Source organism: Pseudomonas sp. MWU12-3103b (assembly GCF_023100615.1).
Taxonomy (GTDB): Bacteria; Pseudomonadota; Gammaproteobacteria; order Pseudomonadales; family Pseudomonadaceae; genus Aquipseudomonas; species Aquipseudomonas putida_A.
In genome coordinates this window covers 113860-219180 of the sequence record NZ_JALMEY010000012.1, presented here as the reverse complement: position 1 = coordinate 219180, position 105321 = coordinate 113860, and the positions used below count along the sequence as shown (strand labels likewise).

Sequence of the window (105321 nt, the reverse complement as noted above, 5' to 3'; positions counted from 1 at the left end):
ATTTTTACTTAGGCAGCGAACAATTTTGCACAGTTATTTTCGAATCAGAACACTAGAATAACCCCCATCTTCTTCGGAGCCAGAGCCTTTATGTCAAATCCGGTTGACGCCCAAGGGCTGTCAGATTTACCGCTGGAAGACTTGGTGGCCTGTCATGAGTGCGACCTGCTGATGTGCAAGCCCAAGCTTGCCCATGGCGAGAAAGCACTCTGCCCGCGCTGCGGTTACGAGTTGTACGCCCATCGCCATAATGTGGTGCAGCGCAGCCTTGCCTTGGTGATCGCAGCATTATTGCTGTACATCCCGGCAAACTTTTTACCCATCATGCAACTCAATATCCTCGGACAATCTTCGCAGGATACGGTCTGGAGCGGCGTGCTCGGCTTGTTCAATACGGACATGCAGGGCGTTTCGATCGTTGTATTCCTGTGCAGTATGGCTATTCCGTTGCTGAAGTTGCTGTGCCAGTTATTCGTTTTGCTGACGATTCGATTCAACGTCGGACGCAGTTACGGCTTATTGCTCTACCGCATTTATCACCACCTCAAAGACTGGGGAATGCTCGAGGTTTACCTCATGGGCGTCCTCGTGGCGATCGTCAAACTGGCGGACATGGCGGCCATCACCGTCGGCCTCGGTCTGGCGTGTTTCATCGGTTTGTTGTTGGTTCAGGTCTGGCTGGAAGTGGTGATGTCACCGCATCAGATCTGGCAGGCGTTATCAGGAGAGGATGCCCATGCGGGCGATTGATGCGGGCATTCTGATCTGTACCGAATGCCATGAATTGAACAAACAGGATGCGGACACCGACGAGCAGACCTGCACCCGCTGCGGTGCGCTGGTTCACGCTCGTCGCCCGAACAGTCTGGCCCGAACCTGGGCCCTGCTGATCACGGCTGCGATCATCTATATCCCGGCCAATGTGTTGCCGATCATGACGGTCAGTTCGCTGGGGCAGGGCGACCCGAGCACCATCATGTCCGGCGTGATCCAGTTGGTGCAGCACGGCATGATCCCGATTGCCGCCGTGGTGTTCATCGCCAGTATTCTGGTGCCGACCTTCAAACTGGTGGGCATCGCGCTGCTGCTGTTTTCGGTGCAGCGACGTCAGCCGTTGTCCGCGCGGCAGCGGATCTGGATGTACCGCTTCATCGAGTTCATCGGTCGTTGGTCGATGCTCGACATCTTTGTGATCGCCATTCTGGTGGCGGTCGTCAACTTCGGCCGGCTTGCCAGTGTCGAAGCCAACCTTGGCGCCATCGCCTTCGCCAGTGTGGTGATTCTGACGATGCTTGCCGCAGTAACTTTCGATCCCCGACTGATTTGGGATAACACGGAGTCGGACGACGACCATGACTGATTTGCCTGTAGCGAAAACCCGACCGGCCTCCAACTGGTCTGCCATTTGGGTACTGCCTCTGATTGCCCTGATCATCGGTGGCTGGCTCGGCTGGCGTGCCTATAACGAAACCGGCATCGAGATTCAGGTGCGTTTCGAAAGCGGTGAAGGCATCCAGGCCAACAAGACCGAAGTGGTCTACAAGGGCATGCCGGTGGGTAAGGTGAAGACGCTCAAACTTGATGACGAGGGCAACTCCAAAGGGGTGATTGCCACCGTCGAGATGAACAAGGACGTCGAGCAATACCTCAAGACCAGCACGCGCTTCTGGCTGGTGAAACCGAGCGTGACCCTGGCCGGCATCACCGGTCTGGAAACCCTGGTTTCAGGTAACTACGTGGCCATCAGTCCCGGTGAAGGCGAGCCGACCCGCAAGTTCAAGGCGCTGGCCGAAGAGCCGCCGCTATCGGACTCCAAGCCCGGCCTGCACCTGACGATCAAGGCCGATCGCCTCGGTTCGCTGAACCGCGGCAGTCCGGTGTTCTACAAGCAGATCAAAGTCGGTCAGATCAAAAGCTACGTGCTGTCTGAAGACCAGAGCACCGTTGAGCTCAAAGTGTTCATCGAGCCGACCTACGCCAAACTGGTGCGCAAACACACACGTTTCTGGAATGCCAGCGGCATCAGCATCGACGCCAACCTGTCCGGGGTGAAGGTACGCAGCGAATCTCTGGCGAGCATCGTCGCCGGCGGTATTGCCTTCGCCACTCCGGAGAATCGCAAGGACAGTCCGCCCACCGATCCAAGCCTGCCGTTCCGTCTCTATGAGGACTTCGACGCCGCCGCTGCCGGTATTCGGGTCAAGGTCAAACTCAGTGACTTCGAAGGCTTGCAGGCCGGCCGTACGCCGGTGATGTACAAAGGCATTCAGGTCGGCAACATGAAAGCGTTGAAAATCGATCCGGATCTGAACAGCGCCACGGCCGAGCTGACGCTGGATCCTCTGGCGGAAGACTATCTGGTCGAAGGCACGCAGTTCTGGGTGGTCAAACCGTCGATTTCCCTGGCCGGTATCACCGGGCTCGAAGCGTTGGTGAAAGGTAACTACATTGCCGTGCGTCCGGGCGACAAAGGTGCCGCGCCGAAACGCGAATTCGAGGCGCGGCCAAAAGCGCCGCCGCTGGATCTGCGTTCGCCGGGTCTGCATATGGTGCTGTTCACCGATGTTCTCGGTTCGATCGAAGTCGGCAGTCCGATTCTGTACAAACAGGTCAAGGTCGGTTCGGTACAGAGCTATCAGTTCTCCAAGACCAAAAAGCAAATCGTCATTGGCGTGCATATCGAGAAGGAATACGAAAGCCTGGTCAACGCGTCGACACGCTTCTGGAATGTCAGCGGCATCACCCTCACCGGTGGTCTTACGGGTGGTATTCAAGTGAAGAGCGAGTCGTTGCAGACGTTGATGGCCGGCGGTATCGCTTTCGAAACACCGCAAGCCAAGGCGCCGCTGCAAAAGCGTATTCCACGCTTCCGTCTGTTCGCCAACCATGATGAAGCCAACCAGAAAGGCACGCTGGTGACGATCAAGGTCGATCGCGCCGACGGTTTGCGCCCGGGCACACCGATTCGTTTCAAAGGCCTGGATGTCGGCAAGATTGAAGACGTCGATCTGACCGACGATCTGCAAGCCGTGATGATTACCGCGCGGATCACCGAAGTGCCGGAGCGCATTGCGCGGGTCGGCAGTCAGTTCTGGGTGGTCAAGCCGGAGTTGGGGTTGATCAAGACCCAGAACCTGGAAACCCTGGTCACCGGGCAGTATGTGGAAGTGCAGCCGGCGGCGAAAAATCTCGGCCCGCAGAAGAACTTCGTTGCGCTGGCCAGTCCGCCGGAAGTGAGCAAGCAGGAGGCTGGCTTGAGTCTGGTGTTGAGCGCCGCGCGCCGTGGCTCGCTGAAACCGGGTGTGCCCGTGACCTACCGCGAAATCACCGTGGGCAAGGTCACCGGTTATGAACTGGGCCAGACGGCTGACCGGGTGTTGGTGCACATTTTGATCGAACCGAAATACGCGCCGTTGGTGCGCAGCGGTACGCGGTTCTGGAACACCAGCGGCGTCGGTTTCGACATCGGCTTGTTCAATGGCCTGACGGTGCGCACGGAGTCGCTGGAGACGGCGATTCAGGGGGGGATTGCCTTCGCTACGCCGGACGGTGAGCGCATGGGCACCCCGGCACGGGCTGAGCAGACGTTCCCGTTGTTCGACAAGTTCGAGGATGAGTGGCTGACCTGGGCGCCGAAGATTTCGCTCGGTAAATAACCCGCCATTGATGTGGCGTCTGGAAGGACGCCTTCGCGGGCAAGCCTGCTCCCACAGGGTTTGTGTCGTATACAGAATGTGTATTCAACGCAAAAACCTGTGGGAGCTGGCTTGCCAGCGATGAGGTCCTCCTGATCAGCACAAACCCAAAGCCATAAAAAAGGGCCGCGATCCCAACAGATCGCGGCCCTTTTTTTTGCCTTCAGCTAAAGTCGATCAAACCTCATCCAGTTCCGGCTCATCGGCTTGCACATTGACGGTGGCCTTCACCACATCATGCCGGCGGATGTACTTCCAGTCCGCTTCATCGATGTAGATCCCCGCCGGGCCGCTACCGCCTTCCAGGTCGATGGCGACACTGGCGCAGACCTGCGGCTTCACACTCGCCAGAATCGGCACGAAGCCCAGTTGCAGGCTGGTTTCCAGCAGCGCGGCCTGGTTCTTCTCGTCGATGTCCGCCGCCTCGTCGAGGTAGTATGGCAGGCGCACGCGACCAGCGAGGTCGCGATCCATCAAGTGCAGCAACAAGTACATGTTGGTCAGCGCCTTGATGGTCATGGTCGTACCGTTGGAGGCCGCGCCGTCGATGTCGGTGTGAATCACTGGCTGGCCATTGACCTTGGTGATCTCGAACGCCAGTTCGAACAAGTCCTTGAGGCCGAGCTGGTTGTGGTTTGCCGCCACCAACCGTGCCAGGTATTCCTTGGCCTCTTCGTTCTTATTGTCCTGCTCCGCGCTTTGGCTCAGATCGAACACCGACAGGGTTTCGCCTTCTTCGTACTGGCCGGCGCTGTGGATGATCTGGTCGATGTGCTTGAGCGCTTCCTTGTTCGGCGCCAGGACGATGCGGAAGCTCTGCAGGTTGGACACCTGACGCTTGTTGATCTCGCGGTTGAACAGCGCCAGTTGGTGTTCGAGGCTGTCGTAGTCGCTGCGGATGTTGCGCAGGGTTCGGGCGATGTCGGTGACCGCCGCACGCCGCGCCTTGCCCAGCGTCAGGGCTTCATCGGTACGGTGCGCGTAAGCGTTGATCAGCAGCGACAGACGGCGCTCCATGTCGTCTTCGCTGTCGAACTTGGCCACACCTTTGAGGCGCACCTGCGCGTACAGCGCTTCGATCTGCCCGTCGGCGCGCAGCAAGCCTTGCCAGCTGTCCTGATAGTCATTGAGCAGCGGCAGCAGGTTGTCCATCGAATCGTCGACCGGATCCATGAACGGCGTACCGAACGGCAGGTCCGCCGGCAGCAGCTGACGGCGGCGCAGGGCGTCGTCGAGGGTGCGCTGCTTGGCTTCCATGTCGGCGATCTGCCGACCGACCAGTTGCAGCTTGGCCGACAGTTGCTGGACGCGCTCGGTGAACGCATCGCTGGAGCGCTTGAGTTCGTCCTGCGCCGCTTCCATCTGCGCCAACTGCTCAAGCTTGTCGCCTTCTTCGGCGCTCAGGGTCTGGGTGCGACGGAAATCTTCCAGGGCTTTCTGCGCATCCAGCACTTGCTGGTACAGCGCTTCGGTCTGGGTCTTGCTCGCGGCGCGGTCGGCGGCCACGGCTTGCTGAGTCTTGAGCTGCTTGAGTTCTTTCTCCAGACGCTCTTTCTGATCGCGCAGCGCGGCGCGGTCGGCCAGCGCTTGCAGAGCCGGCGGCTCGATGTGCGAGATGTCGATCGACAGCCCCGGCACTTCGAAACGCTCGCCCTTGAAGCCATCGAGGATCAGCTCGACCGATTTGACCCACTCGCCATCTTCGTCGAGGGTAATGCCGTGTTCGCCCAGCGGCAGGCTGAACAGCGCGCTGTTGAACAGGCGCATCAGGCGCTCGACGTCCTGCTGCGAGAACTCTTCGCGCAGGCGGGCATAGCTGTTGTTGTCGGCATGATCGAGTTGCTGCTTCACCGACTTCAGGCGTTTTTCCAGATCGCGCAGACGCTCTTCCAGATCCTCGGCGCTGAACTGCCGGGACTGTGCCAGCGCACCAGCCAGTTCGTCGTGCGCGTCCTTGGCCGCGAGCAGTTGTTGCTCCAGCACTTTGACGTCATCGACCAGCGCGAAGCGGTTCTTCAGCACCGACAACTCGCCGAGCCAACGCTGGATGCCGGAAATTTCCCGCTCCAGACGCATCAGTTCCTGGGTGCCACCGCGCTGATCGTTTTGCAGATCATCCTGTTCGCGACGGTAGTGCTCGGCCTGAATTGTCAGCTCTTCCTTGCGCGCCGTGGCGTAGTCCGACCAGGTGCCAAGCAACGAGTCGAGCAGCGGCGACAGGCGATGCAGCTTGCCGCGCAGCACGTCGCGCTGTTTCACGCCGTTGGCCAAGGCTTCGACCAGCGGGCCGGCAGCGACCAGCGAGTTGTAGTCCTGCTCCATCCGGCGCACATCGCGGAAGGCTTCTTCGCACGCGGCGATGTAGTCGACGCTGCCGGAACGCAGGCTGTGCTCGAAGGCATCGAGGAACAACTGCTTGAGCTTGGCCGCAGTGATTTCGCGCATGTGCAGCAGGTTGATGAACAGCGCACGGAAGGTCTTCAGGCTCTGCTCGCTGGTGGAGCGCAGCGGGATCAGGGTCAGGTCCAGCGGGATAGAGGTGTGCCCGCCCACCAGCAGACGACGCAGTTCGTCCGGCTTGAGTTCGTAGGCTTTCAGGCCTTCTTTCTCAAGGTTGCTGAACAGTTCTTTTTGACGCAGGCAAGTGTCGTTCTTCTGGTAATGCGCCAGATCGAGCTTGCCGGCGTAGGCGAAGAACTGGTGACCGAAACCACCACCCGGGCCGCGCCCGACCACGCCGATCACGTGTGGGCCGTGGGGCAGATTGACTTCGACGAGGATGTAGCTGGTGTCGGAAGCAAAGTAGAAGCGCCGCGATTGTTCCAGGCTGTACTTGCCGAAACTCATGTCCGACATGCGCGCCAGAATCGGGAACTGCAAGGCGTTGATCGAGGCGGATTTGCCGAGGTTGTTCGCGCCGTAAACCGATAGCGGTTCTTCCAGCGGGAACAGGCCGAGGCTGTAACCGGCGGTGTTCAAAAGGGCAAAGCGGCGGATGCCGTAGCGTTCCTGGCTCATGCGTCGGACTCCTGTTCTTCGGCAATGGCGCGGGCCAGTGCGTCTTCTTCGCTTTCTTCTTCGAATTCGGACAGATCAAGCGGATCGTCGGTCTCGAGGAATTTGGCTTCGGCTTCTTCGTCGATCAGCACCGGCGCCGGCAGCGGCAGCACGCTGTGTACGCTGGCCGCCAGATCGCGGTCCTGCTGCACCGACAGGCACACATCGAGGAATCGGTGCATCGGCGGCAGGAAACGGTACACGCCGTTTTCTTCGCCGGCGAAACCGAGCTGGGTCATGCGACGCATGATTTTTTCTTCAAGTTCTTCGACGGTCTGCACTTCGGCCTGGATGAACAGGTCGCGGTATTTATCCAGCAACGACGGCAGCTCTTCACGGCCGAGGCTGCCGCCGTCGAGCACGGCGATCGGATCGCGGCCCTGATCGGCCAGATGCTCGACGAGAATGAAGGTGAACAGCGCCAGACGCTGAGCAGTCTTGTTCACCGCCGCAGCGGCCATGTCCGGCACGAAGTAGTAGAAACCACGGGTGTCGCAGACCAGCTCGAACCCCAGCGCCTTGAACAGCGTGCGGTATTGATCCTGGAAGTTTGACAGTTGCGCGTACAGTTCCGGGTCGCGGCGGCTGACATGATAGCCCTTGAACAGCTCGCGGAAGATCGGCGCCAGTTGGGACAGTTCGGATAGATCAAGATGCATTGGGGATGCTCGCAGAATCCTCGGCGGCGGAGTCGCGGGCCGAGAGCAGGGCGAAGGAGCGCAGGCTGACCTGGTGCTCGTGAGTGTGGTATTCGCGGCGTTCCAGACGCTCGCGGGTGAAGCGTTTTTCCCGCGACAGACGCGAGAACCAGTACAGCAATTCGTCGGTGGCGCCGTCCGGTTCCTGCTCCAGCAACCAGGTCATCAGATCCGGCATCGGCAGGGACTCTTCGCAACGCTCGACCATCTCGCGCACGGTGCGCGGTGCACGCGGGGCATCGCCGGATTTCTGGGTCTTGTGCGCCTTGGGGAAACGCGCCGGTTTCGGCTCGAAACGCGCCAGGGCGTAGACGTAGGCTTCGACCTGACTGGCGCTGCCGAGGAAGGTGCTTTGCGGCCGGGTGAACAGCGGCATCGCCGCTTGCGGCACGGCGTCGATGCCTTTGCGGCGAATCGCCGCCAGCGCCAGCGCGGCGCCACGGGTCACGGCGTTGTGCCGGCGCGCCTCTTCACGCAGCGGCAGCAGCAGTTCGCGGGCGTGGCGCAGGGTCAACTGGGCGCTGGTCTGCATTTCGAGGATGCGCGCGTGGGTGCGCAGCAGCATGTCGTCATCGACCAGATGACCGAGGCGCTGCTGTTCGCTGAGCATCTTCAGCAGCACGGTTTCGACCTTGCGCACGCCTTGTTCGAAGGCGCCGTCGGCGTTCACCAGATCGATCATTGGCTCGACGTATTCGTCCCAGGTCGCCAACACTTCGGCATAACGCTGACGCAGCGGAATCTGCCGGTCGCTGGTCTTGGCCCGTTCGGCCACGGCGACCAGTGCCTGCTCGTCGTTGTCGAGTTTCTTCAGCACATCGCGCACGCGCATGTCGAGCAAACGCAGCTGACGGGCGAGGTCGTTGCCATCGCGCACATCGAACGCGTCCTGAATGTAGCCGGCCAGACGTTCGAGGTGGCGCAGATAGGCTTCGATCTCCAGGCACAGGCCCAGACGGTGCTCACGGCGCAGGTAGGCGAGGAAGTCGTGGATCTGCGCGTTGAGCTCGAAACGGTTCGGGCTTTTCGCCACGGGCACCAGAATGTCCAGGCGAATCCACACGTCGAGCAGGCTGGTGATGTCCTGCGGCGTGCTGTCCAGTTGTTGGGCGGCCAGTTGCGTGCGCAGTTCGTTGAGGCTCAGGGTGCCTTGGTCGAAGTGCTCGCACAGTGGCTCCAGAAGTGCCCAGTGTTCAGCGAGGGCGCGCAAGACGCGCTTGGGTTCGATCATCGGAATGGCCGGCTGGTTGGCGATTAAAAGCCGCGATTGTACTGCATCACGAGGGATGCGATTCACTCTCGGGACGGGCTGTCGCATTTTCTCAGGGAGCGAGCCCAGGTAAAGGCTATCGATCAACAGCAAGCGATCTTGAACGAAGGGCTGTAGAATCAGCCCACTTCAGTTATCCACAAGTGGCCGACCCTTTGCTTATCGAGTCCCGCCGCCGCGCCTATTTGAACGCCATGCAGGTGGTCAACTGGCTGCCGCGCACCGAATTGCCTTTCGCCGCCCCGTCGCGGCCCGAGCTGCTGGACATGCCCGAGCCTGAGCCAGAGGCGGCGGTGATGCCGGTTGTGCAGGCCGAAGCTCCGGTGCAACCTGCCGTCCGTCCGGTCGAACGGCCGAAGATCGAAGTGCCACGCCCGTCGCTCGCCAGTACCCGCAACGGCGCCAAACCGGTGGAAGAGGTCGAGGAGGCGCCAGTTGTCGCCAGACCCGCGCCCGTGCCGCCACCGCGTTTTGCCCTGCAATTGCTGCGCGCCGGGGCTTGCCTGCTGCTGGTCGAGTTACCCACAGGCGAAGCGTTCCAGAGCCGCGATCCGGCCTATCTGCTGCTTAAAGACATGTTGCGCGCCGCCGGTCTGCCGGATGCGCCACAAATCGTCGGCGAGCCGGTGCGCTGGCCGTGGCTGAACCGCGGCACCATGGATCAGGGCCCGGAAGCGGCGCGCGACTTTGTTCAGGGTTTCCTCTCGGTACAGATGGAAGTGGCACCCTGCGCCTGCCTGTGGCTGATCGGCCTTCCGGCGGTGCGCTTTGCCGGTGAGGTGGACGCTGAAGCGTTCAATAGTGAATTGCAGATCGAAGGCCTGGGCCTGGCATGGGCCATCCCCGGTCTGGAATTGTTAATGGAAGAGCCACAGCGCAAAGCCGCTGTGTGGCAAGCCATGCGTCGGCTGATGGCGCGCTGGAAACCATCGAATGAGTGAAGCTGTATCGTTCCGCCCGATGACCGAGGCGGACCTGGACGCGGTATTGAAGATCGAATACGCGGCGTACAGCCATCCCTGGACGCGCGGGATTTTTCTCGACGGGCTGGGCAAATACCAGATCTGGCTGATGTTCGAAGGCCAGCAGCAGGTCGGCCACGGGGTGGTGCAGATCATTCTCGACGAGGCGCATCTGCTGAATATCACGGTCAAACCGGAGAATCAGGGACGGGGGCTGGGGCTGACGCTGCTCGAGCATCTGATGTCGCGGGCGTATGCGGCCTCTGCCCGGGAATGCTTCCTGGAAGTGCGCGACAGCAATACTGCAGCGTTCAGGTTGTATGAGCGCTATGGTTTCAATGAGATTGGCCGGCGTCGCGATTATTATCCGGCGGTGGGCGGGCGCGAAGACGCCGTAGTGATGGCCTGCACCCTGGTCGACTGATCTTGTTTAAAAGCTTCGCGAGCAAGCCCGCTCCCACATTGGTTTTGAGCCGAGTCTCAATTCCCTGTGGGAGCGGGCTTGCTCGCGAAGGCGTCCTTACAGGCAATACAGATCAGCGATTGCCATCCAGCGGATCACGCCGCGCCAGCTCCGCCTCATCCAGACCATTGCCGCCGCCGATGTCATCCTCATCGACAATGCTCAGATCCCAATCGGCCTGATTGCCCTCGCCAGCCTCTTCGGCATCGCGTGCGCCATCCTCGTGAATCAGTGTTTCCGGGCTCAAGTCATCGTCGGTCGGTTCGTGATCAGCCGTCGATGCACCGGTAAGCCCGGCCTCGCGCACCCGTTCAGCGGGCATCAGTTGCTCGCGTTCACGTTCCGGAATCTCGTCACCGATTTTCGCGCTGGGTTCGTCTTCATCGAAATCCAGCTCATGCACCGAGCCCATGCGGTCTTCGTTGTCATCGATGGGTTCCGGTTGCACCGCATCGAACGGACGTCGTGAATCAGTCATGGCAAATCCTCATACTGTGGGCCTTACTGAGTGGACTCACCGGGCACCCGAGAATTCCAAAGAAAAACACCTGCGGTTCTTGCGTGACCCCGACGGGCGGTCGTCTGTCATACCAGCGCATCTTTCTTGAGGCCTTAACCATGCACGATTTACAAGACCTGATTGATAACAACGAGCGTTGGGCTGACGCGATCACCAAGGAAGACCCGGATTTCTTCGCCAAGCTGGCGCGCCAGCAGACCCCGGAATATCTGTGGATCGGCTGCTCCGACGCGCGGGTGCCGGCCAACGAGATCGTCGGCATGCTGCCGGGCGATCTGTTCGTACACCGCAACGTCGCCAACGTGGTGCTGCACACTGACCTCAATTGCCTGTCGGTGATCCAGTACGCGGTTGATGTGCTCAAGGTCAAACACATCCTCGTGACCGGCCACTATGGCTGCGGCGGTGTGCGCGCCTCGATGCAGGATCGCCAGTTCGGTCTGATCGATGGCTGGCTGCGCTCGATCCGCGACCTGTACTACGAAAAACGTGAAGAACTGGCCAAGCTGCCGACCGAGGAAGAGCAGGTCGACCGGCTGTGCGAGCTCAACGTCGTTCAGCAAGTGGCCAACGTCGCCCACACCAGCATCATCCAGAACGCCTGGCACCGCGGCCAGAGCCTGTCGATTCACGGCTGCATCTACGGCATCAAGGACGGTCGCTGGAAAAGCCTGAACACCACCATCAGCGGTTTCGAGCAACTGCCGCCGCAATATCGTCTGCGTCCGGTCGGGGCGTTGTAATCCCGATCAGTGTGGATGCCGCCAGTGCTGCAAAAAGTGCTGGCCCTCGATACTGGGTGGCTCATCGTAGCCGGTGATCCACCCACGACAGCGCGGCGAGCCACAGGTGCAGGCGAACTGCTGCAACAAGCGGTCTTCGGTGGCGGCGAAGTCGATGGTCAGGCGTTCACCCGGCTGAATGTCGCGAAGTGCCCACAGCCACAGCTCACTCATGTCCAGAAACACATTCGGATCGCAGGCGTGTTCGAGCAACCCGCAAAAGCGCGGATCGTAGAGGTGGATGCCGGCCAGTAACTGGCGCGTCTGTCGGCAGCGATAGGGCAACAGTTGCCCGGATACCCGACACATCCGGGTGATGCGCAAGAACGCCCGGCGCGCCACCACTGCCGCGTGACCGTGACTGTCCTGAACGATTTGGAAATCCTGAGTCGAGGGGAAACCCAGACGCACCGGCAATCCGGCAAACGGGTAGATGCCGGGTGCGTCGCGTGGAATGTTGTGTTGATGGGCCTGATTATTCATAACGGTCCCTGTCGGCAAATGCTGCGACTTCCCTGGTCTGACGTCCTGTCAGCGCTGCAACATGTTTGGATCCAATATTCCGGTGTATCCCTCAAACTGTCTACTGTCAGATCTGACAGGCGTGATTGGCTGCTCCCCGCGTCAGCATTGACTGACACGGGAAGCTTTTTCAGCGGATCAGAGGTGTGGTGCAGGAACGGCGGTGGCCGGCAATTCGCCCTGAAGCTGTTGCAACTGGGCCTTGATTGGCGTGGTCGAGCACTTGGCGGCGGCCTGTGCCGGGGTCAGGTTGCGGATCGAGGTGTAGAACAGTTCGCAGGTCTTGCCCTTTTGCGTCACTTGCCAGGTCTGCGTGCAGCTGTTGAGCAGGGCTTTCGCATCGGTGCCCGGTTTACTGCCCATCCCGGCTTGCCAGCAAGCGGCGCTCAAGTCCTGACCCATGACCTTCAAACCGGCGGCATCGGCCTTGGCCTCATCGCCGTCATAGCTGGCCGGGTCGGCGGCGTACCAGATGTAGCTCGGATGGTTCGATCCCAGCACCGGCACGTTCACCCCCGCGCTCGGGCTGATGGTCGCCAGACCCAATACGGCCACGGTCGGGCCGTATTGCTGCTTGATCCAGTTACGCACCGGTGCCCCGAACGCGATCATCGGCAGAGTGGTGCCGGCGCTGGTCTGGCTGAACTGCTTGACCAGCGTGGTCTGGTAATCCTTGAAGTAGTCGTAGACGCCCTCCAGATCACTACCGGCGTTGGACGGCGCGGCGATTGGCGCGATGTCGATGATGGTTTGATAGGCCGGCGTCTGCTCGGCCGGGATGCCGTTGACGGTCAGCAGCGTGGCCCAGCGGTCGGTGGTGTTCGAACGCAGGTAGTCCTGCGCCTGAGTCAGCGAATAGTCCGGCGGGAAGTGCAGCAGTTCGACGCTCTTGCGGTTTTCCAGGGCCATGCCCAGCGGCAGGAACAGATACCAGCTGTACGCCCATTTGCCATCGGCATTGAGCTTGCTGGCGCCGTTATAGGCCAGATCACCGGCATCGAGCAGCGCCGACAGCGGCTTGTCGTAACCTTTGGGCACGCCGCTGATCTCGGCGTAAATCTGCCCGTTATCGTTCTTCACCAACACCTTGGCATTGCTGTAACCATCGCGCTGCACGCTCTGGCTCAGGTAATGGGCGACGGTCTGCTCCAGGGACCAGTTGCGATAACAGATCACGCTGCAATTGTTGGGGTAGGCGAAGAGGCGGGTGACGCGCTCGGTGCTGCCCAGCTTCAGGTCGACATCGGCGTGGGCAGCCGCGCTCAGGGTGAGCGCGGCGAGGGTAAGCACTGCGGGGGTAAATCCTGCGAGTTTGAACATGCTCAGATCCTTTTCAGCGTGGGTTCCCCGGGTTCGGGGCGCTTCATATTGGATCAGCCGTGTTGCACAGAGAAGCGGTCATTCACGGATTTTTGCGTCAGCCCGCAGGACGGGGTTTTCAGGCCTGAAAATGCAGGGCGTTGGTCAGATCGCCCATCGGTTTCTGGCCACGGGCGATCATTGCCTCATCGCGCTGCTTGAGGCCGTCGAGGGTTTCCAGTTGGAACACTCGGGTGATCAGGCGCAGGATCGACGCCGTGTCGTAAACCGTGTGATCCACCGTGCCTTTGCGGGCGAATGGCGACACCACCAGCGCCGGCACCCGCGACCCCGGGCCCCAGCGATCGCCCTTGGGTGGCGCCACATGATCCCACCAGCCGCCGTTTTCATCGACCGTCACGACCACCACCATGTTTTTCCACTGCGGACTTTCGCGCAGCACCTTCAGGGCGCGGACGATGTGCCGGTCGCCTGAAGCCACGTCGGCATAACCGGCGTGCATGTTCAGGTTGCCCTGCGGTTTGTAGAAAGTTACTGCCGGCAGCTTGCCGGCCTCGGCATCGGCGAAGAACTTGTTGGTGCTTGATTCATCGCCCAGGCCGGCATCGCGCAGGCGTTTGTTGCGCTCTTGCGGGTTTTCCGGGCCTTGCTGCTTGAAGTAGTTGAACGGCTGGTGGTGGTACTGGAAGTTGGGGATCTTCGGAATCCCGCCCGAGTCCTTGTACTGCTCCAGCGTCGCCTGCCAGGCGCCGGCGTACCAGGCCCAGTCGACATTCTTCTTCGACAGTTTGTCGCCGATGTGCTCGTGGGTCTGCGGCACCATCACATTGGGCAGATCCGGCTTGGAGTACGCTGGACGCTCCGGATCGCGAATCCACGTCGGCCAGTACGGCGGGGCGAGGGTGTTGACGCCGAAGCCGTCCGGGGTCAGTGCACTTGGGCCGAACTGCGGCGGACCGGTCATGGCGCTGGCGGGTGACTGTTCCAGTGGCTTGAGGCGCGGGTCAGTCGGATCATCGCTTTGCAGGGCGGCGATCTGGGATTTGGCCACCGAATTGGCCGCGTCCGGATAGAACGGCGCGGTGGCGCTGATCAGGTATTGGTGGTTGAGGAACGAGCCGCCGAAGGCACCCTGGAAGAAGTTGTCGCACAGCACGAATTCCTGCGCCACATCCCACAAGCGTAGCGAGTAGCGGCTCTGGGCGTAGTGCCCCATGGTCAAACCACCGGAGTCGGCCCAGGCGACGAAGCCGTCGTTCTTGCCGCCATTGATCTGCATCTGGTTCTGATAGAACACGTGCCACAAATCGCGGGTCACCAGACCGAACGGCAAGTCTTCGGCATTCGGGCCCTTGAGGGCGAAAGGCGCGTTGGGCAGGTTTTCCTGAAACTGCGTGGCGCTGGGGTAGGTCACGCCATCAAGCGTTTGCGGGCCGATCTGCAGCACGCCACCCCAGACGGGCGGCAGCGTCTGCAGCAGGCTGCCGTCGCGGTCACGTTGCTGGTAATCGGCAGGCTTGAGCGCCGACAGCGGCTTTTCGACACCGGGGAAATCACCGAACAGGTTGTTGAAGCTACGGTTCTCGGCGTAGATCACCACCACGGTTTTCACCTGATCGCGCAGGGCCTTGTCCAGCTCGGTCGGGGTCAGCGGGCGCTCGACTGGTTTACCCGGTTGATCGCTGGCGTTGCCGCAGCCGGCCAGGGTCGCGCCCACGCCGAGGACGGCGACACCGCCGAGAAAGCGGCGGCGACTGGTGTCGGTGGGGTTGTCGGATTCAGGTGCGTCAGTGCCGTCTGTCTCGTCTTTCATCTGTCAGCCCGTTCTGCTTAATTGTTTCAGTTTGTTTCGGGCGGACGCTAGCAAGGCAATGTGACAGTTGGGTGACACTTTCAGGTGCAGCAAAACAAATGTGGGAGCGACCAGGTCGGCTCCCACAACGATTCACTCGATTACAACCGGCGCAACGCAAGCTCGCTGCTGTTCTAGCCGGGCATCAGCGAGTGCAAGGAATAGCCGAGCCTGCTGGCCGCCGTTATCGCGGTCATCACTACCAGAAACAGCAGTTGCAGCGGACTGAAGTGCGCCCAGTGCAGCGCGGTCAGCCAGGGGTGGTTATTGCTCAGCTGCGGGTCGAGTGAGCCGATTCGTCGTTTGTGCACCAGTCCGATCAGGATCACGCCCACGTAAGTGAGCGCGCCCAGTGGCCCGAGCAGCAGCGAAAACAGCAGCACCATGACCACCTGCGGTAGCCCGTGGCGTATTACCAGCCAGCGGGTGTCAGGGTTCCATCGGCGCGGAATCAGCCCTTCTGTGAGCCAAAGATCCGCAACGATCACGTGAGACGTCAGCACCACCCACCAACTCAGCGCAAAACGAAAAAACCACACCGGCACACACGCTAACCCCAGCGGAATGAAGGCCAGGGTTGCCGCATCTTTTTGTGGCGAAGCCAGATAGAACAGGAACAGCGCCAAGGCAATGGCCGTCCAGACCCGCACCCAGGTCTCGTCGGCGATGGGCCGTGGCAAAAACCGCCGCCAGTAAAAAACGTCGGCGTAGGGCAATCGCGCGAGCAGCTCCGGGAAGCGCCATTTGAGCTTTTCCGACAGATCGTGGCAGGCCTGCCATTCATTCTGACCAAAGCCGTCGATGATCTTCTTCTGCTGCATCGGTTTGAGCGGGTTGATCAACAGATGCGCTGCCTGCACATCCGCTGCCCACGTACGATCGCTTTCAGCCTTGGCCCGCAGGTTGTCGTAGAAACTTTCCTGATTGCAGCGTTCGATCAACCTCTCCCAGAGCCAGTCCGGTTGCGGGTGCAGACCTTTGGTGTGATCCCAGCCGAACAATTGGCCGATACGGTCGAACAGCGGCACGCTCCACTCATGGTCGTTAAGCAGATGCAGCAGATTTTGTTGCCATTGCTCGCGGCGATCGAATACCTGGAGCCACGGCTGGCCGCTGTAGTGTTTGAGCAAGTTGAGGAATTCGCGCTCGCTCTGGCTTTCGAGCAGCGCCTGCAAGGCGTTTCGATAGTCGGACATCAGGCTCTCGGCGAGCATGTCGCGCTGGCGATCATTCATCAGCACTTCTTGCCAGGGGCCCAACCATCCCAACTGCTCGACGGCCCAGTGCAGTACCGGGCCGCGCAGTTGTGGATGCTCAAAACATAATTGCAGCAACAGCCTTTCGAATGCCTTGGCGCAGCCTTGTTGTTGCGCCTGCTCCCAGCGCTCGCCGAGGTTGTCTGGCGACAGATCTTCAAGCAATCGCCATGCGGCCTGCGCTTCAAGACTCTGCGCGTCGGCGCCCGCGTCCGCCGCCAGCGGCTCGACACGCAGGGCGTCGTCCTTCGATGGCGGCACAAACGGCTCCGGGGCTGCCGGACTGACGGGCGAAACCTCCAGAGCGGCGAAATCCCACACTTGGTTTTTCGCCTGGCTGGAGCTGTTGGCCAGGGCATTATCGAGCGCCAGCGCAGCAAAGGCGCTGGACGCCGTGGCGACAGCGACGTCGGCGTCCTGCTCGTCTTCCTGTTCGGCGTTTTCCAGGCGCCATTGGGCAATCGCCAGCGCGCGTTCGTAGGCTTCGCGCAAGCGCTGGAAGCCTTCGGGATCTTCATCGGGCCTGAAGGTTTTCAGCAGGCGTGCATAGCTGCGCTTGATATCGCGGACGTCAGCGTCATCGGGCAAATGCAGGAAGGACCAGCAATCCATGTCAGCGCTCCCTTATTGCCACGGCGTGCGATCAAGTTCGCTCAGGTGCCTGCTCAGCTCGGTGCGCACTTCACGAATCTGGCGCTCGTCCTGCGAGTCGAGCGCGATCTGGAATTGCTTGGCCCAATGGCCAATCTGATCGCGCAGGTCGCCCAGGCTTTCCTGGTAGAGCCGTTCGAGACGGGCACTGAGCAGCGTGTTGACCTGTTGCTCGCGCGGGTGAATCTTGAGCTGAGCGAGGTTCTGCAAGCGTTGCTGAATCTCTTCAGGCGTGAGCACGCCGGGGTTGTTTTCGATGACCAGCGAATGTTGTTGCCCGGTCAGCGGAATATTCACCTGGGCCTCCAGCAGGCCGTTGTTGTCATAGGTGAAACGCACATCGAGGGACACTTCGCCGGCCTTGCGTTTCGGCACCTTGATCGCCAGTTCGCCAAGCGCGACGTTGTCTTTGACCAGACGGCTTTCGCCCTGGAAGATCCGCACGACCACCTGCTCCTGATTGTCCTGCAAGGTGTACACGGTCTTGACCCGGCTGACCGGGACGATGCTGTTGCGCTCGATGATGGGCAGGTAGTGACCGGCCTCATAATTGCGGCCAATCTGAGTCGAAGTTTCGATGCCCAGCGTGTAGGAGCAGACGTCGGTCAGCACCACTTCTTCAAGTGCGGCCGAGCGGGCCTTGAGTGCTGCCTGAATGGCTGCGCCTTGCGCCACCACCTGATCCGGATCGAGGGTGATCGACGGAAAGCGGCCGAACAACCCGGCGGCAAGTTTGCGCACCAGCGGCATCCGGGTAGTACCGCCGACCAGCAGAATCTCATCAAGGTCGCTGACCCGGATGCGTGCGTCGCGCAGAGCCCGTTCGATCGGCGCGCGCAGGCGCTCGAGCAGTGGCATGTAAAGCGTCGCCAATTCTTGCTGGGTGATGGTGTGGGTCCAGTGGCGGTCACCCAGTTGCAGCCGGAACTCGGCGCTGCTGTCCTGACCCAGGGCCTTGCGCACACGCTCAGCCTCGCGGCGCAGGGGCTGGATGACGCTGTTGCGGTCAGGAAAGTCGGCGACCGAGCGGTGCTGGTCGATAAAGTGTTCCAGCAGCACGCTGTCGAAGTCTTCACCACCGAGGAAGTTGTCGCCGGCGCTGGCGCGGACCTCCATGACCCCTTCGAACAACTCCAGAATCGACACGTCGAACGTGCCGCCCCCGAGGTCGAACACCAGGAACGAGGTTTCCTTGTCGCGTTGGTGCAGCCCATAAGCGAGGGCGGCGGCAGTCGGTTCGTTGATCAGCTTCTCGACTTTCAGCCCGGCCAGCTCGCCGGCGATCCGCGTGGCTTTGCGCTGGGCGTCGCTGAAGTAGGCCGGGACGCTGATCACCGCTTCAGTGACGGTTTCGCCATAAGCCCGTTCGACGTCTTCTTTCAGACTTTTGAGCACCAGCGCGGACAGCTCTTCCGGACGAAACGCCTTGTCGGCCAGATAGACTTCCGTGGCGCTGCCCATGTGACGCTTGAACAGCGACGCCGTCAGGCGCGGATGGGTGTGCAGACGCTCGCGCGCAGCCTGGCCGACCAGAATCCGGCCCTGATCATCCAGCCCCACCACGCTCGGTGTCAGGAACTGACCGAGGGCATTGGGCACCAATTCGGAGGATTCGCCACGCCAGACGGCGACGAGGCTGTTGGTGGTTCCCAGGTCAATCCCTACGATCATTGCAACAACTCCCTTGGCGCTTGGCAAAAAAATGAAACATATTTTCGGCGCGCAAGGATATTACCGAGGCTGTGATGCGGTAAAGGACGATGATGGCGCTGAGCCATTATTTGCGACAGAAAGCCATGTCGGCGTCGACACGGCGCTGTCAGGAAGGGAAGGCGGGGCGTCGACCGATTGACCTCGCCCCGCACTGATTCAAGGAATAACCGGCGGCGTATACGCCAACGTCGTCCCCAGCGCCCACAGCAAGAACAGCACCAGCGGCGTGTGCACCAGCAATTGCACGAACGAGAAGCCAATCAGATCCCGCGCCTTCAACCCGAGCACACCCAGCAGCGGCAGCATGTAGAACGGGTTGATCAGGTTCGGCAGGGCCTCGGCGGCGTTGTAGATCTGTACCGCCCAGCCGAGGTGGTATTGCAGATCGTTGGCGACTTGCATCACGTATGGCGCTTCGATGATCCACTTGCCGCCGCCGGACGGGATGAAGAAACCGAGAATCGCCGAGTACACGCCCATCAGCAACGCGTAGGTGTCGTGGGACGCGATGCTGACGAAGAACGTTGAGATGTGATGCGCCAGCGTCTGCGCATCGGCACCTTTGACCGTGGTCAGCAGCGCGGCGATCGAGCCGTACAGCGGGAACTGGATCAGCACGCCAGTGGTGGTCGGCACCGCCCGGGCCACCGCATCGAGGAAGCTGCGCGGGCGCCAGTGCAGCAGGGCGCCGAGCATGATGAACAGGAAGTTATAGGTGTTGAGCCCGGAAATCGCGGTGATCGCCGGTTTGCTCGAAAACTCGTGGAACAGCCAGCCGGCCGCCAGCAACACCAGCAGAATGATCAGCAGCGGACTGTGCTCCAGCCATTCGCCGGGCCGGGTGCGCGGTTGCAGCGGTGGCAGGTTGAACGCCGGGTCGATGCCACAATCCTTGGCGTCGCGCGCAGAGTTCGGGCCGGGCGCGGTGGCGTAGGCGACGATGATCGAAATCACGATCAGCGCCAGCAGCATGGCGCCGGACTGCCAGAGGAAGATGGTTTGGGTGAACGGAATCACCCCGGTGATCGACAGGATCGCCGGCGGCAGGCTGGCCGGGTTGGCCTGCAACTGCGCCGCCGATGAGGACAGGCCCAGCGCCCAGACCGCGCCCAAGCCCAGATACGCCGCCGCACCGGCCGCGCGGTAATCCATTTTCAGATCGGTGCGACGGGCGAGGGCGCGCACCAGCAAACCGCCGAACACCAGCGACAGGCCCCAGTTCAGCAGCGAGGCGACCATCGAGATCAGCGCGACCCAGGCCACGGCAGAGCGGCCGTTTTTCGGGATGCGCGCCAGTTTGTCGATCAGTTTGACCGCTGGCGGTGAACTGGCGACGACGTAGCCGCCAATCACCACGAAAGCCATTTGCATGGTGAACGGGATCAGGCTCCAGAACCCGTCACCGAACGCCATCGCGGCATCGGTGGGTTTGGCGCCCATGGCCAAAGTGGCCAGCGCGACAATGATCACCGCCAGTGCGGCGAACACCCAGGAGTCGGGGAACCAGCGTTCGGCAAAGCTTGAACAGCGCAAGGCAAAGCGCGCGGAGCGGCTATCTTCGATATCAACGGCCACAGGGAGTACCTCGGATTTTTATGGTTATTGTGGGTCTGCAGCACGCTGAGTGCTTTGGGTGGGAGCGGGCTTGCTCGCGAATGCGGTGTGTCAGTCGACGCTGATTTGGCTGACACAGCGCATTCGCGAGCAAGCCCGCTCCCACAGGTTTTCACCAGGTGCGGCTGGAGACTGGTCTAAACAGTAAATCAAGCCTGGCTGTTTTGTGAGCTGGTTTTGCGAAACCGGGACTATGGTCTAACGGGTTGTCCCCAGGTGGATTTGCGTAGACCATGGGCGCCTTGGTTTTTTGCCTGCCAGAGTTCTTTGCCATGACTGCCCAATCCACAGCCCGACCGGCGCCGTTCAGCCGCTCCGACTACAAGACCCTCGGTCTTGCGGCCCTCGGCGGGGCGCTGGAGATCTACGATTTCATCATTTTCGTGTTCTTCGCCCTGACCCTCAGCCAGTTGTTCTTCCCGCCGGAAATGCCCGAGTGGCTGCGTCTGCTGCAAAGCTTCGGGATCTTCGTCACCGGTTATCTGGCGCGCCCGCTGGGCGGAATTCTGATGGCGCATTTCGCCGATCGCCTGGGCCGAAAAAAGGTCTTCAGCCTGAGCATCCTGATGATGGCGCTGCCGTGTCTGCTGATCGGGATCATGCCGACTTATGCCCAGATCGGCTATTTCGCGCCGCTGCTGTTGCTGGCGCTGCGCATCCTGCAAGGCGCGGCGGTCGGCGGCGAAGTGCCGAGCGCCTGGGTGTTCGTCGCCGAGCACGCGCCTGCCGGGCATCGCGGTTACGCGCTGGGCTTTTTGCAGGCCGGGTTGACCTTTGGTTACTTGATTGGCGCGCTGACCGCGACTTTCCTTGCACAAGTGTTCACCCCGGCGGAAATCCTTGATTACGCCTGGCGGTATCCGTTCCTGCTCGGTGGTGTGTTCGGCGTGATCGGTGTCTACCTGCGCCGCTGGTTGAGCGAAACCCCGGTGTTCATGGCCATGGAAGCCCAGCGTGAAGCGCGGGTCGAACTGCCGCTGCGCACGGTGCTGCGCGAACATCGTCTGGCGATGTTGCCGGCGATGCTGCTGACCTGTGTGCTGACGTCGGCGGTGGTGGTGTTCGTGGTCATCACCCCGACCATGATGCAGAAAACCTTCGGCATGACCGCCAGCCACACCTTCGCCCTGAGCGCGTTGGGCATCGTCTTTCTCAACATCGGTTGTGTGATTGCCGGATTGCTGGTCGATCGCATCGGTGCCTGGCGCACGGTCATGCTTTATAGCCTGCTGCTGCCGTTGGGCATTGGTGTGCTTTATAGCTGTCTGATCATGGGCGGCAATTGGGTCGGGCTGGCGTATGCCGTCGCCGGCCTGGGCTGCGGTGTGGTCGGCGCGGTGCCATCGGTGATGGTCGGGTTGTTTCCGGCGCGGATTCGCGTGTCGGGCATCTCCTTCACCTACAACATTGCCTACGCCGCGTGGGCGAGCATCACACCGCTGTTGCTGATCGGTCTGATGCCGTGGAGCCCGTGGATCTGCGTGATGTTCTGTGCGGTGATGGGTGCGGTTGGCATTGTCAGCGCGGCGTATTTCGGTTCGCGCATGAGCAGTGTCGGGCGCCAAGCCGTGGCGCCCTGTTCCTGACGAGTGTCAGGTCAACCAGTGCCACCACAATAACGTCCCCACCAGTCCCACCACCGAGACAATGGTTTGCAGAATCGACCAGACCCAGATCGTCTGTTTGAGTTGCAAGCCAAAGTACTCGCGGACCATCCAGAAGCCGGCGTCATTCACGTGGCAGAAGAACACGGAGCCGGCGCCAATCGCCAGCGCCACCAGTGAGCTTTGCGTCGCGGCGAGCCCCGCCATCATCGGCGCCAGAATCCCCGCCGTCGTCGTGGTCGCGACTGTCGCCGAGCCGGTGGCCTGACGCAATGCCACGGCAATCAGCCAGGCCAGCAGCAGGTAGGGCATGTGCGCACCCTCGGCGACTTTGCTGATGGTCTGGCTGACGCCGGCATCCAGCAAGGTCTGCTTCAAACCGCCGCCGGCACCGATGGTCAGCAGCAACACGGCAATCGGCGCCAGGCTTTTGCGCAGCGTGCCGCCGACCTGTTCGCGCGGCATGCCGTTGGCCCAACCGAGGCAGATCACCGCCGCCATCACCGCAATGCCCAGCGCCACCAACGGTTCGCCGAGGAACTTCAGGGTCAGGGCGACGCTGCTTTCGGGGGGCATCGCGACTTTGGCCAGGGTGCTGCCGAGCATCAGCAGCACCGGCAACAGAATGATCAGCAGCGACAGGCCGAAGCTCGGCTGACGCGGCGCTTTCGGCGAGGCGCTGAACAGTGCGCCGAGCTCTGCCGGCTCATCGACGTGCATGCGTTTCGACAGCCAGTTGCCGTACAGCGGCCCCGCCAGAATCACGGCCGGAATCGCGATGCTGAAACCCAGCAACATGGTCAGCCCAAGGTCGGCATGCAACGCACTGACCGCGATCAGCGGCCCGGGATGCGGCGGCATCAGGGCATGCAGGGTGGTCATCCCGGCCAGCGCCGGAATGGCGATTTTCAACAATGGCTGACCCGAGCGGCGGGCCATGACGAAGATGATCGGCACCATCATCACCAGCCCCACTTCGAAGAACAGCGGCAGGCCGATCACCATCGCCACCAACGCCATGACCCACGGCAGGGACTTGCCTTTGCCCAGCCCGAGCAGCGTCGAGGCGATACGGTCGGCAGCGCCGGACTCGGCCATCAGTGCGCCAAGCATCGAACCCAGGGCAATGATGATCCCCGCTTCTCCGAGAATCGCCCCGGCGCCTTTGCTGAACGCCTTGGCTACGTCTTCCGGCGGCAGACCGGCGCCGACACCGGCAATGAAAGTGCCGATCAGGATCGAGAGAAAGGGCGGGAGTTTAGTGGCACTGATCAGGACGATGATGGTGGCAATCGCCACCAGACAGCAAAGAATCAGGCGGGTGTCATGCACCATCCAGGCAGCGGTCGATAAATCCAAAACGGCACTCCTTATCGGGCGGATACCTGCAACATGTTGTTGCAATTTTCCCTGAGGATACCTGAAGTGGCCGGGCCAGAGCGGCGGCTTTTGTAACGGCTCAGTGGAGTGATCGATAGGAGTAAAAGCCCGGCGGGATTATTTTTGACTGACCGGTCTCGAACGCTCTTCAGAAAAGTTTTCCAAGGCCGATGGTTAAGCTGCATCCCGCTTTCTACCCTGCCTATCGGTACTTTCCCATGTTCAACAAACGCCTCAAGCAAGAGCTGGCTACGCTTCGTGAAGAACTCTCCAGCCTGCTGCAAGTGAAGGAAAGCCTGGAAAGCGAGATGCTGGTGCTGACCCTGGAGCCTGATGGCCGGATTCAGTCGGTCAATCAGAACTTCCTCGGCGAGATGCTCTACAAGAGCCAGGATCTGGTGGGGCGCGCCATTGAAGACATCGTTCCGGCGCACGTGAAGGCCGATGACTTTCATCATCGTTTCAAGGCCGCACTCACCCGTGGCGAGCATTTCGCCGGAGCCGTGCGCTTGTTGCGTGGTAACGGCGAAGAAGCGTGGCTGCGCTCCATCGTGCAGCCGGTGCGCTCTTCGGACGGGCGGATCAAGCATTTCTCGATTTTCTCCAGCGACCTGACCCGCACCATCGAAGCCTCTCGCGAACACGAAAACCTGATCGGTGCGCTGGTGCGTTCGACGGCGGTGATCGAGTTCGATCTCAATGGCAACGTGCTCAATGCCAACGAGCGCTTTCTGCAGGGCATGGGTTACAGCCTGGCGCAGATCAAAGGCAAACATCACCGGATGTTCTGCACTCCCGAGGAATACAACAGCGCCGAGTACCAGAATTTCTGGCGTCGCCTGAACAACGGCGAGTTTGTCGCCAACCGCTTCAAGCGCGTTGACAGCCATGGTCGTACGGTGTGGCTGGAGGCGTCCTACAACCCGGTGGTCGATGCCAACAACAAACTGTACAAAGTGGTGAAGTTCGCCACGGTGATCACCGATCAGGTCAACCGCGAACAAGCGGTTGCCGACGCGGCGAGCATTGCCTACAGCACTTCGCAGCAAACCGACAGCACCGCTCAACGTGGCACTACGGTGGTCACCGAGGCGGTGAATGTGATGCGTGATCTGTCGCGCCACATGCAGGCGGCTGGTGAGGGCATCGAGGCACTGAACGAGCAGTCGCAGGTGATCGGTACCATCGTCAAAACCATCAGCGGCATTGCCGAACAGACCAACCTGCTGGCGCTCAACGCCGCCATCGAGGCGGCTCGCGCTGGGGAACAGGGCCGGGGCTTTGCGGTGGTTGCCGACGAAGTGCGGCAACTGGCCTCGCGCACCAGTCAGGCGACCGAAGAGATCGTCACCGTGGTGCGACAGAATCAGGAGATGGCGCGCAATGCTGTGGCGCTGATGACCGATGGCAAGCTTCAGGCTGAACAGGGCCTGGCACTGGCGGCGGAAGCGGGCACGGTGATCGTCGAGATCCAGGACGGCGCGCAGAAAGTGGTGGATGCGGTCGGCCAGTTTGCCAATCAACTCTCTAACTAATCTCCATTGATCCCATGTGGGAGCGAGCTTGCTCGCGAATGCGGTATGTCATTCAACATTGATGTAACTGACCTATCGCCTTCGCGAGCAAGCTCGCTCCCACAGGTTTTTCATCCGCCTTCTTTCTGTGGTCTGGCGCTACAATCTGTTCCTTTTTCCCCGGAGCAGATCCCCATGAGTGCTTCCCACCGCCGCCCGGTGCCCTTGAACAAAGCCTATCGTCTGCTCAATCACGGGCCGACCGTGCTGGTCAGCGCTGCCCATGACGGCCAGCGCAACATCATGGCCGCCGCGTGGGCGATGCCGCTGGATTTCGAACCGCCGAAAGTTGCGGTCGTCCTCGACAAGTCCACCTGGACCCGCCAGTTGCTCGAAGCGTCCGGCACTTTTGTGCTCAACGTGCCGTGCGTCAATCAGGCTGACATCGTGCAAACCGTCGGCAATACCTCGGGTCTGGAGATCCAGCAGAATCAGGGGCAGGACAAATTTCAGGCTTATGGCCTGCAAACCTTCGCTGGTGAAACCGTCGAGGCGCCTCTGCTCGAAGGCTGCGTGGCCTGGCTCGAATGCCGCTTGCTGCCGGAGCCGCACAATCACGAGCAGTACGACCTGTTCCTCGCCGAAGTCATCGCCGCCCAGGCCGATGAGCGGGTGTTCAGCGACGGGCGCTGGCATTTCGACGGGCATGATGGCTTGCGCACGCTGCACCACGTGGCCGGCGGGCATTTCCTGACGATTGGCGATGCGGTGGACGGTAAAACCCTGCCGCTGTGATCTGAACCTGATGGAAAACCAGCGCCGGATGTAGCAAGGTGTGGGGCATTGTCGAACCAATCAGGCGCTCGCCCCATGGACCTTTCGCTTTCCAGCTATCTCGCCCCGTTGCTGTCGCTGGCGCTGTTGTGGACGGTCGCGGTGGTCACCCCCGGCCCGAACTTTTTCAACATCGCCCAATTGGCGGTCAGCCGCTCGCGCCGTCATGGTGTAGTAGCGGCGCTCGGCGTCGCCAGCGGAACCGTGCTGTGGGGCCTTGCCGGCGGCTTGGGTATTCAGACCTTGTTCAGCGCGGCGCCTACCCTGTACCTGAGCTTCAAGATCGCCGGTGGCTGCTACCTGATCTATCTCGGCCTCAAGCAGTTCAAACGCAAAGCGCCGATTGCCGCCGGTACGCTGGATGAGTCGCAACAGACCCTGCTGGGCGCCTACGGGCGGGGCTTTCTGGGCAACATGACCAACCCCAAGTCGGCACTGTTCGTCGCCACCATCTTCGCCACCGCGATGCCGGCCCACGTCCCGCCGCTACTGCTGACGCTGGCCGTGCTGACCATGGCCACGCTGTCGTTCAGCTGGTATTGCAGCGTCGCGCTGTTCTTCGCCAGCCGCCGGATCGCGAGCGTTTACGAACGGTCGCGGCAATGGCTGGATCGCTTGGCCGGTGGTTGTTATCTGCTGTTTGGAGCGCATCTGGTGGCTAATCGCTGAGCCGGGTGATATTGCGCGTTAAACCCGTTGCATAAAAAAGGCTTACCTCGCGGTAAGCCTTTTCTTTTTCCTGCGTCGCCTCAATCCCCCAACGCTTCCCCTTCACGCCGTGGATCTGCGCCACCTTCCAGCGAGGCTTTCCCTTGCGCATCCTTGACCCGCACGATCGCCTGCGTGCCGCTGGTCATGTCGATTTCATTCACAACATGTCCCTTGTCCTTCAGCGCCTGAATCAGCGCCGGGCTGAACTGGCCCTGTTCCAGTTCGGTCGGGCCGTTGCGGCTGCCGAAGTTGGGCAGGCTGATGGCGCTTTGCGGGTCGAGGTTCCAGTCGAGCAGGCCGACGGTGGTCTTGGCCACGTATTCGATGATCTGCGAACCGCCCGGCGAGCCGACGCTGGCGAGGAATTCGCCGCTGTTGCGGTCGAAGATCAGCGTCGGCGCCATCGACGAGCGTGGGCGTTTGCCGGGTTCGACGCGGTTGGCGACTTTCTGCCCGTTCTCTTCGGGGATGAACGAGAAGTCGGTCATCTGGTTGTTCAGCAAAAAGCCCTGCACCATCAGGTGCGAGCCGAACGCCGCTTCGATGGTGGTGGTCATCGACACCGCGCCGCCCAGATCATCCACGGCAACGACTTGCGAGGTGGAGATGCGCAGCGGCGAGCGATCCGGGGCGTAGGCCACTTGCACGCCCGGCGGGGTGCCCGGTTGGGCGCTGCCCATGCTACGCTCGCCGATCAGGCTGGCGCGGCTGGCCAGATAACCCGGGTCGACCAGGCCTTTGACCGGTACCGGAACGAAATCGGTGTCGGCGACGTATTGCGCACGGTCGGCGTAGGCCAGGCGTTCGGCTTCGGCGATCAGGTGCACGGCTTGGGGATCGGGTTCGATACCGGCCGGTTTGTTGGTTTTCACGGGTTTGAGGGGCGTCAGCGACAGGCGCGGGTCGCGGCTTTCCAGCGCCTGCAAGGTGCCGAGAATCTGCGCCACGGCGATCCCGCCCGACGACGGCGGCGGCATGCCGCAGACCTGCCAGCGCTTGTAGTCGGTGCACAGCGGCGCGCGCTCCTTGGCCTGATAGCGCTGAAGATCATTCAGTGACAGGCTGCCGGGATTGGCGTGGCCCTGCACCTTGGCGACGATCTCTTCGGCGATCGGACCTTTGTACAGTGCGTCCGGACCTTCGCTGGCGATGCGCTTGAGCACGGCGGCCAATGCCGGGTTTTGCAGACGGGTGCCGACGGCTTTGACGCTGCCGTCGCGGTTGAGGAAGTAGGCGGCCATGTCCGGCGATTTACGGATCACCGGGTCGGATTCCAGCAGCGAATGCAGGCGCGGTGAAATCGCAAAGCCCTGCTCGGCGAGTTTGATCGCCGGCTCGAACAGCGTGGCCCATGGCAGGCGACCGTGTTGTTTGTGTGCCATTTCCAGCGCACGCAGCACGCCCGGAGTACCCACCGAGCGCCCGCCGATCTGCGCCTGCGGGAACGGCATCGGTTTGCCGTCGGCCTGCAGGAACAGCTTCTCGGTGGCACCCGCCGGGGCGGTTTCGCGTCCGTCGTAGGTGCGCACCTGTTTGCCGTCCCACAACACAATCATCGCGCCGCCACCGATCCCGGAGGATTGCGGTTCTACCAGAGTCAGCACTGCTTGCATGGCAATCGCCGCGTCGATGGCCGAACCACCCTTGCGCAACATCTCGCGACCGGCCTCGGCGGCCAGCGGATTGGCGGCAGCGGCCATGTGTTTACTGGCGTGGCGAGTCTGCAGATCGGTGCGGTAACCGGAAGCGGCCTCCGGCGCCAGCGGCAAGGTCGAGGAGGGCGGGGCGTTGCACGCGGCGAGGGTCAGGGCGCTGATGATCAGTGTCAGGGCAGGCAGGCGAAAGCGGCTCAGGGGCAGGGCTGGAAACACGTGGGGCTCTCCGTCCGTGGGGTGAAAGGTCTGACGGACTTTATCGACCGCTCGGTCGCGACGCAAACCGGTGGGCATTTTTGTCTTTCTTTTCCGGGCGGATATTCGCTAGGGTCAACCGCAATTGATCGGACGCATACGATCCCTTGTAGGAGTGAGCCTGCTCGCGATAGCGTCATCACATTCAACATCATTTCTGACTGACCCACCGCTATCGCGAGCAGGCTCACTCCTACACAGGTCAAGCCATAAAAATCACAAGAGGCCGATATGCACAGCGAGTTTCCCACCGAATCCAGTTACCGTGATCAACGCGAACAGTTTTTGACCGCCGCCCAAGCTGCCGGAGCCATGCTCACCTCCTACGCCCATCCGCGTTGCGGACCGTTTGGCGAACCACTGAGCACCGATGTCGCGGTGCTCGGAGACCCGCAGGCAAAGCGCCGACTGGTGGCGCTCAGCGGCACTCACGGAGTCGAGGGCTATTACGGTTCGGATTGCCAGATCGACTGGCTGAAGACTTTCGTGCCGGGCTCGCTGCCCAAGGATGTCGCGGTAGTGATGATTCACCTGATCAACCCCTGGGGTACGGCGTGGCTGCGGCGGGTCAACGAAGACAATATCGACCTCAACCGCAATCACCTGGATTTCACCGCCCCGCTACCGGACAACCGCGCCTACGCCACGCTGCACGAGATCTACGCCTGCACCGATTTGCACGGCCCCGAGCGTAAGCGCGCCGACGCCTTGCTCGACGGGCAAATTACCGAACACGGCTGGCCGGCGGTGATGTCGATTGTCGAGGGCGGTCAGCATAGCCATCCCGATGGACTGTTCTATGGCGGCCGCGCGCCGAGTTGGTCGAATCGCACGTTGCATCAGATCATCGACGCGCATCTGGCAGGCGCGCAAACCGTGATGTGTTTCGACCTGCACACCGGCGCCGGCGAATACGGTCATCCGATGTTGCTGACCATCACCCAGGCGCCTTACCCGGCGTTGGCGCAAGCACAGTCGATCTACGGCCCATGGTTGTACACCTTGCACACCGGCGCCGAAACGTTGAGCGAAACCGGTGTCGCCGCGACGGCTACCGGGTACACCTCACAGGCATTGCTCAATGCGTTGCCGGGCGTGCAACTGATGCCATTCGTGATCGAGTGCGGAACGTATCCGGGGCCAGACGTGCATCGGCATTTGCGCGATGACCATTGGCTCCATCTGCATGGCGATCCGCTGGATGCGACGGGGCGGGCGATCAAGTTGAAACTGCTGGAGCAGTTCTATCCGGCCGATCCGGACTGGCGGGCGATGGTCGGGTTGCGTACTCGGCAGATCTGGGCGAAGGGGCTGATGGCCCTGTCGGCAGAGCAGACCTGAACAGGTCAGGATTGGCATTGTGGTGAGGGATTTATCTCCTCACCACAGAGGGCGGTTTTCTCGAGGCATAAAAAAACGGCCTACCTTTCGGTAAGCCGTTTTTAGTACTTGGTGGCTACACAGGGACTTGAACCCCGGACCCCAGCATTATGAATGCTATGCTCTAACCAACTGAGCTATGTAGCCAAGTGGCGCGCATTATTCCCCTGAAATGGAAAAGCGTCAAGCGTAAATTTAAAATATTTCTTCTTATTTTCAACCGCTTATCCTCCGACCCCGGAAATCGGGGCTGGGCAGGGCGTCAACGCAGCTGGAATCTCGCGGTATTGGCGCTCAACGCATGGCTGCCTTGGCTCAGCGTGTCCGCTGCGAGGTTCACCGCCCGCGCACCTTCAAGCAAACGCATCGCCGCCTGATCGACCTGCTGGATATTGCCGCTGACTTCATCGGCGGTGCTCGCCTGTTCCTCAACGGCGGTGGCGATCTGCGCCAAGGTGTCAGTGACACTTTGCACCGCGCTGGCGATTTCACCAAGACGTTCACCAAGACCGGTCACGGCTTCAGCATCCGATTGTGCCTGGCCGCACGCGGCCTCCATCAGACTCACCGCTTCGTTGACCGTGGCGCGCAAGCTGTCGACGGTGCCGGCAATCTGCGCGGTCGATGACTGGGTGCGCTGCGACAGGCTGCGCACTTCATCGGCGACCACGGCAAATCCGCGCCCTTGTTCGCCGGCGCGTGCCGCCTCGATCGCAGCGTTGAGCGCCAGCAGGTTGGTCTGCTCGGCGACGCCACGAATGGTGTCGACCACCAGTTGAATCTGTTGCCCCTGTTCGCTGACTCGACCGAGTGCCGCTGCGGTTTCGTTGAGGCGTTGATTGAGCTGCTGAATGCTCGCCGTGGTGCGCTGGCTGTCGCGGCTGCTGTCGGCGGCGATGCGCCGGGTGTGCTGGGCGCTGCCGGAAGCCTGTTCGCAACTCTGCGCCACACCTTGCGAAGTGGCGGCCAGTTGCGTGGCAGCGGCGGCGATCTGGCTTATCTGCAACTGCTGCGCTTCGACTTCGCTCAGCGCGCCGCTGGAATGATCGTTGAGGCTGCGCACCGCGTGGCTCAGTTGCGAGGTTTCGTGATCGACCCCGAGCATGCTCGCGCGCAGTTGCACCACCGCGACGTTGAGCGCGGTGCTGATCGCCGCCAGCTCATCGCGGCCCACCACCGGCACTTGCAGGCTGAGATTGCCGTCACGCAGGGCCTCGGCCAGCAGAGTAATGCCGCTGGCGCTGCGGCGGATCGAAGCCTGCAAACAGACGAACAGGTACAGCGCCGCCAGCAACAGGCAACCGAACACGGCGGCGACCACGATGAACTGGCGAATCGCCGAGGCGTGGTAAGCGTCCAGGCGCTGATCCAGCGACAGCAGCGATTGCTGGCGCAACGAGGCGAGATCACCCAGCAGAGCATCGAGGCTGCGTTCGAAGTCTTCAGGCTTGAGGGTAATGCTGCCACCGAACACGCCGTCATCCAGCACCTTCAGCCCAGCGTCCAGACGCTTGAGGCTGTCGTGGTATTGACCGGCCCAGGTTTGCAGATCGCTCGGCAGGCGCGCTTCGAGCAGGCCTGCCGTTTTGACAAGCTGCTCGCGGGCGTCGCCGATGCGGCCGCGCAGGTCGCGTAGCTGCAAGCGGCTTTGCAGGGTGAATTGTCCCGAGACCACCGAAGCTTGGCCGACGGCGGCGAGGCGACCCACGCGCTCGATCAGATCCGGTGCGTGCTGCGTGGAGATCTGCGTCAGCAGATAGGTTTCCAGCCATGGCGCCAGCGTCAGGCGGTTGTCCATGACGATTTGCTCGCGCAAGGCTTGCAGGGCGCTGAGAGCATTGGTGAAACGGTCGTAACCATCCGGCCACCAACCGACGCCGCTCAGGCTTTTCGAATCCAGACCACCGAGCGCGGTTTGCAGGGCTTGATAGCGGGCGAGGGTTTCGCCTTCGGCACCTTCATTTTTCAGCGCGTTGCCCAAATCACTGGTGGCTTGCTGGACGGCTGGTTGCACCGCGTCAAACGCCGCCATGGCAGCGAGGGTGGCCGGGGTTGGCTGGCGATTGGTTTCGGTGGCGCGCCAACGGGCGGCGCGGTCACGCTGGGCGGCGAGCAGGTTGTCCAGCGCATCGAGGCTGAGCAACTGCCGCACGCCGGCGCGTTCGCCGGAAATCAGGTTGAGCTTGTCGCGATAGTCCTGGCCGATCATCAACAGGCTGCCGGCCAACGGCAGAATGAACAGCAGAAACAACAGCTGGAATTTACGTGCGAAGCCAAACCGCCCCAGCAATTTGATCCCCGGTGAAAGGAAAGCCTGCATGCCTCATGACTCCTCTGGACACCACGCACCAATGGCGTGCATCGCGGTCGTGCGACCTGGATGTCGTGCCCTGCTAAAAGGCCTCGAAAGTTCACTCTCGCCCGCTCTGTAGGCCGGCTCTGTAGCGAAACTTCCCATTCTCGGCTGCCTTTGTAAGGCGGCTGCGTTCGAGGAGAGAAGCAAGGCAAGATTCAGACCATGGCGTTGAGCTATCACTTCGCGTGCGACGGTCAGTCAGTTAGTTAGCTGGCTAAGGGGATGGCGCTGGCGCACCGAAAAATGGCACATTGACGCACCTGCCTGCGTGCACCCATCTGCTGTACGGAAACTTTCATGGCTATCAGCAACGTTCAGACCGCCGCTGCCTCGGCGTCCGCTCCTCCGCAAAGCAGCCCGTTGGTGATGCGTATCATCGGCGCGGTGGCGCTGGCGCATTTGATCAACGACCTGATTCAGTCGGTGCTGCCGTCGATTTATCCGATGCTCAAAGCCAACTATGGCTTGAGCTTCACCCAGGTCGGCCTGATCACGCTGACCTTCCAGTTGACCGCTTCGCTGTTGCAGCCGTGGGTCGGTTATCACACTGATCGCCATCCGAAACCGTGGCTGTTGCCGGCGGGTTCGGTTTGCACGCTGATTGGCATCGTGATGATGTCAGTGGTCGGCAGTTTTCCATTGATTCTGTTGGCGGCGGCGCTGATCGGTATCGGCTCCTCGACTTTCCACCCCGAGGCTTCGCGGATCGCGCGGCTGGCCTCGGGCGGGCGCTTCGGTCTGGCGCAGTCGACCTTCCAGGTCGGTGGTAACGCCGGTTCTGCGTTCGGCCCGTTGCTGGCGGCGGCGATCATCATTCCGTTCGGTCAGGGCAACGTGGCGTGGTTCGGTCTGTTCGCAGTGTTTGCACTGTTCGTGCTGTATCGCATCAGCCGCTGGTACGCCCATCACCTCAATCTGTTCAAGCTCAAGGCCGGTCAGGCGGCGACTCACGGGTTGTCGAAGGGCAGGGTGATCAGTGCGCTGGTGGTGCTGGGTCTGTTGGTGTTTTCCAAGTATTTCTACATGGCCAGCCTCACCAGCTATTTCACGTTCTACCTGATCGAGAAATTCGACCTGTCGGTGGCCAGTTCACAGCTGCACCTGTTCCTGTTTCTCGGCGCGGTGGCGGCGGGGACGTTCTTTGGCGGGCCGATTGGCGACAAGATCGGGCGTAAGGCGGTGATCTGGTTTTCCATTCTCGGCGTGGCACCGTTCACCTTGCTGATGCCTCACGTCGATCTGTTCTGGACCACTGTCCTCAGCGTGTTGATCGGCTTCGTTCTCGCCTCGGCGTTCTCGGCGATTGTGGTTTACGCGCAGGAACTGGTGCCGGGCAATGTCGGGATGATCGCCGGGGTGTTCTTCGGCTTGATGTTTGGTTTCGGCGGGATTGGTGCGGCGCTGCTGGGGCATCTGGCGGATGTGCACGGTATCGAGTACGTGTATTTCCTGTGCTCTTTTTTGCCGTTGTTTGGCGTGCTGGCGATTTTCTTGCCGCGCACCAAAAAAACCTGACCTGCACAGTTCAAACTGTGGGAGCGGGCTTGCTCGCGAAGGCGGTGTATCAGTCGATATTAATGTGGCTGACCCACCGCCTTCGCGAGCAAGCCCGCTCCCACAGGGGGATTGGTGGTGTTGCAAACAAATCTGTCAGGCACAAAAAAGCCGCGTATCAAACGCGGCTTTTTCTTGGGCGTGTCGCTTACACGTTGAAACGGAAGTGCATTACGTCGCCGTCTTTGACGATGTAGTCCTTGCCTTCCAGGCGCCATTTACCGGCTTCCTTGGTACCGGCTTCGCCCTTGTACTGGATGAAGTCGTTGTAGGCGATGACTTCGGCGCGGATGAAGCCTTTCTCGAAGTCGGTGTGGATCACGCCAGCAGCTTGTGGTGCGGTGGCACCGACGCGGACGGTCCAGGCGCGGACTTCTTCGACACCGGCGGTGAAGTAGGTCTGCAGGTGCAGCATTTCGTAGCCGGCGCGGATCACGCGGTTCAGGCCAGGCTCTTCCAGGCCCAAGGCCTCGAGGAACATGTCTTTCTCTTCGCCGTCATCGAGCTCGGCGATTTCCGCTTCGATCTTGTTGCACACCGGAACCACCATGGCGCCTTCTTCTTCGGCGATGGCCTTGACCACGTCCAGGTGCGGGTTGTTCTCGAAACCGTCTTCAGCGACGTTGGCGATGTACATGACCGGTTTGGTGGTCAGCAGGTGGAAGCCCTTGATCACCGACTTTTCATCAGCGCTCATGTTCTTCATCAGGCTGCGCGCAGGCTTGGCCTCGGTGAAGTGCGCGATCAGTTGCTCAAGCAGAGCTTTCTGAACCACGGCGTCCTTGTCACCGCCCTTGGCGTTGCGCGCGACTTTCTGCAGTTGCTTCTCGCAGCTGTCGAGGTCGGCGAAGATCAGTTCCAGGTCGATGATTTCGATGTCGCGCTTCGGGTCGACGCTGTTGGACACGTGGATCACGTTGTCGTCTTCGAAGCAGCGCACCACGTGAGCGATGGCGTCGGTTTCGCGGATGTTGGCCAGGAACTTGTTGCCCAGACCTTCACCTTTCGAGGCGCCGGCCACCAGGCCAGCAATGTCGACGAATTCCATGGTGGTCGGCAGGATGCGCTTCGGATTGACGATGGCCGCCAGGGCTTCCAGGCGCGGATCCGGCATCGGCACGATGCCGCTGTTCGGCTCGATGGTGCAGAAGGGGAAGTTCTCGGCCGCGATACCGGATTTGGTCAGGGCGTTGAACAGGGTGGACTTGCCGACGTTAGGCAGGCCGACGATGCCGCAATTGAATCCCATGGTGTTTCCCCTCGGATTAGAGTCAGGCCTTCTGGCTGTGCAGGTTTTTCATCGCGCGGTTCCATTCACCGGCGAGGATATCCGGCAGCACGCCGAGGGCAAAGTCGATGCTGGCATCGAGTTTTTCCTGTTCGGCGCGTGGCGCACGACCCAGGACGAAATTTGAAACCATACTGGCGACGCCCGGGTGGCCGATGCCAAGCCGCAGGCGGTAGAAAGTATTCTGATTGCCCAGTTGCGCAATGATGTCGCGCAACCCGTTGTGACCGCCATGGCCGCCGCCCTGCTTGAGCTTGGCGACGCCCGGAGGCAGGTCGAGTTCGTCATGCGCCACCAGGATTTCTTCAGGCTTGATGCGGAAGAAACCGGCGAGTGCCGCCACGGCCTGGCCGCTGCGGTTCATGTAGGTGGTGGGAATCAGCAGACGAACATCCTGACCCTGATGCGAGTAGCGCCCGGTCAGGCCGAAATATTTGCGATCGGCCACAAGGTTCACACCTTGCGCGGCGGCGATACGCTCAACAAAAAGGGCCCCTGCGTTATGCCGGGTCTGTTCGTATTCAGCGCCTGGATTTCCCAGGCCAACGATCAGTTTGATGGCAGTCACGATAGGGGCCCTTCCTTGGAGTGGTGGTTAACATCGCCGCGATCAGTGAAGGCGGCGAAAGTGGACGAAAATTGCTCATTTACCATGAATGTAAACTCCGCGTTCCCGCCCGCTTTCTCGCTACGTTCCAGTCCGCGATGTTTCACTCACTCCGACGAACAGAGTGAAATTACTCTGCTGCGCCTTCTTCGGTAGCTTCTGGAGCAACACGTGGAGCGTGGACGTTGGCTACTGCCTTGTCATCGCCGTGTGCCAGAGCAACGAACTCGACACCTTTAGGAGCTTTGAGGTCCGACAGGTGAACGATGGTGCCGATTTCAGCGTTAGCCAGGTCGACTTCGATGAACTCAGGCAGGTCTTTTGGCAGGCAGGAAACTTCGATCTCGGCAACAACGTGCGAGATTTCGCCGCCTTTCTTCACTGGAGCAGCTTCGTTGATGAAGTGCACAGGAACGATAGCGGTCAGTTTCTGGCCAGCTACAACGCGTACGAAGTCAGCGTGCATCACGTGGCCTTTGGCCGGGTGACGTTGCAGGGCTTTGATCACGACGTTTTGTTTCTTGCCACCAACGTTCAGCTCGATGATGTGGCTGTAAGCCGCTTCGTTTTCGAGCAGTTTGGCAACTTCTTTGGCCAGCATGCTGATGGATTCAGGGGCTTTGTCGCCACCGTAAACAACAGCTGGAACCAGAGCGGCGAGACGACGCAGGCGGCGGCTCGCACCTTTCCCCAGGTCGGAACGCACTTCAGCATTCAGAGTAAAATCGTTCATTTTGTATCTCCAAAATAGCCATGACCGAGTGGCGTTTGCGACCAGCGCCAAACACGGTATGGGCAAAAAAGCCCCGCCCCGACAGGAATGCCGGGGCGGGGCGCTTTTCGTCAACGAGACATTTCGAGAAGGGCAGGGCCCTTAACGGAACATCGCGCTGATCGATTCTTCATTGCTGATGCGGCGAACCGCTTCGGCAACAACCGGTGCGATATCCAGTTGACGGATACGTGCACAGGCTTGTGCTGCAGCGGACAGCGGGATGGTGTTAGTCACCACCAGCTCGTCCAGCACGGAATTTTCGATATTCTCAATGGCCCGACCCGACAGCACAGGGTGTGTGCAGTAGGCAAAGACCTTGGCTGCGCCATGCTCTTTCAGGGCCTTGGCCGCGTGGCACAGAGTGCCGGCGGTATCGACCATGTCATCGACCAGAATGCAGGTACGCCCTTCGACATCACCGATGATATGCATCACTTCAGAGTGATTGGCTTTCTCACGGCGTTTGTCGATGATCCCGAGATCCACGCCCAGGGATTTGGCAACAGCCCGTGCACGCACGACGCCACCAATGTCCGGGGACACGATCATCAGGTTTTCGAAGCGCTGATCTTCAATGTCATCCACCAGAACCGGGGAGCCGTAGATGTTATCTACCGGAATATCGAAGAAGCCCTGAATCTGGTCAGCATGCAAATCAACCGTGAGAACACGGTCGATGCCGACTACGGTAAGCATGTCAGCAACGACTTTCGCGCTGATAGCCACACGTGCGGAACGCGGACGGCGATCCTGACGGGCATAACCAAAATAAGGAATAACAGCAGTAATACGAGTAGCCGAGGAGCGGCGGAAGGCATCAGCCATCACTACCAGTTCCATCAGGTTATCGTTGGTCGGAGCGCAAGTCGGCTGAATAATGAAAACGTCTTTACCGCGAACGTTTTCATTGATCTCGGCAGTAATTTCGCCGTCGGAAAATTTGCCGACAGAGATGTCACCGAGAGGGATATGCAGCTGACGTACAACACGCCGAGCCAGATCGGGGTTAGCGTTCCCCGTAAAGACCATCATCTTGGACACGCGCAGTACCTAGAGGCTGAGGGTAACCTGGATGAGTATAGAAAATGGCAGGGGCGGCTGGATTCGAACCAACGCATGGCAGGATCAAAACCTGCTGCCTTACCGCTTGGCGACGCCCCTGTATCTGTTGCTTCAAGTGCCTTGCACTTGATTCCTTTTAGAGCAGACTTTGCAGCTTGCGATGCAACATCGAAACGTTGCTTCCTTTCGCTACAAACCCTGTAAGGGTCTCTGTCAGAAGGGCCGAGACTTTATCAGCTTCAGCTTTGCTTGGGAAGCCCCCAAACACACAACTTCCAGTTCCGGTGAGTTTTGCTTCGGTAAATTTACCTAACAAATCCAATGCGTTACGTACTTCTGGATAACGCCTTGCAACCACCGGCAAGCAGTCATTTCGACTGTTTCCCTCGGGAACGGGGCGCACTTTAATGGGCGGCGTGTTACGTGTCAACAAAGGATCGGAAAAAATTTCTGCCGTACTTACAGAGACTTGCGGCACAAGCACCAGATACCACGGTTCTTCGGGGTCGACCGGGGTCAGTTTCTCGCCCACGCCTTCGGCAAAAGCTGCATGGCCACGGACGAAAACCGGCACGTCTGCACCGAGCGAAAGGCCCAGTGCCGCGAGGCGATCTTCATCCCAGCCCAGTTGCCACAAGTGATTAAGGCCGAGCAGGGTGGTCGCCGCATTCGAGCTGCCGCCACCGATCCCGCCGCCCATGGGCAGCACCTTGTCGATCCAGATGTCGATGCCGAGTGTGCAGCCGGACTGTTGCTGAAGCATTTTCGCCGCGCGCACGATCAGGTTGCTGTCGTGGGGCACGCCAGCGAATTCGGTGTGCAGCTGAATCACGCCGTCATCGCGCACGGCGAAGGTGATTTCGTCGCCGTAATCGACAAACTGAAACAGCGTCTGCAATTCGTGGTAGCCGTCCGCGCGGCGTCCGAGAATGTGCAGCATCAGGTTGAGCTTGGCCGGCGACGGCAGCGTCAGACGTGGAGCGGTCATGCTTTATTGCCCCAATTTGCGCGGTTGCCAGGTCTTGATTACCAGCGTCACGTCCAGATCGGTGCCGTGCAGCTTGATCCGCTCGGGCAGCCAGTAACCGTTTTGCTCGGCGTAGCTGAGGTACTCGACCTTCCAGCCGTCCTGTTCCAGATTGGCCAGGCGACTGTCGTTATCGAGGGTCAGACGGCTTTTGCTGCTGGGGGCCGGCAGGCCACGAACCCACCAGGCCAGATTCGACACCGGTAGCTTCCAGCCGAGTTGCTCTTCGAGCAGCGCTTCCGGTGACTCGGAGTCATAGCGGCCCTGATTGGCGACTTCCAGCGAAACCTTGCCCGGGCGCCCGGTCAGACGTGCCGCGCCACGACCCAGCGGGCCGGACAGGCGAATGTCATAGTAGTCCTGGCGTTGCAGCCAGAACAGCGTGCCGCTACCGGAATCTTTCGGTGCGCGAATGCCGATCTTGCCGTCGATCTGCCAGCCGTCGAGGCCGGTCAGCTGTTGTTTGTTCGCGGCCCACTGAGCCGGACTGCCGTGGCCCTCGACCGATTCGCGAGCGCCGAAACCCGCGCAACCGGCGAGCAGGGCGATGAAGCTGAAAACAATAACGTGGCGCAAAAACATGAGTTAAAGAGTCTCGGATCCGGTCAGGCGCTTGATGGTGCTGCGCAGGATGGTGCTGTCGGGCTGATCTTTGAGGTACTTGCCCCAGACTTGTTTGGCCTCGCGCTGATTGCCCTTGACCCACAGAACTTCGCCCAGGTGCGCGGCGACTTCGTGGTCCGGGAAACGCTCGAGCGCCTGACGCAGATATTTCTCGGCGTCGTCCAGGTTGCCCATGCGAAAATTCACCCAGCCGAGGCTGTCGAGTACCGCCGGGTCTTCCGGATTGATCTGGTGTGCCTGTTCGATCAGGGCCTTGGCTTCAGCGTAGCGGGTGGTGCGATCGGACAGGGTATAGCCCAGCGCATTGAGCGCCATGGCGTTGTCCGGGTCGCGCTTGATGATCAGACGCAGGTCTTTTTCCATCTGTGCCAGATCATTGCGTTTTTCCGCGAGCATGGCGCGGGTGTAGAGCAGATTCAGATCGTCCGGGTATTGCTGCAAGGCTTTATCCAGGGTTTTCCAGGCCTTGTCGTCCTGTTTGTTGGCCGACAGGGTTTCGGATTCGATCAGATACAGCTGGATCGCGTAATCCGGCTGGGCATCGCGCTCGGCCGCCAATTTGCTCTGGGCTTCGGCGGTCTTGCCGTTGTTCATCAGAATATCGGCCTGACGCAGTTGCGCCGGCAGATAGTCATTGCCAGGGCCGACCTGCGCGTATTCGATCAGCGCGCCCTGCGGGTCGTTGCGTTCTTCGGCGATGCGACCGAGGTTCAGGTGTGCCGAGTCAACGTGGCTTTCCCGGGCGATCAGGTCTTCCAGGTAACCCTTGGCCTCGTCCCAGGCCTTGGCTTCCAGGCACACCAGTGCCAGCGAATAACGCAGTTCGTCGTCTTCCGGGTATTGCTGAACGAGGGTGGAGAACTCGACCTTGGCGTCATCCATCCGGTCCTGTTCAACCAGCGTGCGCGCATAAGTCAGGCGCAGGCGTTTGTCGTCCGGGTATTTCTTGATGCTTTTCCGCAACAGCGGCAGGGCTTCGTCGCCACGATTCATGGTTTGCAGCAGACGCGCGCGCAGCAGGATCGGCGCAATCTCGCCTTCTTCCGGCGGGTTGTCTTCGAGCAGGGTCAGGGCGGCTTTATTGTCGCCGTCCTGTTGCAGCAGCAGGGCCTTGCCGAAAATCAGCTGGCTGTTCTTCGGGTGGCGCTGTAGCAGACGGTCGAAACTTTTCATCAGGCCGTTGCGGGTTTCCTGATCGGTATCGGCCGCCGACAGGGCGAGGAAGTCGAAATGGGTGTCGCCCTTGCCTTGCAGGACTTTCTCCATATAGACCATGGAGTCGTCATAACGCCCGGCGCGGGCCAGTTGCACGGCGGCGGCGCGTTGCGCTTCCAGGTCGTCCGGAGCGTTTTTTGCCCAGATCAGGGCGGTATCCAGCGCAGGCTGGTCGGCACCGAGGTATTCGGCGATGCGGAACGCGCGCTCGGAAACCCCCGGGTCCTGAGTATTGATCGCCTGGGTCACGTAGTTGTCCAGGGCAATGTCGAACCGATTGCGCTGGCCGGCGAGTTCGGCGCTCAGCAGGCTGAAAACGGTTTCCTCGCTGAACGAGCTGTAAACCTTGGGTTTTTCAGGCGTGGACGCGGTGTCTTCGACCGGCGGGGTACCGTCCGGCGAAACGGGTGCCATGGCCTGGCAGCCGCTGAGGAAGACAAAAGCAAGGAGCAACGCGGAAGATCTATTCATATAGGAAGAGGACGACTAACCTGCGGTCGGATCATCATGACACAAGCCTTCGGCCAAACATAACCGAGTCTCGAATGTGGCCTTTATAGTGGCCGACAATTGGGACAATAGTCAGCGGTAGTTGTTCTGAATCTGACGAAGTAGGACAATTGCCGGCTTCACGTCACCATCAGCGACCTTGAATGGCCTTCCTTGCACTCGGTATTAACCACAAGACTGCTTCAGTAGACGTCCGCGAGCGCGTGGCCTTTACCCCTGAGCAGCTGGTGGAGGCCTTGCAGCAGCTCTGCCGACTCACCGACAGCCGCGAAGCTGCGATCCTCTCCACCTGCAATCGCAGTGAGCTGTATATAGAACAGGATCAGGTTTCGGCTGATCTGGTTCTGCGCTGGCTGGCCGATTATCACCATTTAAGCCTCGATGAGCTGCGCGCGAGTGCTTATGTGCATGAAGATGATGCGGCAGTTCGTCACATGATGCGCGTCGCCTCCGGGCTCGACTCGCTGGTGCTGGGCGAACCGCAGATTCTCGGCCAGATGAAATCGGCTTACGCCGTGGCTCGCGAGGCCGGGACCATCGGCCCGCTGCTGGGGCGGCTGTTTCAAGCGACGTTCAATGCCGCCAAGCAAGTGCGTACCGACACCGCCATCGGCGAAAACCCGGTGTCCGTGGCGTTTGCCGCGGTCAGTCTGGCCAAACAGATTTTCAGCGACCTGCAACGCAGTCAGGCCCTGCTGATAGGCGCTGGCGAGACCATCACGCTGGTCGCCCGCCATTTGCATGAGCTGGGGGTCAAGCGCATCGTGGTCGCCAACCGTACGCTGGAACGCGCCAGCCTGCTGGCCGAGCAGTTCGGCGCGCACGCGGTGCTGCTGTCGGACATTCCGGCGGAACTGGTGCGCAGCGATATCGTGATCAGTTCGACCGCCAGCCAGTTGCCGATCCTCGGCAAGGGTGCGGTGGAAAGCGCGCTGAAGCAGCGCAAGCACAAGCCGATCTTCATGGTCGACATCGCCGTACCCCGCGACATCGAGCCGGAAGTCGGCGAACTCGACGACGTTTACCTGTACAGCGTCGACGATCTGCACGAAGTGGTCGCCGAGAACCTCAAGAGTCGTCAGGGTGCAGCCCAGGCGGCGGAAGAGATGGTCTCGGTCGGCGCCGACGATTTCATGGTGCGTCTGCGTGAGCTGGCGGCGGTCGATGTGCTCAAGGCTTATCGGCAACAAAGCGAACGCCTGCGCGACGAGGAGCTGCAAAAAGCCCTGCGTCTGCTGGCCAACGGCGGCAACGCCGAAGAGGTGCTCGGGCAACTGGCCCGCGGCCTGACCAATAAACTGTTGCATGCGCCCAGCGTGCAATTGAAAAAGCTTTCTGCCGAAGGCCGCCTCGATGCGCTGGCCATGGCCCAGGAACTCTTCGCCCTCGAGGGCTCACCGGATAGTTTTTCGGATAAAAAACCGCAATGAAAGCGTCACTGCTCAACAAGCTGGACACCCTCCAGGACCGTTTCGAGGAACTGACCGCGCTGCTCGGCGACGGCGAAGTCATTGCCGATCAGGCCAGATTCCGCGCCTATTCCAAGGAATACGCCGAACTCGAGCCGGTGGTACAAGGCTATAAAAAGCTGCTCGGCGTACAAAGTGATCTTGAAGGCGCCCAGGCGCTGCTCAAGGACAGCGACCCGGACATGCGTGAAATGGCTGTGGAAGAAGTCCGCGAAGCCAAGGAATTGCTGATCAGGCTGGAAGATGATCTGCAGCGCATGTTGCTGCCCAAGGATCCCAATGACGGGCGTAACGTCTTTCTCGAAATTCGCGCCGGTACCGGTGGCGACGAGGCGGCGATCTTCTCCGGCGATCTGTTCCGCATGTACTCGCGTTACGCCGAACGACGTGGCTGGCGCGTGGAGATTCTTTCGGAAAACGAAGGCGAGCACGGTGGCTATAAAGAAGTCATCGCCCGCATTGAAGGCGACAACGTTTACGGCAAGCTGAAATTCGAGTCCGGCGCGCACCGCGTACAGCGTGTACCCGCCACCGAATCCCAGGGCCGTATCCACACCTCGGCCTGCACCGTGGCGGTGTTGCCCGAGCCGGACGAACGGGAAGCCATCGAGATCAACCCGGCGGATCTGCGTGTCGATACTTACCGCTCCTCCGGGGCCGGTGGTCAGCACGTCAACACCACCGACTCGGCGATCCGCATCACGCACATACCGACCGGCACCGTCGTCGAGTGTCAGGAAGAACGTTCCCAGCACAAGAACCGTGCCCGGGCGATGGCCTGGCTGTCGGCCAAGCTCAACGATCAGCAGACCGCCGCGGCGGCGAATGCGATTGCCAGCGAGCGTAAGTTGCTGGTCGGTTCCGGTGACCGTTCCGAGCGCATTCGCACGTACAACTTTGCCCAGGGCCGGGTCACTGACCATCGCGTCAACCTGACCCTGTACTCCCTTGATGAAATCCTCGCCGGTGGCGTTGAAGCGGTGATCGAGCCTTTGCTGGCCGAATACCAGGCCGACCAGCTTGCAGCGATAGGTGAATAAATGACCATCATTGCCAGTCTGTTGCGCGCTGCCGAATTGCCGGACTCGCCCACCGCGCGCCTGGATGCCGAATTGCTCCTGGCAGCGGCACTGGGCAAATCGCGAAGCTTCCTGCACACCTGGCCCGAGCGCATCGTACCCAGCGAAGCGGTGCTGATTTTTACCGAGTACCTGCAACGGCGTCGAAGTGGCGAGCCGGTGGCCTACATCCTTGGTCAGCAGGGGTTCTGGAAGCTCGATCTGGAAGTCGCGCCGCACACGCTGATCCCGCGCCCGGACACCGAATTGCTGGTCGAGGCCGCGCTGGAGCTGCTGGCGGCAACGCCGGCGAAAGTCCTCGATCTGGGCACCGGCAGCGGCGCGATTGCGTTGGCCCTGGCCAGCGAGCGTCTGGCGTGGAAGGTCACGGCGGTGGATCGCGTGCTGGAAGCCGTCGCGTTGGCCGAGCGCAATCGCCAGCGTCTGAACCTGAACAACGCCACGGTGCTGAGCAGCCACTGGTTCAGCGCCCTCGAAGGCCAGCGCTTCAATCTGATCATCAGCAACCCGCCGTACATCGCGGCTGCCGACCCGCATCTGGTCGAGGGCGACGTGCGCTTCGAACCGGCCAGTGCGCTGGTGGCCGGTGTCGACGGGCTCGACGATCTGCGCCTGATTGTCGCCCAGGCCCCGGATCATCTGGAAGCCGGCGGCTGGCTGATGCTCGAACACGGCTATGATCAAGCCGAGGCCGTGCGTGATCTGCTGCTCACCCGTGGTTTTGAACAAGTCCACAGCCGCACCGATCTGGGCGGCCATCAACGGATCAGCCTGGGGCGCCTGCCGTGCTGAATGATCAGGAGTTGCTGCGCTACAGCCGGCAGATTCTGCTGCAACACATCGATATCGATGGGCAACTGAAGCTGAAAGACAGCCGTGTGCTGATTGTCGGCCTCGGCGGTCTCGGTGCGCCGGTTGCGCTGTACCTGGCGGCGGCCGGTGTCGGTGAGTTGCATCTGGCGGATTTCGACACGGTCGACCTGACCAACCTGCAGCGCCAGATCATTCATGACACCGACAGCGTCGGCATGAGCAAGGTCGACTCGGCGCTCAAGCGCCTGAGCGCGATCAATCCCGAGATTCAACTGATTGCCCATCGTCAGGCGCTGGACGAGGATTCCCTGGCCTCCGCCGTTTCGGCGGTGGATCTGGTGCTCGACTGCTCCGATAACTTTTCCACCCGCGAAGCGGTCAACGCCGCGTGCGTGGCCGCGTGCAAGCCGCTGGTCAGCGGCGCGGCGATTCGTCTGGAAGGGCAGTTGTCGGTATTCGACCCGCGTCGCCCGGAAAGTCCGTGCTACCACTGCCTGTACGGGCATGGCAGCGAAGCCGAACTGACCTGCAGCGAAGCCGGTGTGGTCGGGCCGCTGGTGGGGCTGGTCGGCAGTCTGCAGGCGCTTGAAGCGTTGAAAGTGCTGGTCGGTTTTGGCGAACCGTTGGTGGGTCGTTTGCTGTTGATCGATGCCTTGGGTTCGCGCTTCCGTGAATTGCGGGTCAAGCGCGATCCGGGGTGCAGCGTCTGTGGTTCGCAGCATGCGTGAGGCGCCGATCGCGGTGTTCGATTCTGGTGTCGGCGGCTTGTCGGTACTGGCTGAAATCCAGCGTTTGCTGCCCCATGAATCACTGCTGTATTTCGCCGATTGCGGGCATATTCCCTACGGCGAGAAAACCCCGGAGTTCATCCGCCAGCGTTGCAACGTGATGGCCGGTTTTTTCCGCGAGCAGGGCGCCAAGGCCCTGGTGATCGCCTGCAACACGGCGACGGTGGCCGCGGTTGCCGATCTGCGCCGTGATTTCCCCGAGTGGCCGATCGTTGGCATGGAGCCAGCGGTCAAACCCGCAGCTGCCGCTACCCGCAGCGGTGTGGTGGGCGTACTCGCCACCACCGGCACGTTGCAGAGTGCCAAGTTCGCCGCGTTGCTTGACCGCTTCGCTGCTGACGTTCGCGTCATCACCCAGCCGTGCCCCGGCCTGGTGGAACTGATTGAAAGCGGTGATCTGCACAGCGCCGAGTTGCGCACGTTGCTGCAGCATTACGTCGACCCGCTGCTGGCCAACGGTTGCGACACGATCATTCTCGGTTGCACTCACTATCCGTTTCTCAAGCCGATGCTCAAGACGATGATTCCCGACAGCATCAGCCTGATTGACACTGGCGCAGCCGTAGCGCGGCAACTGCAACGGTTGCTGGCCGAACGTGATCTGCTCGCCAAGGGGCCGAACCGCCCGGTCAGATTCTGGACCAGTGCCGACCCCGCGTTCTTCCGCAAGACCCTGCCCCTGTTGGGTCAGGTTGCCGGCGACGTCGAAAAATTCAGCTTGTAAAAAAAATGTGAAATAACTAGAAAAACAGCTGAACTTCTAATCAGGCGCTAGCTTCTATAGCGATGAGTTATCTAGAAAACCAAACGATCGTTCCGGAAAAGGAAGTTTCAAAGTGAAGCGACTATTCTGCTTGGCCGCGATTGCGGCCGCACTGATGGGGCAAAGTATTACCGCGCAAGCTGCAGGTGTTGAATTTGCAGTGGGTGCGACCAGCGATTCGACCATGACTTATCGCCTGGGCATGAATTTCGATTGGGACAAGAGCTGGCTGCAAAGTGATGTCGGTCGCCTGACCGGTTACTGGAGCGGCGCTTACACTTACTGGGAGGGTGACAAGACTTCCAGCAACAACAGCCTGTCGTTCTCCCCGGTATTCGTTTACGAGTTTGCCGGTCAGTCAGTCAAGCCGTACGTTGAGGCGGGTATTGGTGTCGCAGCGTTCTCCAACACCAAGTATGAAAGCAACAACATCGGCGGCTCTTTCCAGTTCGAAGACCGTATCGGTTTTGGTCTGCGCTTCAATGGCGGGCATGAAGTGGGGATTCGGGCGACGCACTATTCCAACGCCGGCCTGGCCAGCAGCAACGACGGTGTAGAAAGCTACGCGCTGCATTACACGATGCCGCTGTAACTGCAGCTTGCACAAATCTTTGTGGGAGCGGGCTTGCTCGCGAATGCGGTGTGTCAGTCGACAACACAATTGACTGACACACCGCATTCGCGAGCAAGCCCGCTCCCACATTGGTTTTGAGCTGCTGTTGAAATCAACGGTAAGCAGTGGCAATGCCTTTGCGTTCTTCAATGCACTCCGGTGCACCCATCTCGAATTCGCGACAGATCAGCGGGCGTTTCTCATAGATCGTGCACATCATGCTGTCGCGATCCAGCGCCGCGCACCAGCCGTCGTCCAGACGCAGCATTACTTCACCACCCCACTCATCGGTATCGATAAAGCGTTCGGGCACGCCGGTGTCGGTGATCAGCATCACTTCGAGCTGGCAACAGCACGCTGCGCAGGTTGAACAGGTGACCGCGGGCTCGGTGATTTGCTGGTGGGGAATGGTTTTCATGCTGCGCAGTGTAAGGCAGCCGCCGGTTGCTGTGTGAAAGGCCTGACAGACGCTCAGTGGGCCAGCCGCCGAGCCATGGCATGCAGCAGCGGAAACAGCAGCGCCCACAGCAGGCCTATGCCGATCAGGGTCGGCACTTCACCGTAAGGAAATTGCACGCCGGCCAGCTGTCCGCCGCCGTAATAGGACACGGCGCCGCCCACTGCACCGAGTCCGCTGGCCAGCCACCACGGGCGGGCGCTCCATTGCAGACAGTGACGCAACGTGGTCGCGAGCAAGGCCCAGAGCAGCATCAGCCACAGCGGAATCAGTGGCGACAGGTCCTGGAATTCGAACACGCCGGCAGCGCGCAACAGACTGTCTACGGCTGTACCGACAAGCACCACGCTGAGGATCAGGCGACCTTCCTCCGCCCAACTGCTGATCCAACCAAAATGGACCACCAGCACCGCCAGCGCCAGCAGCAGCCACAGACTGTCGCCGCCGAGCACGCAGGCCAGCCAGCCGACCTGGAACAGCACGGCATTGGTCAGCCGCTCAAGCATCGAAGCGTCCGAGCAACGGCGCCGGCATCGCGGCCGGTTTGGCCAGCAGCAGTTGCGCGGTGCCGATGGTGCGCTCCAGAAACCCGCCCTCGCAGTAGCACAGGTAAAACTCCCACAGCCGCAGGAAGTAATCGTCGTAACCCAACTCGCTCAAACGGCCATGGGCGCGGCGAAAGTTTTCGTGCCACAGGCGCAGGGTGCGGGCGTAGTGCAGGCCGAAATCTTCCATGTGCAGCAGGTTCATGTCGGTCTCGCGGCTGACCACTTCGAGCATCTTCTGCACGCAGGGCAGGGCACCGCCGGGGAAGATGTAGCGCTGGATGAAGTCGACGCCGCGCTTGGCCTGCTCGTAGCGCTGCTCGCGGATGGTGATCGCCTGCAACAGCATCAGGCCGTTGCTCTTGAGCAGGTGCGCGCATTGCTTGAAATAGGTGGGCAGGAAGCGGTGACCGACCGCTTCGATCATCTCGATCGACACCAGTTTGTCGTATTCGCCGGTGAGGTCGCGGTAGTCGGTGAGCAGCAGCGTTACCCGATCCTGCAACCCCAGTGCTTCAATGCGCCTGGCGGTAAACGCGTACTGCTCTTTCGACAGTGTTGTGGTGGTGACACGGCAACCGTAATGCTGCGCGGCGTACAGCGCCATGCTGCCCCAACCGGTGCCGATCTCCAGCAGATGATCTTCGGGCTTGAGTGCGAGCTTCTGGCAGATCCGTTCCAGCTTGTTCAACTGAGCCTGTTCCAGGCTGTCTTCGGGACTGAGGAACTGCGCCGCCGAATACATCATGGTCGGGTCGAGAAACTGTTCGAACAGATCGTTGCCGAGGTCATAGTGCGCCGCGATGTTTTTCTGCGAACCCTTGCGCGTGTTGCGGTTGAGCCAGTGCAGGCCTTGCACCAGGGGCCGGCTGAGGCGGGCCAGACCGCGCTCCATGGCGTCGAGCACGTCGAGGTTGCTGACGAACACGCGCACGACCGCCGTCAGGTCCGGCGAACTCCAGTAACCGTGGATAAACGCTTCGCCGGCACCAATCGATCCGTTGCCGGCGACCATGCCCCACACCGCCGCGTCCTGCACATGGATTTCGCCGAGCAGGTGGCTGCCCGGCGTGCCGAACATCAGGCGTTCGCCATCCTCGACCACCAGCAATTGCCCGTGTTTGAGCTGACTGAGTTGCCGCAAAACGCCGCGACGCAGCAGCGAACCGGTCAAACCGTTGGTGCTGAAGCGACTGACCGACAGGCTAGAGGATTTCATGGCGGTGCTCCTTGGGAGGCACAGTGGCGATCTGAAAGCTGCCGTCGGCAGCCTGATGAGCAAAAATCGGGGCACGCTTGAGCAACAGGCGCACGGCTTGCCAATAAATCGCCAGACAGGTTTTCGCGGTCATCCACGGAAAACGTCGCAAGTAGCGGTGCAGGCTGTGGCGGTCGAGGGGTTCGCGCCGCAGATTGAGCGTGGCGTCGAACAGCTTGTGCTCACCCTGCCAGTCGGCCATGTGCACGCCGAGCTTTTGCGCAGCCGGGCTGAAGCTCATGCGGTACTCGAGGTCACGCGGCAAAAACGGCGAGACATGAAAGGCCTTGGCCACGGCGAAGTGCTGGTGAAAGTCTTGCAGGTCGGTCGGTGTGCGGGCCGGCAGCACGTAGTGATAACGCTCGCGCCACGGCGTGTTGGTGACTTCGCAGAGAATCGCCGCCAGTTGCCCGTCGGCCTCGTGGCAATAAAAGAAACTCACTGGATTGAACGCCAGACCCCAACTGCGCGGTTGGGTCAGCAGGCAGATCGAACCCTGCGGTTGATGGCCGATGGCGACGCCGACTTGCTGGCGCACCGCGTCGATCAGGCGCATTCCATTGCCGGTGAAGGTTTTCAGGTAGTCGGTTTCGCGAAACGAAAACGCTGCAAAGCGGCTGCGACTGGCAAACGGCGACAGGCCGAACACGGCGTCCTGTTCCGCCAGATCGAGGTACAACAGACCGATCCGGTAACGGAATTCGTGGCGTCTGGGCGAAAAGCGCCGATGGCCAATCCAGCCGCTGTACAGGGCGCTGTTCATAAGCTTTCCCCGAACGCGGCGGCCACGCGCAACGCGCTGACCACGCCGTCCTCATGAAAGCCGTTGGCCCAGTAGGCGCCGCAATAATGGGTGTGCTGCTGACCGTCGAGTTCGGCCCAGCGGTTTTGCGCCGCCACCGCCGCGAGGCTGAATTGCGGGTGGGCGTAGGTGTATTTGGCGAGCACCTTGAACGGGCTGATCCCGGCGCTCTGATTGAGGCTGACGCAGAACGTGGTGTCACTCTGAATACCCTGCAGGATGTTCATGTCGTAAGTGACGGCCGCGTGGGTATGGCCGGCGCCGCTCAAGCGATAGTTCCAGCTGGCCCACGCCAGTTTTCGGGTCGGCAGCAGACGGGTATCGGTATGCAGCACGACTTCGTTATCGGCATAGGGCAGGGCGCCGAGGATCGAGCGTTCCGCCTGGCTTGGCGTGCCAAGCAATTGCAGGGCCTGGTCGCTGTGGCAGGCAAGCACGACTTTGTCGAAACGCTCGATGCCGGCCGGGCTGTGGATAACCACGCCGTGTTCATCGCGATCGATGCGCGTCACCGGGCAACTGAGGCGGATCTTGTCCTGGAACGCTGCGGTCAGTGGCGCGACATAGGCACTGGAGCCGCCCTCGATCACCTGCCATTGCGGGCGATCACTGACTGACAGCAGGCCATGATTCTTGAAGAAGCGCACAAAGAATTGCAGCGGGAAATTGAGCATCTCGGCCATCGGCATCGACCAGATCGCCGAGCCCATCGGCACGATGTAATGCAGGATGAAACGTTCGCCATAACCGCCAGCCTTGAGGTAATCGTCGAGCGTGGTATCGGCGGCAATGCGTTGTTCGGCGAGGTCGCGCTGGGCTTCTTTATTGAAGCGCAGAATGTCGCGCAACATGCCCCAAAACCCCGGGGACAGCAGGTTGCTGCGCTGGGCGAAGAGGCTGTTGAGGTTGTTGCCGTTGTATTCCAGACCGGTGTCCGGGTCGGTGACCGAGAAGCTCATTTCCGTCGGTTTGAACGACACGCCGAGCTGGCCGAGCAATCGAATGAAGTTCGGATATGTCCAGTCGTTGAACACGATGAACCCAGTGTCCACCGCATATTCGCGGCCATCGACGGTCACCTGCACGGTATGCGTGTGACCGCCGACCCAGTCGCTGGCCTCGAACACCGTGATGTCGTGTCGGCGATTGAGCAGGTGGGCGCAGGTCAGGCCGGCGATTCCGCTGCCGACAATGGCAATCTTCATATCGGGTCTCGCAGCGGTGGGTTGCTGCGCACCATGCGCTTGCCGATCGCCAGTTGCAGGCGCGCCGGCAGCTTCGACAGTGGCCAAAGCGCCGCCATGAACAGTGCCGGAAAGGCGATCTCCAGCGGACGATCCTTGAGCTTGGCGAAGATGTGCCGCGCCGCTTTATCCACAGGCCAGCTCAACGGCATCGGGAAGTCATTCTTGGCGGTCAGCGGGGTTTCGACAAAACCCGGGCTGATGATGGTGACATCGATGCCCTCGACGGCCAGGTCGATCCGCAGCGATTCGAACAGATAGCGCAGCCCGGCTTTCGACGCGCCGTAGGCTTCGGCTCGGGGCAGCGGCAGGTAGGTCACGGAACTGGCCATGCCGATCAGATGCGGCGCGGTGCCTTTGCGCAGCAACGGCAGGGCCGCTTCGATGCAGTAACTGCTGGCGAGCAGGTTGGTGCGCACCACATGTTCGATGATCGAGGCATCGAACTGTCGCGCATCGACGTACTCGCAGGTGCCGGCATTGAGAATCACGCTGTCGAGCGAGCCCCAGGCCTGTTCGATCTGCTGGCCGATTTCGCGCACGGTCTGACTGTTGGTCAGATCGCCGGCCACCACCAGCACCTGCTCCGGATAACGTTGCGACAGCACTTTGAGCGGTGCCACCTGACGCGAGCTTACAGCCAGATGCGCGCCGCTTTTCAGAATGTCTTCAGCCAGTGCTGCGCCGATGCCACTGCTGGCACCGGTCAGCCAATAACGCCGTGGAGGTGTACGACTCATCCCATTCTCCTTTTCAACCAGGCGATCACCCGGCCCAATACGGGTAAATGTTCATACAGCATGGCCCCGGCATCGAAATAATCCCGGTGGCGATAAACCTTGTCCCGCCACAGCAGGTGCGAACACCCGGCGACGCGAATCAATTGACCACCGGCCAGACGCGGGTGGCGGTAACTCATGACCCAGCGCAGGTAACCTTCACCGTCAGCGATCTGGTCGAAGCCGTGGAAATCGAAGCGCAGTTCGCTGACGTTGGCGTACAGCTCGCTGAAGTAATGTCGCAGTTGCACCAGCCCCTGCACTTCATGCAGCGGGTCGGTGAAGTGAATGTCATCGCTGTACAGCTCGCCCAGACGTTGCAAGTTGTCTTTGTTCAACTCGGCGAACTGGCGGGCGAAGCGGCGCAGGAATTCACTCATGAACTTCTTCCATAGACGAGCGCGACGGCAGGTTCTTGAACGCCGCCAGCGCGCGTTCGCGCGAAGCCCCGAGATTGACGATCGGCGCCGGATAATCCGCCACGCCGAACAGTCCGCCTGCGCTGGCCGGGTTGTGTACTTCCTTCTTGTTCAGGCCGGCCAGCTCAGGCAGCCAGTGCTTGATGAACAGGCCTTCGCTGTCGAATTTTTCCGATTGGCTCAACGGATTGAAGATGCGGAAGTACGGCGCCGAATCGGTGCCGGTCGAAGAACTCCATTGCCAGCCACCGTTGTTCGCCGCCAGATCGCCGTCGATCAAGTTACGCATGAAAAAGCGCTCGCCTTCACGCCAGTCGATCAGCAGATTCTTGGTCAGGAACATCGCCACAATCATCCGCAAGCGGTTATGCATCCAGCCGGTTTCCAGCAGTTGGCGCATGGCCGCATCGATGATTGGCAAACCGGTGCGCGCCTCTTGCCAAGCCGCCAGATCGTCCGGCGCATCACGCCAGGCCAGGGCTTCGGTTTCCGGGCGAAATGCGCGGTGGCGCGAAACCCGTGGGTAGCCCACCAGAATGTGTTTGTAGAACTCGCGCCACAGCAGCTCGTTGATCCAGGTCACCGCGCCGACCTTGCCGCTGTCGAACTCGCCCTGATTGCTTTGCAAGGCCGCATGCAGGCATTGGCGCGGCGAAATCACCCCGGCGGCGAGGTACGCGGAAAGTTGACTGGTGCCGGGTTTGGCCGGGAAGTCGCGTTCGCTCTGGTAGTAGTCGATCCGCGCGTCGGCGAAGGTGTCGAGACGGCGCCGGGCTTCCTGTTCGCCGGCCGGCCACAGTGTGCGCAAAGACTCGCTCGGCGTTGCAAAACCGGCGACGGATGCCGGCACCGGATCGCTGTCGATGTTCAGCTTTGCCTGTTTGCCGGGCGTCTTGACCAGCGCCGGCATCGAGCGGTGCAGGCGTTCATAGCAGACCTTGCGGAACTGGCTGAACACCTGAAAGTAGGTTTCGGTTTTGGTCAGTACCGTGCCGGGCTTGAACAGCAGTTGGTCAAGGTAGCTGTGGAAAGCGATGCCTTTGCTCTTCAGGGCCACGGCCACCGCGGCGTCGCGCTGGCTTTCGTGGATGCCATATTCTTCGTTGACGTGCACAGCTTGAATATTCAATTGCACACAAAGCTCGAGCAGCACCGCCGGGGCCTGATCCCAATGATTGGCGGTGCGCAGCAGTAATGGGATGTTCAGATCGCCGAGGCGACTGCTCAGCTCACGCAGGTTGCGCAGCCAGAAGTCGACCTTGCACGCGGCGTCGTCATGTTCCAGCCATTGCTGCGGGCTCAACAGATACACGGCAACCGTCGGGCCGCGCGCTGCGGCGGCCGCGAGGGCGGTGTTGTCATGTAGGCGCAGGTCGCTGCGCAGCCAGATCAATTGCATCGCGGTTTCCATTAAATCAGCCCACGCTGCACCAGTTCCTGATGTGCCGAGAGCGGGTCTTCGGCCAGGATCAGATCAGCGATCTCAGGGGTTCTTACGGACAACTCGGTCTGGTGGATGCATACCGTTGGTCCGACGAGCATTTTTGCAGTGCCGATGCCATTCAGCAGTTTTGGCAGCTGCGCCAGATTCATCGCCTTGCTGGAATACAGCAGCACTCCCCGGGCTTGCAGATGATCGACCGCCAGCGCCAGTTCTCCGGCCGGTAGCGGCCAGTCGAACACTTGCACCGGGCAGTCGGCGCTGCTGATCAGCCACGCGCATAGCCACAGGTGAGGTTCCAGTGCCAGGTCCGAGTGATTGATCAGCAGCAACGGCGCAGCGTGTAATTGCCGATTGTTATGGTAGATGCGCGCGCCGAATTTGCTGCGTAACCAGGAATAAAAGAACACCCGTTCCATCTGTGCGCCGAACTGGCCTTGCCAGCGCTGCTCGAGTTCGGCCAGCAGCGGCAGGAGTAATTGCTCGCACAGGGTGCGTGGCGGGTACAGGGCCATGGCCTGGTTGATGCTATCGTCGAGGTTGCGCTCATTGAGCTGGATGACGGCGCCGAGCAAGGACTGGCGCTGCCGTTGCCAGTCGTTTTCCACCGTCTCGGTAAAGGCTTGCGGAGCATCGAGCAACGGTTTGACCTGACTGACAGCCACGCCTCGATTAAGCCAGGTCAGGATGGTCAGGATTCGTTGCACATGTTCGCTGGAATACAGGCGATGGCCCTTGGGCGTGCGCTGCGGCACGATCAACCCGTAACGGCGCTCCCAGGCGCGCAGGGTGATGGCGTTGACCCCGGTCTGCCGCGCCACTTCGCGGATCGGCAGCCAGCCCTCGTCGAGGGCTTTCTTGAAGTCGGCGCCGAGGTCTTCCTGGGCGCTGGTGTCGAGTTTGTCGTTCATCAAATGGCGTTTCGCAGGCTGAGGTTTTCCGGATGCGGCTGCAAGTAAACCTGCCGCGCAATGTACGGATCCGGGTGTTGGCGAAAGTGGTGTTTGAGCAGAGTCAATGGCACCACCAGCGGCACGATGCCGTGGCGGTACTGGCCGATGACATGCTGCATTTCCTGTTTGTCTTCCGGGCTGATCGCCTGTTTCAGGTAGCCGCTGATGTGTTGCAGCACGTTGCTGTGGGTGCGGCGGGTAGCGCATTTCTTCAACGCGCTCATCAACTCGCTGAAATAGCGCGGGCCGAGTTCGACCGGATCGGTCTTGGCCATGTTGCCCAGCAGTTTGCCCAAGGCTTTGTATTGCTCAGGGTTGTGTGCCATCAGCAGGTATTTGTAGCGTGAGTGGAATTCGGTCAGTGCGCGGCGGCTCAAGCCTTGTTCGAGCACCTGCTGCCAGGCGCTGTAGGCGAGCACGCGGGTGATGAAGTTTTCCCGCAACACCGGATCGTTCAGGCGTCCGGCTTCTTCCACCGGCAGGTCAGGGTGCTGCGCACAGAACGCCTGAGCGTAGATGCCACGGCCGCCTCCGTTCACCGGCGCGCCGTTGGCGTGATAGACCTTGACCCGCTCCAGACCGCACGAAGGCGACTGCTGCATGAAGATATAGCCGCAGATGTCATTGAGCTCGCCGGCCATTTTCTGCCCGTAGGCTGCCAGTGGTTCAGTGACATTGATTTGCGGATTGACCGTACCGATAGCTTCAGGAGCATCGGGATCGCCAATCAGGCGGATCGGTTCGCGCGGGATGCCCAGGCCAATCGCGACTTCCGGACATACCGGCACGAATTCGAAATACTCGGCAAGGGTGCGGCTGCACAACCGCGATTCCTTGTGCCCGCCGTTGTAGCGCACTTCGGCGCCCATCAGGCAGGCGCTGATGGCGATTTTGGGCCGGGAAGCAGAAAGATCGGACATGCACACCTCGAATCTATTCCTGTACAGATATTTATCTCTGTACAACTTTTCCTCAGCATAGATTCATGCGTGTACAAGTCAACTCATTTGTATAAGTTTTTCCAGGTTAACCACGATCGACTGTGGGAGGCAGCATTGATGTTGAATGATGCGACGCCATCGCGAGCAGGCTCACTCCTACAGGATCTTTATTGCCAGCCCAGTAACCAGTGATCGTTGTTCTTCAACGTCTGCCAATCGAGGCGTTCTGCGCGCTTTGTCAACACCGCCTGCAACTCGATCTCCAGCACCGTGCCTTCCTCATCCCGGAACAGTTCGGTGACCAGAAAATGTTTTTCGCGGTTTTGCGGGTGGGCTGCTGTCCACTTCGACAGCAGCAATTTTTGCGGATTGATGCGATTCATTGCAGGTGTTCGTGCAAACGGCGTGCAGCTTCCTGGCCACTGAGCCAGGCCCCCTCGACACGCCCCGACAGGCACCAGTCGCCGCAGGCGTACAAGCCCAGATCGGCGTCGGCCAGCGTGCCCCATTCGTGGCCGGTCGCAGGGCGTGCGTAGAGCCAGCGGTGGGCGAGACTGAAAGTCGGAGCGGGCATCGCGCTGTGCAGCAGTTCGGCGAATGCACCGTGCAGTTGCTCGATGACCGCTTCCTTGGACAGGTCGATGTGTTGCCGGCTCCAGGCGCTGCTGGCGTGCAGCACCCAAGTGTCGCAGGTGGTATCGCGCCCCGGTTTACTGCGGTTGCGTGCCAGCCAGTCGATGGGGCTGTCCTGCACGAAGCAACCTTCGATCGGGGTATCCAGGGGCGTATCGAAGGCGAGGGCGACGGCCCAGGTCGGGTCCATTTTCACCCCGGCGGCGGCGCCAGCGAGTTTTGGTGCGGCAGCCAGCAACGCCGTGGCTTGCGGCGCTGGCGTCGCAATCACCACGTGACTGAAGGGACCGTGGGTGAAGCCTTCGGCGTCCTGCAGGTGCCAGTGTTCTTCACCGCGAAACACCTCGGTGATGCGGCAGGCGAAGTGCACTTCCAGACCGTCGAGCAAACCCCGGGTGATCGCGCTCATGCGTGGCGTGCCGACCCAGCGCGTCTGTTCGTCCGGCGACAGATTCAGTTGCCCGCCCTGAAAGGTGTAGAGCTGCGGCGTCCACTCGGCGACCCAGCCCAGACTTTGCCAGCGTTGCACTTCGGTGACGAAACGCCGGTCGCGGGCGGTGAAGTATTGCGCGCCCATGTCCAGCGAACCGGCGTCGCTGCGTTTGCTCGACATGCGTCCGCCACTGCCGCGGCTTTTGTCGAAGAGCTGGACGGTGTGTCCGGCCTCTGTCAGCGCCTGCGCGGCGGAGAGTCCGGCGATGCCGGTGCCGATGATTGCGATAGGTACAGTCATAGGGGCCTCGTTTACCTTTCTGTACAGACTACGCCGTCAATGAAACCTGTACAATTTTGTTTTTTGGTATAACTTCTAGCGTTCTCGTTCTGACAGCTTGGCCTATGGTTAAACAATAGAGCCTGCCCGATAGAAAAGATCCCTGCTTATAAAAATAGACTAGTGATCCGGGTAAAACGCCACGCGAGGAAGAAGTCATGCGCATATTGCTGACCGGCGGTACTGGTTTGATAGGCCGTCAGCTCTGCCGACACTGGTCGGGGCAGGGCCATCAATTGACGGTGTGGAGTCGACGCCCGGAAAAGGTCGCGAAAATCTGTGGCGCGCAGGTGCGTGCAATTGCGCGTCTCGAAGACTTCGGCAACGAACCGCTGGACGCGGTGGTCAACCTGGCCGGTGCGCCGATCGCGGATCGGCCATGGACCCATCGGCGCAAGGCGCTGTTGTGGAGCAGCCGCATCACGCTCACCGAAACCCTGCAGGCCTGGCTGGAAACACGGCAGCAGAAACCGGCGTTGTTGATCTCCGGTTCGGCTGTTGGCTGGTACGGCGACGGCGGCGAACGCGAGCTGACCGAAGATTCGCCGCCAGTGATCGACGATTTTGCCAGTCAGTTGTGCATTGCCTGGGAGGAAACCGCCCAGCGTGCCGAAGGTCAGGGCATCCGCGTGGTGCTGGTGCGAACCGGGCTGGTGCTGTCGGCCGAGGGCGGCTTTTTGTCGCGGCTGTTGCTGCCGTTCAAACTCGGGTTGGGTGGGCCGCTGGGCAATGGTCGGCAGTGGATGCCGTGGATTCACATCGATGATCAAATCGCCCTGATTGATTTTCTTCTGCACCGCGATCAGGCGAGCGGTCCTTATAATGCCTGCGCACCGAAACCGGTGCGCAATCGCGAGTTTGCCAAGACGCTGGGCAGCGTGCTGCACCGTCCGGCGTTCATGCCGATGCCGGCCCTGGCGCTGAAGGTCGGGCTTGGCGAAATGTCATTGTTGTTGCTGGGTGGCCAAAGGGCCGTGCCGGCACGCTTGCTGGAAGCGGGTTTCACTTTCCAGTTCACGGATTTGCGCGCGGCTTTGGATGATCTCTCCGGCCGCCTTTGAAATAGGACGATGCATGACCGATCACGCCTTGCTTCTGGTCAACCTGGGTTCCCCGGCCTCCACCTCGGTGGCCGATGTACGCAGCTACCTCAATCAATTTCTGATGGACCCGTATGTGATCGACCTGCCGTGGCCGGTGCGGCGGCTGTTGGTGTCGCTGATCCTGATCAAGCGCCCCGAGCAATCGGCCCATGCCTACGCTTCGATCTGGTGGGAGGAGGGCTCGCCGCTGGTGGTGCTCAGCCGTCGTCTGCAGCAGCAGATGACCACCCAGTGGACCCACGGCCCGGTGGAACTGGCCATGCGTTATGGCGAGCCGTCGATTGAAACCAAATTGCTGCAACTTGTGGCTGCGGGGCACAAGCGCATCACGCTGGCGCCGCTTTATCCACAGTTCGCCGACAGCACCACGACCACGGTGATCGAAGAAGCCAAGCGGGTGATTCGCGAGAACAAACTCGATGTGCAGCTTTCAGTGTTGCAACCGTTTTACGATCAGCCGGAATACATCGACGCACTGGTCGCCAGCGCCACCCCGCATTTGCAGCAGGACTACGATCACTTGCTGCTGAGCTTCCATGGCTTGCCGGAGCGGCACCTGACCAAGCTCGATCCGACTGGCAATCACTGCTTGAAAAACGCGGATTGCTGCAAGAACGCTTCGCCGGCCGTGCTGGCCACCTGTTACCGCGCCCAGTGCATACGCACCGCCGCCGAGTTCGCCAGGCGCGCGGGCATTGCCGATGGCAAATGGTCGGTGTCGTTTCAGTCGCGTCTGGGGCGGGCGAAGTGGATCGAACCCTACACTGAAGCGCGGCTGGACGAGCTGGCGCAAAGCGGGGTGAAGAAGATTCTGGTGATGTGCCCGGCGTTTGTCGCCGATTGCATCGAGACGCTGGAAGAGATCGGTGATCGCGGCAAGGAACAGTTCCGCGAAGCGGGGGGCGAGGAGTTGGTGCTGGTGCCGTGCCTGAATGACGACCCGCAATGGGCGAAGGCGTTGGCAACCCTGTGTGAACGAGCGCCGCTGGCGCTTTAAAGCCAAAAGCTTCGCGAGCAAGCCCGCTCCCACATTTGATCTACGGTGCGCTGAAGATCAAATGTGGGAGCGGGCTTGCTCGCGAAAGCTATCTGTCAGACAACAAGGATCTAGACCCTTAAATCAGCGGCTCATCCGCCTTCTTGTTCTTCCAGCCATCATTGCCCGGCAGAATCAGGTTCAGCGCAATCGCCACCACCGCGCACAGCGCGATGCCTTTGAGGCCGAAGTCGTCCGGGCCAGTGCCGGTGCCGACCAGCACACCGCCGATACCGAACACCAGGGTCACCGACACGATCACCAGATTGCGCGCCTCACCGAGGTCGATCTTGTGACGGATCAGGGTGTTCATCCCCACCGCCGCGATCGAGCCGAACAGCAGGCACAGAATCCCGCCCATCACCGGCACCGGAATGCTTTGCAGCAGCGCGCCGAACTTGCCGATGAACGCCAGGGTGATGGCGAAGATCGCCGCCCAGGTCATGATTTTCGGGTTGTAGTTCTTGGTCAGCATCACCGCGCCGGTCACTTCGGCGTAGGTGGTGTTCGGCGGGCCGCCAAACAGACCTGCCGCCGTGGTGGCGATGCCGTCACCGAGCAGGGTGCGATGCAGGCCCGGTTTCTTCAGATAGTCACGACCGGTCACGCTACCCACCGCGATCACGCCGCCGATGTGCTCGATGGCCGGAGCCAGCGCCACCGGAACGATGAACAGGATCGCCTGCCAGTTGAACTCCGGCGCGGTGAAATGCGGCAGGGCGAACCATGGCGCCGCCGCAATCTTCGCGGTATCGACCACGCCGAAATAGAACGACATGGCAAAACCGACCAGCACCCCGGAAATGATCGGCACCAGGCGGAAGATGCCTTTCCCGAACACCGCCACGATCAAGGTGGTCAGCAGTGCCGGCATCGAGATCATCATCGCGGTCTGGTAGTGGATCAGCTCGGAACCGTCACCCGCCTTGCCCATCGCCATGTTCGCGGCAATCGGCGCCATGGCCAGACCGATCGAGATGATCACCGGACCAATCACCACTGGCGGCAGCAGACGGTCAATGAAACCGGTGCCTTTGATTTTCACGGCGAGGCCGAGGAAGGTGTAGACGAAACCGGCTGCCATCACGCCGCCCATGGTCGCGGCGAGGCCGAATTGGCCCTTGGCGAGAATGATCGGGGTGATGAAGGCAAAGCTCGACGCCAGAAACACCGGCACCTGACGCCCGGTGACGATCTGGAACAGGATCGTCCCCAGACCCGCGGTAAACAGTGCCACGTTCGGGTCAAGCCCGGTGATCAGCGGCATCAGCACCAGGGCGCCGAAAGCCACGAACAGCATCTGGGCGCCGGACAGCACCGTGCGCCAGAGCGGATCGTTGAACTCTTGCTGCATGCTCACGCGTCCTTCTGCTTGGTACCGAAGATCTTGTCACCGGCATCGCCAAGCCCTGGGATGATGTAACCGTGTTCGTTCAGACGCTCATCGATGGAAGCGGTGTAGATGGTCACGTCCGGGTGAGCCTGTTCCACAGCGGCAATGCCTTCCGGCGCGGCCACCAGCACCATCGCGCGGATGTCCTTGCAACCGGCTTTCTTCAGCAGATCGATGGTCGCGACCATGGAGCTGCCGGTGGCGAGCATCGGGTCGATGATCATCGCCAGCCGTTCGTCGATTTCCGGAACCAGTTTTTCCAGATAAGTGTGCGCTTGCAGGGTTTCTTCGTTGCGGGCAACGCCCACAGCGGAAACCTTGGCACCCGGGATCAGGCTCAGCACGCCTTCGAGCATGCCGATGCCGGCGCGCAGGATCGGCACGACGGTGATTTTCTTGCCGGCGATTTTCTCCACCGACACAGTGCCGCACCAACCTGCGATATCGTAGGATTCGAGCGGCAGATCTTTTGTAGCTTCATAGGTCAACAGGGCGCCGACTTCCTGAGCAAGCTCACGGAAATTCTTGGTGCTGATATCGGCGCGGCGCATCAGGCCGAGTTTATGGCGGATCAGCGGGTGGCGGATCTCGAGGATGGGCATGGAAAAACTCCGGCGGCGGGCAAAAAAACCGGCCTAGATTAATCTATCCGAGGGTGATGTCCTATAGGACATTGAGTACGTTAGTCCATTAAGGCTTGATTCGACCTCACGGGATGCGTACCTTTGCCCGCTTTTCCGAAAACATCCCCCTGGAGAGCGCCATGTCCGCTGATCTCGAGCATATCCGTCAAATCATGCGAGAGGCTGACTGCCTGTACACCGAATCTGAAGTCGAGGCCGCCATCGCCCGCGTCGGTGCACAAATCAACGAACAACTGGCCGACAGCAACCCGGTGGTGTTCTGCGTGATGAACGGCGGCCTGATCTTCTCCGGAAAACTGCTGACTCACCTGCAATTCCCGCTGGAAGCGTCCTACCTGCACGCGACCCGTTATCGCAACGAAACCAGCGGCGGCGACCTGTTCTGGAAAGCCAAGCCGGAAGTCTCGTTCATCGACCGCGACGTGCTGATCATCGACGACATCCTCGACGAAGGTCACACCTTGGGCGCGATCATCGACTTCTGCAAACACGCCGGCGCGCGCAAAGTGCACACCGCCGTGCTGATCGACAAGGATCACGACCGCAAGGCGCGTCCTGACCTGAAGGCAGACTTCGTCGGCCTGCCGTGCATCGACCGCTACATCTTCGGTTACGGCATGGACTACAAAGGTTACTGGCGCAACGCCAACGGGATCTTTGCCGTTAAAGGCATGTAAGACCCCGCGCTATCCCCTGTGGGAGCGAGCTTGCTCGCGAAGGCGTCGTGTCAGTAGCATCATTGAAAACTGACACACCGCTTTCGTCGGAACGCCGCCCGGAGCAAGCTCACTCCCACAGTTGTTTTGTGTGTGCTGATCCATCTGCTACACCCATGCTAGAGTGCTCGGCCCCGCCCCCGGAGCCTGCCATGAGCCTCTTGATCCGCAGTCTTGCCGCCCTGTTGCTGACCCTCAGCCTGCCTCTGGCCGCCGCCCCGGCGCCGATGCACAGTCAATTCCTGCCGCCGGATGATCTGACCCTGCGCGATGCCGAACCCGAGCAGCAACAACTGCTGCAGGTCACCGATTATTCGGTGGTGGTCGGTGCGCAACGCCAGTCCAATCAGCAGCCGATTCCGGTCACGTCGCCGCTGATGATTCGCCTCAAGGGCAAGTCGTTGAACAAGGGCGCAACCATCACCCAGGTGCTGGTCAGTTTCGATGGCGAAAGCAAAAGCCTGAAAAAACCGGCTTATGACGACAAGAGCAAAACCCTGACCCTGTTTTACCCGCTGGCCCAGTACCGGGTGGTGATCGATCTGCTGCGCAACGACACGGTGTATGTACAGTTCCTCAGTTACGCCAACGGCCACATCTGGGCCGATCTGCACACCGGGGCTGTTCGTTCGCGTTGAGCCGGGTGGCAGGGCAGGGGTAAACTGCCCGCCCCGTGTAATGTCTGCGAGCTGGAGTCGGCAATGCGTAAAGATAAGAAACAGGTGATTGGTGACGAGATCGGCGATGAGCAGATCAAGCTGTTCCTCGATTTTGAACCGGTCGACGCCACTTCGCCGTCGCTGCACAAACTGATCAAGGCCTACCGTGGCCTGCGCATCGACGATTTCGAGCGCTTTCTGACGTTCTTCGTGGCTGCCGGTTACGACGTGGATGGCAAGGATGAGCAGGGCCAGACCTTCGTTGAGCTGATCAAGGATCAGCGTAACGCGGCCGAGTACATCGAGCTGATCGACAAGGCTCGCGGTTGAGATCACCCGATATCTGTGGCGAGGGGATTTATCCCCGATGGGCTGCGTAGCGGCCCCGAAGCCTGAGTGCAAGGGTGTCAGGTAAATCGCATCAATGGTTTTGCGACTGCTGCGCAGCCGATCGGGGATAAATCCCCTCACCACAAGTGTTGGTGAGCCAGCAGTATTGGTTTTTATCCCAGCAAAAAAAACGCCCCGCACTCACTGAGTACGGGGCGTTTTTTATGCCGCAAGATCAAGCGAAGCTTGGGGTCTCGCTGCTTTCTTCAACCAGTTCCAGGGCGATGTTGTTCTGCGTGTTGATCTTGCGATACAGCGCAGCATCGGTTTCCAGAACCTTCTCGCGGGCCGGGAAGATTTCCGCCAGTTTGGCCGCCCACTCACCCTTGGCCTTGGCCGGGAAGCATTTCTCGATCAGCTCGAGCATGATCGAAACGGTTACCGAAGCACCTGGCGAAGCGCCGAGCAGGGCGGCGAGGGAGCCGTCTTTCGCCGCAACCAGTTCGGTACCGAATTGCAGGATGCCGCCCTTTTTCGGGTCTTTCTTGATGATCTGTACCCGTTGGCCGGCCACTTCCAGGCGCCAGTCCTCGGCTTTCGCCTCAGGGTAGAATCGGCGCAGGGATTCCAGACGCTGCTCCATCGATTGCATCACTTCGCTGACCAGGTACTTGGTCAGGTCCATGTTGTTTTTCGCCACTGCCAGCATCGGGCCGATGTTGCCGGCGCGAACCGACAGCGGCAGGTCCATGAAGGAACCGTGCTTGAGGAACTTGGTGGTGAAACCGGCGTATGGCCCGAACAGCAGGGATTTCTTGCCATCGACCACACGGGTGTCCAGGTGCGGCACCGACATTGGTGGCGAACCGACTGCAGCCTGGCTGTAGACCTTGGCCTGGTGGTGCTTGACCACTTCCGGGTTGTCGCAACGCAGCCATTGCCCGCTGATCGGGAAGCCGCCGAAGCCTTTGCTTTCTTCGATGCCCGAAGCCTGCAGCAGCGGCAGGGCCGCGCCGCCGGCGCCGAGGAAGACGAACTTGGCGTCGACTTCACGGCTGGCGCCGCTGTTGACGTCCTTGATGCTGACGGTCCAGCCGGCGCCGTTACGCTTGAGGCCGGTGACGCGCTTGCAGTATTTGACCTGGGTGTCCGGTGCGCTGGTCAGGTGCTTGAGCAACTGATTGGTCAGGGCGCCGAAGTTGACGTCGGTGCCATTCATCACGCGGGTGGCGGCCAGGACTTCATCCGGCGAGCGGCCCGGCATCATCAGCGGCATCCACTCGGCCATCTTGGCCTTGTCTTCGGTGTATTCCATGTCGGAGAAGGCGTGGTGCTTGTGCAGCACGTTGAAGCGTTCCTTGAGGAACGACACGCCTTTGTCACCCTGAACGAAGCTCAGGTGCGGCACCGGGCTGATGAAGGATTTGCACGAGCCGAAGGTGCCTTTCTTGGTCAGGTACGACCAGAACTGTTTGGACACTTCGAACTGGGTGTTGATGTGCACGGCTTTCTTGATATCGACGCTGCCGTCGGCTGCCTGCGGCGTGTAGTTCAGCTCGCACAGGCCGGCGTGGCCGGTACCGGCGTTGTTCCACGGGTTGGAACTCTCCGCAGCACCGGAATCCATCAACTCGACGACTTCCAGCTTGATCGCCGGGTCGAGCTCTTTGAGCAGTACTGCCAGGGTGGCACTCATGATGCCCGCCCCAACCAGAACTACGTCGACTGCTTCGTTATGCGCCATTTAACGCGTCTCCAAAATCTGCAGCACCAAATTGTCGGCATGGCTGCCAGGGAGTGACGGGGCAGGTCAGTTGCGCCCCGGATACCCATGGTCAGGTTCGTCATGTCCGAATCTTCGCAATTTTTCGCAACTTCGACGGATGCATGCGGCCTGGCTTCAAGAGCTCCATGAACTCATTTCAGCACGCGGCTGGCAATTCGACTTATGGTCGAGACATCCGTTTTTGTGCAACCAAATCCGTAGCGGACAGGCTTCAGGCTCCGATGTTCGAGGTATACCCGGTCCTGTGTCGTTGGGCTGTTTCAGACGCTAATGGTGCATGTTCAGACGCAAAACTTTTCATTTGCTCGCCACACTCTTGTGAAGTTGTGAAAACCCGTTTTTTTCACGCTCTTTTGAAGACGTGAACCTCAAAAAAGGGCTGTCCAGGCCTGGCACCCTGCCCGCAAGGGCAAAACAACGCGGTGGCCGAGCGTCATGACAGCTCTGCAGATTCGCGAAAAGCGGGGTTTTTGCCGGAAGAACAGGCAAGCGCGCCAACTTCACTCGATCTGTGTGGGCGGCTCTCTGTGGGCGATTTGGGTGTCGATGCATGCGCATTGACGGTGTTGCGGGGCCCGATCAGGAGACGTCCTTATAATCGGGGGGAGATTGTATCGAAGAAATGCGGGCAGTTGCTCGTGTTTAATGACTTTTATTAGGCATCCGGTCAGATGCTCAACATCGCTTGCACGCGTGCGCGGGGCTGCGACGCTATGACGCGGGCGCTGGCGGGCAGTGGCTGGTGCAGCCAGTTGAGACGGATTTCTTCGATTTCCACCCAGCCATCGCCCATCGGTTGCAGGCTGCACTGCTTGAATGCCTGGCAATGACCGTTGCGGTCGAGCAGGGCAAAGCTGCGGTGCAGCGGACGTGGGGCGAACAACGAGATCAGATAGCGCATGGCGAGTACCTTGTTGGGGACTGGTTTGAAGCTTGCCAGGCGGCCGTGACGCCAACGTGTATGGGCGGTGAATAATCTGTGACAGGAACCGCATTCCCACGGCCGGGTCAGACATTTGAGTATTCACTGTCGGGTGCTGGTGACCCGCAGTGGCCCACCGCTATACTGCCGGCCTGTTTGTGCCTGATTCTGGAGAAAAGAGCATGTTGCAACGCCTGTTGTTCGGTTTGATCACTGTGACCAGTTTGACCCTGGTTGGCTGCGCCCACAGCCCGCAACAACTGAGCCCGGAACCGAAGCTGACCACGCAGTTGGCCCCGGTCGGCCATGGCCAGCAAGTGGTGGTGCGTGTGGTTGACGGTCGTCCGTCGCCAACCCTCGGCACCCGCGGCGGCCTGTACCCGGAAACCAGCGCGATCACCGTGCAGCGCGAGCAGATCCTGCCCAAGTTGCAGGCGCAGGCTGAAGCCGCCGTACGTCTGCTCGGCTTCACCCCGACCAGCAACGGGATGAACGCGCCGCAACTGACCGTGACCCTGACCGAGCTGAAGTACCAGTCGCCCAAAGAAGGCATGTACGTGACCGAAGCCACGATCGGCGCGACCTTCCGCTCCGACGTGCAGAGCGGCAACCGTCGCTACAGCGGCCGCTACGGCGCTTCGCTGGACCAGCGTTTCGGCATGGCGCCGAACCAGGAAACCAACACCAAGCTGGTCAGCGACGTGTTGAGCGATGCGTTGACCCGTCTGTTCAAGGACCCGACCGTGGGTCAGATCCTCGCCGAGTAAGCTGTGCGGTTGATGTGAAAAAGCCCGGCGCCAGTGATGGCTCCGGGCTTTTTTGTGGGGCATGGAATCGTACCCCCTCACCCCAGCCCTCTCCCCCAGGAGGGCGAGGGGGAAGGGAGCCGATCGGGGGCTTTTCAGAACCGGCGTTCACCTCGAGTTTTCAGGTCGATGCACCTCGAATAAACAACTCGGTCAGTCCCCTCTCCCTCCGGGGAGAGGGTTAGGGTGAGGGAGCTTTTACTTTTCAGGCTGCTTGGGAATAAAAATCAAGCACGCTGACACCCGTCAGCAAATCCGTCTCCGGCAAATCCGCATGCTGATGCCCGCCGAGGGCGCAATACACCAGCCAGTGGCGATCCTGAACATTGAAGGCGAGGCTGCCGACGAGGCTTTGTTGTTCGTCGGTCGGGGTGATGAGGTACAGACGATCCTGGTTTTCGGCGTGCAGCATGTCGCGTTCCATGTGTGTTTCGAGGCGCGCATGGTGGCCGATGTAAATGACGATGCCGTGACACAGGACAGCCATCGGTCGATTGTCAGGTTATTTGTCGCAAAGGGTAGGGTAGTGGAGGCGTGTTTCGGTAGAATCCGCGCCGCAGTCGTCGATCGGGCGCCTGCCACACCGATTCAGTTCCGAGGTCTGTGATGTCGCTGCACTTGATGACGCTGTTTACCGCCCATCCCGCCAAATTGATCAACCTGCTGGCGTTGGCACTGGCCTTCCCGGGCAGTTGGCTGCTGCACGCGACCCGCCGTCGTGAACAACGCGCGATGGCCAGCATCGCTGCGCAGCGTCAGGCGCAACCTAACGCCGAGCCAATCCTCGATTGGGCGACGCTGCGCATGAACCGGTTTTTCTATCGTTTCGGGTTTGCCTGCCTGGGTCTGGCACTGATCATCTCCTGGATCAGCACCCGCTTCTAAGGACAGCACAAACCCTTGTGGCGAGGGAGCTTGCTCCCGCTGGGCTGCGAAGCGGCCCCGATTCAGGTAAACGCGGTTTTTCAGGTATTCCGCGTGATGTGGTTTTGCGACTGCTGCGCAGCCGAGCGGGAGCAAGCTCCCTCGCCACAAGGGTTGATTGAATCAGATAAAAAAACGGCGCCCCGAGGGCGCCGTTTTTGCGTCGAGTGGAAAGCGCTTACAACGGCAACCCAGCCTTCACCCGGTACTGATTGCGCACCGGCGTCGCATATTGCAGCACCAGATACGGACGGTGCTCTTCAGGGCAGGCATCCAGGCGGCGCTGCCATTCTTCCTGCGCCTTGGCCAGCTCATCGGCCGGAAACACTTCGGCAGCCTTCGGCACGTTCAGTTGCGGATCGGCATCGGCCCACTGCGCGTACGCCAGGTAATGCACCGGGAACAGGCGGTATCCGCCGAGAATCTGCTTGTCCATCTCGACCGCCAATTGCTTGGTGTCTTCGAACAGTTCGGTGATCGGTGCAGCGAAGTTCACGTGCACCCGGCCCTTGTAGCCGGTGATGCCCTTGGCAATGCTCACGTCATCCTCGCCCGGCGCCTTGGCGTAGGTGCCGGTGGTGGCTCGGATGTACAACTCGCGGGCCTTGGCCTGGTCGCACGGGTCGTATTCGTAGCTGATCGACACCGGGGTCAGGTTCAGCGACTGAATCACTTCGCCGAACGGCTCGTCCTTGCGGCTCATGTGGAACATCTTGAGGATCGCCGACTCGGTGCGGTCGTCACCATCCTTTGCCCGGCCTTCAGCCTGCGCGATCCAGATCGAGGCGCAATCGTTGCGGATCGAGTGGTTGATGTACGCCGACAGCAATTGATACGCGGCCATCTTCTCGCGACGCCCGGTGATCGAGCGATGCACGATGAAGCTCTTGTTCAGGCGCATCAGGTCGCTGACGAAGGGTTTCTGCAGCAGGTTGTCGCCGATCGCGATGCGCGGGGTCGGCAGGCCGGCGTGGTACACCGCGTAGTTGACGAAGGCCGGGTCCATCACGATGTCGCGGTGGTTGGCGATGAACAGGTAGGCGCTGCCGGACTTGAATTGCTCGACACCGGTGTAGGTCACGCCATCAGTGGCGCGCTCGATGGTGTGGTCGACGTAGAACTCGACTTTGTCCTGCAAAGTGGACACGGAGGTCACGTCGGCAAACTCACGACGCAGCCGATGGGCTATAAGTGGTTTGAGCATCCAGCCGAAGGCACCGGCAAAACGCGGGAAGCGGAAGTGGGTGAGGATATCTAGAAACGCCTTGTCGCCGAGCAGTCTTGCCAGTACCGCAGGTACTTCGCTGTCGTCGTAAGGTCGGATGGCATCGAATTCGCCCATCATGCTCTCTTGTTGGAAACGGCTAGGGTAAGTAAAGGTTTTGATCGAAAACCAACGGGGCACGGTCTGAAAAGGTAGCCAGACAAAAATAGCCCTGCAAATAGACCGGCGATTATACGCACAAGTCACCTGGGAGACCGCGATGCTGGAAAGCGCACTGTATGAATGTCCGTATTGTGGTGAAGAGGTCGAGACGACGGTGGACCTGTCCGCAGGCGATCAGACCTACATCGAGGACTGCCAGGTGTGTTGTCAACCGATTACGTTTGTCTTGCAGGTGCATGGCGAGGATTGGTTTCTGGAAGTCTTCAGCGAAAACGAGTGAGGGGCGCCCATGCAGCGAATCTACGAGCCGGAAAACCTGATGGAGGGCGAGATGCTCAAGGGCATGCTCGCCAGTGAAGGCATCGAAGCGCACCTGGTGGGCCGCGATCTGCTCGGCGGTACCGGTGAATTGCCGATCTTCGGCCTGCTCGGCCTGTCGGTCGATAACGATCAGGCCGAGTACGCCCGCGAGCTGATCACCGCGTACAATGCCGCGCTGCCGCTGCCCGGCGATGAACCGGAGAGCTTCCCCGGGACGCTGGTCTGTTAGGCTGACGTTCGTTTTACTTTTGAGTCGTGTTGCCCCATGTGTGGACGTTATGCCCTGTTTCGCTGGAACCGCGACTTCGCGGCCCTGCCCGGATTTCCCGCCGATCAGCAGGCGCAGTGGAACATTTCCCCCAATGATTCGGTGTTGATGCTGCGTGCCGAGGCCGACGGCCAACGCACCCTGGCCCGCGCCCGTTGGGGGCTGACGCCACCGTGGCTGACCGATCTGTCGCGTACCCCGGCGCATGCCCGGGCCGAAACCGTCGCCGAGCAACCGATGTTCCGCGAGGCGCTGCGCCTGCGCCGCTGTCTGCTGCCGGCCAACGGTTTCTACGAATGGCGCGGCAACCTGCGCAAGCGCCCGTACTGGCTGACGCCAGGGGAGGGTTCGTCGCTGTTCTTCGCGGCGATCTGGGAGGCGTATCCGGTGCAGGAGCAGGTGTGGCTGAGCACCGCCGTCATCACGCAGCCGGCGGCCAGTCAGCGCCGACCGTTGATTCTCGATGAGGCGGGGCAGGCGGCCTGGCTCGATCCCGCGACGCCGTTGCATGTGCTGCAGGGCTTGCTCGCCAGTGAGCCGGCGGCATTGCGCGAGCGGGTGCTGGCGAATCTGGTGAATGATCCGAAGCTCAATGGGCCGGAATGCCTGACCCCGGGTTAAGTCAAAAGCCCCTCACCCTAACCCTCTCCCTGAGGGAGAGGGGACTGATTGGGGGATATTGACGAAATATACCGACTTGAACGCTCAGCTTTGAATCCATAATCGACTGGTTATTTCAGGTCGATGTATGACGGGAGACAACTCGGTCAGACCCCTCTCCCTGAGGGAGAGGGGACTGATTGGGGGATATTGACGAAATATACCGACTTGAACGCTCAGCTTTGAATCCATAATCGACTGGTTATTTCAGGTCGATGTATGACGGGAGACAACTCGGTCAGTCCCCTCTCCCTGAGGGAGAGGGGTCTGATTGGGGGATATTGACGAAATATACCGACTTGAACGCTCAGCTTTGAATCCATAATCGACTGGTTATTTCAGGTCGATGTATGACGGGAGACAACTCGGTCAGTCCCCTCTCCCTCTGGGAGAGGGTTAGGGTGAGGGGCTTTTCGCTTTTCAGACCTTGAACTGATTGATCAACCGCCGCTGCTGCTCCGCCAATTTAGTCAGGCCGGCACTGGCCGAACTCGACTCATCCGCACCGCCCGCCACTTCATTCGCCACCTGACCGATATTGATCACGTTACGGTTGATGTCATCGGCCACTGCGCTCTGTTCTTCCGCCGCACTGGCAATCTGCGTATTCATGTCATTGATCACCGACACCGCCTGAGTAATTGTCTCCAGCGCTTCAGCCGCTTTCGCCGCGTGCTGCACGCTTTCGTCGGTGCGGTTCTGGCTGTCCTCCATGACCCGCACCACATCGCGGGTGCCCTGTTGCAGTTGCTGAATCATGCTCTGGATTTCTTCGGTGGCCTTCTGGGTCTTCTGCGCCAGATTGCGCACCTCGTCCGCCACCACCGCAAAGCCGCGCCCTTGTTCGCCGGCCCGCGCCGCTTCGATTGCTGCGTTCAGCGCCAGCAGGTTGGTCTGCTCGGCGATCCCGCGAATCGCGATGAGGATTGCGTTGATGTTTTCGCTGTCCTTGGCCAGCGTCTGCACCACCTCAACGGCCTTGCCGATCTCCACCGCCAGTACGCCAATCGAGTTCGACGTATCACGGACGATCTGCATGCCTTGGCCGGCAGCCTGATCCGCGTGGCTGGCGGCTTGCGCCGCCTGAGTGGCGTTGCGCGCCACGTCTTGCGCAGTCGCGGTCATCTCCTGCACCGCGGTGGCGACCTGATCGATCTCGGCCATTTGTTTCTGAATGCCGATGTTGGTGCGAATCGCGATGTCGGCAGTGTGTTCCGAGGAATCGCTGACGCTCTGCACCGACGTCACCACCTGCGTGATCATCGCCTGCAACTTGGCGAGGAAGGTGTTGAAACCCTTGGCGATCGAGCCCAGTTCATCACTGCGATCACTGCTCAAGCGACGGGTCAGGTCGCCTTCACCTTTGGCGATGTCATCGAGCATGGCGACCATCTGCTTTAGTGGTCGGGCGATGCCGTGCCCCACCAGCCAGATCACCAGCAGACCGATGGCAGCAATGATCAGGCCGACCATGGCCATGCCGAAGGTGTCTGACTTGCGCTGTGCATCAAGGTCGGCCTGAAGTTTTTGCAGATCCGCCATCACCGCGTTCAACGGCAGTTGCAGCATCAGCGTCCAGCGCGCGTCGGTCTGGCCGATGCCGAACGGCAGGTACAGTTCGATGCGGCCCTTGTCTTTGTTCACCGAGTAGGTGACTTCGCCGCGCTTGAGATTGGCCATGTTGGCGATCTGCTCGGCATCGAGGATGTCGCTGACTTTCTCGCCGAATTTGCTCGGGTCCTTGGTGTAGGCGACGATCCGGCCGTTGCCGCCGATCAGGGCCATTTGTCCGGCGCCGCTGTACAGTTTCTGGTTGGCACCGAGGAGCATTTCCTGGATGAAGTTCACCGACAGGTCGGCGCCGACGATGCCCTGGAATGCGCCGTTGAGCATGATCGGTTCAATAAAGGAGGCGAGCATCACGACCTTGTCGCCGACCTTGTACGGCGCCGGATCGATCACGCAGGGCTTTTTCGTTTCCTTGGAGCACAGGTAGTACTCACTGGCGCGCACCCCGGTGGACAGGGTTTTCTGATCGTCGACATCGGCCAGTTTGTCCACGCCCAGACTGCCGTCGGTATTGCGGAACCACCACGGCAGGAAGCGTCCGTTGGCGGGATCGATACCGGTCACGGCGCTGCCGACGTAGGCCGCGTCATTGTGGTCCAGGGCGTTTTTTTCCCAGCCGATGTAGGTGCCGAGAATCTTCGGGTTCTGCTGGACGTTCTCCTTGATCAGGCTGATCAGTTGCTCGCGGCTGACGCTCAGGCGCGGCTGGCCGTCGGCGCCCGGTGTGCCGAGCAGCGCATTGACCCGCACCAGTCCGCCGGCAATCAGCAGCGGCGCTTCGAGTTCGCGCTGGATCTGGCTGACCTGGGTCTGCGCCAACGAGGTCAGGCGTTGTTCGATGACTTGTTCGAACTGCGCCTGAGTGCGCTGTTGCACCATGTCTTGAGTGCGGGCACCGGAGAACAGCGCGTACAGCACCAGCGCGGCGACCACGCTGAGGACGATGGCGCCGGCCAGGGCGGCGACGGAAAACTGGATCGACTTGAACTTCATGGGAGCTCCGCACGCAAGAGGACGTCTGCGCTGTTGTATCGGCAGCAGGCATGGCGCCATGAGCGTAGAACGGAACATAGGGCGGGCGATGTCGCAAATGGATCGGTGCGCGACGCAGCGGCAGCAGACTTGCCGGTTGCTGTGAATTTTTTACGACAACAGCGGTGGGAAACTTCCGAAAGACGCTGCAACACGTCTGTTGTATCTGGCGCCGATACAATTCACCCCCTACGATACGCGGCAGGTTTTCAGGGAGCTTTTGAATGAACAAGACATTGGTTGTAAGTGCACTGAGCGCAGCGCTGTTGCTGGCCGGTTGTCAGTCGGTCAACACCACCAGCGGCGGAGCCGTCGGTGTGGAGCGCAAGCAGTACATGTTCAGCATGCTGTCCTCGCAAGAGGTCAACCAGATGTATGCCCAGTCCTATCAGAAGACCGTCGGCGAGGCGTCGAGCAAAGGCGTGCTGGACAAGACCAGCCCGGAGGCCAAGCGGGTTCAGGCGATTGCCAACCGGCTGATCGCCCAGGCACCGAACTTCCGCCCGGATGCGGCGCAGTGGCAGTGGGAAGTCAATCTGATCAAGAGCGACGAGCTCAACGCCAACTGCGGGCCTGGCGGCAAGATCATTTTCTACACCGGGCTGATCGATAGCCTGAAACTGACTGACGATGAAATCGCGGCGGTCATGGGCCATGAAATCGCCCACGCCCTGCGCGAGCACGGTCGTGAGGCGATGTCCAAAGCCTATGGCATTGAAATGGCCAAGCAGGGTGCCGGTGCGTTGCTCGGTCTGGGTCAGGACAGTCTGGCGCTGGCCGACACCGTGGCCAACTACGGCATGACCTTGCCCAACAGCCGCGCCAACGAAAACGAAGCCGACCTGATCGGCCTCGAACTGGCCGCCCGCGCCGGGTACAACCCGAATGCGGCGATCACCTTGTGGAACAAGATGAGCAAGGCTTCGGAAGGCGCACCGCCGGAGTTCATGAGCACCCACCCGGCCTCGTCCAGCCGGATCGCCTCGCTGCAGGCAGCGATTCCAAAAGTCATGCCGCTGTACGAGAAAGCGCCGAAGTCCTAAGAGTCGAAGGACACAACGATTCTTCAGGTTGGGAGGGCTGTTGTGGCGAGGGGATTTATCCCCGATGGGCTGCGAAGCAGCCCCAAAACCTGCAAATGCGTTATGTCTGACACTCTGAGGAGGCAGGTTTGGGGGCGCTTCGCGCCCCATCGGGGATAAATCCCCTCGCCACAGTTAATTGTCAGATCATGGCTCAGGGGTTAAATCCAGCCACTGCTCTGCATCGCCTTGTACACCGCCACGATCGCCAGAATCAGGAACGCCGAAGCCGCCAGGCGACGGATCAAGGTCAGTGGCAATTTCTCCGCAGCAAAGTTACCCGCCAATACCACCGGCACGTTGGCAATCAACATGCCCAGGGTGGTGCCGATAATCACCAGCCACAGCTCAGGGTATTGCGCCGCCAGCATCACGGTGGCGATCTGCGTCTTGTCACCGATTTCCGCGAGGAAAAACGCGATCAGCGTGGTCAGGAAGGGGCCGAACTTGCGTGCGGTGCTGGCTTCATCGTCGTCCATCTTGTCCGGGACCAGCGTCCACAGCGCAGTGGCGGTGAAGCTCGCGGCGAGAATCCAGTGCAGCACCGAATCGGAGAAGAAGCTGCCGAACCAGGCGCCTACCGCACCGGCTGCCGCGTGGTTGGCCAGGGTCGCAGCGACGATACCGGCAATGATCGGCCAGGGTTTGCGAAAGCGAGCGGCGAGAATCAGCGCGAGCAGTTGCGTCTTGTCGCCGATTTCGGCCAAGGCAACGATTGCGGTGGGAACGAGTAACGAGTCCAGCATCAGGATTTTCCTAAGGGGCGGGTCGACACGGCTATGACACGTACAGCCTTCCCGCCCCGGGTAAGGTGTGCGTGTCATAGGTCTTGTCAAACCCTGCGATCCGTCTGTTGCGGACGCTTGGGTCGCATACGCCATGATCTGAGGATCAAGTATGTTGACGTATGCCGGACGAGCTTGGCGCTCGTGGGAGACTACTCCCCTAGGACGGAGCGGATTCTGCCTTCGCAAAACCGATAGAGCAAGAACAAATTTTCAGCCGCGCTTGGCCCGGTAAATCCGGAAACCATTGCCTTCGGCCTTGATCGCACACACGCCCAGATGCTCTTCGATCAGCGGCTGATACTTCAGGAAGCTGTTCGCAACCAGGCGTAGTTCGCCACCGTTTTTCAGATGTTTGGCCGCTTTTCGCAGCAAGTTCTCGGTGGCGAAATAATCGGTGTGCACGCCGACATGGAACGGCGGGTTGCTCAGAATCGCGTTCAAACCCATCGGTGCAGCGTCGATACCGTCGCCGGTCAGCACTTCGGCGTCCAGACCGTTGGCCGCCAACGTCAGGCGACTGCTGGCGGCGGCGAAGGCATCGACGTCGAGCAAAGTCACCTGATTGTGCGGATAACGCCGTTTGACCGCCGCGCCCAAAACCCCGGCGCCACAACCGAAATCCAGCAGATGACCGCTCGGCAGTTTGTCCAGATGCTCAAGCAGCAGGGCGCTGCCGCGGTCCAGTCGACCATGGCTGAACACGCCCGGCAGGCTGATGACTTTAAGCGGGCCTTCGGCCAGCGGCAGCTCATAAGTCTGCGCCAGGCTTTCCAGCGATTTTGCTTCAGGCGCGTTGGCCACGGTGACCTGCCACAGTTGGCAGTGACGGGCGCTGTCGAGTTTGCGCGGCTTGCCGAACGGGTTGAGTTGCTTGGACGCACCCTCGATGCCGCTGCGTTTTTCCCCGACCAGAAACACCTCGCGCCCGGGCAGACGTGCGGCCACGGCATTGAGGATGTAATCGGTCAGATCCTTGGACTTGGGCAAAAACACCACGGCGCTGTCGAACTCGCGCTCCGGCACGTTTACGCCGAAATGGCTGCGACCTTCGAAGCGCGCATCGAGAGCGGCCTGATCGCCGGCATGCCAGCACCAGCCGAACGCATTGGGCAGGCGCCCGAGCAGATCGTCGGCAGGCAAACCGGCCAACAACAGCGAACCCTGGAATAACTCGGCCTGACGAAGCAGTACTTCACTGCGCGGATCCATAACTGCTCCTTGGAAAAAAAGTGCCGCAGTTTATCAACTGACGACCCGCAGCGCTTTACCGCTGAAGAATGCTTGGGCGTTTTCGGTCAATTGGCCGACGATGCGTTGCCGCGCTTCGCGACTGCCCCAGGCGTTGTGCGGAGTGACGATCAGCCGTGGAATGTCGGCGGCCAGCAGCGGATTGCCGTTGACCGGCGGTTCGACGCTGAGCACGTCGGTGGCGGCGCCGCCAAGGTGACCGTTGCGCAACGCGTCGGCCAAGGCTTGCTCGTCGATCAAACCACCGCGAGCGGTGTTGACCACAAAGGCGCCGGGTTTCATCGATGCCAGCTCGCGGGCGCCGATGAAGTGCCGGGTGTGTTCGTTGAGCGGACAGTGCAGGGTCAGGGCGTCGATCTGCGGCAGCAATTCGTTCAGCGGCAGACGGTCCGGGCGGGCAGGGCGGCCGGGTATCTGCCCGAGCAACACACGCATGCCAAATGCTTCGGCCAGGCGCGCGACCGCACCGCCGAGTTCGCCGTGACCGAGCAGACCGATGGTTTTGCCTTCCAGTTCGACAATCGGGTAGTCGAGCAGGCAGAACTGTCTGGCCTGCTGCCAGCGACCTTCGCCGACCGCTTTTTGATAATCCGCGAGGCGGGTGGCGAGGTTGAGCAGCAGCATGATCGTGTGTTGCGCCACCGACGGCGTGCCGTAACCCTGACAGTTGCACACGGTGATGCCGTGGGCGCGAGCCGCGTCCAGATCGACGTTGTTGGTGCCGGTGGCGGTGATCAGGATCAGTTGCAGATCCGGGTTGGCGGCCATCGCGGCGGCGTCGATGCGGATCTTGTTGGTGATCGCCACGCTGGCCCCGTGCAGGCGTTCGGCGACTTGATCAGGCGCAGTCTGGGCGAACAGTTGCAGGTCGCTGAAGCAGGCGCGCAACGGGCTGAGGTCGAGATCGCCGAGATCCAGTGACGGGTGATCGAGGAATACGGCGCGGCGCGGGTTCGTCATCAACTGTACCTTTTGTGCTTGGAACGGAAGGCGTAATCTGCCGAGCCTACCAGATGAAACAAAACGTTACGCAGTGCCCGAGGTGCTCACAAAACCTGTGGGAGCGGGCTTGCTCGCGAAGAGGGCGTGTCAGACCCATAAAGGTTGCCTGACACAACGCCATTCGCGAGCAAGCCCGCTCCCACAGGGGAAAAGCATTCAGGCGATGTGTTCAAGTTGATGATCACCCCCAGAGGAGCCCCCATGTACTGGACCGAGTTCTTGACCGTTGCACTGATCCATCTGTTGGCCGTGGCCAGCCCCGGCCCGGACTTTGCCGTGGTGGTGCGCGAGAGCGTGACCCATGGGCGTCGCGCCGGCACCTGGACCGCGCTGGGTGTGGGCACGGCGATTTTCCTGCATGTGGGTTATTCGCTGCTGGGCATCGGCCTGATCGTGTCGCAGTCGATCGTGCTGTTCAACGCCTTGAAATGGGCCGCCGCCGCGTACCTGCTGTACATCGGCTTCAAGGCCTTGCGCGCGCAGCCAGCGAAAACCGTTACCGATGATCTGCACAAAGAGGCCGGCGTGCGCACTGCGCGCGGCGCGTTCACCTCGGGCTTCGTGACCAATGGTCTGAATCCGAAAGCCACGCTGTTCTTCCTGTCGCTGTTCACCGTGGTGATCAACCCGCACACGCCACTGGCGGTGCAGGCGGGTTACGGGGTTTACCTGGCCGTTGCGACCGCTTTCTGGTTCTGCCTGGTGGCGATGCTGTTCAGTCAGCAACGTGTACGTGCCGGTTTTGCCCGCATGGGCCATTGGTTCGACCGCACCATGGGCGCGGTGCTGATCGCTCTCGGCGTGAAAATCGCGTTTACCGAGATGCACTAAGAGCTGAAACCCGATCAAAACTGTGGGAGCGAGCTTGCTCGAAGGCGTCGGATCAGTCGATATCACAGGTGACTGGAAGATTGCTTTCGCGAGCAAGCTCGCTCCCACAGGGACATGGGGAATTCCTACACGAGTTGGCTGAGTTTGCTCAGATTATTCAGGTACTCCCGGGGATTGTCCCCAAGCAACCGGCGAAACATCGCGCTGAACGCCCGCGCGCTGCCGTACCCCAGATCCCGCGCCACGCGCTGCACGCTGTCCCCGGCGAGCAGGCGCGGTAGCGCTTCCATCAGGCGCAGTTGCTGGCGCCAGGCGTTGAAGCTCATCTTCAGTTGTCGCTGGAACAGCCGCGCCAGAGTGCGTGAGCTGGCGCCGACCTGCTGCGCCCAGTCTTCCAGGGTGTTGGGGTGATCCGGTGTGTGCAGCAACGCCAGACAGATGTTCTGCAGGCGTCGGTCAGTAGGCATTGGAATGTGCAGCGGCAGGTTGTCCAGGCTGGCGAGCTCTTCCAGCATCAATTGCTGGATCAGCGGATTGTCCGCGTGCGGCGGGCCTTGAACGGCGCGCAGGATCAGCTCGCGCAACAGCGGCGTCACCGCCAGCACGCAGCACTGTTGCAGGCCGGCCGGTGACAGCTCGGGGGCAATGAACAGCGAGCGCATCTGCACATCGCCGGACATGAAAATCTCGTGCGCGACTTGCGGCGGAATCCACACTGCGCGGCTTGGCGGAATCACCCAGGCACCGAGGTCGGTGACCACTCGCATGATCCCTCGGACGGCATACAGCAACTGCGCCTCGCGGTGCAGATGCAGCGGCTGGTGCGCGCCGTCCAGATAATCCCGGGGATAGGCGCTCACCGGACCGTGTTCGAAGTGGCTGATCAACATGTCGGATTCGATGACCTGGTTGGCAGGTATGCGCTTTTTCGCCAACTTAGCATAAAGCCGCTGACAACAATCCGCCCATAACAAACACAAGCGTGCCGCCATGAACCAATCCCGAAACGTGATCCGCTACGTCAATGCTGCCCATGTGATCGACCACATGTTCATGCTGATTTTCCCCGCCGCCGTGCTCGGCATGACCCAGGCCTTCGGCCTCGACTACGCCGCGCTGATCGGCCTTTCGCTGGGCGGGTTCATTGCCTTTGGCGCCTGTTCGTTACCGGCCGGCTGGCTGGGCGATCACTGGAGTCGGCGGCAGATGATGCTGGTGTTTTTCTTCGGCATCGGCGCCTCGGCGATCTTCACCGGGCTGAGCACCAGCCCGACGATGCTGGTGATCGGGTTGACCCTGATCGGCATTTTCGCCGCGATCTACCACCCGGTGGGCACCGCGATGCTGGTGGCCTACGCGCAGAATCGCGGGCGGGAGATCGGCATCAATGGCATGTGGGGCAACCTCGGCGTAGCGTTCTCGGCGCTGATCACCGGGTTGCTGGTGGCGCAGTTCGGCTGGCGGTCGGCCTTTGTCTTACCGGGGGTGGTGGCGATCATGCTGGGAATCGGCTTTGCCTTGCAGGTGCGTGAAGAGCCGATCCCGCAGCGTCCACACACCGCACTGAAGAGCGCTGCCGGGCAGCGGATTTCGATGCTCATGGTATTCGGTGTGCTGGCACTGGCGACGGCCACCGGCGGTGTAGTGTTCAACGCCACGACCATGACCTACCCGAAGCTGTTTGAGGAACGTCTGCATGACTTGTTCGCCTCGCCGCAAACCCTCGGCGTGGTGGTCAGCCTCGCGTATGCCTTTGGTGCAGTGGCGCAGTTGAGCATTGGCCAGGTGCTGCACCGAGTCAGCCTGAAATGGCCGTTTATTGTGTTAACGCTGTTTCAGGCGCCGCTGTTGTACGCCATGGCGTATGTCGATGGTTGGGCAGTGATCGTGCTCGGTGCGGCGTTCATGTTCGTGGTGTTCGGTCAGGTGACGGTGAACGACTCGATGGTCGCCAATTTCGTCGCGCCGCAGTGGCAATCGCGGGTCTTCGCCCTGCGTTACTGCCTGTCGTTCGGCGCCAGTGCGACAGCGATTCCGCTGATTGCCTACATCGAACCGCGCCATGGTTTTGTCGGGCTTTACTTGATTCTGGCGGGTTTCGGCGCATTGACCTTCCTTGCTGCGCTGGTTTTCCCACGGACGCCTTCAGAAGCGGCTGTAGGGCAAACGGCCTGATCGGCGCCGAAATACCGACAAGTGCTGGCGCAAAGCTAGCATTTGTACGGCTGTGCAAATCATTCCTTCGGCTGATTTGACTGGGGTATAACGGCTCTAGAGTAACGCTCTCTACGCCAACACCGTGCAGCCAGAAAAGGGATTCATATGTTGCAGACTCGCGTCATTCCCCCGGCCGATGGGGCCTACCAGTATCCATTGCTGATCAAACGGCTGCTGATGTCCGGCGCCCGTTACGAGAAAACCCGCGAGATCATTTACCGAGACCAGTTGCGCTACAGCTATCCGACCCTGATCGAGCGGGTGGCGCGGCTGGCCAACGTATTGACGGCGGCCGGGGTGAAGGCGGGTGACACCGTGGCGGTGATGGACTGGGACAGCCATCGCTACCTCGAATGCATGTTTGCCATTCCGATGATCGGCGCGGTGATCCACACCATCAACGTGCGTCTGTCGCCGGAGCAGATCCTCTACACCATGAACCACGCCGAGGACCGCTTCGTGCTGGTCAACAGCGAGTTCGTCGGGTTGTACCAGGCCATCGCGCCGCACCTGACCACCGTCGAGAAAACCCTGCTGCTGACCGATCTGCCGGAAAAGACCGCCGAGCTGCCGAACCTGGTCGGCGAGTACGAACAACTGCTGGCCGCCGCGAGTGCGCAGTACGACTTCCAGGATTTCGACGAAAATTCGGTGGCCACCACCTTCTACACCACCGGCACCACCGGCAACCCGAAAGGCGTGTACTTCACCCATCGGCAACTGGTGCTGCACACCATGGGCGTGTCGACCATCATGGGCGCGATCGACAGCGTGCGCCTGCTCGGCACCAACGACGTGTACATGCCGATCACCCCGATGTTCCATGTGCATGCCTGGGGTTTGCCGTACGTGGCGACCATGCTCGGGCTCAAGCAGGTTTATCCGGGGCGTTACGACCCGGAATTCCTCGTCGAGCTGTGGCGCAAGGAGAAGGTCACGTTCTCCCACTGCGTGCCGACCATCCTGCAGATGCTGCTCAACGCCAAAGGCGCGCAGGGCACCGATTTCGGCGGCTGGAAAATCGTCATCGGCGGGAGTGCGCTCAACCGTACGCTGTATGAAACCGCCAAGGCCCGGGGCATTCAGCTGACGGCGGCGTACGGCATGTCGGAGACCGGGCCACTGGTTTCCTGTGCGCATTTGAACGACGAGTTGATGGCCGGCACCGAAGACGAACGCACCACTTACCGGATCAAGGCCGGTGTGCCGGGGCCGTTGGTGGAAGCGGCGATCGTCGACGCCGAGGGCAACTTCCTCCCGGCCGACGGCGAAACCCAGGGCGAACTGGTCCTGCGCGCGCCGTGGCTCACCGAAGGGTATTTCAACGAACCGCAGAAGGGCGCCGAGCTCTGGGCCGGTGGCTGGCTGCACACTGGCGATGTGGCAACGCTCGACAGCATGGGCGTGATCGACATCCGCGACCGCATCAAGGATGTGATCAAGACTGGCGGCGAGTGGATCTCTTCGCTGGACCTCGAAGACCTGATCAGCCGTCATGTGGCGGTACGCGAAGTAGCAGTGGTGGGCATCGCCGATCCGCAATGGGGCGAGCGGCCGTTTGCACTGCTGGTGATCCGCGAAGGGCACGAGATCGGGGCGCGCGAGCTCAAGGAACACCTCAAGCCGTTCGTGGAACTGGGGCACTTGAGCAAGTGGGCGATTCCAAGCCAGATCGCCCTTGTTACGGAAATTCCCAAGACCAGTGTCGGCAAGCTCGACAAGAAGCGCATCCGCCTCGACATCACCGAATGGCAGGCCAACAACAGCACCTTCCTTTCGACACTTTGAGTGTCTGCTGGCGCGCCGAAACCGGCGCGCCAGACCCACCAAGCAAGCGCTTGGCTTGTTAAATCGAAAAATTCAGCCATCCTTGCCGTGCCGACATGTGTCGGACTGGCGAAAGGACTGTTCCAGAGTGGCCGGCAGCTGCAAATCACACTTTAGAGGGATCAAGCAGTACCCCCTGCTGGCTATAGTCCGCTCAAGGATTTTTAAGAACGGGGCACACGCACAAACGGGGCGATGCAACTTTGGAGTGACGTCGGGTGGCTACTGGCTCCCGGTCTTCCAGGCGTTTTTAAAAGTACTCACTGCCATAACAATAATGCACATGGAGTAGCGTCGATGACATCAGTAAACCAGTTCTGGCGCCGGGCTAAACTGCCTCTGGCCGTCAGTCTTGCCTCTACGCTCGCCGGGCCCGCATTCGGCGTCAGTTTCAACGTCGGTGAAATCGAAGGTCAGTTCGATTCCTCGCTCTCCCTGGGCATGAGTATCTCGACCCAGCAGCCGAACAAGGACCTTATTGGTGTCAACAACGGCGGCAAGGGCCTGTCCCAGACCTCCGACAACGGCCACCTGAACTTCAAGAGCGGGCAAGCCTTCTCGAAGATCTTCAAGGGCATCCATGATCTGGAACTGAAATACGGCGACACCGGGGTCTTCGTCCGGGGCAAATACTGGTACGACTTCGCGCTGCAGAATCAGGACCTGGAATACAAGGACGTCAGCAACCACAACCGCGACGTCGCGGCGCGCTCTTCCGGCGGGCAGATCCTCGACGCCTTCGTTTACCACAACTACTCGATTGCCGATGAGCCAGGTTCGGTGCGTCTGGGCAAGCAGGTGGTGAACTGGGGCGAAAGTACCTTCATCGGTGGCGGCATCAACTCGATCAACCCGATCGACGTGTCCGCGTTCCGCCGTCCGGGTGCCGAGATCAAGGAAGGTCTGATCCCGGTCAACATGTTCTACGTATCCCAGAGCCTCACCGAAAACCTCTCGGCTGAAGGTTTCTACCAGATCGACTGGCAGAAGACCGTGACCGACAACTGCGGCACGTTCTTCTCGCAGCCGGACATCGTCACCACCGGTTGCGACGACAACCTGCGGGTACTGAACAAGCGTTCGACCATTCCGGGTATTGCGCTCGGGCCGTTGGCCAACGCAGGTGTCGACGTCAACGAAGAGGGCGTGCTGGTGCGCCGTTCGCCTAACCGCAACGCACGTGACAGCGGGCAATGGGGTGTTTCCGCCAAGTACATGTTCGACCCGCTGGCCACCGAGTTCGGCGCCTACTTCATGAACTACCACAGCCGTGCGCCGATCTTCAGCGCCACCGGTGCGCCACAGTCGATCTATAACGGCGTCAAGGCATTGCCAGGGCCGTTCCAGGCACTGGGCCCGCTGGTCGTGGCAGGCAACTCGGAATACTTCATCGAATACCCTGAAGACATCCGCCTCTACGGTCTGAGCTTCTCCACTACCCTGCCTACCGGTACGGCGTGGAGCGGTGAAGTCAGCTACCGGCCGAATGCGCCGGTGCAGTTGAACTCCACCGACATTCTGTTCGCCGGCGTACGTCCGCTGGGTGGCGCGTTGACCAACGCGTCGGTCCTCAACGGCGTGCCGGGCCAGGATCTGCACGGTTACAACCGTAAAGAAATCACCCAGCTGCAAACCACCCTGACGCACTTCTTCGATCAGGTGATGGGCGCCAACCGGCTGACCCTGGTGGGTGAAGTCGGCGTGACCCACGTCGGTGGTCTGGAAAGCAAATCCGAAGCCCGTTACGGCCGCGATCCGGTGTTCGGCCCGGGCGAACTGCCTGCCACGGGAGGTCTCAACACCTGCTCGCAGATCCTCAACACCTCCACCATCAACGGTGCCGGGCCGGGGGCTTCGCGCGACAACGTTTCCAGCAACTGCAACAACGATGGTTTCACCACGGCCACTTCGTGGGGCTATCGCGCTCGTGCCATTTGGGATTACAGCGACGTGTTTGCCGGTGTGAACCTCAAGCCGAACGTGGCCTGGTCGCACGACGTGAAAGGTTACTCGCCAGGCCCTGGCGGCAACTTCGAGGAAGGTCGCAAGGCCATCAGCCTCGGTCTCGATGCCGAATACCAGAACACCTACACGGCGAGCCTGGCCTACACCAACTTCTTTGGCGGCGACTACACGACCGTGGACGATCGTGACTTCGTGGCCTTGAGCGTCGGCGTGAACTTCTAAGCACAGTTTTTTCAGGACGAACACACATATGAAAATAACAAAGAGTCTGTTCCACGCGGGTGTTCTGGGTTTGTCGCTGCTGGCGACCAGCGTCATGGCGGCCGTTCCCGCCGCCGAAGCCGACAAGCTGGGCAAGAGCCTGACCCCGATGGGCGCCGAAATGGCCGGCAACGCCGACGGTTCGATCCCTGCCTGGAAACCGCTGGCGAAAAATGCCGGCACGGTCGACAGCAAGGGCTTCCTGTCCGATCCGTTCGGCAGTGAAAAACCGCTGTTCACCATCACCGCGCAGAACGTCGAGCAGTACAAGGACAAGCTTGCTCCGGGCCAGTACGCGATGTTCAAGCGCTACCCGGACACCTTCAAGATTCCGGTTTATCCGTCCCATCGTGGCTCGACCGTGCCGGATGACGTGTTCGCCGCGATCAAGAAAAACGCCACCACCACCAATCTGGTCGCAGGCGGTAACGGTCTGGAAAACTTTGACACTGCCGTGCCGTTCCCGATTCCCAAAAGCGGTCTGGAAGTGATCTGGAACCACATCACCCGCTATCGCGGTGGCAGCGTGACCCGTCTGGTGACCCAGGCGACCCCGCAAACCAACGGTTCGTTCAGCCTGGTGTACTTCCAGGACCAGTTCGTGTTCCGCGACAAGATGAAGGACTACGATCCGGCCAACCCGGGCAACATCCTGTTCTACTTCAAGCAGAAAGTGACCGCGCCGGCACGTCTGGCCGGTACCGTGCTACTGGTGCACGAAACCCTCGACCAGGTGAAGGAGCCGCGCAAGGCGTGGGTCTACGCCACTGGTCAGCGTCGTGTGCGTCAGGCACCGCAAGTGTCCTATGACGGTCCGGGCACTGCCGCGGACGGTCTGCGTACCTCCGACAACCTCGACATGTACAACGGTGCGCCGGATCGCTACGACTGGAAGCTCGAAGGCAAGAAAGAGATGTACATTGCCTCCAACAGCTACAAGATCGACTCGCCGACTCTCAAGTACGCCGACATCATCAAGGCCGGCCATATCAACCAGGACCTGACTCGTTACGAGTTGCGTCGTGTCTGGCACGTGGTCGCCACCCTGAAACCGGGTCAGCGCCATATCTATGCCAAACGTGACTTCTATATCGACGAAGACACCTGGCAGGCAGCAGTCATCGACCACTACGACGGTCGCGGTCAGCTGTGGCGTGTCGCCGAAGCGCATGCCGAGGACTACTACGACAAGCAAGTGCCGTGGTACGCACTGGAAGCCCTGTACGACCTGCAATCGGGTCGCTACCTGGCGCTGGGCATGAAGAACGAAGAAAAATCAGCGTATGACTTCGGTTTCTCTGCCACCAAGAGCGAATTCCAGCCGGGCAACCTGGGCCAGGACGGTATCCGCTAAGCTTTGACCCGAGGCCGCATCCTCGAAAAAACGCCCCGACTGGTTCGGGGCTTTTTTTTTGGCGTTGATTTTGTAGGAGCTGCCGGCTCTCGACAGTCTTTTTGTAGCCATTTGTAGCAGCAACCTTCATAACCGCTACGTTTAAGGCTAGGCTGCGGACATCTGCTACGCCGCCAACCGCCATTCGAACAAGAGCCGGCCATGACTGATCTGTCCCCACTTCCGGGTCCCGCAAGCGTTGCCGTCGCGGCACTGGACGGACGTTTTTTCCGTCCTCCGCTGCCGGACGGATACGTCTTGCGGCCACGTCTCTGCGAGCGCCTGCAAACCGGGCTCGGTGGACGTCTGTTACTGGTCTGCGCTCCGGCCGGGTTCGGCAAGAGTTCGCTGGCGGTGGAGTTCTGTCAGAGCCTGCCGGGGCACTGGCAAAGTCTCTGGCTGGGATTGAGCCCACGGGATAACGATCCGGGGCGGTTTCTTGAGCGATTGCTGGAGGGACTGCAGGACTACTTTCCGGATCTGGGCAGTCGTGCACTCGGCCTGTTGAAGATGCGCCAGCGCCATCAGCCGTTCGCCTTCGAAGAATGGCTCGATGGCTTGCTCGATGAACTGGCCCTGCAACTGCAACCGACGGCGCCGCTGTTGCTGGTGCTCGACGACTACCATCTCGCCCAAGGCCCGGTACTCGACCGTTGCCTGCAGTTTTTCCTCAATCATCTTCCCGATGGCTTGCTGGTCATGGTCACCAGTCGGCAGCGCCCGGACTGGCATCTGGCGCGTCTGCGCCTGTCGCGCCAGTTGCTCGAACTGCATGAGCAGGACTTGCGCCTGACCCACGATGAAGCCCTGACGCTGCTCGATCGATACAGCAGTTCATTGCGCGGCGAAGCGCTGGAAAACCTGATCCAGCGCAGCGAAGGTTGGGTGGCCGGACTGCGTTTCTGGTTGCTCGCGGTCTCCGAGGCTGGCAGCGGGGCTCCGTTGCCACCCGCGCTGAACGGCGGGGAAGGGCTGATCCGCGATTACCTGCTGGAAGAAGTGATCGATTGCCTGCCGGCCGAGGTGCAGGCGTTTCTCTACGACACCGCCCCTCAAGAGCGCTTTTGCAGCGAGCTGTGCGACGCGGTGCGCGAAGCCCACGACAGCGCCGAAATCCTGCGGTTTCTGTTGGCGCATCAGGTATTTCTGGTGCCGCTGGACGAACACGGTCACTGGTATCGCTATCACCATTTGTTTTCCGATCTGCTGCGCAGCCGTCCCGTGACCCAGACGCTGGTGCCGGCGGCGACCCTGCACCTGCGCGCCTGTCGCTGGTTCAATGCTCAAGGGCTGCTCGACGAAGCGGTGGAGCAGGCCTTGCGCGCCGGCCATCTGGATGTCGCAGCGAATCTGGTGCAGAACCTGTCCGAGGAACAACTGCTCGCCGAGCAGAACGTGGGCATGCTGCTGCGCTGGAAAATGGACTTGCCCGACAGTCTGCTGATCAGCACGCCACGCTTGATCGTGCTCTACAGCTGGGCGCTCGGGCTGGCCTGTCAGCTGGATGCCGCTGAAGAGCTGGCCAGTCATTTAAGTCGTTTCCTGCCGGCGCCTTCGGCCTCTGCGCAGAAGTCGATGCTCGCGCAATGGCTGGCGCTCAGCGGCATCATCGCCCGCGGGCGCGGGCATCGTGAGCTGACCCAGCGCTATTGCAGCGAAGCGCTGGAAAGCCTGCCGGTGAAACGTTACGGGCAACGCCTGATGTGCCTGTCGACCTTGTCCAATCTGGCGATTGCCGACGGTGACCTGTGGCGTGCGCGGGGCTTGAATCGAGAATCCCTCGAGCTGGCGCAGCGGGTCGGCAATCCGTTGTTCGAAGCCTTGGCGCATTACGACCGGGCGCGGGTCCTGCAATCGCGCGGGGAAATTCTGCGGGCACTGGATGAGGTGCATCAGGGGCTTGATCGTCTGCGCGGGTTGTCGGCGCAACGTCTGTACGCGGTGCGTGCGCGGCTGACGCTGTATGAAGGTTTTCTGCTGTCAATGCGCTTGCAACCGCAGCAGGCCCGGGCCCGATTGCTGAGCGGTCTGGCCGAAGCGCGGGCCTGTCGCGATATCAGCGTATTGATCGGTCACTGCGTGATCGCCCGTCTCGACGGCAGCGTCGGCGAGTTCGCCAAGGCCTTCGCCGAACTCGCTGAAGCCGAGCGTCTGATGCATATCTGGGATGTGCCGCCGATCTACTATCTGGCAATGATCACCCTGGTCAAATGCGAACTGTGGTTGGCGCAAGGCCGCACTGATCTGGCCGAAGCCTGGCTGGCGCGACTGGGCCAGACCTACACCGGCGAACGTGCAGCCGCACCACCGGAATTTCATCCACAGCTGCCGCTGCATGTGGAATTGCAACAAGCGTTGCTCGACGTGATCAAGGGCCAGCCGATGCTCGCCGAAGGGCGGTTGAATGTGTTGCTGGAAAACGGTCAGCAAACCGGGCGCCAGTTGCTGTGTGTGATGGCGCTGGCGCAGAAAGTGAATTTGCTGCTGAGCAGTGGCCGCGAATCCGAGGCACGCAAAGCATTGAACCAGGCGCTGGAAGCGGCGGCGGGCGGCGTGATACAGCCATTTGACGCCTTGATCAAAGCGCATCCGGACTGGCTGCGCAGCCAGCTGCAAAACTCGCCAGCACTGGCAGGACAGCAGTTGCTGACGCATTTTCCGCTGGTGGTTGCCCGTCCTGTCATTGAATGTGGATCTGCCGAACAACTCAGCAGTCGCGAGCTGGCGGTGCTGCGCTTGATTGCCCAAGGCTGTTCCAATCAGGAAATCAGCGAGCAACTGTTCATTTCGCTGCATACGGTGAAAACCCATGCCAGCCATATCAACAGCAAGTTGGGGGTTGAGCGGCGTACTCAGGCGGTGGCCCGCGCCAAGGCGCTGGGGTTAATGATCTAGTCCCGCTAAAATCTTCGACATCAGCGGTTTTCGCCGCCGTCGAATATTGATCAGGATTGCCCCATGACTGTTCCAGCGCCTGCGCTCATCCGCGAAACCTTCCCTGTCGGCCCGCTGCAATGCAACTGCACGATCATCGGCGACCCGATCACTAAAAAAGCCATCGTCGTCGATCCGGGCGGCAACCCTGACCTGATCATGGCGCGCCTGGATGCCCATGGTCTGAAAGTGGTCAGCATCATCCACACCCACGCGCATCTCGATCATTTCCTCGCCTCCGGGCAGATGAAGGAAAAGACCGGCGCAACCCTGCATCTGCACAAGGAAGACCAGTTCCTGTGGGACAACCTTGAAATGCAATGCCAGATGTTCGGTGTGCCCTACACGCCGGTGCCGTCGCCGGATCGCTGGTTGAGCGACGATGAAGAACTGGCCTGCGGCTGCGGCGTGGCGCTGCATACGCCGGGACATACGCCCGGTTCCATGAGCTTTTGGTTTTCCGAGGCTAAGCTGTTGATTGCCGGCGACACGCTGTTTCGTCGCGGGGTAGGGCGCACGGATTTGTGGGGCGGCGATCAGGCGACCATCGTGCGATCGATCAAGCAGCGGCTGTACACCCTCGACGAAGACGCAATCGTGGTTGCCGGGCATGGCCCGGACACGCGTCTCGGAGATGAAATGCGGGAAAACCCGTTCGTGCGCGCCTAAACATTTTGTCACGAGTGTGCAGCGGAATTTTTCGGCATTGTCATGATCCAACGCCCGCACAGGTCTATTGCCTAGGGCCGCTGCCACACAGAATGCGAAAAAAACCAGGAGCTCTTCATGTTCACCACGCCTCGTTTGATTATTGTTGCTACCGCTGTGGCCATGTTGGCCGGCTGCGCCTCGCCCAACCCGTATGACAATCAGGGGCAGGCCGACGGTGGCTCGCAAGGCATGAGCAAAACCGCCAAGTATGGCGGTCTCGGTGCGCTGGCCGGCGCCCTGGCGGGTGCCGCCATCGACCACAACAACCGTGGCAAGGGCGCCTTGATCGGCGCGGCGGTGGTAGGTGCTTCGGCGGCCGGTTACGGTTACTACGCCGACCAGCAAGAGAAAAAGCTGCGCGCCAGCATGGCCAACACCGGGGTTGAAGTGCAGCGCCAGGGCGATCAGATCAAGCTGATCATGCCAGGCAACATCACCTTCGCCACCGATTCGGCGAACATCGCGCCAAGCTTCTATCAGCCGCTGAACAACTTGGCGAACTCGTTGAAAGAGTTCAACCAGAACCAGATCGAAATCGTCGGCTACACCGACAGCACCGGCAGCCGCCAGCACAACATGGACCTGTCTCAGCGTCGTGCGCAGAGCGTGGCCACCTACCTGACTTCTCAAGGTGTCAGCGGTGCCAACCTGTCGGCCCGTGGCGCCGGCCCGGATAACCCGATTGCCAGCAACGGTGACGTCAATGGCCGCGCGCAGAACCGCCGCGTCGAGGTCAACCTGAAGGCGATTCCGGGTCAGCAGTATGGTGGTCAGCAGCAACAGCCGGGGACGGTTCAGCAGTATCCGTAAGTGAATGCTTGAGTGAAGAAATGCCCGGTCTTGTGACCGGGCATTTTTTTGGGTTGCCCGTGCTGGCCCTTTCGCGAGCAAGCCCGCTCCCACAGGGATGGGGGTTGTTCACAGAATCTGCGTTCACCACATGACCCTGTGGGAGCGGGCTTGCTCGCGAAGGGGCCGGACCAATCACCCTCAAATCATCAGATACAAAAAAAGCCCCCGGACAACCGAATTGTCCGGGGGCTTTTTGCTTGCAGCGAAGACTGATTACTTCTTCAGACCGTAATGCTCATCGAGCATGCCAGGCGAGTTCGGGGCTTTCGGTGCGTAGTCGCGTGGCGGCTCCTGATCGCGCGGCGGCGTCAGGCGTTCGCGCGGTGCCTGCGCGGCATCGGCGTGCAAAGCGGCGATCAGGCGTTGACGGGTCTGCTCGTCCAGGGCCAGACGGTTGGCGCCCTCGGCGAGATGATCCTGCACTTCCTGGTAACTCTGGGTCAGCTTCTTGACCAGCATCGCGGTGCTGTTGAAGTGGGTGACCACCTCGTTTTGATAGCTGTCGAAACGTTCCTGGATATCATCCAGTTGACGCTGCGTGCGGCTCGGCGCGGCATTCGGTGCGACGCGAGCGATCAGGAATCCAATGGCGACACCCACAACCAGGGCAAGAGTCGGTAACAACCAAACTAAGAGCGAGTGTTCCACGAGTCCTTCCTCTATAAACGGCTTTGCTTTACGTTAACGGCTCGAACCTGCGCTGTATACCGCGATTCACTCGCAATAGATTGGCACAGACAATTTGCTAGACGAGTCGACCCGATTCGAGGTCACGGAGTTCCTTCCTTGCTGATGCGTGAAACCCCTGTAGTGATTGCCGGCCCAGTCGGCCAAATCGAAGCGCTGTACCTCGATAACGAGCAGCCAGTCGGCATTGCGCTGATCTGCCATCCAAACCCGGTGCAGGGCGGCACCATGCTCAACAAGGTCGTCTCGACCCTGCAGCGCACTGCGCGCGACGCAGGTTTGATCACCTTGCGCTTCAACTATCGCGGCGTCGGTGCCAGCGAAGGCTCCCACGACATGGGCAGCGGTGAAGTCGACGACGCTCAGGCTGCCGCAGCATGGCTACTGGAAAAGCATCCGGAGCTGCCGCTGACCCTGTTCGGTTTCTCCTTCGGTGGATTTGTTGCAGCAAGTCTCGGCGGTCGTCTCGAAGCCCAAGGCGTGCAGCTCAAGCAGTTGTTTATGGTCGCGCCGGCGGTGATGCGCCTGGGCGATCAGGATCAACTGCCACAGCACGGCGAGCTGACCGTGATCCAGCCGGAAACCGACGAAGTGATCGATCCGCAGTTGGTCTACGATTGGTCGGAAAAACTCCAGCGCCCCCATGAGCTGCTGAAAGTGGCAGAATGCGGGCACTTTTTTCATGGCAAGCTGACCGATCTCAAGGATCTGATCCTGCCGCGTCTCTCGAATTGATTGCAGTCTGACAAGCGATTACCCATGACGAACCGTACCCGTATCCTCACCGGCATCACCACCACCGGCACGCCGCACCTGGGCAACTACGCCGGCGCCATCCGCCCGGCGATCCTCGCCAGCCGCGACAGCAATGCCGATTCGTTCTACTTCCTGGCCGACTACCACGCCCTGATCAAATGCGATGACCCGCTGCGCATCCAGCGCTCGCGTCTGGAAATCGCCGCGACCTGGCTGGCCGGTGGCCTGGATGTCGACCGTGTGACCTTCTATCGCCAGTCCGACATCCCGGAAATCCCTGAGTTGACCTGGCTGCTGACCTGCGTCGCCGCCAAAGGTCTGCTCAACCGGGCGCACGCCTACAAGGCCTCGGTGGACAAGAACGTCGAGAGCGGTGAAGACCCGGATGCCGGGATCACCATGGGGCTCTACAGCTACCCGGTGCTGATGGCGGCGGACATCCTGATGTTCAACGCGCACAAGGTCCCGGTCGGTCGTGACCAGATCCAGCACGTGGAAATGGCCCGCGACATCGGCCAGCGCTTCAACCACCTGTTCGGCCAAGGCAGAGAGTTCTTCACCATGCCTGAAGCGCTGATCGAGGAGAGCGTGGCGACCTTGCCCGGCCTCGACGGGCGCAAGATGTCGAAGAGCTACGACAACACCATCCCGCTGTTCTCCAGCGCCAAAGAGATGAAGGACGCGATCTCGCGGATCGTCACCGACTCCAAAGCGCCGGGCGAAGCCAAAGATCCGGACAACTCGCACCTGTTCACTCTGTTTCAGGCGTTCGCCACACCGGCGCAGGCGGACGAATTCCGCAGCGAACTGCTCGGCGGTCTGGGTTGGGGCGAGGCGAAGAATCGTCTGTTCCAGTTGCTCGACAATGAACTGGGCGAGTCCCGCGAGCGCTATCACCAGTTGATCGAGCGCCCGGCGGATCTGGAAGACATCCTGCAACACGGCGCGAAAAAGGCCCGTGCGGTGGCGACGCCGTTCCTCAACGAACTGCGTGAAGCGGTCGGCCTGCGTTCGTTCGTCAATCAGGTGCAAGTCGCGGCGACCACCAAAAAGAAAGCCGTGAAAGCTGCACGTTTCGTGAGCTTCCGTGAAGACGACGGCAGCTTCCGCTTCCGTCTGCTGGCGGCTGATGGCGAGCAACTGCTGCTGTCGCGCAACTTCGCCGACGGCAAAACCGCCGGCCAAGTGACCAAGCAACTGCAGGCCGGTCAGGCGCTGGACATTCGCAATCAAGACCTGAGCTTCAGCGTGTGGCTGGAAGGTGAGTGCGTTGGCGACAGCCCGGCGTTCGCCGATGCTGCTGCGCGGGACGCGGCTGTCGAAGCTCTGCGCGTTGCACTGACTCCGGTTCAGGACTAATCCGCGGCGCGGCCCGACCAAGGGCTGATTGCCATTCCTACGGGCCGTCGCTACAGTGACGGCCCGTTTTTGTTGCCTTGCTAACGAATTATGACGCCCCTAGAACGATATCAAGCTGATCTGAAACGCCCGGACTTCTTCCATGACGCCGCGCAGGAAACTGCCGTGCGTCATCTGCAGCGCCTGTACGACGATCTGATCGCGGCCGAGCAGAACAAGCCGGGTTTGCTGGGCAAGCTGTTTGGCAAGAAGGATCAGACGCCGGTCAAGGGCCTGTACTTCTGGGGCGGCGTGGGTCGCGGCAAGACTTACCTGGTCGACACCTTCTTCGAAGCGCTGCCGTTCAAGGAAAAGACCCGCACCCACTTCCACCGCTTCATGAAGCGTGTGCACGAAGAGATGAAAACCCTGGGCGGCGAGAAAAACCCGCTGACCATCATCGCCAAGCGCTTCGCGACCGAGTCGCGAGTGATCTGCTTCGATGAATTCTTCGTTTCGGACATCACCGACGCGATGATCCTCGGCACGCTGATGGAAGAGCTGTTCAAGAACGGCGTGACCCTGGTCGCGACCTCGAACATCGTTCCGGACGGCCTGTACAAGGACGGTCTGCAGCGCGCGCGCTTCCTGCCGGCTATTGCGCTGATCAAGCAGAACACCGAAATCGTCAACGTCGACAGCGGTGTCGACTACCGTCTGCGCCACCTCGAACAAGCGGAGCTGTTCCACTATCCGCTGGACGAAGCCGCCCATGAAAGCCTGCGCAAGAGCTTCAAGGCCCTGACGCCGGAATGCACGGCAGCGGTGGAAAACGATGTGCTGATCATCGAGAACCGTGAAATCCGTGCCCTGCGCACCTGCGACGACGTGGCCTGGTTCGACTTCCGCGAACTGTGCGACGGCCCGCGCAGCCAGAACGATTACATCGAACTGGGCAAGATCTTCCACGCGGTGCTGCTCAGCGGCGTCGAGCAGATGAGCGTCACCACCGACGACATCGCCCGGCGTTTCATCAACATGGTCGACGAGTTCTACGACCGAAACGTCAAGCTGATCATTTCTGCCGAAGTCGAGTTGAAAGACCTGTACACCGGCGGACGCCTGACGTTCGAATTCCAGCGTACGCTCAGCCGTCTGCTGGAGATGCAATCGCACGAATTCCTGTCCCGGGCGCACAAGCCTTAAACAGATTCGGCATACAAAAAAGGGCCTGCAATTGCAGGCCTTTTTTGTATCTGAAATTCACCTCGAACCCTGTGGGAGCGAGCTTGCTCGCGAAAGCGGTGTGTCAGCAATACAAACACTGGCTGACACACCGCCTTCGCGAGCAAGCTCGCTCCCACAGGAGTCCTTGTGTCGTTCAAAAGCTACGCAGCCTGCTGAAACTGCTGCCGATACTGGTTCGGCGACAGCTCGGTGTGCTGGCGGAACAGCCGCGCAAAAAAGCTCGCATCGTCGTAGCCGACCTCATAACTGATGGTCTTGATGCTCTTGCGGCTGCCGGACAGCAAGCCCTTGGCGGTCTCTATACGCAACCGTTGCAGGTAGTGCAGCGGCTTGTCACCAGTCGCGGTCTGGAAGCGGCGCATGAAGTTGCGGATGCTCATGCCGTGCTCGCGGGCCACGTCTTCGAAGCGGAACTTGTCGGCGAAATGCTCTTCAAGCCAGTGCTGGATCTGCAGGATGATCACGTCCTGGTGCAGCTTCTGCCCGCCGAAACCGATGCGACCCGGCGAATAACTGCGCTGCACTTCATACAGAATGTCGCGGGCCACGGCTTGCGCCACGTTGGCGCCGCAGAAGCGTTCGATCAAGTAGATATAGAGATCGCAGGCCGAAGTGGTGCCGCCGGCGCAATACAGGTTGTCAGCGTCGGTCAGGTGCTTGTCCTGATTGAGGTACACCTTGGGGAAGCGCTCGGCGAAGGCATTGAAGAAACGCCAGTAGGTGGTCGCTTCCTTGCCATTGAGCAGTCCGGCCTCGGCCAGCCAGAATACCCCGGTGGCTTCGCCGCAGAGCACGGCGCCGCGGGCATGCTGCTCGCGCAGCCATGGCAGGATCTGTGGATAACGGCCGCACAGGGTTTCAAAGTCGTCCCAGAACGCCGGGAGGATGATGACGTCGGCGTTTTCCAGGCCGCCGTCCACCGGCATCATCACGTCACTGAAGCTGTTCACCGGTTTGCCGTCGGGGCTGACCAGGCGGGTTTCAAACGCCGGTGTCAGGCCGTGGCCCAGTTGTTTGCCGTAACGCAGGCTGGCCAGATGGAAGAAATCCTTGGCCTGCATGAGTGTGGATGCGAAAACCCGGTCGATTGCCAGGATGCTGACGCGCCGCAAGGGCGTGGAGACTTGCTTGGACATAATTCAACTTTTGTTTTGTTTTTATAAGGGAAAGTGGTCACCAGACGGCTGGATCGTCTTATTTTTTGTCGGATGTGTCCAGTGTCCTGTGTCGGAGGTGAGGCTTAGTCTCTGAAGGTCATATCCCTCCAACAAGAATGAAAGGTGCCGCATGATCCCCAGAACCTTGTTCAGCTCCGAGCACGAATTGTTCCGCGACAGCGTACGAACCTTCCTCGAAAAAGAGGCTGTGCCGTTCCATGCGCAATGGGAGAAACAAGGCCACATCGACCGCAAGCTGTGGAACAAGGCCGGGGAGGCGGGGATGCTCTGCTCACACCTGCCGGAAGAATACGGCGGCCTGGGCGCGGACTTTCTGTACAGCGCGGTGGTGATCGAAGAAGTCGGTCGCTTGGGTCTGACCGGTATCGGCTTTTCGCTGCATTCGGACATCGTCGCACCGTACATCCTGCATTACGGCAGCGAAGCGCTGAAGCAAAAGTACCTGCCGAAACTGGTCTCTGGCGAGATGGTCAGTGCGATTGCCATGACCGAACCGGGTGCCGGTTCCGACCTGCAAGGGGTCAAGACCACCGCCGTGCTGGATGGCGGCGAGTACGTGATCAACGGCTCCAAGACTTTCATCACCAACGGCTTCCTCGCTGATTTGGTGATCGTCGTCGCCAAGACTGATCCGAAGGCCGGCGCCAAGGGCACCAGCCTGTTTGTGGTAGAAGCGAATACGCCGGGCTTCGAGAAGGGCAAACGCCTGGAGAAGGTCGGAATGAAGGCCCAGGACACGTCGGAATTGTTCTTCCAAGACGTGCGTGTTCCCAAGGAAAACCTGTTGGGTCAGGCCGGGGCAGGGTTCGCTTATTTGATGCAGGAATTGCCACAGGAGCGACTGACGGTAGCGATCGGTGGTCTGGCCTCAGCCGAAGCTGCGCTGAAATGGACGCTGGATTACACACGTGATCGCAAGGCGTTCGGCAAGGCGATCGCCGATTTCCAGAACACCCGCTTCAAACTGGCGGAAATGGCTACCGAGATTCAGATCGGCCGGGTCTTTGTCGACAAGTGCCTGGAACTGCACCTGCAAGGCAAGCTCGATGTTCCAACAGCGGCGATGGCCAAATACTGGGGCACCGACCTGCAATGCAAGGTGCTCGACGAGTGCGTGCAGTTGCATGGCGGCTACGGCTTCATGTGGGAATACCCGGTGGCCCGGGCGTGGGCGGATGCGCGCGTGCAGCGCATCTATGCCGGCACCAATGAAATCATGAAGGAGATCATTGCGCGGTCGCTTTGAAATTTGCAGTGAGTTGACTGGCCTCTTCGCGAGCAAGCTCGCTCCCACAGGTGCGGTGAGCCTCTGTGGGAGCGGGCTTGCTCGCGAAGCTTTTAGCGGTCGATCAAGGTGCCGGATTCGGGTGATCCTTGTGAATCGCCTCGATCCCCGCCAGCACTTCATCGGAAAGTTTCAGATCAAAACTGGCAATGTTGCTGTCCAGTTGCTCCAGCGTCGTCGCGCCAATGATGTTGCTGGTGACGAACGGTTGCTGGGTGACGAACGCCAAGGCCATTTGCGCCGGGTCCAGACCATGTTCCCGGGCCAGTGCCACGTAACGGCTGCAAGCAGCTTCCGACTGCGGGTTGAAGTAGCGGCTGAAGCGGCTGTAGAGGCTCAGGCGGCCTTTCGGCGGGCGCGCGCCACCTTCGTACTTGCCGGACAGGAAGCCGAACGCCAGCGGCGAGTAGGCGAGCAGGCCGCACTGTTCGCGGATGGCGATTTCCGCCAGACCGATTTCGAAGCTGCGGTTGAGCAGGTTGTACGGGTTCTGGATCGACACCGCACGCGGCCAGCCACGGGCTTCGGCCAGGGCAAGGAAGCGCATGGTGCCCCACGGCGTCTCGTTGGACAGACCGATGTGGCGGATCTTGCCGGCCTTGACCTGCTCGTCGAGGGCTTCGAGGGTGTCTTCGAGCGGCGTCAGGTTGGCCTCGATCTTGTGCTTGTAGCCCAGCTGTCCGAAAAAGTTGGTGCTGCGCTCTGGCCAGTGCAATTGATAAAGGTCGATGTAATCGGTCTGCAGGCGCTCGAGGCTGGCATCCACCGCGGCGGTGATGTGCTGGCGGTTATGGCGCAGGTTTTTGTCGCGGATGTAGTCGATGGTGTTGCCGGGGCCGGCGATCTTGCTGGCGAGGATCCAGTCGGCCCGATCACCACGGCTTTTGAAATAATTGCCGATGTAGCGCTCGGTGGTGGCGTAGGTGTCGGCTTTCGGCGGCACCGGGTACATCTCGGCGGTGTCGATGAAATTGATCCCGGCTTCCTTGGCCCGTTCGATCTGGGCGAAGGCTTCAGCTTCAGTGTTTTGCTCGCCCCAGGTCATGGTGCCGAGGCAGATTGCACTCACGTTCAGGTCGGTACGGCCTAGCTGGCGATAGTCCATCGGGTGCTCCTTGGGCAAAACAATCATAAAAGCAGGTTGAAAATTTTTTCGCAATCTGCATAATTGCCGACCTCTTTCTGCAGTGGAAGTGATGCGCCGCCGCCGAAGAATCTTGCCGTTGAACGGACGCGCCGACCCGAGCCCCCGAAAGCGTCTGTATCCGGCTGCCTTTGACTTGTCAAAGTACGCACTATTCAGTAAGATCCGCCGTCTTATTTACAGGCGGCCCCTGAGGCTATAAAGAATGAAAACTTTTACTGCTAAACCGGAAACAGTAAAGCGCGACTGGTTTGTCGTCGACGCTGCTGGTCAGACCCTGGGTCGTCTGGCCACCGAAATCGCGAGCCGTCTGCGTGGCAAGCACAAGCCTGAGTACACTCCTCACGTTGACACCGGCGACTACATCGTCGTAATCAACGCCGAGCAGATCCGTGTAACCGGCGCTAAAACCACTGACAAAATGTACTACTCCCACTCCGGTTTCCCGGGCGGCATCAAGTCGATCAACTTTGAAAAGCTGATCGCCAAAGCCCCTGAGCGCGTGATCGAGACCGCGGTTAAAGGCATGCTGCCTAAGAACCCGCTGGGTCGTGACATGTACCGTAAGCTGAAAGTCTATGCGGGCGCTGCACACCCTCATACTGCTCAGCAGCCCCAAGAACTGAAGATTTAACGGAATAGTTCATTATGTCGGCGACTCAAAATTACGGCACTGGCCGTCGCAAGACCGCAACCGCACGCGTTTTCCTGCGTCCGGGTACTGGTAACATCTCCATCAACAACCGCTCCCTGGACTCGTTCTTCGGCCGCGAAACTGCCCGCATGGTAGTTCGTCAGCCGCTGGAACTGACCGAGACTGTCGAGAAGTTCGACATCTACGTCACTGTCATCGGTGGTGGTGTAAGTGGTCAGGCTGGCGCAATCCGCCACGGCATCACTCGCGCTCTGATGGACTACGACGAAACCCTGCGTAGCGCTCTGCGCAAAGCTGGCTTCGTTACTCGCGACGCCCGTGAAGTTGAACGTAAGAAAGTTGGTCTGCGTAAAGCGCGTAAGCGTCCGCAGTACTCGAAGCGTTAATTCGTTTCCACGTTCAAAAAAGAACGCCCGATTCCTCACGGAACCGGGCGTTTTTTTATGCCTGCGATTTATCAAAAGAATTGCGCTGTGACAACTTGCCACATTCGTAGACCCCCTATACTGCAAGGCTTGAGGGTATGAGCTCCGGGTAATTCCCTTGTCAGAATTGGGGCTTTTCATTACCATCTCGGCAAAATTTTTATAAGTAACATTGATTTATTTAGTAGATGCCTGATTTAACAGGCCACAAAGCTGATGGGAGAGGACTGAATGAGCAATGACGGCGTGAATGCAGGCCGGCGTCGCTTCTTGGTAGCAGCCACATCCGTGGTGGGTGCTGCAGGAGCGGTGGGGGCTGCGGTCCCGTTCGTGGGGTCATGGTTTCCCAGTGCCAAGGCGAAAGCCGCCGGTGCACCGGTGAAAGTGAATGTCAGCAAGATCGAGCCAGGACAGCAGATGATTGCCGAGTGGCGCGGCCAGCCGGTGTTCATTGTCCGCCGTACTGCGGAAATCCTGGGGAATCTCAAGAAGATCGAGGGCCAGCTCTCCGATCCGACTTCCAAGAACTCCACGCAACCCACCTATGTCGACCCTGAAGTGCGTTCGATCAAGCCGGAAATTCTCCTGCTGATCGGGATCTGCACTCACTTGGGTTGCTCACCAACCTTCCGTCCCGAAGTGGCGCCTGCAGATCTGGGTAAAGACTGGGTCGGTGGCTATTTCTGCCCTTGCCACGGCTCCCACTACGATCTGGCTGGCCGCGTCTACAAGTCGCAACCCGCGCCTTTGAACCTGCCAGTTCCCCCGCATTCCTATGAGACCGATGACCTGATTGTCATTGGCGTCGATACGGAGAAAGCGTGATGAGCAAGTTCATGGATTGGGTGGATGCGCGCTTCCCCGCGACCAAAATGTGGGAAGACCATCTCAGCAAGTATTACGCGCCAAAAAACTTCAACTTCTTCTATTTCTTCGGCTCGCTGGCGCTGCTGGTGCTGGTCAATCAGATCGTCACCGGTGTCTGGCTGACGATGAGCTACACGCCGTCGGCAGAAGAGGCGTTCGCTTCCGTCGAATACATCATGCGCGATGTCGAGTACGGCTCGATCCTGCGTCTGCTGCACTCCACTGGCGCTTCGGCGTTCTTCATCGTGGTCTATCTGCACATGTTCCGTGGCCTGCTCTACGGTTCGTACCAGAAACCACGTGAACTGGTCTGGGTATTCGGCATGCTGATCTACCTGGCGCTGATGGCCGAGGCCTTCATGGGTTATCTGCTGCCTTGGGGTCAGATGTCCTACTGGGGTGCCCAGGTGATCATCTCGCTGTTCGGTGCGATTCCGGTGATCGGTAACGACCTGACCCAGTGGATTCGTGGTGACTACCTGATCTCCGGAATCACCCTGAACCGCTTCTTCGCCCTGCACGTGGTGGCCCTGCCGATCGTGATCCTCGGTCTGGTGGTGCTGCACATTCTGGCACTGCACGAAGTCGGCTCGAACAACCCTGATGGCGTCGACATCAAGAAGCACAAAGACGAAAACGGTGTCCCGCTGGATGGCATTGCTTTCCACCCGTACTACACCGTGAAAGACATCGTCGGCGTAGTGGTGTTCCTGTTCATCTTCTGCTTTATCGTGTTCTTCTTCCCGGAAATGGGCGGCTACTTCCTCGAAAAACCAAACTTCGAGCAAGCCAACCCGTTCAAGACGCCTGAGCACATTGCACCGGTCTGGTACTTCACACCGTTCTACGCGATCTTGCGTGCGATCCCGGACAAACTCATGGGTGTTATCGCCATGGGCGCCTCGATTGCCATGCTGTTCGTGCTGCCGTGGCTGGATCGCAGCCCGGTCAAATCGATGCGTTACAAGGGCTGGATGAGCAAAATCTGGCTGGTGGTGTTCTGCATTTCCTTCGTGATCCTCGGCATTCTGGGCGTACTGGCCCCGACGCCGGAGCGCACGCTGGTGTCGCAGATCTGCACCTTCCTGTACTTCGCCTACTTCATTCTGATGCCGTTCTACACCAGGCTCGAGAAGACCAAACCGGTTCCGGAAAGGGTGACTGGCTGATGAAAAAGTTATTTTTTGCTCTGATTTTTGCTGCTCTGCCTGTGCTGTCTTTCGCCGCTGAACACGGTGGTCCGGAGCTGGAAAAAGTCGATATCGACGTGTCCGACAAGGCTGCTCTGCAAGATGGTGCGCGGACCTTCGCCAACTATTGCATGGGTTGCCACAGTGCCAAGTTCCAGCGTTACGAGCGGGTTGCCGATGATCTTGGTATTCCCCACGAAATGATGCTCGAGAAGCTGGTGTTCACTGGCGCCAAGATCGGCGATCACATGAACATCGGCATGCAGCCGGCGGACGCCAAGACCTGGTTCGGTGCTGCTCCGCCGGACCTGACTTTGGTGGCTCGCGTGCGTGGTACTGACTGGCTCTACGGTTACCTGCGCTCGTTCTACGAAGATCCGGCACGTCCTTGGGGCGTGAACAACAAGGTCTTCCCGAACGTCGGCATGCCTAACGTGCTGGTCGGCCTGCAAGGGCGTCAGGTGGTGGGCTGCAAGCAAGTGCAGATCGTCGAGGACGGCAAGAAGCAATACGATCCGCTGACCGGTACGCCGCTGACCCATGAAGCGTGCGATCAGTTGACCATCGTGCCGAAATCCGGTGCTCTGAACGAAGAGCAGTTCGATGAGAAGGTCAAGAATCTGGTAACCTTCCTGGCTTACTCGGCTAACCCGGTTAAGCTGCAACATCAGCGCATCGGTACTTACGTCTTGCTGTACCTGGCGTTCTTCTTTGTGTTCGCCTACCTGCTCAAGCGTGAATACTGGAAAGACGTGCACTGATACGCTTCAAGCATTGCTGTTAATCGCGCGCGCCCAAGGGTTCCTCCGATAACGCAAGGTCTGGTTCGCCAGACATTGCGGGAGGCGCCCTCTGGGCGCGCGCGTTTTTCCGGTTCCGATAATTTCAACAAGCGAGGAGGATCGCCATGGGCGTGACCAATCGGTTGGCCTGTTACTCCGACCCCGCCGACCACTATTCCCACCGAGTGCGCATCGTGCTTGCAGAGAAGGGTGTCAGCGCCGAAATCATTTACGTGGAAGCTGGTCGCCAGCCGCCTAAACTGATTGAGGTGAACCCTTACGGCAGTCTCCCGACGCTGGTCGATCGCGACCTGGCGTTGTGGGAGTCGACCGTGGTGATGGAATATCTGGATGAGCGTTACCCGCATCCGCCACTGATGCCGGTTTATCCGGTGGCGCGTGCCAACAGTCGTCTGCTGATTCACCGTATTCAGCGCGACTGGTGTGGTCTGGTGGATCTGATTCTTGATCCCAAGTCCAAGGAGGCCGCGCGTGTCGTGGCGCGTAAGGAGTTGCGTGAAAGCCTGACGGGCGTGTCGCCGCTGTTTGCCGACAAGCCGTTTTTCCTCAGTGAGGAACAAAGTCTGGTGGATTGCTGCCTATTGCCAATACTCTGGCGTTTGCCGATTCTGGGTATTGAACTGCCGCGGCCGGCCAAGCCGCTGCTTGATTATATGGAGCGCCAGTTTGCGCGTGAGGCTTTCCAGGCGAGTCTGTCTGGCGTCGAACGCGATATGCGCTAAGGCTTAAGGAGCCGCTATGAACTCCAGTCGACCTTATCTGGTCCGCGCGCTCTACGAGTGGATTGTGGATAACGATTGCACCCCGCACATGCTGGTCAATTCCGAATATCCGGCGGTACAGGTGCCGCAAGGTTTCGCCAGTGACGGGCAGATTGTTCTGAACATTTCGCCCAGCGCCGTGCGCCACTTGCACATGGACAACGACGTGGTGACCTTCGAGGGTCGCTTCGGTGGCGTGCCGCACAGTCTGTATGTGCCAATCAGCGCGATTCTGGGCATCTACGCCCGGGAGAACGGGCAGGGCATGGTGTTCGATCTCGAGTCGCCGATGGATGACGAAGACGATATCGAGCCCGATGACGACTTGCCGCCACCGGACAGCGAGCCGCCGCGCCCAAGCGGCCGGCCAAGCCTGAAAGTGGTGAAGTAATAAAAAAGGCGACCCGAGAGGGTCGCCTTTTTTATTACGTAGGAGCTGCCGAAGGCTGCGATCTTTTGATCTTGTTTTTGACGATCAAAAGATCGCAGCCTCGTTTCACTCGACAGCTCCTACAGAAGTGCACCTCAGTCGATGTATTCGAACAGCTTCACGATTTTCTGCACACCGGAAACGCTCTGCACCAGGTTGGTCGCTTGTTGGGCTTCCTGCTTGGTCAGCAGGCCCAGCAGGTAGACGATGCCGTTCTCGGTCACGACCTTGATGCGCGAGCCGGGAATGCTGGCATCGGTCAGCATCTGGGTCTTGATCTTGGTGGTCAGCCAGGCGTCGTTCTGGCGGGCGAGGAAGCTCGACGGCGCAATCACTTGCAGCTCGTTGTGCACCTTCTTCACGCGCTGGACGTTGGCGGCGGCCTGTTCAGCCTTGGCCTTGAGGTCTTCGCGCGGCGTCTGGCCGGCGAGCAGCACCACGCCGTTGAAGCTGGTGACGACGATATGCGAGTCCTTGTCCAGGCCGGGGTCGGCCTTGGCCACGTTGACGCCGACTTTGGTCTCGATCAGCGAGTCGTCGATTTTGCTGCCGAAGGTTCGGGTGCCGCGGTCGTCTTCAATCGGCGCTTCACGGCTGGCATTCACCACCGAGGTGCAGCCGCTGATGCCGAGGCACAGGGTCAAGGCCAAAAGGCCAAGGCGATTAGGGGTCATTCTTCACTCCCGAACAGTTGGCTGTCGATCAGATCGCAGAGGCAATGGATCGCCAGCAGATGGACTTCCTGAATACGTGCAGTGACATGGGCCGGTACGCGAATCTCGACATCTTCAGGCAGCAGCAGCGAAGCCATGCCGCCGCCATCGCGGCCAGTCAATGCTACGACAATCATTTCGCGATCATGTGCGGCCTGGATCGCCTGAATAATGTTGGCCGAGTTACCGCTGGTCGAAATCGCCAGCAATACGTCGCCTGGTTGACCCAGTGCGCGGATCTGCTTGGAGAACACTTCGTTGTAGCTGTAGTCGTTGGCGATCGAGGTGATCGTCGAGCTGTCGGTGGTCAGGGCGATGGCCGGCAGGCTTGGGCGTTCGCGTTCGAAGCGGTTGAGCAGCTCCGAGGAGAAGTGCTGGGCGTCGCCGGCAGAGCCGCCGTTGCCGCACGAAAGCATTTTGCCTTCGTTGAGCAGGGCGTTGACCATGATCTGGCTGGCTTGCTCGATGTGCGGTGCAAGTACGTCCATCGCCTGTTGCTTGGTGTCGATACTGGCCTGGAAAAGCTGGCGAATTCGGGATTGCATGTCCATCTGTGTGACCTTAAGTAGCGCGGCTGTTCGGCACGTGAATGTGCAGCCCGCAAAGCAAAGAGCAAAAATTGTCGGTGAAAGTGTCCGGGGTGGTGTGCAGAGAATCAACCATCAAACGCATTCTGCAACCAGTTCAATTGATCCGGGTGCCTGTCGATGGCCACCACGTCGAAGCGGCAAGGGGAGTCGGCCCAGCGTGACTCACGCTGAAGAAAATACTGTGCGGCGAAAATCAGTTTCTGCCGTTTGCGCTCATCGATGCTAGCGAGCGCGCCACCCCATTGAGTGTTTTTTCTGTAGCGGACTTCGACGAATACTACTGTATCGCCATCAAGCATGACCAGATCAAGCTCGCCCCGTTTGCATGACCAGTTCTGCGCCAGCAGGCGCAGACCGTGGTGTTGCAGATGCTCGAGCGCCTGGCGCTCGGCATCCTTGCCGCTTTGCAGGTGCGAGCCGTCGGGCATCAGCGCGGGGTGTCCGGCAGGCGCTGAACCTGACCGTTGACGAACTGCGCCCATGGCAACTGACGTACGACGCGTTGGGTCTGGGTCATGCCCAGGCTGCCCGACTGACCTTCGATGCGGCTGTCCGGCAGCGCCTTCAACTGACCCAGGCGCGGTGCCAGACGGTAGGCATCGACGCCCATGGCGTACAGGCGGCCGAGGCTGCCGGCCGCTTGTGGCCATTGCGCGGTGACTTGCTGGCGCAGCGGGTCATTGGCTTCCAGCAACCACGGGGTTTCGCAGAAGCGCACACCGTTCATGTCGTTGTACTGGTTCACATCGCCGCTGGCGCTGTAGACGTGGGACGTTGCGTACACCGGAACGTCACCGGCGTACTGGAAGTTCAGGGTCGGCTTGATCTGCTGCGCCTGTTGCGGGGTGGCTGCGAGGAAGATGAACTCGATGTCCTGACGACGCGACGGCTGCGCGGCTACGTTGGTGCCAGCGGCGTTCTGCAGGCTCTTGGCGCGGGCTTCGCTCTGACGCAGCTGGAACATGTCGGCGATCTGCTGAGCCAGTTGCACCGGCTGATCGACACGTTCGGTGGCGACGATGCTGCCGCCATTGGCCTGCCAGTCCTGGCTGAACGCGCGCAGTACGCGGTCGCCCCATTCGCCTTTCGGCACCATGATCGCCGCGCGGTGCAGGCCGTCGGCGCGGGCACGACGCGAAACTTCGCGGGCTTCGTCTTCAGCCGCCAGGCCGAACTGGAACAGTTGCGCCGGACCTTGATCACCTTCGCTGTAGTTCAATGCGAGGGTGGTGATCGGCAGTTGCGGACGGGTGCTCAGTTGTTTGACCAGTGGTTTTTCCAGCGGGCCGACCACCAGTTGCACGCCGTCAGCCTGAGCCTTGCGGTAGAAATCGTCCATCGAGGTCAGCTTGGAGCTGTCGTAGAACTCGATGGCGGGCGGCTTCTGGCCGGCCTGTTGCGCTTGATAGTGCGCCGCCATGAAACCTTCACGCAGGGCCTTGCCGACCGAGGCCAGTGGGCCGTCTTGCGGCAGCAGCAGGGCGATCTTGCTCAGGGGCTGGCTGGCCAGTTCCTTGAGTTTGGTCAGGGGCAGCGGCAGGTTGATTGCCGCCGGGTGTTTCGGGTTTTGTGCGCGCCAGGTATCGATTGCGGCTTGCTGCTGTTCCAGGGTGCCGGCAGTTTTCACTGCCAGGGCCAGGCCCATCCAGCCACCGAGATCGTCGGAGGTATTGGGTTGCAGTTGATCGGTTGGCAGCGAGGCGATCAGTGTCCAGATCGCTTCGTGGTTCTTGCTCGCGGCTTCGCCTTTGAGCATTGGCGCGATGAAGATGCGCTCGCGAGCCGCAGCCAGGGTCTGGCCGTCGGCTTCCAGTGCGCGGGCATGCACGGTGCCGGTGCGCACTTGCTGGTCTTCCGGCATTTCGCTCAGATGCTGCAGGCTCGGATGGCTCAGGGCCGTCAGCGCGGCTTTCGGCTGATTGCGAGTCATCGCCAGCTCAGCGGACAGGGTGCTGGCGAAGATCTGCTGGCCTGGCTTCAACTGCTCCATCGGCACTTGTTGCAGGATCTGCGCGGACTGGCCGGCGTTGCCCTGGCGATATGCCAGGTCTGCCGCGCTCAAGCGCAACAGCGCGGCTTTTTCCGGCGT

The 105321-nt window shown here is 60.5% G+C and carries 98 protein-coding genes, 2 tRNA genes and 1 riboswitch (1 of these 101 only partly in view); of the genes, 48 read left to right on the top strand and 52 right to left on the bottom strand.

Annotation, left to right across the window (positions count from 1 at the left end; all coding sequences use genetic code 11):
• Positions 1-90 precede the first annotated feature (90 nt).
• The 3 genes from M0808_RS19500 to M0808_RS19490 are packed head-to-tail and all read left to right on the top strand — an operon-like array spanning position 91 to position 3656.
• The gene (locus M0808_RS19500; protein ID WP_247842168.1) at positions 91-750 is read left to right on the top strand and encodes a paraquat-inducible protein A; all 660 of its coding nucleotides are present in this window, start codon (positions 91-93) and stop codon (positions 748-750) included.
• Positions 737-1360 (top strand): paraquat-inducible protein A, encoded by a 624-nt coding sequence (locus tag M0808_RS19495; protein WP_007961513.1) that lies wholly within the window; start codon positions 737-739, stop codon positions 1358-1360. Before M0808_RS19500 ends, M0808_RS19495 begins: the two co-directional genes overlap by 14 nt.
• Entirely contained in the window at positions 1353-3656 is a 2304-nt protein-coding gene (locus tag M0808_RS19490) for an MlaD family protein (RefSeq protein ID WP_247842167.1), read from the top strand. Before M0808_RS19495 ends, M0808_RS19490 begins: the two co-directional genes overlap by 8 nt.
• Positions 3657-3872: 216 nt before the next feature.
• Here the strand turns inward: M0808_RS19490 and mksF are convergent, their stop codons facing one another.
• The 3 genes from mksF to mksB are packed head-to-tail and all read right to left on the bottom strand — an operon-like array spanning position 3873 to position 8681.
• Complete coding sequence (mksF, locus tag M0808_RS19485) at positions 3873-6713, bottom strand: Mks condensin complex protein MksF (protein ID WP_003228206.1); 2841 nt, start codon at positions 6711-6713, stop codon at positions 3873-3875.
• The gene (gene mksE, locus M0808_RS19480) at positions 6710-7411 is read right to left on the bottom strand and encodes an Mks condensin complex protein MksE (protein WP_016773189.1); all 702 of its coding nucleotides are present in this window, start codon (positions 7409-7411) and stop codon (positions 6710-6712) included. Before mksE ends, mksF begins: the two co-directional genes overlap by 4 nt.
• Positions 7401-8681, bottom strand: a complete 1281-nt coding sequence (gene mksB / locus M0808_RS19475) for an Mks condensin complex protein MksB (protein WP_167734176.1) — start codon at positions 8679-8681, stop codon at positions 7401-7403. The genes mksE and mksB overlap by 11 nt, the downstream gene beginning before the upstream one ends.
• A gap of 233 nt (positions 8682-8914) precedes the next feature.
• Between mksB and M0808_RS19470 the strand changes: the two genes are divergently transcribed.
• Entirely contained in the window at positions 8915-9661 is a 747-nt protein-coding gene (locus tag M0808_RS19470; RefSeq protein ID WP_247842170.1) for an energy transducer TonB, read from the top strand.
• Positions 9654-10106, top strand: a complete 453-nt coding sequence (rimI, locus tag M0808_RS19465) for a ribosomal protein S18-alanine N-acetyltransferase (protein ID WP_064589192.1) — start codon at positions 9654-9656, stop codon at positions 10104-10106. Before M0808_RS19470 ends, rimI begins: the two co-directional genes overlap by 8 nt.
• A gap of 112 nt (positions 10107-10218) precedes the next feature.
• Here the strand turns inward: rimI and M0808_RS19460 are convergent, their stop codons facing one another.
• Positions 10219-10623, bottom strand: coding sequence for a hypothetical protein (locus M0808_RS19460; protein ID WP_027612254.1), 405 nt, complete (start codon positions 10621-10623; stop codon positions 10219-10221).
• A 140-nt stretch (positions 10624-10763) separates the two neighbouring features.
• Between M0808_RS19460 and can the strand changes: the two genes are divergently transcribed.
• On the top strand, positions 10764-11408 hold the full coding sequence (gene can / locus M0808_RS19455; RefSeq protein WP_003228196.1) for a carbonate dehydratase: 645 nt from the start codon (positions 10764-10766) through the stop codon (positions 11406-11408).
• A 6-nt stretch (positions 11409-11414) separates the two neighbouring features.
• Here the strand turns inward: can and M0808_RS19450 are convergent, their stop codons facing one another.
• From M0808_RS19450 to M0808_RS19425, 6 genes are all read right to left on the bottom strand, one after another.
• A complete protein-coding gene (locus M0808_RS19450; RefSeq protein WP_247842166.1) occupies positions 11415-11930 on the bottom strand; it encodes an SET domain-containing protein-lysine N-methyltransferase in 516 nt (171 codons plus the stop codon).
• Positions 11931-12107: 177 nt separating this feature from the next.
• A complete protein-coding gene (locus tag M0808_RS19445) occupies positions 12108-13289 on the bottom strand; it encodes a hypothetical protein (protein ID WP_247842165.1) in 1182 nt (393 codons plus the stop codon).
• Between the two features lie 118 nt (positions 13290-13407).
• Positions 13408-15102 (bottom strand): acid phosphatase, encoded by a 1695-nt coding sequence (acpA, locus tag M0808_RS19440; protein WP_247842164.1) that lies wholly within the window; start codon positions 15100-15102, stop codon positions 13408-13410.
• Between the two features lie 173 nt (positions 15103-15275).
• A complete protein-coding gene (locus tag M0808_RS19435; RefSeq protein WP_247842163.1) occupies positions 15276-17009 on the bottom strand; it encodes a J domain-containing protein in 1734 nt (577 codons plus the stop codon).
• A gap of 12 nt (positions 17010-17021) precedes the next feature.
• Positions 17022-18719 carry a molecular chaperone HscC gene (locus M0808_RS19430; RefSeq protein ID WP_003228190.1) on the bottom strand — a complete coding sequence of 566 codons (1698 nt, stop codon included), beginning with the start codon at positions 18717-18719 and terminating at the stop codon, positions 17022-17024.
• 198 nt (positions 18720-18917) lie between these two features.
• Positions 18918-20336, bottom strand: a complete 1419-nt coding sequence (locus tag M0808_RS19425; RefSeq protein ID WP_247842162.1) for a TIGR00366 family protein — start codon at positions 20334-20336, stop codon at positions 18918-18920.
• 311 nt (positions 20337-20647) lie between these two features.
• On the opposite strand from M0808_RS19425, the gene M0808_RS19420 reads away from it, so the two are divergent.
• Positions 20648-21961: an MFS transporter gene (locus tag M0808_RS19420; protein WP_098968455.1), complete on the top strand. Its 1314-nt coding sequence runs from the start codon at positions 20648-20650 to the stop codon at positions 21959-21961.
• A gap of 6 nt (positions 21962-21967) precedes the next feature.
• Here M0808_RS19420 and M0808_RS19415 read toward each other — a convergent pair whose 3' ends face one another.
• Positions 21968-23338 (bottom strand): gluconate:H+ symporter, encoded by a 1371-nt coding sequence (locus tag M0808_RS19415; RefSeq protein ID WP_247842161.1) that lies wholly within the window; start codon positions 23336-23338, stop codon positions 21968-21970.
• Positions 23339-23577: 239 nt separating this feature from the next.
• Between M0808_RS19415 and M0808_RS19410 the strand changes: the two genes are divergently transcribed.
• The 3 genes from M0808_RS19410 to M0808_RS19400 all read left to right on the top strand — a co-directional run bounded on the left by M0808_RS19410 (position 23578) and on the right by M0808_RS19400 (position 26376).
• Entirely contained in the window at positions 23578-24894 is a 1317-nt protein-coding gene (locus M0808_RS19410; protein ID WP_027612245.1) for a PAS domain-containing methyl-accepting chemotaxis protein, read from the top strand.
• Positions 24895-25068: 174 nt separating this feature from the next.
• Complete coding sequence (locus M0808_RS19405) at positions 25069-25668, top strand: flavin reductase family protein (protein WP_247842160.1); 600 nt, start codon at positions 25069-25071, stop codon at positions 25666-25668.
• A gap of 75 nt (positions 25669-25743) precedes the next feature.
• Positions 25744-26376 carry a LysE family transporter gene (locus tag M0808_RS19400; RefSeq protein WP_150368466.1) on the top strand — a complete coding sequence of 211 codons (633 nt, stop codon included), beginning with the start codon at positions 25744-25746 and terminating at the stop codon, positions 26374-26376.
• Between the two features lie 80 nt (positions 26377-26456).
• Here the strand turns inward: M0808_RS19400 and ggt are convergent, their stop codons facing one another.
• Positions 26457-28289: a gamma-glutamyltransferase gene (gene ggt / locus M0808_RS19395; protein ID WP_247842159.1), complete on the bottom strand. Its 1833-nt coding sequence runs from the start codon at positions 28287-28289 to the stop codon at positions 26457-26459.
• Positions 28290-28559: 270 nt separating this feature from the next.
• Here ggt and M0808_RS19390 point away from each other — a divergent pair, with 270 nt between their 5' ends.
• A complete protein-coding gene (locus M0808_RS19390) occupies positions 28560-29669 on the top strand; it encodes a DUF2817 domain-containing protein (RefSeq protein WP_247842158.1) in 1110 nt (369 codons plus the stop codon).
• Positions 29670-29778: 109 nt separating this feature from the next.
• Here the strand turns inward: M0808_RS19390 and M0808_RS19385 are convergent.
• A tRNA-Met gene (locus tag M0808_RS19385) sits at positions 29779-29855 on the bottom strand.
• 115 nt (positions 29856-29970) lie between these two features.
• Positions 29971-32028 carry a methyl-accepting chemotaxis protein gene (locus M0808_RS19380; protein ID WP_247842157.1) on the bottom strand — a complete coding sequence of 686 codons (2058 nt, stop codon included), beginning with the start codon at positions 32026-32028 and terminating at the stop codon, positions 29971-29973.
• A gap of 333 nt (positions 32029-32361) precedes the next feature.
• Here M0808_RS19380 and M0808_RS19375 point away from each other — a divergent pair, with 333 nt between their 5' ends.
• Complete coding sequence (locus tag M0808_RS19375; RefSeq protein WP_247842156.1) at positions 32362-33579, top strand: MFS transporter; 1218 nt, start codon at positions 32362-32364, stop codon at positions 33577-33579.
• Positions 33580-33766: 187 nt separating this feature from the next.
• On the opposite strand, the gene ychF is transcribed toward M0808_RS19375, so the two are convergent.
• The 8 genes from ychF to M0808_RS19335 all read right to left on the bottom strand — a co-directional run bounded on the left by ychF (position 33767) and on the right by M0808_RS19335 (position 40687).
• The gene (gene ychF, locus M0808_RS19370; protein WP_047599160.1) at positions 33767-34867 is read right to left on the bottom strand and encodes a redox-regulated ATPase YchF; all 1101 of its coding nucleotides are present in this window, start codon (positions 34865-34867) and stop codon (positions 33767-33769) included.
• A 22-nt stretch (positions 34868-34889) separates the two neighbouring features.
• Complete coding sequence (gene pth, locus M0808_RS19365; protein ID WP_003228164.1) at positions 34890-35474, bottom strand: aminoacyl-tRNA hydrolase; 585 nt, start codon at positions 35472-35474, stop codon at positions 34890-34892.
• Between the two features lie 169 nt (positions 35475-35643).
• Entirely contained in the window at positions 35644-36246 is a 603-nt protein-coding gene (locus M0808_RS19360) for a 50S ribosomal protein L25/general stress protein Ctc (protein ID WP_007967646.1), read from the bottom strand.
• A 141-nt stretch (positions 36247-36387) separates the two neighbouring features.
• Positions 36388-37329, bottom strand: a complete 942-nt coding sequence (locus tag M0808_RS19355; RefSeq protein ID WP_003171603.1) for a ribose-phosphate pyrophosphokinase — start codon at positions 37327-37329, stop codon at positions 36388-36390.
• 45 nt (positions 37330-37374) lie between these two features.
• Positions 37375-37449 (bottom strand) — tRNA-Gln (locus M0808_RS19350).
• A gap of 37 nt (positions 37450-37486) precedes the next feature.
• Complete coding sequence (ispE, locus tag M0808_RS19345; RefSeq protein WP_003228157.1) at positions 37487-38338, bottom strand: 4-(cytidine 5'-diphospho)-2-C-methyl-D-erythritol kinase; 852 nt, start codon at positions 38336-38338, stop codon at positions 37487-37489.
• 3 nt (positions 38339-38341) lie between these two features.
• Positions 38342-38959, bottom strand: a complete 618-nt coding sequence (lolB, locus tag M0808_RS19340) for a lipoprotein insertase outer membrane protein LolB (RefSeq protein WP_095136807.1) — start codon at positions 38957-38959, stop codon at positions 38342-38344.
• Positions 38960-38962: 3 nt separating this feature from the next.
• Complete coding sequence (locus tag M0808_RS19335) at positions 38963-40687, bottom strand: tetratricopeptide repeat protein (RefSeq protein ID WP_096797286.1); 1725 nt, start codon at positions 40685-40687, stop codon at positions 38963-38965.
• A 182-nt stretch (positions 40688-40869) separates the two neighbouring features.
• On the opposite strand from M0808_RS19335, the gene hemA reads away from it, so the two are divergent.
• The 6 genes from hemA (at position 40870) to M0808_RS19305 (ending at position 46230) form a co-directional block, all read left to right on the top strand.
• A complete protein-coding gene (gene hemA, locus M0808_RS19330; RefSeq protein ID WP_064589169.1) occupies positions 40870-42156 on the top strand; it encodes a glutamyl-tRNA reductase in 1287 nt (428 codons plus the stop codon).
• Positions 42153-43235 carry a peptide chain release factor 1 gene (gene prfA / locus M0808_RS19325; RefSeq protein ID WP_098965583.1) on the top strand — a complete coding sequence of 361 codons (1083 nt, stop codon included), beginning with the start codon at positions 42153-42155 and terminating at the stop codon, positions 43233-43235. Before hemA ends, prfA begins: the two co-directional genes overlap by 4 nt.
• Positions 43236-44066, top strand: a complete 831-nt coding sequence (gene prmC / locus M0808_RS19320; RefSeq protein ID WP_247842155.1) for a peptide chain release factor N(5)-glutamine methyltransferase — start codon at positions 43236-43238, stop codon at positions 44064-44066.
• Positions 44060-44815: a molybdopterin-synthase adenylyltransferase MoeB gene (locus tag M0808_RS19315; protein ID WP_247842154.1), complete on the top strand. Its 756-nt coding sequence runs from the start codon at positions 44060-44062 to the stop codon at positions 44813-44815. The genes prmC and M0808_RS19315 overlap by 7 nt, the downstream gene beginning before the upstream one ends.
• On the top strand, positions 44808-45599 hold the full coding sequence (murI, locus tag M0808_RS19310) for a glutamate racemase (protein WP_139054167.1): 792 nt from the start codon (positions 44808-44810) through the stop codon (positions 45597-45599). The genes M0808_RS19315 and murI overlap by 8 nt, the downstream gene beginning before the upstream one ends.
• A 112-nt stretch (positions 45600-45711) precedes the next feature.
• Positions 45712-46230 (top strand): acyloxyacyl hydrolase, encoded by a 519-nt coding sequence (locus M0808_RS19305; protein ID WP_027612230.1) that lies wholly within the window; start codon positions 45712-45714, stop codon positions 46228-46230.
• A gap of 133 nt (positions 46231-46363) precedes the next feature.
• Here the strand turns inward: M0808_RS19305 and M0808_RS19300 are convergent, their stop codons facing one another.
• From M0808_RS19300 to M0808_RS19245, 12 genes are all read right to left on the bottom strand, one after another.
• Complete coding sequence (locus M0808_RS19300) at positions 46364-46669, bottom strand: YkgJ family cysteine cluster protein (protein ID WP_007967664.1); 306 nt, start codon at positions 46667-46669, stop codon at positions 46364-46366.
• Positions 46670-46722: 53 nt separating this feature from the next.
• Entirely contained in the window at positions 46723-47214 is a 492-nt protein-coding gene (locus M0808_RS19295; RefSeq protein WP_247842153.1) for a DUF2878 domain-containing protein, read from the bottom strand.
• On the bottom strand, positions 47207-48472 hold the full coding sequence (locus tag M0808_RS19290) for a cyclopropane-fatty-acyl-phospholipid synthase family protein (protein WP_098965574.1): 1266 nt from the start codon (positions 48470-48472) through the stop codon (positions 47207-47209). Before M0808_RS19290 ends, M0808_RS19295 begins: the two co-directional genes overlap by 8 nt.
• Complete coding sequence (locus M0808_RS19285) at positions 48459-49274, bottom strand: DUF1365 domain-containing protein (protein WP_247842152.1); 816 nt, start codon at positions 49272-49274, stop codon at positions 48459-48461. The genes M0808_RS19290 and M0808_RS19285 overlap by 14 nt, the downstream gene beginning before the upstream one ends.
• Positions 49271-50518 (bottom strand): FAD-dependent oxidoreductase, encoded by a 1248-nt coding sequence (locus M0808_RS19280; RefSeq protein WP_223008306.1) that lies wholly within the window; start codon positions 50516-50518, stop codon positions 49271-49273. Before M0808_RS19280 ends, M0808_RS19285 begins: the two co-directional genes overlap by 4 nt.
• Positions 50515-51297 carry an SDR family NAD(P)-dependent oxidoreductase gene (locus M0808_RS19275; RefSeq protein ID WP_247842151.1) on the bottom strand — a complete coding sequence of 261 codons (783 nt, stop codon included), beginning with the start codon at positions 51295-51297 and terminating at the stop codon, positions 50515-50517. The genes M0808_RS19280 and M0808_RS19275 overlap by 4 nt, the downstream gene beginning before the upstream one ends.
• Positions 51294-51716, bottom strand: coding sequence for a nuclear transport factor 2 family protein (locus tag M0808_RS19270; protein WP_027612224.1), 423 nt, complete (start codon positions 51714-51716; stop codon positions 51294-51296). The genes M0808_RS19275 and M0808_RS19270 overlap by 4 nt, the downstream gene beginning before the upstream one ends.
• Complete coding sequence (gene phrB, locus M0808_RS19265; protein WP_247842150.1) at positions 51709-53154, bottom strand: deoxyribodipyrimidine photo-lyase; 1446 nt, start codon at positions 53152-53154, stop codon at positions 51709-51711. The genes M0808_RS19270 and phrB overlap by 8 nt, the downstream gene beginning before the upstream one ends.
• An 11-nt stretch (positions 53155-53165) precedes the next feature.
• Positions 53166-54107: a MerR family transcriptional regulator gene (locus M0808_RS19260; protein WP_096797277.1), complete on the bottom strand. Its 942-nt coding sequence runs from the start codon at positions 54105-54107 to the stop codon at positions 53166-53168.
• Positions 54107-55069, bottom strand: a complete 963-nt coding sequence (locus M0808_RS19255; RefSeq protein WP_247842149.1) for a DUF523 and DUF1722 domain-containing protein — start codon at positions 55067-55069, stop codon at positions 54107-54109. The genes M0808_RS19260 and M0808_RS19255 overlap by 1 nt, the downstream gene beginning before the upstream one ends.
• Positions 55070-55257: 188 nt before the next feature.
• Positions 55258-55473 (bottom strand): TIGR02450 family Trp-rich protein, encoded by a 216-nt coding sequence (locus M0808_RS19250; protein ID WP_027612220.1) that lies wholly within the window; start codon positions 55471-55473, stop codon positions 55258-55260.
• Positions 55470-56456: an FAD-dependent oxidoreductase gene (locus M0808_RS19245; RefSeq protein ID WP_007967686.1), complete on the bottom strand. Its 987-nt coding sequence runs from the start codon at positions 56454-56456 to the stop codon at positions 55470-55472. Before M0808_RS19245 ends, M0808_RS19250 begins: the two co-directional genes overlap by 4 nt.
• 197 nt (positions 56457-56653) lie before the next feature.
• On the opposite strand from M0808_RS19245, the gene M0808_RS19240 reads away from it, so the two are divergent.
• Entirely contained in the window at positions 56654-57556 is a 903-nt protein-coding gene (locus tag M0808_RS19240) for a TIGR01777 family oxidoreductase (RefSeq protein WP_247842148.1), read from the top strand.
• A gap of 13 nt (positions 57557-57569) precedes the next feature.
• The gene (hemH, locus tag M0808_RS19235) at positions 57570-58595 is read left to right on the top strand and encodes a ferrochelatase (RefSeq protein ID WP_096797274.1); all 1026 of its coding nucleotides are present in this window, start codon (positions 57570-57572) and stop codon (positions 58593-58595) included.
• A 118-nt stretch (positions 58596-58713) separates the two neighbouring features.
• Here the strand turns inward: hemH and M0808_RS19230 are convergent, their stop codons facing one another.
• Together M0808_RS19230 and upp are read right to left on the bottom strand one after the other, a co-directional pair.
• Positions 58714-59988 (bottom strand): uracil-xanthine permease family protein, encoded by a 1275-nt coding sequence (locus M0808_RS19230; protein ID WP_003228120.1) that lies wholly within the window; start codon positions 59986-59988, stop codon positions 58714-58716.
• A gap of 2 nt (positions 59989-59990) precedes the next feature.
• The gene (upp, locus tag M0808_RS19225; protein WP_003228118.1) at positions 59991-60629 is read right to left on the bottom strand and encodes a uracil phosphoribosyltransferase; all 639 of its coding nucleotides are present in this window, start codon (positions 60627-60629) and stop codon (positions 59991-59993) included.
• A gap of 161 nt (positions 60630-60790) precedes the next feature.
• Here upp and M0808_RS19220 point away from each other — a divergent pair, with 161 nt between their 5' ends.
• From M0808_RS19220 to M0808_RS19210, 3 genes are all read left to right on the top strand, one after another.
• Positions 60791-61348, top strand: coding sequence for a hypoxanthine-guanine phosphoribosyltransferase (locus M0808_RS19220; RefSeq protein ID WP_016987197.1), 558 nt, complete (start codon positions 60791-60793; stop codon positions 61346-61348).
• 191 nt (positions 61349-61539) lie between these two features.
• The gene (locus tag M0808_RS19215) at positions 61540-62025 is read left to right on the top strand and encodes a hypothetical protein (RefSeq protein ID WP_247842147.1); all 486 of its coding nucleotides are present in this window, start codon (positions 61540-61542) and stop codon (positions 62023-62025) included.
• Between the two features lie 63 nt (positions 62026-62088).
• Positions 62089-62376, top strand: coding sequence for a PA4642 family protein (locus tag M0808_RS19210; RefSeq protein ID WP_247842146.1), 288 nt, complete (start codon positions 62089-62091; stop codon positions 62374-62376).
• 235 nt (positions 62377-62611) lie between these two features.
• On the opposite strand, the gene mqo is transcribed toward M0808_RS19210, so the two are convergent.
• Positions 62612-64120 (bottom strand): malate dehydrogenase (quinone), encoded by a 1509-nt coding sequence (mqo, locus tag M0808_RS19205; protein WP_027612214.1) that lies wholly within the window; start codon positions 64118-64120, stop codon positions 62612-62614.
• A 709-nt stretch (positions 64121-64829) separates the two neighbouring features.
• Positions 64830-65063 (bottom strand): hypothetical protein, encoded by a 234-nt coding sequence (locus M0808_RS19200; protein WP_007912834.1) that lies wholly within the window; start codon positions 65061-65063, stop codon positions 64830-64832.
• 203 nt (positions 65064-65266) lie between these two features.
• Here M0808_RS19200 and M0808_RS19195 point away from each other — a divergent pair, with 203 nt between their 5' ends.
• Positions 65267-65851: a YajG family lipoprotein gene (locus M0808_RS19195; RefSeq protein WP_003228101.1), complete on the top strand. Its 585-nt coding sequence runs from the start codon at positions 65267-65269 to the stop codon at positions 65849-65851.
• A 244-nt stretch (positions 65852-66095) separates the two neighbouring features.
• Here the strand turns inward: M0808_RS19195 and M0808_RS19190 are convergent, their stop codons facing one another.
• On the bottom strand, positions 66096-66302 hold the full coding sequence (locus M0808_RS19190; RefSeq protein WP_027612213.1) for a hypothetical protein: 207 nt from the start codon (positions 66300-66302) through the stop codon (positions 66096-66098).
• A 194-nt stretch (positions 66303-66496) separates the two neighbouring features.
• On the opposite strand from M0808_RS19190, the gene M0808_RS19185 reads away from it, so the two are divergent.
• Positions 66497-66775: a hypothetical protein gene (locus M0808_RS19185; RefSeq protein ID WP_064589143.1), complete on the top strand. Its 279-nt coding sequence runs from the start codon at positions 66497-66499 to the stop codon at positions 66773-66775.
• A 217-nt stretch (positions 66776-66992) separates the two neighbouring features.
• Here M0808_RS19185 and M0808_RS19180 read toward each other — a convergent pair whose 3' ends face one another.
• Entirely contained in the window at positions 66993-68156 is a 1164-nt protein-coding gene (locus M0808_RS19180) for a 1-acyl-sn-glycerol-3-phosphate acyltransferase (protein ID WP_247842145.1), read from the bottom strand.
• 142 nt (positions 68157-68298) lie between these two features.
• Between M0808_RS19180 and M0808_RS19175 the strand changes: the two genes are divergently transcribed.
• Genes M0808_RS19175 through M0808_RS19165 form a run of 3 tightly spaced genes read left to right on the top strand, consistent with a single transcriptional unit; the run spans position 68299 to position 69411 of the window.
• Entirely contained in the window at positions 68299-68481 is a 183-nt protein-coding gene (locus M0808_RS19175; RefSeq protein ID WP_098965559.1) for a CPXCG motif-containing cysteine-rich protein, read from the top strand.
• Between the two features lie 9 nt (positions 68482-68490).
• Entirely contained in the window at positions 68491-68751 is a 261-nt protein-coding gene (locus tag M0808_RS19170; RefSeq protein ID WP_025109321.1) for a DUF2007 domain-containing protein, read from the top strand.
• Positions 68752-68787: 36 nt separating this feature from the next.
• A complete protein-coding gene (locus M0808_RS19165) occupies positions 68788-69411 on the top strand; it encodes an SOS response-associated peptidase (protein WP_007967716.1) in 624 nt (207 codons plus the stop codon).
• A 459-nt stretch (positions 69412-69870) separates the two neighbouring features.
• Here the strand turns inward: M0808_RS19165 and M0808_RS19160 are convergent, their stop codons facing one another.
• Positions 69871-72012, bottom strand: coding sequence for a methyl-accepting chemotaxis protein (locus M0808_RS19160; RefSeq protein WP_247842144.1), 2142 nt, complete (start codon positions 72010-72012; stop codon positions 69871-69873).
• Positions 72013-72275: 263 nt separating this feature from the next.
• Between M0808_RS19160 and M0808_RS19155 the strand changes: the two genes are divergently transcribed.
• Positions 72276-73094 (top strand): M48 family metallopeptidase, encoded by an 819-nt coding sequence (locus tag M0808_RS19155; protein ID WP_247842143.1) that lies wholly within the window; start codon positions 72276-72278, stop codon positions 73092-73094.
• Positions 73095-73294: 200 nt separating this feature from the next.
• Here the strand turns inward: M0808_RS19155 and M0808_RS19150 are convergent, their stop codons facing one another.
• The 3 genes from M0808_RS19150 to M0808_RS19140 form a co-directional block, all read right to left on the bottom strand.
• Positions 73295-73879, bottom strand: coding sequence for a TMEM165/GDT1 family protein (locus M0808_RS19150; RefSeq protein WP_027612206.1), 585 nt, complete (start codon positions 73877-73879; stop codon positions 73295-73297).
• A gap of 89 nt (positions 73880-73968) precedes the next feature.
• A riboswitch (yybP-ykoY riboswitch) is annotated at positions 73969-74091 on the bottom strand.
• A 40-nt stretch (positions 74092-74131) separates the two neighbouring features.
• Positions 74132-75130 carry a class I SAM-dependent methyltransferase gene (locus M0808_RS19145; protein WP_027612205.1) on the bottom strand — a complete coding sequence of 333 codons (999 nt, stop codon included), beginning with the start codon at positions 75128-75130 and terminating at the stop codon, positions 74132-74134.
• 33 nt (positions 75131-75163) lie between these two features.
• Entirely contained in the window at positions 75164-76129 is a 966-nt protein-coding gene (locus tag M0808_RS19140; protein ID WP_247842142.1) for a 2-hydroxyacid dehydrogenase, read from the bottom strand.
• A 243-nt stretch (positions 76130-76372) separates the two neighbouring features.
• Between M0808_RS19140 and M0808_RS19135 the strand changes: the two genes are divergently transcribed.
• Positions 76373-77002, top strand: a complete 630-nt coding sequence (locus M0808_RS19135) for a LysE family transporter (RefSeq protein ID WP_027612203.1) — start codon at positions 76373-76375, stop codon at positions 77000-77002.
• A 125-nt stretch (positions 77003-77127) separates the two neighbouring features.
• Here the strand turns inward: M0808_RS19135 and M0808_RS19130 are convergent, their stop codons facing one another.
• Complete coding sequence (locus M0808_RS19130; protein WP_247842141.1) at positions 77128-77892, bottom strand: helix-turn-helix transcriptional regulator; 765 nt, start codon at positions 77890-77892, stop codon at positions 77128-77130.
• A gap of 100 nt (positions 77893-77992) precedes the next feature.
• On the opposite strand from M0808_RS19130, the gene M0808_RS19125 reads away from it, so the two are divergent.
• From M0808_RS19125 to M0808_RS19095, 7 genes are all read left to right on the top strand, one after another.
• Entirely contained in the window at positions 77993-79177 is a 1185-nt protein-coding gene (locus M0808_RS19125) for an MFS transporter (RefSeq protein WP_247842140.1), read from the top strand.
• Positions 79178-79324: 147 nt separating this feature from the next.
• Positions 79325-81007, top strand: coding sequence for a fatty acid--CoA ligase (locus M0808_RS19120; protein WP_135296539.1), 1683 nt, complete (start codon positions 79325-79327; stop codon positions 81005-81007).
• A gap of 336 nt (positions 81008-81343) precedes the next feature.
• Positions 81344-83233: a DUF1302 domain-containing protein gene (locus M0808_RS19115; protein WP_098965554.1), complete on the top strand. Its 1890-nt coding sequence runs from the start codon at positions 81344-81346 to the stop codon at positions 83231-83233.
• Between the two features lie 28 nt (positions 83234-83261).
• On the top strand, positions 83262-84626 hold the full coding sequence (locus M0808_RS19110; RefSeq protein ID WP_096797152.1) for a DUF1329 domain-containing protein: 1365 nt from the start codon (positions 83262-83264) through the stop codon (positions 84624-84626).
• Between the two features lie 201 nt (positions 84627-84827).
• Positions 84828-87560 (top strand): LuxR C-terminal-related transcriptional regulator, encoded by a 2733-nt coding sequence (locus M0808_RS19105; protein WP_247842139.1) that lies wholly within the window; start codon positions 84828-84830, stop codon positions 87558-87560.
• Between the two features lie 63 nt (positions 87561-87623).
• Positions 87624-88268 (top strand): MBL fold metallo-hydrolase, encoded by a 645-nt coding sequence (locus M0808_RS19100; protein ID WP_027612196.1) that lies wholly within the window; start codon positions 87624-87626, stop codon positions 88266-88268.
• A 117-nt stretch (positions 88269-88385) separates the two neighbouring features.
• Positions 88386-89120 (top strand): OmpA family protein, encoded by a 735-nt coding sequence (locus M0808_RS19095; protein WP_007961595.1) that lies wholly within the window; start codon positions 88386-88388, stop codon positions 89118-89120.
• 255 nt (positions 89121-89375) lie between these two features.
• Here M0808_RS19095 and M0808_RS19090 read toward each other — a convergent pair whose 3' ends face one another.
• Positions 89376-89810, bottom strand: coding sequence for a DUF1043 family protein (locus M0808_RS19090; protein WP_007961596.1), 435 nt, complete (start codon positions 89808-89810; stop codon positions 89376-89378).
• Between the two features lie 144 nt (positions 89811-89954).
• On the opposite strand from M0808_RS19090, the gene M0808_RS19085 reads away from it, so the two are divergent.
• The 3 genes from M0808_RS19085 (at position 89955) to zapE (ending at position 93149) form a co-directional block, all read left to right on the top strand.
• Entirely contained in the window at positions 89955-90584 is a 630-nt protein-coding gene (locus M0808_RS19085; protein ID WP_097086289.1) for an alpha/beta fold hydrolase, read from the top strand.
• Positions 90585-90608: 24 nt separating this feature from the next.
• Positions 90609-91964 (top strand): tryptophan--tRNA ligase, encoded by a 1356-nt coding sequence (locus M0808_RS19080; protein WP_098965552.1) that lies wholly within the window; start codon positions 90609-90611, stop codon positions 91962-91964.
• 90 nt (positions 91965-92054) lie between these two features.
• On the top strand, positions 92055-93149 hold the full coding sequence (gene zapE / locus M0808_RS19075; protein ID WP_041074841.1) for a cell division protein ZapE: 1095 nt from the start codon (positions 92055-92057) through the stop codon (positions 93147-93149).
• 182 nt (positions 93150-93331) lie between these two features.
• Here the strand turns inward: zapE and M0808_RS19070 are convergent, their stop codons facing one another.
• Positions 93332-94228, bottom strand: coding sequence for a GlxA family transcriptional regulator (locus M0808_RS19070; RefSeq protein ID WP_171061848.1), 897 nt, complete (start codon positions 94226-94228; stop codon positions 93332-93334).
• A gap of 250 nt (positions 94229-94478) precedes the next feature.
• On the opposite strand from M0808_RS19070, the gene M0808_RS19065 reads away from it, so the two are divergent.
• Entirely contained in the window at positions 94479-95615 is a 1137-nt protein-coding gene (locus M0808_RS19065) for an acyl-CoA dehydrogenase family protein (RefSeq protein WP_247842138.1), read from the top strand.
• A gap of 103 nt (positions 95616-95718) precedes the next feature.
• Here M0808_RS19065 and M0808_RS19060 read toward each other — a convergent pair whose 3' ends face one another.
• Positions 95719-96759 (bottom strand): NADP(H)-dependent aldo-keto reductase, encoded by a 1041-nt coding sequence (locus M0808_RS19060; RefSeq protein WP_003228063.1) that lies wholly within the window; start codon positions 96757-96759, stop codon positions 95719-95721.
• 244 nt (positions 96760-97003) lie between these two features.
• Between M0808_RS19060 and rplM the strand changes: the two genes are divergently transcribed.
• From rplM to M0808_RS19025, 7 genes are all read left to right on the top strand, one after another.
• Positions 97004-97432, top strand: a complete 429-nt coding sequence (gene rplM / locus M0808_RS19055; protein WP_003228062.1) for a 50S ribosomal protein L13 — start codon at positions 97004-97006, stop codon at positions 97430-97432.
• 14 nt (positions 97433-97446) lie between these two features.
• Positions 97447-97839, top strand: a complete 393-nt coding sequence (gene rpsI, locus M0808_RS19050) for a 30S ribosomal protein S9 (protein ID WP_007961615.1) — start codon at positions 97447-97449, stop codon at positions 97837-97839.
• A 270-nt stretch (positions 97840-98109) separates the two neighbouring features.
• The gene (gene petA / locus M0808_RS19045; RefSeq protein WP_003228055.1) at positions 98110-98703 is read left to right on the top strand and encodes a ubiquinol-cytochrome c reductase iron-sulfur subunit; all 594 of its coding nucleotides are present in this window, start codon (positions 98110-98112) and stop codon (positions 98701-98703) included.
• Positions 98703-99914, top strand: coding sequence for a cytochrome bc complex cytochrome b subunit (locus M0808_RS19040; protein WP_096797145.1), 1212 nt, complete (start codon positions 98703-98705; stop codon positions 99912-99914). Before petA ends, M0808_RS19040 begins: the two co-directional genes overlap by 1 nt.
• Complete coding sequence (locus M0808_RS19035) at positions 99914-100696, top strand: cytochrome c1 (protein ID WP_007917027.1); 783 nt, start codon at positions 99914-99916, stop codon at positions 100694-100696. The genes M0808_RS19040 and M0808_RS19035 overlap by 1 nt, the downstream gene beginning before the upstream one ends.
• Positions 100697-100842: 146 nt before the next feature.
• Positions 100843-101460 (top strand): glutathione S-transferase N-terminal domain-containing protein, encoded by a 618-nt coding sequence (locus M0808_RS19030; protein WP_007961620.1) that lies wholly within the window; start codon positions 100843-100845, stop codon positions 101458-101460.
• Between the two features lie 16 nt (positions 101461-101476).
• On the top strand, positions 101477-101890 hold the full coding sequence (locus tag M0808_RS19025) for a ClpXP protease specificity-enhancing factor (protein WP_003228047.1): 414 nt from the start codon (positions 101477-101479) through the stop codon (positions 101888-101890).
• Between the two features lie 134 nt (positions 101891-102024).
• Here the strand turns inward: M0808_RS19025 and M0808_RS19020 are convergent, their stop codons facing one another.
• From M0808_RS19020 to M0808_RS19005, 4 genes are all read right to left on the bottom strand, one after another.
• Entirely contained in the window at positions 102025-102603 is a 579-nt protein-coding gene (locus M0808_RS19020; protein ID WP_007961621.1) for a BON domain-containing protein, read from the bottom strand.
• A complete protein-coding gene (locus M0808_RS19015; RefSeq protein ID WP_007961622.1) occupies positions 102600-103193 on the bottom strand; it encodes a phosphoheptose isomerase in 594 nt (197 codons plus the stop codon). The genes M0808_RS19020 and M0808_RS19015 overlap by 4 nt, the downstream gene beginning before the upstream one ends.
• 104 nt (positions 103194-103297) lie before the next feature.
• Positions 103298-103660, bottom strand: coding sequence for a YraN family protein (locus M0808_RS19010; protein ID WP_027612188.1), 363 nt, complete (start codon positions 103658-103660; stop codon positions 103298-103300).
• A protein-coding gene (locus M0808_RS19005; protein ID WP_247842137.1) for a penicillin-binding protein activator crosses the window boundary here: on the bottom strand, positions 103660-105321 show its 3' portion. It continues 150 nt past the right edge of the window; only the last 1662 of its 1812 coding nucleotides appear in the window; its start codon lies beyond the right edge, outside the window; the stop codon is at positions 103660-103662. Before M0808_RS19005 ends, M0808_RS19010 begins: the two co-directional genes overlap by 1 nt.

Excerpts from the sequence above, each read along its gene's own strand:
- M0808_RS19500 (WP_247842168.1), top strand. The coding sequence starts at position 91 with ATGTCAAATCCGGTTGACGCCCAAGGGCTGTCAGATTTACCGCTGGAA.
- M0808_RS19495 (WP_007961513.1), top strand. The coding sequence starts at position 737 with ATGCGGGCGATTGATGCGGGCATTCTGATCTGTACCGAATGCCATGAA.
- M0808_RS19490 (WP_247842167.1), top strand. The coding sequence starts at position 1,353 with ATGACTGATTTGCCTGTAGCGAAAACCCGACCGGCCTCCAACTGGTCT.
- mksF (WP_003228206.1), bottom strand. The coding sequence starts at position 6,713 with ATGAGCCAGGAACGCTACGGCATCCGCCGCTTTGCCCTTTTGAACACC.
- mksE (WP_016773189.1), bottom strand. The coding sequence starts at position 7,411 with ATGCATCTTGATCTATCCGAACTGTCCCAACTGGCGCCGATCTTCCGC.
- mksB (WP_167734176.1), bottom strand. The coding sequence starts at position 8,681 with ATGATCGAACCCAAGCGCGTCTTGCGCGCCCTCGCTGAACACTGGGCA.
- M0808_RS19470 (WP_247842170.1), top strand. The coding sequence starts at position 8,915 with ATGCAGGTGGTCAACTGGCTGCCGCGCACCGAATTGCCTTTCGCCGCC.
- rimI (WP_064589192.1), top strand. The coding sequence starts at position 9,654 with ATGAGTGAAGCTGTATCGTTCCGCCCGATGACCGAGGCGGACCTGGAC.
- M0808_RS19460 (WP_027612254.1), bottom strand. The coding sequence starts at position 10,623 with ATGACTGATTCACGACGTCCGTTCGATGCGGTGCAACCGGAACCCATC.
- can (WP_003228196.1), top strand. The coding sequence starts at position 10,764 with ATGCACGATTTACAAGACCTGATTGATAACAACGAGCGTTGGGCTGAC.
- M0808_RS19450 (WP_247842166.1), bottom strand. The coding sequence starts at position 11,930 with ATGAATAATCAGGCCCATCAACACAACATTCCACGCGACGCACCCGGC.
- M0808_RS19445 (WP_247842165.1), bottom strand. The coding sequence starts at position 13,289 with ATGTTCAAACTCGCAGGATTTACCCCCGCAGTGCTTACCCTCGCCGCG.
- acpA (WP_247842164.1), bottom strand. The coding sequence starts at position 15,102 with ATGAAAGACGAGACAGACGGCACTGACGCACCTGAATCCGACAACCCC.
- M0808_RS19435 (WP_247842163.1), bottom strand. The coding sequence starts at position 17,009 with ATGGATTGCTGGTCCTTCCTGCATTTGCCCGATGACGCTGACGTCCGC.
- M0808_RS19430 (WP_003228190.1), bottom strand. The coding sequence starts at position 18,719 with ATGATCGTAGGGATTGACCTGGGAACCACCAACAGCCTCGTCGCCGTC.
- M0808_RS19420 (WP_098968455.1), top strand. The coding sequence starts at position 20,648 with ATGACTGCCCAATCCACAGCCCGACCGGCGCCGTTCAGCCGCTCCGAC.
- M0808_RS19410 (WP_027612245.1), top strand. The coding sequence starts at position 23,578 with ATGTTCAACAAACGCCTCAAGCAAGAGCTGGCTACGCTTCGTGAAGAA.
- M0808_RS19405 (WP_247842160.1), top strand. The coding sequence starts at position 25,069 with ATGAGTGCTTCCCACCGCCGCCCGGTGCCCTTGAACAAAGCCTATCGT.
- M0808_RS19400 (WP_150368466.1), top strand. The coding sequence starts at position 25,744 with ATGGACCTTTCGCTTTCCAGCTATCTCGCCCCGTTGCTGTCGCTGGCG.
- M0808_RS19390 (WP_247842158.1), top strand. The coding sequence starts at position 28,560 with ATGCACAGCGAGTTTCCCACCGAATCCAGTTACCGTGATCAACGCGAA.
- M0808_RS19380 (WP_247842157.1), bottom strand. The coding sequence starts at position 32,028 with ATGCAGGCTTTCCTTTCACCGGGGATCAAATTGCTGGGGCGGTTTGGC.
- M0808_RS19375 (WP_247842156.1), top strand. The coding sequence starts at position 32,362 with ATGGCTATCAGCAACGTTCAGACCGCCGCTGCCTCGGCGTCCGCTCCT.
- ychF (WP_047599160.1), bottom strand. The coding sequence starts at position 34,867 with ATGGGATTCAATTGCGGCATCGTCGGCCTGCCTAACGTCGGCAAGTCC.
- M0808_RS19360 (WP_007967646.1), bottom strand. The coding sequence starts at position 36,246 with ATGAACGATTTTACTCTGAATGCTGAAGTGCGTTCCGACCTGGGGAAA.
- ispE (WP_003228157.1), bottom strand. The coding sequence starts at position 38,338 with ATGACCGCTCCACGTCTGACGCTGCCGTCGCCGGCCAAGCTCAACCTG.
- lolB (WP_095136807.1), bottom strand. The coding sequence starts at position 38,959 with ATGTTTTTGCGCCACGTTATTGTTTTCAGCTTCATCGCCCTGCTCGCC.
- M0808_RS19335 (WP_096797286.1), bottom strand. The coding sequence starts at position 40,687 with ATGAATAGATCTTCCGCGTTGCTCCTTGCTTTTGTCTTCCTCAGCGGC.
- hemA (WP_064589169.1), top strand. The coding sequence starts at position 40,870 with ATGGCCTTCCTTGCACTCGGTATTAACCACAAGACTGCTTCAGTAGAC.
- prfA (WP_098965583.1), top strand. The coding sequence starts at position 42,153 with ATGAAAGCGTCACTGCTCAACAAGCTGGACACCCTCCAGGACCGTTTC.
- prmC (WP_247842155.1), top strand. The coding sequence starts at position 43,236 with ATGACCATCATTGCCAGTCTGTTGCGCGCTGCCGAATTGCCGGACTCG.
- murI (WP_139054167.1), top strand. The coding sequence starts at position 44,808 with ATGCGTGAGGCGCCGATCGCGGTGTTCGATTCTGGTGTCGGCGGCTTG.
- M0808_RS19300 (WP_007967664.1), bottom strand. The coding sequence starts at position 46,669 with ATGAAAACCATTCCCCACCAGCAAATCACCGAGCCCGCGGTCACCTGT.
- M0808_RS19295 (WP_247842153.1), bottom strand. The coding sequence starts at position 47,214 with ATGCTTGAGCGGCTGACCAATGCCGTGCTGTTCCAGGTCGGCTGGCTG.
- M0808_RS19290 (WP_098965574.1), bottom strand. The coding sequence starts at position 48,472 with ATGAAATCCTCTAGCCTGTCGGTCAGTCGCTTCAGCACCAACGGTTTG.
- M0808_RS19285 (WP_247842152.1), bottom strand. The coding sequence starts at position 49,274 with ATGAACAGCGCCCTGTACAGCGGCTGGATTGGCCATCGGCGCTTTTCG.
- M0808_RS19280 (WP_223008306.1), bottom strand. The coding sequence starts at position 50,518 with ATGAAGATTGCCATTGTCGGCAGCGGAATCGCCGGCCTGACCTGCGCC.
- M0808_RS19275 (WP_247842151.1), bottom strand. The coding sequence starts at position 51,297 with ATGAGTCGTACACCTCCACGGCGTTATTGGCTGACCGGTGCCAGCAGT.
- M0808_RS19270 (WP_027612224.1), bottom strand. The coding sequence starts at position 51,716 with ATGAGTGAATTCCTGCGCCGCTTCGCCCGCCAGTTCGCCGAGTTGAAC.
- phrB (WP_247842150.1), bottom strand. The coding sequence starts at position 53,154 with ATGCAATTGATCTGGCTGCGCAGCGACCTGCGCCTACATGACAACACC.
- M0808_RS19260 (WP_096797277.1), bottom strand. The coding sequence starts at position 54,107 with ATGAACGACAAACTCGACACCAGCGCCCAGGAAGACCTCGGCGCCGAC.
- M0808_RS19255 (WP_247842149.1), bottom strand. The coding sequence starts at position 55,069 with ATGTCCGATCTTTCTGCTTCCCGGCCCAAAATCGCCATCAGCGCCTGC.
- M0808_RS19250 (WP_027612220.1), bottom strand. The coding sequence starts at position 55,473 with ATGAATCGCATCAATCCGCAAAAATTGCTGCTGTCGAAGTGGACAGCA.
- M0808_RS19245 (WP_007967686.1), bottom strand. The coding sequence starts at position 56,456 with ATGACTGTACCTATCGCAATCATCGGCACCGGCATCGCCGGACTCTCC.
- M0808_RS19240 (WP_247842148.1), top strand. The coding sequence starts at position 56,654 with ATGCGCATATTGCTGACCGGCGGTACTGGTTTGATAGGCCGTCAGCTC.
- hemH (WP_096797274.1), top strand. The coding sequence starts at position 57,570 with ATGACCGATCACGCCTTGCTTCTGGTCAACCTGGGTTCCCCGGCCTCC.
- M0808_RS19230 (WP_003228120.1), bottom strand. The coding sequence starts at position 59,988 with ATGCAGCAAGAGTTCAACGATCCGCTCTGGCGCACGGTGCTGTCCGGC.
- upp (WP_003228118.1), bottom strand. The coding sequence starts at position 60,629 with ATGCCCATCCTCGAGATCCGCCACCCGCTGATCCGCCATAAACTCGGC.
- M0808_RS19220 (WP_016987197.1), top strand. The coding sequence starts at position 60,791 with ATGTCCGCTGATCTCGAGCATATCCGTCAAATCATGCGAGAGGCTGAC.
- M0808_RS19215 (WP_247842147.1), top strand. The coding sequence starts at position 61,540 with ATGAGCCTCTTGATCCGCAGTCTTGCCGCCCTGTTGCTGACCCTCAGC.
- M0808_RS19210 (WP_247842146.1), top strand. The coding sequence starts at position 62,089 with ATGCGTAAAGATAAGAAACAGGTGATTGGTGACGAGATCGGCGATGAG.
- mqo (WP_027612214.1), bottom strand. The coding sequence starts at position 64,120 with ATGGCGCATAACGAAGCAGTCGACGTAGTTCTGGTTGGGGCGGGCATC.
- M0808_RS19200 (WP_007912834.1), bottom strand. The coding sequence starts at position 65,063 with ATGCGCTATCTGATCTCGTTGTTCGCCCCACGTCCGCTGCACCGCAGC.
- M0808_RS19195 (WP_003228101.1), top strand. The coding sequence starts at position 65,267 with ATGTTGCAACGCCTGTTGTTCGGTTTGATCACTGTGACCAGTTTGACC.
- M0808_RS19190 (WP_027612213.1), bottom strand. The coding sequence starts at position 66,302 with ATGCTGCACGCCGAAAACCAGGATCGTCTGTACCTCATCACCCCGACC.
- M0808_RS19185 (WP_064589143.1), top strand. The coding sequence starts at position 66,497 with ATGTCGCTGCACTTGATGACGCTGTTTACCGCCCATCCCGCCAAATTG.
- M0808_RS19180 (WP_247842145.1), bottom strand. The coding sequence starts at position 68,156 with ATGGGCGAATTCGATGCCATCCGACCTTACGACGACAGCGAAGTACCT.
- M0808_RS19175 (WP_098965559.1), top strand. The coding sequence starts at position 68,299 with ATGCTGGAAAGCGCACTGTATGAATGTCCGTATTGTGGTGAAGAGGTC.
- M0808_RS19170 (WP_025109321.1), top strand. The coding sequence starts at position 68,491 with ATGCAGCGAATCTACGAGCCGGAAAACCTGATGGAGGGCGAGATGCTC.
- M0808_RS19165 (WP_007967716.1), top strand. The coding sequence starts at position 68,788 with ATGTGTGGACGTTATGCCCTGTTTCGCTGGAACCGCGACTTCGCGGCC.
- M0808_RS19160 (WP_247842144.1), bottom strand. The coding sequence starts at position 72,012 with ATGAAGTTCAAGTCGATCCAGTTTTCCGTCGCCGCCCTGGCCGGCGCC.
- M0808_RS19155 (WP_247842143.1), top strand. The coding sequence starts at position 72,276 with ATGAACAAGACATTGGTTGTAAGTGCACTGAGCGCAGCGCTGTTGCTG.
- M0808_RS19150 (WP_027612206.1), bottom strand. The coding sequence starts at position 73,879 with ATGCTGGACTCGTTACTCGTTCCCACCGCAATCGTTGCCTTGGCCGAA.
- M0808_RS19145 (WP_027612205.1), bottom strand. The coding sequence starts at position 75,130 with ATGGATCCGCGCAGTGAAGTACTGCTTCGTCAGGCCGAGTTATTCCAG.
- M0808_RS19140 (WP_247842142.1), bottom strand. The coding sequence starts at position 76,129 with ATGACGAACCCGCGCCGCGCCGTATTCCTCGATCACCCGTCACTGGAT.
- M0808_RS19135 (WP_027612203.1), top strand. The coding sequence starts at position 76,373 with ATGTACTGGACCGAGTTCTTGACCGTTGCACTGATCCATCTGTTGGCC.
- M0808_RS19130 (WP_247842141.1), bottom strand. The coding sequence starts at position 77,892 with ATGTTGATCAGCCACTTCGAACACGGTCCGGTGAGCGCCTATCCCCGG.
- M0808_RS19125 (WP_247842140.1), top strand. The coding sequence starts at position 77,993 with ATGAACCAATCCCGAAACGTGATCCGCTACGTCAATGCTGCCCATGTG.
- M0808_RS19120 (WP_135296539.1), top strand. The coding sequence starts at position 79,325 with ATGTTGCAGACTCGCGTCATTCCCCCGGCCGATGGGGCCTACCAGTAT.
- M0808_RS19115 (WP_098965554.1), top strand. The coding sequence starts at position 81,344 with ATGACATCAGTAAACCAGTTCTGGCGCCGGGCTAAACTGCCTCTGGCC.
- M0808_RS19110 (WP_096797152.1), top strand. The coding sequence starts at position 83,262 with ATGAAAATAACAAAGAGTCTGTTCCACGCGGGTGTTCTGGGTTTGTCG.
- M0808_RS19105 (WP_247842139.1), top strand. The coding sequence starts at position 84,828 with ATGACTGATCTGTCCCCACTTCCGGGTCCCGCAAGCGTTGCCGTCGCG.
- M0808_RS19100 (WP_027612196.1), top strand. The coding sequence starts at position 87,624 with ATGACTGTTCCAGCGCCTGCGCTCATCCGCGAAACCTTCCCTGTCGGC.
- M0808_RS19095 (WP_007961595.1), top strand. The coding sequence starts at position 88,386 with ATGTTCACCACGCCTCGTTTGATTATTGTTGCTACCGCTGTGGCCATG.
- M0808_RS19085 (WP_097086289.1), top strand. The coding sequence starts at position 89,955 with ATGCGTGAAACCCCTGTAGTGATTGCCGGCCCAGTCGGCCAAATCGAA.
- M0808_RS19080 (WP_098965552.1), top strand. The coding sequence starts at position 90,609 with ATGACGAACCGTACCCGTATCCTCACCGGCATCACCACCACCGGCACG.
- zapE (WP_041074841.1), top strand. The coding sequence starts at position 92,055 with ATGACGCCCCTAGAACGATATCAAGCTGATCTGAAACGCCCGGACTTC.
- M0808_RS19065 (WP_247842138.1), top strand. The coding sequence starts at position 94,479 with ATGATCCCCAGAACCTTGTTCAGCTCCGAGCACGAATTGTTCCGCGAC.
- M0808_RS19060 (WP_003228063.1), bottom strand. The coding sequence starts at position 96,759 with ATGGACTATCGCCAGCTAGGCCGTACCGACCTGAACGTGAGTGCAATC.
- rplM (WP_003228062.1), top strand. The coding sequence starts at position 97,004 with ATGAAAACTTTTACTGCTAAACCGGAAACAGTAAAGCGCGACTGGTTT.
- rpsI (WP_007961615.1), top strand. The coding sequence starts at position 97,447 with ATGTCGGCGACTCAAAATTACGGCACTGGCCGTCGCAAGACCGCAACC.
- petA (WP_003228055.1), top strand. The coding sequence starts at position 98,110 with ATGAGCAATGACGGCGTGAATGCAGGCCGGCGTCGCTTCTTGGTAGCA.
- M0808_RS19040 (WP_096797145.1), top strand. The coding sequence starts at position 98,703 with ATGAGCAAGTTCATGGATTGGGTGGATGCGCGCTTCCCCGCGACCAAA.
- M0808_RS19035 (WP_007917027.1), top strand. The coding sequence starts at position 99,914 with ATGAAAAAGTTATTTTTTGCTCTGATTTTTGCTGCTCTGCCTGTGCTG.
- M0808_RS19030 (WP_007961620.1), top strand. The coding sequence starts at position 100,843 with ATGGGCGTGACCAATCGGTTGGCCTGTTACTCCGACCCCGCCGACCAC.
- M0808_RS19025 (WP_003228047.1), top strand. The coding sequence starts at position 101,477 with ATGAACTCCAGTCGACCTTATCTGGTCCGCGCGCTCTACGAGTGGATT.
- M0808_RS19020 (WP_007961621.1), bottom strand. The coding sequence starts at position 102,603 with ATGACCCCTAATCGCCTTGGCCTTTTGGCCTTGACCCTGTGCCTCGGC.
- M0808_RS19015 (WP_007961622.1), bottom strand. The coding sequence starts at position 103,193 with ATGGACATGCAATCCCGAATTCGCCAGCTTTTCCAGGCCAGTATCGAC.
- M0808_RS19010 (WP_027612188.1), bottom strand. The coding sequence starts at position 103,660 with ATGCCCGACGGCTCGCACCTGCAAAGCGGCAAGGATGCCGAGCGCCAG.